Genomic DNA, 113,244 nt, shown 5'->3' on the forward strand with positions numbered 1-113,244 from the left:
GCCCGGTCCTGCTGGGCAGCGCCGCCACCGGCGACGACGCGATTCACTTGCAGGGCACCCGGATCGACGCCGGCAAGGTCGTCCTGGATGCGGCCCAGGGCGGCATCTTCCAGGAGTCGGCGCACTCTACCCAGGCCCATGACAACTGGGGCCTGACCCTGGGCGCCGGTGGCAGCATGGGCAAGACCACCCTGGCCGATGCCAGCGAGCACGACTCGCCAAAAATCGACCGCGGGATCAACGCCCGGGCCAAGATCGACGTCGACCAGCGCCAGAGCACCACCCAGCACAACAGCCTGATCAAGGCCGACCAGGTGGTCCTCAACAGCGCCGGCAACGTGCATCTGGCCGGGGCCAACATCGACGCGCAACGGGTCGATGGGGCCATCGGTGGCCGCCTCGACATCGAAAGCCGCCAGGACCGCCTGCGCAGCACCCAGGTCAATATCGACGCCAAGCTGGAGGTGGCGAAGAACCAGCCCGGGCTGGTGGACAAGCTGGCCAAGCCGACCGGCCCGCTCAAGGACGACCTGAAGGCCAAGGCCGAGAAAGGCTTCGACAAGCACCGCGAGAAACTGGAGAACGCCGTGGACAAGGGCGTCGACAAACTCGGCTCGGCCAAGGACAGCGTGGTCGCCCAGGCCAGCAACGCCAAGGAGCGCCTGGGCGAGAAGCTCAGCCGCAGCGGCAGCTACGACGTCAACCCCGAGCCCCGTGGCGCCTTTGGCAACGGCGTGGACAAGGCCAAGAGCTACCTGGCCGACAAGGCCGACGCCGTGGGCAATGGCTTCTCCAGCCTCAAGGACCGCTTCTGGCCGAAAACCAGCGACAGCTACTCGGTCAGCGAGAAGAACACCACCGGCAGCAAGGTGGCCAACACCGCTGAGGGCGTGCTGTTCGGCGACAAGAGTGGCAACACCTCCTACACCCCGACCTTGAACCTGGGCTTCAGCCATGCCGGCAAGGACAGTGTGGAGCAGGCCTCGGGCATCCGTGGCCAGCAAGGGGTGAACCTGCGGGTCAGCGGCGAAACCACGCTCACCGGTGCACGCATCGGTGCCAGCGAGGGTCGGGTCGACCTGGGGGGCTCCAAGGTCACCAGCAACGCCCTGGCCGGCTCGGACTACCGCGTCGACGCCGGGCTCAACCTGTCCAAGTCACCGGTCAACCTGGCCCTGGGCGCCGGTAGCGAGCTGACCCGCAAACAGGACGAGGCCACCAGCAAGGACCAGGTGTTCAACCTCGGCCCGCTGCGCGTCGGCGGCCACAGCAACAACCAGCTGCTGCAAGCCGGCATCGATCAGAAAACGCCATGAGGCCATGGCCGCCCTCCTTCCTGGGAGGGCGGCCTGGGTGCCCCACCCTGTTGAACTTCCATTAGATGCCAACTGCCTGTAATCCCTCCCCTTATTCTGTGTAAGACGCTTCCTAGATTGCGTATTACCGCTTTTTCGCGACGCTTCCCCTCCACCAGCTGGGCTACCGTTCGGGCTTTCCATTGGTCGGCTGGAGGCCTGTATGGGCTCGGTACTTATCATTGATGATCATCCTGTGGTGCGCATGGCCATTCGTATCCTGCTGGAGCACGAAGGGTTTTCGATCGTTGGTGAAACTGATAACGGCGTCGATGCACTGCAGATGGTCCGTGATTGCGAACCGGACCTGGTCATCCTCGATATCTGCATTCCCAAGCTGGACGGGCTGGAACTGCTGGAGCGCCTCGGCAACATGCCGAGGCGCTCGCGGATCCTGGTCCTGACCGCCCAGTCCGCCGCCCTGTTCGCCAACCGCTGCATGCGCGCCGGGGCTTGTGGCTACGTCTGCAAACAGGAGGACATGAGCGAGCTGCTCAGCGCCATCAAGGCGATCTGCAGTGGCTACAACTACTTCCCCAGCCAGGCCCTGCAGGTTGACCGCAACACTTTTGGCTCGCCGCTGGAGCTGGCGCAGTTCAACTCGCTCAATGACCGGGAATTGATGGTCCTGCAGCTGTTCGCCATGGGCCAGACCAACAAGGAAATTGCTGCCGGCATGTTTCTCAGCAACAAGACCGTCAGCACCTACAAGAAACGCATCATGCAGAAACTGGCGACCACTTCGATGAGTGAGCTGGTGGACATGGCCAAGCGTAACGCATTGATATGAACCGCCAGCCCGCAACTTCCCCGATGTGCCGGATACCCTGGCCATGACCCCGGCCCTGCTGCCGATAGGCGTCGCTGCCCTGCTGTTGCTGTCGATTGCTGCCGGGCTGGGCCTGGCCTGCCTGTACCGGCAACTGCGCCAACACCGGCAACAGGTCCAGGCGCTGCAACAGACGGTGGCAACCCTGGGCACCAGCCTGCAGCAGGCCGAGCGGGCCAACCACCTCAAAAGCCAGTTCCTCGGCCACCTTGGCCATGAGATCCGCACACCACTGAACGCCTTTATCGGCCTCCTGGAACTGGTGCTGCAACGCACCGAGGCCGGCTCAGCCAACCGTGGCTCCCTTGAGCTGGCCCTGGGCGCCGCCACTGACCTGCGGGAGCTGCTCGGCGACCTGCTGGACATCAGCCGGATCGAGTCCGGGCAACTGCAACTGAACCCGACCTGGACCTGCCTGAGCCACAGCGCCGAGGCAGTGCTGGGGGTGTTCCAGGCCATGGCCCGGCAGAAGAACCTGGACCTGAGCCTGGAGTTCCAGGCCCCGCCCCCCGAACCCCAGGTGCTGGTGGATCGCCTGCGTTTCAAGCAGATCCTCACCAACCTGTTGAGCAATGCCCTCAAGTTCACCCGACAGGGCAAGGTGCAGGTCAAGCTGCAATTGCTGCCAGCGGCGCGCCCCGGGCACTTGGACCTGCTGCTGCGGGTGCTGGACACCGGCATCGGCATTCCCCCACAGGATCGTCAGCGCCTGTTGCAGCCCTTCGCCCAGGTGGATCCGAACAGCCAGTCACCCCGGGACAGCAGTGGCCTTGGCCTGCCCATCAGTCATCAGCTGTGCCTGCAGATGGGGGGCAGCCTGAGCCTGCACGGCCGCACAGGCCCCGGATGCGAAGTGCAGGTCAGGCTGACCTTGCCCGGCCGCACGGCCTTGGCCCCCAGGCCCGTCACCGCCACGCCGGCTGCCGCCCAACTGCCGCTGGATGTGCTGCTGGCAGACGATCACATTGCCAGCCTGGTCTTGCTGCAAGGGCAACTGGAGCACCTCGGGCACCGGGTCACCTGCGCCAGGAGCGGGTTGCAGGCCTATCAGCTATGGCGCGAGGGCGACTTCGACCTGCTGATCGTCGACTGCAACATGCCCTTGATGAATGGCTACCAACTGGCCGAAGCCATACGCCGCAGCGAAGGTTCCGGGCCAGCGGTCAACCTGATCGGCTGCAGCGCCAGCAACGATCCGCAGACGCATCAGCGTGGCCTGGATGCCGGCATGCACGATTGCCTGTGCAAGCCCCTGGGGCTGGAGTTGCTGGGCTCGCGCCTGGCGACGCTGCGCCCCCTGCCAAGGCCCGACAGTTTCAGCATCGAGGCCTTGCTCACCCTGACCCATGGCAAGCCGCAGCTTGTCCGCAACTTGCTGGAAAAACTGTTGCAGTGCTGCCGTGAGGATCGCCAGCTGCTGGGGAGGATCCCGCCCGACGATTTCACCGCCCTGCTGGAGCTGGCCCACAAGATCAGGGGCTCGGCGCTGATGGTCCGGGCCACACCCCTGCAGCACTGCTGTGAAAACCTGGACCGGGCCTGCCTGGAACGGGCCAGGGTTACCGTCATCAGCACCGCCGTGCGCGCCCTGGACCTGGCCCTGGTACGCCTGGCCCAATCCCTGCACCGACACCTCGAAGGCCATACCCAACCGCAAGCTGCGCTGCCCCGCGAAGCAACCTCGCCTGCCTCTTGCCAGGAAAATAGCAAAAGGCCAGTATTGCCTCGCCGTCAGTCCCATCCATGAAACCCGTAGCAACGGTTTCCTGGACCCCCTCGGTCCCCGGTGAAGCCAAGGCAGGCAATGCCAGCCTTAACTATGCTTGGTTCCTGAGCCATGCCTCGTGTGCCTTTGGAGTGAATTGGAATGCTGAGCACCCCTGCCTTAGCACAACGCCGCTTTCCTCTGCATATCCATATCAGTGCAATGTTCACCTTCCTGTTGCTCCTGACGGGCGTGGTGCTGGGCCTCTACAACTACCAGCAGACCACGCGGCTGATCCTCGACAGCAGTGAAAAGCTTTTCCAACGCATCGAGCTGGATGTACGCAGCGACGTCAAGGCGACCTACGATCCCATGCGCCATCTGCTCAGCCTGCTGGCGGGCTCGCCGGCGGCCCAGGCGGCGAACCTGGAAGACCGGCTGGCCCTGCTGCGGCCTTTCAGCCAGGCCCTGCTGGACAACCCGGACCTGGCGTCGCTGTACCTGGGCTACGCCAATGGCGATTTCTTCATGGTGCGGCCATTGCGCAATCCGCAGATCCGCGAGAGGCGCCAGGCCCCGCAGAACAGCGCCTACGAGGTGTGGAGTATCGAGCGCGACTCCCGCACCGGCAAAGTCCACTCCCAATCGCTGTTCTATGACCCCGGGCTGGTATTGATCGACCGCCTGGAGCACCCCGACGAGCGCTACGACCCACGTAACCGCGACTGGTTTTCCAGCGCCCGGGGCGACGCCGACCAGATCACCACCCGCCCCTATGTGTTCTATTCCACCCAGAACGTCGGCACCACCCTGGCCCGGCATAGCGGCAAGATGGCCGTGATCGCCGCCGACCTGACCCTGGAACAGCTGTCCTCGACCCTGGCCAAGCACCGCGTCACGCCCTCCACCGAGGTTGCCCTGCTGGATGACCAGGGCAACGTCGTGGCCTACCCGGACAGCCAGAAGCTGCTGCCGGAACAACGCAGTGCGCGGCTGGTCAAGGCCAACGACCTGAGCCCGGCGCTCGCTGCCCTGATGCATGGCCAGACCGAAGGCGGCCATCTGCAGGCCCAGGGGCGCAGCTGGATTGTCGCCAGCGGCCATATCGCCGAGGGTGGCCCCGGCGGCTTGCAGCTGGCGCTGCTGGTGCCCGAGGACGAACTTCTGGCCGACGCCTATCGCCTGCGCTGGCAAGGGGCGCTGATCACCCTCACTACCCTGCTGCTGTGCCTGCCCCTTGGTTGGCTGATCTCCCGGGTCCTGGTACGGCCCCTGCACGCCCTGGTGCAGGAGGCCGACGCGATCCGCAGTTTCGATTTCGACTATCCGGTTTCCCGGCGTTCACCGGTGCTGGAGGTTGATCAACTGAGCATCTCGATGGCCCGGATGAAAGACACCCTGGCGAGCTTTTTCGAGATCAACGCCAGCCTGTCCGCCGAAACCCGCTTCGACCCGCTGCTGCAACGGGTGCTGTTCGAGACCGTGAAGATCGCCCAGGCCCAGGCCGGCCTGATCTACCTCTGTGAAAGCAAGGGCACGCGCCTGGAGCCCCATGGGCTGATCATCGATGGCCAGCCCCAGGACATGGCGCAGTTCCCCATCGGCTCCCGGGAACTGGCGGACAGCCGGACTCCCGAGTGGCTGAGCCAGCTGACCCACAACGACAGCGTGGTCACCACCCTGGGATTCGATCAGGCCGCGGACCTGCAGAGCGTGTTGCTGGCCCTCGACAGCCCCAGTGCGCACCTGGTGGGCATTCGCCTGCGCAACCGGCACAACGAAACCATAGGCATGCTCCTGCTGTTCCTGGTGGACAGCGGCGCCGAGGCCGACCTGGACAAACTCAGCCCGGACCGCATCGCCTTTATCCAGGCGGTGTCCGCCACCGCCGCCCTGTGCATCGAGAGCCAGCGCCTGCAGAACAAGCAGAAACAGTTGCTGGATGCCTTTATCCAGTTGCTGGCCGGGGCCATCGACGCCAAGAGCCCCTACACCGGCGGCCACTGCCAGCGGGTACCGGCCTTGACCCTGATGCTGGCCGAGGCGGCCGCCGCCAGCCAGGACCCTCGATTCGCTGCCTACCAGCCCGGCGAGGACGAGTGGGAAGCCTTGCACATCGCCGCCTGGCTGCACGACTGCGGCAAGGTCACCACCCCGGAATACGTGGTGGACAAAGCCACCAAGCTGGAAACCCTGAACAACCGCATCCACGAAATCCGCACCCGCTTCGAGGTGCTCAAGCGCGACGCCTGGATCGACTACTGGCGCGCCCTGGCCCTGGGCGGCGAAGAACAGCCTCTTGCCGCCGAGCGCGAGGCCCGGCTGCAGGCCCTGGACGATGACTTCGCCTTTGTCGCCCGCTGCAACATGGGCACCGAATTCATGGCCGAAGCCGACCAGCAGCGCCTGCAGCGCATCGCCCAGCGCACCTGGAGCAGAACCCTGGACGATCGCCTGGGGGTTTCCTGGGAAGAGAACCAGCGCCAGGAACGCACCCCGGCGCCGAGCCTGCCGGTGCTGGAACCTCTGCTGGCGGACAAGCCCGAACACCTGCTGGAGCGCAGTGCCACGGAAGTCATGCCGGCGAACAACCCCTGGGGCTTCAAACTGCAGGTGCCCAGCCACAAGTACAACCGTGGCGAGCTATACAACCTGAGCATTGCCCGGGGCACGCTGACGGCCGAAGAGCGCTATGTGATCAACCACCACATCGTGCAGACCATCATCATGCTCGAGCACCTGCCCTTCCCCAGCCACTTGCAGAACGTGGCGGAGATCGCCGGCGGCCACCACGAGAAGATGGACGGCACCGGCTACCCCAAGCAGCTCAAGCGCGAACAGATGAGCCTGCCCGCGCGGATGATGGCCATCGCCGACATCTTCGAGGCCCTGACCGCGGCAGACCGCCCCTACAAAAAGGGCAAGACCCTGAGCGAGGCACTGAACATCATGGCCATGATGTGCCGCGATGCCCATATCGATCCCGAGCTGTTCGAGCTGTTCATCCAGCAACGGATCTACCAGCGCTACGCGGAGCGTTTCCTGATGCCACAACAGGTCGACCCGGTGGACCAGGATTCACTGCTCAAGAAGGCAGGCTTGAGCACCTGAGGGCTTCAGCAGTCGCTCAAGCGCAGAAAGATCGCCGCCAGTTGCTCGATTCCCGCCTGGTCGGCAACACCGAAGCGCGCCAGCTTCGGGCTGTCCAGGTCGAGCACACCGATCAACCGGCCGTCCTTGACCAGCGGCACCACCAACTCGCTGTTGGAAGCGCTGTCACAGGCGATGTGCCCGGCAAAGGCGTGCACATCTTCCACCCGCTGGGTTTGCAGAGTCGCCGCCGCGGTACCGCAGACGCCACGGCCAAACGGAATCCGCACGCAGGCGATTTGCCCCTGGAACGGCCCGAGCACCAGCTCCTGGTCGCGGTTGAGGTAGAACCCCGCCCAGTTCAGGTCCTCCAGCTGGCTATAAAGGAAGGCTGAGAACTGCGCCGCGTTGGCGATGAAATCGCGCTCATCGGCCAGCAGCGACTCCAACTGCGCGCACAGCAGCCCATAACCATCCAGGCCTTGGCCGGCGCTTTGCAAATCAATCATGCTTTTTGCTCCAACAACTGCAGGCCCACCCAATAGCGGGCAAATTGATAGGCACAACGGCCATTGCGGTTGCCCCGGCCCGTGGCCCAGCGCACCGCGAGGATGTCCAGTTCTTCGTCACGCTGCCAGTCGAGGCCGGCCTTGCGCGCCAGTTCGCCGATCCAGTGTTCCACCACGTTGAGAAAGTGCTCCTGGGTGAAGGGATAGAACGACAGCCACAGGCCGAAACGGTCCGACAGGGCGATCTTGTCTTCCACGGCCTCACTGGGATGCAGCTCGCCGTCGACGCGCTTCCAGTTCTCGTTGTCGCTTTCCTTTTCCGGCACCAGGTGCCGACGGTTCGAGGTGGCGTACAGCAGCACGTTCTCCGGGGCCTGCTCCAGGGAGCCGTCGAGCACGCTTTTGAGCACCCGGTAATCGCCCTCGCCGGCCTCGAACGAGAGGTCGTCGCAGAACAGCACGAAACGCTGGGGCAGCTTGACCAGCTGTTCCACCACCCGCGGCAGGTCCGCCAGGTGGTCGCGCTCGATCTCGATCAGCCGCAGGCCGCCCTTGGCGTGCTCGGCCAGCAGGGCCCGTACCAGGGAAGACTTGCCAGTGCCACGCGAGCCCCAGAGCAGGGCATGGTTGGCTGGCAGGCCGTCAAGGAACTGCTGGGTGTTGCGCGCCAATTGCTCACGCTGCTTGTCGACCCCGATCAGGTCGCTCAGGCGCATGTCCAGGCTGACTTCCAGCGGCAGCAGGAAACCGCTGCGCCCTTCACGCTGCCAACGGGCAGCCAGGCACTGATTCCAGTCGATGGGCTGGCGCAGGGTGGGCAACAAGGGTTCAATCCGCGCCAGAACCGCATCGGCACGTTCAAGAAATGCATTCAATCGAGCATCCACGACTTTTCCTCAGGCACGTTCAAGGTAATGATGCGGCACACAGAGCAAACGCAATCCCGATCAAGGGGTCTATCGCTTCATCAGCTGCTGCCCGGCCAGCCCGGCAACCAAAAATGATCAGCTATGCTTGCGCAGCGAAGGGAAACGAAAGTGGTTCAACCCCCCATGGATATCAAGTTCACCAACCGCCTGTCTTATAAACAGGCCCGGCTCACCGTGCTGGTGGGTTTCATTCTGGGGACCGCGCTCAGTCTGCTGCAAATCGGCATCGATTATGCCAGCGAAGACGCCTCCATCAATCGTGAAATCCAATCGCTGCTGGAAATCAGCCACAATCCAGCCTCGCGCATCGCCTACAACATCGACGCCGAGCTGGCCCAGGAATTGACCCTGGGCCTGCTGCGCTCCCCGGCGATCATTCGCGCGCAGTTGATCGACAACAACAATACCTTGCTGGCCAATGTCGAGCGGCCACCGCAACAGAGCCCCTATCGGGCCATCAGCGACTTCCTGTTCGGCGCCGATCGCCAGTTCGAGGATCGCCTGTATCTGAGCCACCTGCCGGAGGAGTCTCTGGGCACCCTGCACCTGGATGTGGACACCTACGCCTTCGGCAGCCGATTCCTGCGGCGTGCCGAAGTCACCCTGATCAACGGGTTCGCCCGCAGCCTGATCCTCACCGGGATTCTCCTGGCGCTGTTCTACGTGATGCTGACCAAGCCCCTGGTGCGGGTGATCCGCGAGCTCAGCAGCCGCGACCCGCGCAGCCCGCAACAGGCCAAGCTGGACTTTCCCCATGGCCACGAGAACGACGAGGTCGGGGTACTGATCAAGGTGGCCAACCAGCAGTTCGACATCATGGCCACCGAGATCCAGCAGCGGCGCAACGCCGAGAACCGCCTGACCGAATACCTCGGTCAACTGGAGAACATCGTCTCGGCCCGCACCACCGAGCTCAAGGCCAGCAATGCCCGGCTCAGCCAATCCAACGAGGAATTGGAGATCGCCCGGCGCACGGCCCTGGACATGGCCCAGGCCCGGGCGGCGTTTCTGGCCAACATGAGCCACGAGATTCGCACCCCGCTCAATGGCCTGCTGGGGATGATCGCGCTGTCCCTGGACAGCCCGCTGAACCCCGAACAGCGCCAACAGCTGTCGATTGCCCACGACTCCGGCAAGGTCCTGGTGGAGTTGCTCAACGATATTCTCGACATGTCCAAGTTCGACGCCGGGCAACTGGAGCTGGAACGCATTCCCTTCGATCTCGGGGTACTGGTGGAGGACACCGCCAACCTGCTGTCGCAAAACGCCGCGGCCAGCGTGGAGCTGGCCTGCCTGATCGCCCCGGACTTCCCCGCCCTGGTGCTGGGGGACCCGACTCGGGTGCGGCAGATCGTCAGCAACCTGCTGTCCAACGCCCTCAAGTTCACCCGTTTCGGCCGCGTCGATGTACGCCTGAGCACCCTGGGCGACGGGGTGCGCATCGAGATCTGCGACACCGGCATCGGCATCGCCCAGGAAGCCCAGGCGCGCATCTTCCAGCCCTATACCCAGGCCGGCGCCGGCATCACTCGCCAATATGGCGGCACCGGCCTGGGCCTGGCCCTGACCTACAACCTGTGCGAAGCCATGGACGGCCGCCTGAGCATCAGTTCGGAAGTCGGCTTCGGCAGCCAGTTCTGCGCCGACCTGCCACTGCCCTGCCACACTCCGGCCGCCCCGCCACCATCGCTGGCCGGGAAGATCATCGCCATTACCGAGGCCGGCAGCGGCCTCGCCGAGCTGCTGGCCAGCCTGCTGCCCAGTTGGGGCCTGAGCTATCAGCGCTGTGATATCGAGGATTCCCTGGCCGGCCTCGACCCCGACCTGCTGATCACCGACTGCCCGGAATGCCTGTTCGGCCTGCGCCCGGCGATCCGCGCGCCCATCCTGCTGGTGACCGCCTATGGCAGCTTCCTGCCCAGCGAAGAGGCCAACGCCCTGGCACCGCTGCAACAACAGGCCCGCCCCCTGGCGCGCAATGCGCTGTATCAGACCCTGCGACGCTCGTTGCTGGGGGAAACCATCACCCTCAACGACGCCCAGTTGGAAATGCCTGTGCAACGGCGCCGGGCGGACATCCTGCTGGTGGAGGACAATCCGGTGAACCAACTGGTGGCCAAGGGCATGCTGAGCAAGCTCGGCTGCGCGGTGACCGTGGCCGCCCATGGCGCCGAGGCTCTCAACCAGTTGGAGCTGCATCGTTTCGATCTGGTGCTGATGGACTGCAACATGCCGGTCATGGATGGCTACGAAGCCAGCCGGCAGATCCGGCGCAGCGGGCGCTGGCCGGATCTGCCGATCATCGCCCTGACTGCCAACGCCATGCCCGAGGAACGCGAACGCTGCCGCGCCGCCGGCATGAGCGACTACCTGGCCAAACCCTTTCGTCGCGAAGAACTGATCGCCCTGCTCGACCTCTGGGTGCCGACTACGACAAAGCTTTGATCTGCTGCAGCAGCTGATCCAGGCCGTCGCGCAGCTGATCGAGGTTATCCAGATCGATCCCGCTGTCGCACAACAACGCCGCTTTCAGCGGCGGCACCTGCTCACGCAGCGCCAGGCCGCGGTCGCTCAAGCTCAAGTGCACCTCGCGCTCGTCGCGCCCGGACCGCTGGCGCTGCACCAGTTGCAACTGCTCCAGACGCTTGAGCAACGGGGTCAGGGTCCCGGAATCCAGGGACAGGCGCTCGCCCAGGGCCTTGACCGTCGGCAGGACCGGAGGCGTTGCCTGCCATTCCCACAGCACCAGCATCACCAGGTACTGCGGGTAGGTCAGGCCCAGGCGGTCGAGCATCGGCTTGTAGCCACGGACCACCGCCCGCGAAGCCGCGTACAGCTTGAAGCACAGCTGGGAATCGAGTTTCAGTGAATCCACGGACAGGTCGTTCATTTGAGCAGGGCTTCGATCTCGCGGCTCAGGTCCTGGGGTTTGGTTGCCGGAGCGAAACGCTTGACCAGCTTGCCGTCCTGGCCGATCAGGAACTTGGTGAAGTTCCACTTGATGCCTTGGGAGCCGAGCACGCCGGGTGCGCGCTTTTTCAACTGCGCGAACAGTGGATGGGCCCCGGCGCCATTGACCTCGATCTTCTTGAACAGCGGGAAACTCACGCCGTAGTTGAGCTCGCAGAACTCGGAGATCGCCCCTTCGTTGCCTGGTTCCTGCTTGCCGAACTGGTTGCAGGGAAAGCCCAATACCACCAGCCCCTGATCCTTGTAGGTCTGCCACAGCTCTTCGAGCCCCTTGTATTGCGGGGTGAAGCCGCACTTGCTGGCAGTGTTGACCACCAGCACGGCCTTGCCGCCGAAGTCCGCCAGGGTCTTTTGTTCACCCTTGATGGTGGTGCAGGGAATGGTCAGCAGTGAGTCGGTCATGACGGCAACTCCATGTGTGAAAGTAAGAGGCAGCAAAATAGCGCTCAATTAAATTGCATGCAATTTAATTACAAAAAAGACGACTCCAAAGAGTCGCCAGCCGGGTCAGCGCGGCACCAGGTCCAGGCACACCGAGTTGATGCAGTAACGCAGGCCGGTGGGCGGCGGGCCGTCCGGGAACACATGGCCCAAGTGCGCATCGCACTTGGCGCAGACCACTTCGGTACGGATCATGCCGTGGCTCACGTCACGGATCTCCACCATGGCGCTGTCGGCAATGGGCTCGAAGAAACTGGGCCAGCCACACCCGGAATCGAACTTGGCCTTGGAATCGAACAGCGGCTCATTGCAGCAGATGCAGTGATAGACCCCATCGGTCTTGGTGGCGTTGTACTTGCCCGAGAAGGGCCGTTCGGTGCCCTTGAGCCGGCAGACGTTGTACTGCTCCGGGTCGAGCATCGACCGCCATTCTTCCAGGGTTTTTTCCAGCTTTTCCATGGTCCTTCCTCTGCAACGGAAAAAGCCCGATCTGTGTCTTTTCCACGGATCGGGCGGCACGTATGATTGCGCCTCGTCAGACGCCAGTCTGGCAGCCGCGTTACACCCATTCAAACGGATTTTGCCGCAGCCGGTGCGGGTTACAGGCCGGTGTGACACGGCAGGATTCCCAGTACGGTAGTTCATCCTCCGCCTGGATCGTTCATTTTCGGGAACACATCGCCATGCAGGTCAGCAAATCGAACAAGCTCGCCAACGTCTGTTATGACATTCGCGGCCCAGTGCTCAAGCACGCCAAACGTCTGGAAGAGGAAGGCCACCGCATCCTCAAGCTGAATATCGGCAACCCGGCGCCCTTTGGTTTCGAAGCGCCGGACGAAATCCTCCAGGACGTGATCCGCAACCTGCCCACTGCCCAGGGCTACAGTGACTCCAAGGGCCTGTTCAGTGCCCGCAAGGCGGTGATGCAGTACTACCAGCAGAAGCAGGTGGAAGGCATCGGCATCGAAGACATCTACCTGGGCAACGGTGTTTCCGAGCTGATCGTGATGGCCATGCAGGCCCTGCTCAACAACGGCGACGAAGTGCTGGTGCCGGCCCCGGACTACCCGCTGTGGACCGCCGCGGTGAGCCTGGCCGGCGGCAACCCGGTGCACTACCTGTGCGACGAGCAAGCCAACTGGTGGCCGGACCTGGCCGACATCAAGGCCAAGATCACCCCGAACACCAAGGCCCTGGTGATCATCAACCCGAACAACCCCACCGGCGCCGTCTACCCCAAGGAAGTGCTGCTGGGCATGCTGGAGCTGGCCCGCCAGCACAACCTGGTGGTGTTCTCGGACGAGATCTACGACAAGATCCTCTACGACGACGCCGTGCACATCTGCACCGCGTCGCTGGCCCCGGACCTGCTGTGCCTGACCTTCAACGGCCTGTCCAAGTCCTATCGGGTAGCCGGTTTCCGTTCCGGCTGGGTGGCCATTTCCGGTCCCAAGCAGCATGCCCAGAGTTACATCGAAGGCATCGACATGCTGGCCAACATGCGCCTGTGCGCCAACGTGCCCAGCCAGCACGCCATCCAGACCGCACTGGGCGGTTACCAGAGCATCAACGACCTGGTGCTGCCCCCCGGCCGCCTGCTGGAACAGCGCAACCGCACCTGGGAGCTGCTCAACGACATTCCCGGGGTCAGTTGCGTCAAGCCCATGGGCGCGCTGTATGCCTTCCCGCGGATCGACCCGAAGATCTGCCCGATCCACAACGACGAGAAGTTCGTCCTCGACCTGCTGCTCTCGGAAAAGCTCCTGGTGGTGCAAGGCACGGCCTTCAACTGGCCCTGGCCGGATCACTTCCGCGTCGTGACCCTGCCGCGGGTGGATGACCTGGAGCAGGCCATTGGTCGGATCGGCAGCTTCCTCAAGTCCTACCGCCAGTAACGGAAAAATCGCAGTGCGATCCCTCTCAGGTCGCACTGCGATTAATTCAGCAACACATCTTCACTGCCCTGCTCAACTCCTCTTCTATAAGCTTGCACTTTCCATCCTGCCCACTGTCACACGTCTGCACCGCAGCCCGATGGCGGCCGCACTGGCGTTGCTTCATGGCGTTGAACTACAAGCGTCTGGACCCGGCCTGTGCGACACAGTTTGAAATAGAAGCCGTATTGAATAGGCGGTTGTCGCACCTTATATACCCCGCAGTACGCTACATCTTTAGCTTGAGGAGATTTCTACAACCATGATGCGAATCCTGCTGTTTTTGGCCACTAACCTTGCGGTCGTGCTGATTGCCAGCATTACCCTGAGCCTTTTCGGCTTCAACGGGTTCATGGCGGCCAATGGGGTTGATCTGAACCTCAATCAGCTGCTGATTTTCTGTGCGGTCTTCGGTTTTGCCGGTTCGCTGTTCTCGCTGTTCATCTCCAAGTGGATGGCGAAGATGAGCACCAGCACGCAGATCATCACCCAACCGCGCACCCGCCATGAGCAATGGTTGCTGCAGACCGTCGAGCAACTGTCCCGCGAAGCGGGCATCAAGATGCCCGAAGTGGGTATTTTCCCAGCCTATGAGGCCAACGCCTTTGCCACCGGCTGGAACAAGAATGATGCGCTGGTAGCCGTCAGCCAGGGCCTTCTGGAACGTTTTTCGCCCGATGAAGTGAAAGCCGTGCTGGCCCACGAGATAGGCCACGTCGCCAACGGTGACATGGTGACCCTGGCACTGATCCAGGGTGTAGTGAACACTTTCGTGATGTTCTTCGCACGGATCATCGGCAACTTCGTCGACAAGGTGATCTTCAAGAACGAAGAAGGCCAGGGCATCGCCTACTACGTGGCGACCATCTTCGCCGAACTGGTTCTGGGTATCCTGGCCAGCGCCATCGTCATGTGGTTCTCGCGCAAACGCGAATACCGCGCCGACGAAGCCGGCGCCCGCCTGGCCGGCACCAACGCGATGATCGGCGCGCTGCAGCGCCTGCGTTCGGAACAGGGCCTGCCGGTGCACATGCCCGACACCCTGAATGCCTTCGGCATCAACGGTGGCATCAAGCAGGGCCTGGCTCGCATGTTCATGAGCCACCCTCCGCTGGAAGAGCGTATCGAGGCCCTGCGTCGTCGCGGCTGATCCACGGCAAGGCAATACCCAAAAGGGCGACGCAAGTCGCCCTTTTGCTTGGCCGCCAAACACCTATCTCGCGGCACCCTGCTTGCTCAGGCGATAGACCCTCTCCACCAGCCGGGTCACGCCCCCCTGGAGAAACTTCCAGCTCTCGCCAAGAATGTCGCGCTCCGTTTCTACCTGCAGCTGCCAGACGCCCCCAAGACGTTGCCGGACCTCATCGTCGAGCACCGCAAATGGCGGGCCGTCCAACTGCTCCTGGGCGTAATCCATGGTGATCAGCAGCCCCTTGCTGGCATTCGGCAACAGGCCATTGAGGTGAGCGGCATAGCGCTGTCGCATGGGCGCGGGCAAGGCAATCATGGCTGCACGGTCATACAGGGCCGTGCAACCAGCGGTGTCCTCGGCGGTCAGGGCAAAGAAATCGCCGCACCAGAGCTCAATGGGCCCGTGGGCGTAGACCTTGAACACCCCGTGCTGGCTGATCTGCGGCTGCAACTGGTGCTCACGAAAGAAATCCTCCACCGCCTTTTCCGCCAGTTCGATGCCCAGCACCTCGAACCCTTGGTCGGCGAGCCAGATCAGATCCAGGCTCTTGCCGCACAAGGGCACCAGTACCCGACTGTTTTTCTCCAGGCCCAGGGCCGGCCAGTACTGCCGCAGGTAGGGATTGACCTCTGCCAGGTGAAAGCCGATCTGATCGCGCTCCCAGCGCTTTTGCCAAAAATCCGCTTGCATGAGAAGTCCTTAAAATTCGATCAAAAAGCGCTAAAACTTATATTAGATTTAGATCATTGATCTGATTGAAGATGGCGCATCTTAACCTTCAGGAGCCTCTTCATGCTTCCCAGCCTGTTCATCTCCCACGGCTCTCCCATGCTGGCGCTGGAGCCCGGCGCTAGCGGCCCGGCCCTGGCTCGCCTGGCAGCCGAGCTGCCCCGGCCCAGGGCGATCCTGGTGGTCTCGGCCCACTGGGAAAGCTCCGACCTGCGGGTCAGTTGCAACCCGCACCCGGAAACCTGGCACGACTTTGGCGGCTTCCCCGCCGCGCTGTTTGCCGTGCAATACCCGGCCCCGGGCGATCCGGAACTGGCAGCCCAGGTAGTGGAGCTGCTCCAGGCCGAAGGCCTGCCCGCCCAACTGGACAGCCAGCGCCCCTTCGACCACGGCACCTGGGTACCGCTGTCGCTGATGTACCCGCAGGCGGACATCCCGGTGGTCCAGCTGTCGCTGCCCAGCCGCCTGGGCCCGGCCCTGCAGACCCGTATCGGCCATGCCCTCGCGAGCCTGCGGGAACAGGGCGTGCTGCTGATCGGCTCCGGCAGCATCACCCACAACCTGCGGGACCTGGACTGGCACGCTGGCCCGGAAAGCGTCGAACCCTGGGCCAAGGCCTTTCGCGACTGGATGATCGACAAGCTGGCGGCCGATGACCAGGCGGCCCTGCATGACTATCGCCAGCAGGCGCCAAATGCCGTGCGCAGCCACCCCAGTGATGAACACCTGCTGCCGCTGTATTTCGCCCGAGGCGCCGGTGGCGAATTCAGCGTGGCCCACCAGGGCTTCACCCTGGGCGCCCTGGGCATGGACATCTACCGATTTGGCTGATGGCCGCCAGCTCCAAGGCAAATGACAGGCAAAAAAAATCCCCGAACCAGTCGGGGATTTTTTATGCCTGATCAATCAGCCCAGGGGCCGATCAATCTTCGCGATAGCGACGCAGCTTCAGCTGCTTGCCGGCAACGCGAGTGTCCTTGAGCTTGGTCAGCAGGCGGTCCAGACCGTCTTCCGGCAGCTCGACCAGGCTGAAGCTGTCACGCACCTGGATGCGGCCGATCGCTTCACGGGCCAGGCCGCCTTCATTGAGGATCGCGCCCAGAAGGTTCTTGGCAGCGATGCCGTCACGGGCACCCAGGGCGGTACGGCAGCGAGCGCGGCCTTCAGCCAGAGGCATCGGCGCACGACGCTCACGGTCACCACGATCAGGACGGTCACCGGAACGCTCGGGACGATCGCCACGTGGAGCGCTGTTGGGCACCAGTGGACGCTCTTTCTCGATCGCGGCCAGGTTCAGCGCTTGACCGTTGGTAGCCTTGCGCAGCAGGGCTGCGGCCAGGGCACGCGGGCTGCAACCGATGTCGGCGGTCAGGCGATCGAGCAGATCACCGTGGGTCGCTTCAGCATCAGCCACCAGCGGCGACAGGCTGTTGGTCAGCTTCTTGATGCGAGCATCGAGAACGGCTTGGGCGTCCGGCAGGCGAACTTCGGCAACCTTCTGACCGGTTACACGCTCGATCACTTGCAGCATGCGGCGCTCACGCGGAGTCACCAGCAGCAGCGCGCGGCCTTCGCGACCGGCACGGCCGGTACGGCCGATACGGTGCACGTAGGATTCCGGGTCGTACGGCATGTCCACGTTGAATACGTGGGTGATGCGCGGTACGTCCAGACCACGGGCGGCTACGTCGGTCGCCACAACGATGTCCAGACGGCCATCCTTGAGGGAGTCGATCACACGCTCACGCTGGTTCTGGGCGATGTCGCCGTTCAGCGCAGCGGCTTTGTAGCCTTTGGCTTCCAGGGCACTGGCCAGGTCCAGGGTCGCTTGCTTGGTGCGCACGAACATGATCAGGGCGTCGAAATCTTCAACTTCCAGCAAGCTCAGGACGGCAGAGGTCTTCTGGTCGGCGTGAACCAGCAGGTGAGCCTGCTCGATCGCGGTGACGGTCTGGGTCTTGCTCTGGATCTTGACGTGTTTCGGGTCCTTCAGGTGACGCTCGGCGATGGCCCGGATCGACTGCGGCAGGGTAGCCGAGAACAGTACGGTCTGGCGGGTTTCCGGCATGGCCTTGAAGATCACTTCCAGGTCATCCATGAAGCCCAGCTTGAGCATCTCGTCGGCTTCGTCGAGAACCAGGTGGTTCACGGTGGCCAGGACTTTTTCGTCGCGACGCAGGTGGTCGCACAGACGGCCCGGAGTGGCGACAACGATCTGTGCGCCATTACGGATTGCTTTCAGTTGTGGGCCCATCGGCGCACCGCCGTAGACGGCCACAACAGTCACGCCCGGCATTTGCTTGGCGTAGGTTTCGAAAGCGGTTGCAACTTGCAGCGCCAACTCACGGGTTGGGGCCAGGATCAGAGCTTGCGGCTCGCGCTTGGACGGATCAATGCGGTGCAGGATAGGCAGGGCAAAGGCAGCGGTCTTACCGGTACCGGTTTGCGCCTGGCCAATCATATCGTGACCGGCAAGGATGATCGGGATCGACTGCTGCTGAATAGCCGAGGGCTCTTCATAGCCGGTAGCGACTACTGCAGCAACAATATTGGGATGAAGTTCAAGAGCGGCGAAGCCGCCGATTTCCTGGGTCATGGGTCTGCCTCTAAGTGCATCCGCAAAGACCCATGCTCCAAAGCTGCGCATGCCGTGTAAGACTCAAGAGTCACCCTGGCAGCTTTGTCGGCGGGGATTTGCGAAAACGATTGGATGAATGGATCGTCAAGGATAGTCCGCGCAGCGGACAAGCAGCCGAAGCTGACTTCGGGGAATTGCATTACCTAAACGTGGCCCGGCTAAAGGCCGGCGCGCACTATACCGGAATTACTCAAAAAAGGGAGTTTTTTTTATCGGAAAAATCCGCTGAACACCCGATTGTCATGGGCTTTGCGCAGACTTCGGCGGCGCGCTATTTTGCTCAGGCCCGGCGCTGTTGGTCATCGCGCTTAAACGGTTCACCTTTGTGCACGAAACCGCCCACGCCAACCTCCCCTCTTTCTTCCCAGGACAGCGCTCATGAATCAGCCCAGTGCCAGCCGTGTCAGCCGTGAACTACGTGGTCACCTGTTCCTTATCGGCCTGGACCGGGTGGCCAAGCGCAATGCCTTCGACCTCGAGCTGCTCAACCAGTTGAGCCTGGCCTACGGCGAGTTCCAAGCCAGCAGCGAGGCGCGGGTGGCGGTGGTGTTCGGCCACGGCGAGCACTTCACCGCAGGCCTGGACCTGGCCAATGTCGGCGCCGCCCTGGCCCAGGGCTGGCAGGCACCACCCGGGGGCTGCGACCCTTGGGGCGTGTTTGCCGGACCGCGGGTGAGCAAGCCGGTGATCGTCGCCGTGCAGGGCTACTGCCTGACCATCGGCATCGAGCTGATGCTGGCCTCCGACATCAACCTCTGCGCCAGCAACACCCGCTTCGCGCAAATGGAGGTGCAACGCGGAATCTTCCCCTTCGGCGGCGCGACCCTGCGCCTGCATCAACTGGCCGGCTGGGGCAATGCCATGCGCTGGCTGCTGACCGGGGACGAATTCGATGCCCATGAAGCCCTGCGCCTGGGCCTGGTGCAGGAGGTCATGGCCAGCGAAGACCTGCTGCCCCGGGCCATCGAACTGGCCGAGCGGATTGCCCGCCAGGCACCGCTGGGGGTGCAGGCGACCCTGATGTCGGCACGCCAGGCCAGGCTCGAAGGAGAAACGGTGGCCGCCCAGGGGCTGGCGCCGCTGGTGCACACACTGATGAACAGTGAGGACGCCAAAGAGGGCGTGCGGGCGATGATCGAAAAACGGCCCGGGGTGTTCAAGGGCTGTTGAACAGGGGCCGGCAGGTCGGCTTCGCCGGCCAGCCGGCGCCAGCAAGGGCTTATGTGGCCGGGCGGATCGCCTTGATCAAGGGTTGCAGGCAGTAGCCCAGGCGTGGGGCCAGGGCTTGGGCCCGGGCATTCAGGCCTGGCAGGTCCAGCTCCTGGTCCAGATCGGACGGCACGATCAGAATCACGTTGCCCTCCTTCACCGGCAACTCCCAGTAATGGCGGTGATAGAGCCCGCGCAACAGGGCGGCGCCCAGGGGCTTGCCATCATCGGTGGCCCACTGGTTGATCACCAGCCAGCCGCCGGGGTTGAGGCGCTTCTGGCAGTTCTCCAGAAACCCCCAGGCCAGATGCCCGACGCCGGGGCCGACGTCGGTGTACAGGTCGACGAAGATCAGGTCGGCGGGTTCAGCACTGTCCAGCAGCTCCAGGGCATCGCCGACTCTTATATATAGACGCGGATCGTCGTCCAGCCCCAGGTACTCGATGGCCAGGCGCGGCACGTCCGGTCGCAGTTCGATGGCTTCCACATCTTCCAGGGGCAGGAACTTCAGGCAGGCCTGGGTCAGGGTGCCGGCGCCCAGCCCGAGAAACAACGCGCTCTCCGGCGCCTCATGGCACAGGGCACCGATCAACATGGCCCGGGTGTAGTCGTACTCCAGCCAACTGGGGTCCGCCGTGAACACACAGCTTTGCTCGATGGCATCGCCAAATTCGAGAAAACGATAGTCCGCCACTTCCAGGACCCGGATCATGCCGAATTCGTCATGCACTTCGGCGAGCAGGCGCTCGACGCGCTCCTCAGTCATTTCATCTCCTAGCCGCGCGGGCACAGAACCTTGCCGGCGCGATAAACCAACCGCTCGGCAGCGAGCGGGAAAGGCGCGATTGTCGGCCAAGCGAGAGGAGCAGGTCACGCACTAATTTGCTGCTAACATGCCCCTCCCACCGTTAAAGCACTCGAGTCCGCGATGAGCCAACCCTGGAGCCCCGACAGCTGGCGCGCCCTGCCGATCCAGCAACAACCCCACTACCCCGACGCCGCGCATCTGCTGCAGGTCGAGCAGACCCTGGCCAGTTATCCACCGCTGGTGTTTGCCGGTGAAGCCCGGGAGTTGCGTCGCCAGTTCGCCGAAGTCACCCAGGGTCGGGCCTTCCTGCTGCAGGGTGGCGATTGCGCCGAAAGCTTCGCCGAGTTCTCCGCCGCGAAGATCCGCGACACCTTCAAGGTGCTGTTGCAGATGGCCATTGTCATGACCTTTGCCGCCGGCTGCCCGGTGGTCAAGGTCGGGCGCATGGCCGGCCAGTTCGCCAAGCCGCGCTCGGCCAACGACGAAACCATCAATGGCGTGACCTTGCCGGCCTATCGTGGCGACATCGTCAACGGCATCGGCTTCGATGAAAAAAGCCGGGTACCGGACCCCGACCGCCTGCTGCAGTCCTACCACCAGGCCACCGCCACCCTCAACCTGCTGCGAGCCTTCGCCCAGGGCGGTTTCGCCGACCTGCACCAGGTGCACAAGTGGAACCTGGACTTCATCGCCAACTCGGCCCTGGCCGAAAAATACAGCCAACTGGCAAACCGCATCGACGAAACCCTGGCCTTCATGCGCGCCTGCGGCCTGGACAGCGCGCCGCAACTGCGCGAAACCAGTTTCTTCACCGCCCATGAAGCGTTGCTGCTCAACTATGAAGAAGCCTTCGTGCGCCGCGACAGCCTGACCAACGACTACTACGACTGCTCGGCGCACATGCTGTGGATCGGCGATCGCACCCGGCAACTCGGCGGCGCCCACGTGGAGTTCCTGCGCGGGGTGAACAACCCGATCGGGGTCAAGGTCGGCCCGAGCATGAACACCGACGAACTGATCCGCCTGATCGATATCCTCAACCCGGACAACGATCCCGGCCGCCTCAACCTGATCGTGCGCATGGGCGCGAACAAGGTCGGCGATCACCTGCCGCAGCTGATTCGCGCGGTGGAAAGCGAAGGCAAGCAGGTGCTGTGGAGCTCGGACCCGATGCACGGCAACACCATCAAGGCCAGCAGCGGCTACAAGACCCGGGATTTCGCGCAGATCCTCACCGAGGTCAAGCAGTTCTTCCAGGTCCACCAGGCCGAAGGCAGCTATGCCGGTGGCATCCATATCGAGATGACCGGGCAGAACGTCACCGAATGCATCGGCGGTGCCCGGCCGATTACCGAGGATGGCTTGTCGGACCGCTATCACACCCATTGCGACCCGCGGATGAATGCCGACCAGTCACTGGAACTGGCCTTCCTGATTGCCGAGACCTTGAAACAGGTCAAGCGCTAAGAGCGCTTTCGCCGGCTAGCCCGCTCCTGCAAGGGCTGTGTAGGAGCGGGCTGGCCCGCGAAGCTCTTCACCCCAGCACCTCACGCAGGCGTCGCGCGCCATCACGCTGGCAATTGAGCTGAATCTGTTCCAACCCCAGCCAGTCGGCCATCTTTCGCAATTGCACGGCCAATGCCCGGACGCCCTCTTCGTCCAGACCGAATGGCTCCTCATGCACCGCGTGCACCGCTAGACGCCCCCGGGCCCGCTCCGCCCGCAGGTCGACCCGGGCGGCAATTCGCTCGTTGTGCAGGAACGGCAGCACGTAATAGCCATAGACCCGCTTGTGCTCAGGCGTGTAGATCTCCAGGCGGTAGCGGAAATCGAACAGCCGCTCGGTGCGGCTGCGCTCCCAGATCAGGGAATCGAAAGGTGACAACAGCGCGCTGGCTTGGACCTTGCGCGGCACCCGCGCCTCGGGCAGGCAATAGGCACTTTGCTTCCAGCCCTGGACCTCACAGCTCAGCAGTTCGCCGGACTCGCACAACTCGGCAAGTCGCGCGCGACTGTCGCCGGGGTCGAGGCGAAAGTAGTCCCGCAGGTCCTTTTCCGTGGCCACCCCCAATGCCCCGGCTGCCTGCAGCAGCAACCGGCGCTGGGCCTGGGCTTCCTCCAACGGCATCTGCTGGAGGATCGCCGCCGGAATCACCCGTTCCGGCAAGTCATACAGGCGCTCGAAACCGCGGCGGCCGGACACCGTCACCTCACCGGCAGCGAACAGCCATTCCAGGGCATGCTTTTCATCGCTCCAATCCCACCAGGGGCCGGCCCGCTCTTCTCGGGTGGAGAGGCTGCCGGCCCCCAGCGCGCCCTGCTGCTCCACGGCCGCCAGCACTCGGCGCAGAGTGGCCTGGCGTTCCTGGCCGAAACGCGCCAGTTGCGAGTAGATACCCCGCCCCTGGCGTGCGCGCTGCATGCGCCAGCGCATCAAGGGGTACATGGACATCGGCAGCAGGGAGGCCTCATGCCCCCAGTACTCGAACAAAGTGCGCTGGCGCCCCTGGCTCCAGGCGGCCTGATCGAGCAACTGCTGTGGATAACTGCCAAGACGGGAAAACAGCGGCAAGTAATGGGCGCGCACCAGGGCGTTGACCGAATCGATCTGCAACAGGCCCAGGCGCTCGATCTGCTGATTGAGTCGGGAGGCCTTGATCGATGCCGGCGGCTGGCGCCCGCCGAAGCCTTGGGCGGCCAGCGCCAGCCGGCGGGCCTGCTTGAGCGAGAAAGAAGGTAGTGCGGGCATGAGCGTCTCCTTGTCTGCCCGCACGCTAACGCACCCTGGACCGGCTTGTGTAGTGGCCTCCGGGTTATTTGTGCATCGGGTCGTCCCAGAACGGGCGGACCACTTCATGCTCCACATCCGCCCGGCTCAGCCCCAGGTCATGCAGGGCCGAATCGCTCAGGCCGGCAAGCATCCGGCGCTCCTGCGCCAACTCGTGCCAGCGGACGACCTGGCGCCATAGTGCACGTAACGACAACGCCTGAATGGGCAGTTTGTGAACCAGCAGATAACCCTTTTGCGCTTTCATGATCCTGTCCTCCAGTGGGGATGAGCACAGTCTCTTCCCCGAACAAGGATCAATCCAACGAATGTTTCTTATGCAATACATCTCATGGTTTGATGCTTTGATTCCCCGCTGGAGCTTCCAGGGTCCGCGTTCAGATCCGGTAATCCCCCGGCCAGCCGCCCAGTGGGTCGCGACCGAAACCATCGAGGCTGGCCGTCGCCGACTCTTCACAGGCCAGCAGGCTGTAGCCGCCGAGATCATCGGGCAGCGGCAGAGCCGAAGGGGGAGTCAGGACAATGGACGGGTGCAGTTGCCCTCCACCTCGGGCGAAGGGGTCGACCTGTCGACGTTGCCCGGCACAACGGTGCTCTATGTCTACCCGCGCATGGGACGACCGGATTTGCCGCTGCTGGAGGGCTGGGACATGACCCCCGGCGCCCGGGGCTGTACCCCGCAGTCCTGCGGCTTTCGCGACCTGGCCGAGGAACTCGCGGCCGCCGGGGCGGCGAACCTGTTCGGCCTCTCGACCCAGGACAGCGACTATCAACGTGAAGCCGTCGAGCGGCTGCACCTGCCCTTTGCCCTGCTTTCCGACGCACAAGGGCAATTGACCGAGGCCCTGGGGCTGCCGATGTTCGAATTGAACGCCACCCGCTTCCTGAAACGCCTGACGCTGATACTCAAGGCCGGGCAGATCGAAAAGGTGTTCTACCCGGTATTTCCACCGGACCAGAACCCCCGGCAGGTGCTGGCCTGGCTGCAAGCGCAACGCCAGGGATGACGCCATGGCCTTTCGGGGAATAAGATCAGCTTCAGGAATGCTTCCTGGCCCATGCATCTCAGGATTTGATCAATGTCCCAGTTCCCCAGCATCGACACCGAAGTGCTGCGCACCTTCGTCGCCATCGCCGATGAGGGCGGTTTTACCCGGGCTGGAGAACGGGTCAACCGCACCCAATCGGCGGTGAGCATGCAGATGAAGCGCCTGGAAGAGGACGTGCTGCAACGCCAGCTGTTCCAGCGCGACGGGCGCCAGGTCAAGCTGACCGCCGAGGGCCAGGTACTGCTGGGCTATGCCAGGCGCATCCTGAAACTGCATAGCGAAGTGTTCAATACCCTGCGCGAACCGCACATGGTGGGGCTGGTGCGCATCGGCACGCCGGATGACTATGTGATGCGTTTTCTCCCGGGGATTCTGTCGCGCTTCGCCCAGAGCTACCCGCTGATCCAGATCGAAGTGCATTGCGAATCGTCCAAGCAACTGCTGCAACGCCAGGACCTGGACCTGACCATCGTCACCCGAGAGCCGGGCAGCGAGATCGGTCAACTCTTGCGCAAGGAGCGCTTCGTCTGGGCCGCGGCCCAGTGCTTCACGCCCCATGAACAAACGCCACTGCCACTGGCGATGTTCAACAGCGACTGCTTCTGCCGACTGTGGGCCTGCAACGCCCTGGATGCCATCGGCCTCGACTATCGCATTGCCTACAACAGCTCCAGCCTGTCGGCAATCATGGCGGTGGTCAGCGCCGGGCTGGCGATCACCGCACAGCTGGAAAGCCTGATCACGCCGGACCTGCGCATCCTCGGCGAGAACGAAGGGCTGCCGGAACTGCCCGAGGCCAGCATCATGCTGCTACGCAACCTCAACCAGCCCTCGCCCATCACCGAATGCCTGGCCGAACACATCGTCGAAGGCTTCAAACTTTAAACGCCAGCATCACCGCACACACCACCAGGAAGCCGCAGAACAGGCCGCGCAACAGCCGCTCGGGCAAGGCGTGGGCGACCTTTACCCCCCAACTGATGCTCAGCAAGCCACCGGCTGCCAGCGGCAGACCGATCGCCCAGTCCACCTGATGGTGAAAGCCATAGGTCACCAGGGTGACCCCGGTGCTGGGTAGCGCCAGCGCCAGGGACAAACCCTGCGCTACCACCTGGGTGGTGCCGAAGACACTGGTCAGTACCGGCGTGGCAACCACTGCGCCCCCCACCCCAAACAGCCCGCCCATGGCCCCGGAAGCGGCGCCCAGCACCCCGAGCCAAGGCCAGGGGTAACGCATCTCGCGGCTGGCCGGGGCACTGGCCATGAACATGCGCAGCAGGTTGTAGGCCGACAGCACCAGAAGAAAGGCGACGAAGCCAATGCGCATCTTCTGTGCATCGATGCCCACCGCCCAGATCGAGCCCAGCCAGGCGAAACTGAACCCCATCAGGGCCAGGGGCAAGGCATGGCGCGCCTCGATGCGATTGCGCTGGTGATAGCGCCACAGCGCGAGCAGCACATTGGGTACAACCATGACCAGCGCCGTGCCCTGGGCAATCTGCTGGTCCAGGCCAAACAGCACGCCGAGCACCGGAATCGCGATCAAGCCCCCGCCAATACCGAACAGCCCGCCCACCGTACCCAGCGCCGCGCCCAACAACAGATACATCATCAACTCGATCACAACCGCTCTCCTCACCTGAGAGCTGCATGCTACGCAGTCGGCGCTGGCACGGAAACGCACAGCAACGCACAATGGCTTTGCCGTTTTCGCATAAGCGAGCTGACCATGAATCCCAATACATTGACCGAACAACTGGGGCTGTTTCTGGATGTGCTGGAGGCGGGCAGCTTTTCCGCCGCGGCGCGCCGCCACCCGCTGACGCCCTCCGCCGTGGCACGGCGCATCGACAGCCTGGAAAGCGCCGTGGGCACCACTCTGTTCATGCGTACCACCCACGCCGTGGTCGCCACCGCCGCCGGCCAGGCCTTTGCCGAACGGGCCCGGCGTATCGTCGCCGAGCTGCAACTGGCACGGGCCGAGGCAGTTTCCCTGAGCCATGCCCCGGAGGGCCTGATCCGCATCGATGCCCCCGCCGCCTTCGGGCGCCGCCACCTGGCGCCGGCCATTGCCGATTTCCTGGTGCTCTACCCCGGGCTGGATGTGCAGTTGCACCTGATCGACAGCTTTGTCGACATGCAGGGCTCCCACCTGGGCAAGGTCGACCTGGTGCTGCGCGCCGGCCAGCGCGTGGACACGCGGATGGTCGCCACCTCCCTGGCCAGCATCGTGCGTATCGCCTGTGCCAGCCCCTCCTACCTGAAAAGCCGCGGCACCCCCAGCCACCCCGCCGAACTCAGCCAGCACGACGGCCTCGACTGGGATGGCCTGGCGCCGCTGTTCGCCTGGCGCTTCGAGCTTGACGGCCAGGTGCAGAGCCATCGTCCGCAGCGTATACGCCTTGGTGCCAACAACGCTGAAGCCCTGCTTTCCGGGGCCTTGGCCGGGCTGGGCATTGCCCACCTGCCCACCTGGCTGGTGAGTGAATACCTGCTGCGCGGCGAACTGGTGCCGCTGTTCTGCGAAGGCGGCCTGCCCAAGCCGGAAACCGCCGGCATCTACGCCTTGCGCATGGAACAGCACCCCAATGCCCGTAGCCGCCTGCTGCTGGAGTACCTGAAAAGCCGCTTCAGCCCGGTTCCGCCCTGGGACCTGGCATTGCAAAGCGCGATGGGCTGAGACCTGAGGAGAATTATCTGGCGCATTAAAGACTCGCCCGCTAGATTCGTGACCATTAATGATCAAGGCCGCCAACATGACCACCGAACGCTCCCCCCTGGACTCCTGCGATCAACTGCTGCTGGACAACCAGGTGTGCTTTGCCCTGCACTCCACCTCGCTGATGCTGACCAAGGTCTACAAGCCTCTGCTGCAGAAGCTGGGGCTGACCTACCCGCAGTACCTGGCGATGCTGGTGCTCTGGGAACGGGACGGGCTGACGGTTGGCGAGATCAGCCAGCGCCTGCTGACCGACCCCGGCTCCCTGACCCCGCTGCTCAAGCGCCTGGAGGCCGAAGGTCTGCTCAGCCGCACCCGCAGTCGGGAAGATGAACGGGTGGTAATTGTCCAACTGACGGAACAGGGCCGGGTGCTGCGCGAGCAAGCCCGGGACATTCCCCAGTGCATCCTCGGGGCCAGCGGCCGGAGCGTGGAGCAATTGCGTCAGTTGCAGGAAGATTTGCAGGTATTGCGCGGGCATCTGCAGGACAGTCTTTGACGCTTTGCTGAGAAGCCAGCCCCCTACGGCTGGGGCTGGCTTCTCGACCGAAAAAATATATCTTACAAAATCAATGATTTACCAATTATTAAAGGCTTATGGAGGGATTTTCAGCAATTTTATCTTGCGCGCTAAATATTAGAGATATACATTTATTTCGCACTTACTTAGCGCGCAAATAATTAGCGCAAAAATTACCTGACACGAGGCTTCCACCATGCAAACTCTCTACACCGCCGTTGCAACCGCCACCGGTGGCCGTGATGGCCGCGCTGTTTCCAATGACCAGATCCTCGACGTCAAACTGGCCACCCCCAAGGAGCTCGGTGGTGCCGGTGGCCAGGCGACCAACCCTGAACAGCTGTTCGCAGCCGGTTACTCGGCCTGCTTTATCGGTGCCCTGAAGTTCGTCGCCAGCCAGAGCAAGCGCAAGATCCCGGACGACGCTTCGATTACCGCCCATGTCGGCATCGGCCAGATCCCCGGCGGCTTCGGCCTGGATATCGACCTGCATGTGAGCCTGCCCGGCCTGGCCCAGGACGAAGCGCAAAGCCTGGTGGATGCCGCGCATCAGGTCTGCCCCTACTCCAACGCCACCCGTGGCAATGTGGATGTGCGCCTGCACGTTACGGTCTGAAACGGCAAATTCCAGGCATAAAAAAGCCCGACTCAAGGTCGGGCTTTTTCGTCTACAGGGGCGAGCCAGGTTTAAACCTTGGCGCGGCCTTTGTAGGAACCGCCTTCGCGGGTATCGATCTCGATCATGTCGCCGATTTCGATGAAGTCCGCAACGCTCAGCTCGGTACCGTTTTTCAGTTTGGCAGGCTTCATCACCTTGCCCGAAGTGTCGCCGCGAGCGGAACCTTCGGTGTAGTCAACCTGGCGCACGATGGTGGTCGGCAGGTCAACGGAAACCAGACGGTCTTCGAAGAACACGGCTTCGCAAACGTCGGTCATGCCTTCTTCGATGAACGGCAGAACCGCTTCGATGTCTTCGGCGTTCAGCTCGTACATGGTGTAGTCAGTGGTGTCCATGAACGTGTAGGTGTCGCCGCTGATGAACGACAGGGTCGCTTCTTTGCGATCCAGGATCACGTCGTCCAGTTTGTCGTCCGCACCGTAAACGGTTTCGGTCTTGTAACCGGTCAGCAGGTTCTTCAGCTTGGTCTTCATGATCGCGCTGTTACGACCAGACTTGGTGAATTCAGCTTTCTGAACCAGCCAAGGATCGTTGTCGATACGGATCACGGTACCGGGTTTGAGTTCTTTACCAGTTTTCATTGCGAATATCCGAATTTGGATGGGATTTACAAAAATCTAGGCCGCGTATCATATCCAATTTAGGTAAAACTGCACCAGCGCCGCAGCAAGATCGGGCTGGGAGCCTTGTTCCAGACACCATTGCTCGGCGTGCGCGGCGACTTCCGGCCAGTATTGCAACAGGTTTTTCCAAGGTTCGGCCATCGACGCTTCGCTGTTCCAGGCCTGCCACAGGGCCAGTACTGCAGCCTTGGCCCCCGGGGAAAGGGTGCGGGTATAGAGGCCAAGAAAGGCTTCGAGCTTGTCCAGGTGGATGTCTTCATCCTGGCGATAAATGTGCCAGAGCATCGGCCGCCCGGCCCATTGTGCCCGGACGAAGGAGTCCTCCCCGCGCACCGCGTTGAAGTCGCAGCACCAGAGCAGCCGGTCGTAATCCTCCTGGCGCACGAAGGGCAACACCTGAACGGTCAGCGACTGGCGTACCTGGGGACAGCCCGGCGCTAGTGGTTCCTCTCCCAGCCAGCGCTGCACATCGGCCAGCACGCGGCCTTCGGGCACCAGCAGATGAGTCGGCTGCCCGTCGTCGGCCAGGGCCTGCAACCAACTGGCAACCCCGGCATTTTCGTAGGCGAACAGCGAGATCAAGCGACTGCCGGCAACAGGCGATACGCCCAGGTCTTTCAGGAAATCCAGCCGGGCCTGGGGCCTGCCCTGGAAATCCCGGCGCAGCTCAAGCAGCCCGGCCTCGCGCAGCAAGCCGCCGGTATCGGCCTGGAATCCGGGAAAGAAGAAGTACTTCTGCACCCCGCGAAACTTCACGGAAGGCAGGCCATGGCACCCGCCGACCCAGTCCTCGGCGCTCAGGTAGTCCAGGTTCAGCCACAGTGGCGCACGCGCGCGGTCGGCCATGGCGTCCATGTAGGCGTGGGGCAACTGGCAGGCGAAAGCCGCGATCACCACATCGGCCGCCGCCTCGTCCGGCCACTGGGCCGGCCAGTGCCGCACCTGGACACCCGCCTGAATCTGGCTGGCCTTTTGGCTATCGATCTGCGGGCAGATCTTTTCGAAAGCGCGCAAATCATCGACCCACAGGCGCACCGCACATTGATGCTCGGCCACCAGTTGCCGGGCCAGGCGCCAGGTCACGCCGATGTCGCCGTAGTTGTCGACCACGCTGCAGAAAATATCCCAGGAGGCTTTCATTCCAGTCCCCGATTGGCAAAGGCGCCGATTGTCCGCATAAATGCTCCTGCGCAGAAGAGCCAACCGCGATTATCTTCGTGCGACAATCGGCCCTTGCCCAACACCGCCCGCCAGGAGGCAGCCATGTCCCATCGTCCCCCCGCACGTCGCTCCTTGCGCATCAGTTTTAACTTCCTGGCGCTCACCGCCAGCATTGCCCTGGGCCTGTGGCTGGGTTTCCTGGCAATTGTCCTGACCTGCTGGCTGGCTTCGCACTACCTTTTCAGCCAGCAGTTGGCTCCGGTCGTACAAGCGGTGCAGCAATTGGCAAAACCACCGGTTGCCGCGCCACCCGAGCCACAGAACCGAATGTTCGAGCAGTACCAGGAAAACCTGCGCAAGAACGAGGAGCTGCAGTCCCTGGACAACGCCCGCAACAACCTGCGCAATCTGTCCAACCCCAAATGCCAGTTCTGGTTGCAGCAGGACCAGACCGCGCCGAGCGAAAAAAGCCGGGCCAACGTCCTGCAATTCTGTAATTGACCATGAACAAACAGTCCGTCTACCAACTGATTCTGCAACAGCTCCGGGACGACCTGGAGGTCGCGGTGCGAGCGGCACAAACCGCTTACGAAACCGCCACCCACGAAGAAAATATCGCCGAAAACAAGTACGACACCCTGGGGCTGGAAGCTTCCTACCTGGCCGCCGGCCAGGCTCGGCGGGTCGAGGAAATCCGTCAGGCCCTGGGCCTTTGGCAGAACCTGAGCCTGCGCCCTTATGACCCGCAGAAGGGGATTCAGATCGGTGCGCTGTTGGGGCTGGAAGATGAGAACGGCCACGAACAGTGGCTGTTTCTCGGCCCGGATGGCGCAGGCTTGAAGGTCTACGTGGTGGGGCAACTGGTGACCGTCATCACCCCGCGCTCGCCCCTGGGCAGCAGCCTGCTGGGCAAGTTCGAGGACGATGAGGTGGAGATCGTGGTGGCGGGCGCCCGGCAACAGTTCACTGTCACCGAGGTCCGCTAGGCAGGCTGGGGATCAGTGGACCGGCAATTCGACGCCGTCGAACAGCTCTTCCAGTTCCTGCTTGTTATGGCAGGCAATGGCCTTGGCCATGACTTCGCGGGTCAGGTGCGGGGCGAACTTCTCGATGAAATCACACATGAAGCCACGCAGGAAAGTGCCGCGACGGAAACCGATCTTGGTGATGCTCGACTCGAACAGCTCACTGGCATCCAGCACCACCAGGTCGCTGTCGAGCTTGGTATCGACCGCCATCTTGGCCACGATGCCAACGCCCAGGCCCAGGCGCACATAGGTCTTGATCACGTCAGCGTCGGCAGCGGTGAATACCACCTTGGGCGTCAGGCCGCGATGGCTGAAGGCTTCGTCGAGCTTGGAGCGACCGGTGAAACCGAATACGTAGGTGACGATCGGGTACTCCGCCAGGGTTTCCAGAGTCAGCTTCGGCAACTTGGTCAGCGGGTGGCCCTGAGGCACTACCACGCAGCGGTTCCAGCGGTAGCACGGCATCATCACCAGATCACCGAACAGTTCCAGTGCTTCGGTGGCAATGGCGAAATCCACAGTGCCGTCGGCGGCCATTTCCGCGATCTGCATCGGCGAGCCCTGATGCATGTGCAGAGCCACGTCCGGGTACTGCTTGATAAAGCTGCTGATCACCGGCGGCAAGGCGTAGCGCGCCTGGGTGTGAGTGGTGGCGATGGACAGGGTGCCCTTCTTCTCGTTGGAGAACTCCTGGGCGATCTGCTTGATGCTTTCGACCTTGCGCAGGATCTCGCCGGCGGTGGTGATGATACGCTCGCCGGCCGGGGTCACGCGGGTCAGATGCTTGCCACTGCGGGCAAAGACCTCGACCCCGAGTTCGTCCTCGAGCAGACGGATCTGCTTGCTGATACCCGGTTGCGATGTGTAAAGGCTTTGCGCGGTAGCGGAGACGTTGAGGTCGTGGTGCGCCACTTCCCAGATGTAGCGCAATTGTTGAAGCTTCATATCAATCCCTCAAAGCAGGTAGACGCCACGGGTATCAGCGACGGTATATAACTATATTAATGGTCAGGAGAATAAATCTAGAACTTTTATTCAGAATTTTCCATCCATCCTCAGGTATCGCCCTGACGTCGACGCTGCACCAGAGGCACCAGGTAAACCGGGACTTTGGCCAGTTGCAGAACTCGCGTTGCAGTACGCCCCAAAGGCGTTTGCGCCCCCACCCCATGACTGTGACTTCCTACGATCAGCAAATCCACCGAGAGTTTCCCGGCCTGCTCCAGAATCACCTGGGACGGGTCCCCCTGAAGCACCCGCACCGACTGGATCAAGGTCAGGTCCTGCATCCCCTCCCCCAGCTCCTCGCGAAAGCTGTCCAGCACCCGCTGCTCGATATTGGCCATTACTGTATTCAGGCCCTGACGGTGGAACTCATTCAGCGACTGCTCATCCAGGTAGCTCTGCAACACTGATTCGGCGAACAAACCCATGGGCTCCACGGCGTGCACTACATGTAAGTCGGCATTGAACGTTCGAGCCAGCTCCAGGGCATGTTGCATCACGAAGGGCGCATACAGACCGAGGTCAGTGGCATACAGCATCGAACGAATCATATGACCTCCTCAACTGCCAAGATGGCGGAGATTGATTCAGCTTAGCAGTGCCTGGAACTGTGGGAGGTCCGAGGAAAAACCTCGGATTTTAGGACTCAAGCCTTGGTTTCGTTGCTCACGCCGTGAGGCACGTGACCGGTGGCGACCACTTCGCGAGCCAGCTCGCAGTGACCGGCCTGGTCGTCGAAGAACACGTCGGCTGCAAAGGCTTCGAGGAAGGCGGCTTTTTCCAGCCCGCCAAGGAACAGCGATTCGTCCAGGCGGATGTTCCACTCGCGCAAGGTGCGGATTACCCGCTCATGGGCCGGCGCGGAACGGGCTGTCACCAAGGCGGTACGGATCGGACTGGCTTCGTCGGAAAACTCTCCCTGCAGCAGGTTGAGTGCCGCCAGGAAGCCCTTGAACGGCCCGCCCGGCAACGGCTCTCGTGCCGACTGCCGTTCACTGGCCTGGAATGCCTCCAGGCCGCCGGACTGGTAGATACGCTCCGAGTCATCGGAAAACAGCACCGCATCACCGTCGAACGCGATGCGCAGTTCGCCACTTTCAGCGCGCCGGGTGCCGCCGGACAGAATGGTTGCCGCAGCAAAACCGGCCTCTAGGGCACTGCGCACATCGTCGGCATGGGTGGAGAGAAACAGGTCGCTGCCAAAGGCCGCCAGATAGGGATAAGGACTGCGACCGCCGACGAAGGCTGCGCGGGAAATGCCCAGGCCGTAGTGCTCGATCGAGTTGAACACACGCAACCCGGTGTCGGCACTGTTGCGCGAGACCAGCACCACCTCGACCCGGGCCCGGCCCAGGCTGGCATTGAGGCTGAGGAGTTTCTTGACCAGAGGGAAGGCATCACCGGGCTCGAGGACTTCCTCTTCATGTTCGATCTGGTATTGCCGATAGGCCTCGACTCCCTGGGCCAGATAGACCTTGTGGCTGTCGCCCAGGTCGAACAGCGCCCGCGACGAGATCGCCACCACCAGTTTGCCATCCAGGCCCTTTGCCATACTTCATCCCCTTAAAGGTAATAAGCCCAACTCAGGCGTGGTGCCGGTCGATGAAGCACAAGGCCTGGTACAACGCCTGGATCTTCGGCAGCTCACAACCTGCGGCCCGCGCTGCCGCCAAGGGCGCAGCATAGATGGCTGCCAGTTCCAGAGGACGCTGGTGCAGGAAATCATGGTACATGCTGGGCCAGTAATCCGGCATGTGCTCGGTGGACTTGAACAGTTGCTGCGCATAGGCCGCAGGGATGACATGCCCGCAAGCCGCCGCCCCCTGCAGCACTTCCTGCATCAGGTCCTGGATCAGCTCGCGGCTGGCGGGGTCGGCCATCAGCGGCGTGGTACTGGCTCGGAGCAGAACCGACAGGCCGTTATACGGGACATTCCACACCAGCTTCTGCCAGCGCGCCTGCTGCAGGTTGCCCATGGCCTGGGAGTCGAGCCCCGCCTCGCGAAACAGCGCGGCGCCCTCCTCGACTATCGCCTGGCTTTGGGCCGCATCGGCACTGGCCGGGCCACTGTGGTAACCCAGGTTTACCGCGCCAAGCGCCTGGTGCTCGATCTGTCCGGGCCCGGCGCGGTGCACACAGATAAAGCATAAACCGCCCAGAAGATGCAGAGAGTCGGGAAGCACCGCGCGCAGGTCGTCTTCGACATCCAGCCCATTCTGCAGCACCAGAACCTTGGCATCGGTGGCCGCGGCCTGAATGATCGCCGGCGCCAGATCAAGGTTGCTGGTGGTCTTGGCGCCCACCAGCAGCCAGTCGCAAGCCGGCATCTGTTCGGCGTTGGCGTAGGCCTGCGCCGGCTTCAACGTCAGCTTCCCGTGCGGGGTGCTGTTGACTTGCAGCCCATGCTCGAGCACTGCCGGATATTCGCTGCGCAATAGAAAGTGCACGTCGAAACCGGCACGTGCCAGCATCACCCCGTAAAAACCTCCGATCGCTCCGGTCCCGATAATGCCTACACGCGGTTTACGGCCTGCACCCATCAAGGCAACTCCTCTGGTATTCGATTAAGCGCCAGACGCAAGCTCTCGCTGAGATCCTGCTGCGTCAGGCGCGACTGTAGCGCTCCATGAAACTCACCGTCGCGGACCACGAACAAGGCCGGCAGGTGGAACACCTGATAGCGCTCAACCGCACCGCCATTATCGCCCGCATCGACCCAGCAAAGACGGTCGATGGGTAGCTCCAACTCCGGCAACCGCGCCCGGGCCCAACGGCAACTGGAACAGCCGACACTGGTGAAAACAACCAGGGAAACGCCGCCCAGGCCCAGTAACTGCTGGTCGATATCGAAGTCGGTCAGCTCCAATTCGAGCACTATACTGGGGGAAACAATGTCAAATGGACGACACTCGGAGTCTGCGGTCATGGGACGTTTTCTGCCTCATCCTGATGATGTTCCGGTTGAACTGACCTTGCGCAAGCATGCCTGTATTTCACGCCAGCGGTTGCACACTATCAGCCTCGGTGGCATGGCGTGCAATTACCACCGTGCCTGGCGCCGCGGTACCGCGCTGGAGGTGTACATGCCGACGCTGGGGGATAACGCCCGTTACAACGGCTATGTCGCCTGGTGCCTGAAACGCAAGCGTGGCTACCTGGTGGGCATCGCTTTCGTCGACGAACAAACGCTGTTCGGTGCGCGCATGGGTGAACAGGTGTGCCAGATCGCCCGCTACTGCCGCCTGCATGAACCTCAGAGCGAACAGCAATGCATTGAGGCGCTGGCGCTGAATTGGGTCGAGCAGCACGCAGAAGACTATTCCGAAGACCGTGTGCACCAGGCTTTTGTGCAGCCATAGCCCAATAAAACCGCCACCTGCCCATTGTAGAGTCACCGGCTAACGCGCTAAGGTTCGGCTCCCCGACGCGCTCAAATCCGCTGTGCTCCGCCGCGCGGGGATCGCTGGCGGCCGGCACCCGTGACCTGACGAGTAACACGATGGCTGATTTACCGATCAACGACCTTAACGTCGCCTCCAACGAGACCCTGATCACCCCTGATCAACTCAAACGAGACATCCCGCTGAGCGACACCGCCTTGCGCACCGTGACCAAGGGTCGCGAAGTGATCCGCAATATCCTCGACGGCACTGATCACCGCCTGTTCATCGTCATTGGGCCCTGCTCGATCCACGACATCAAGGCAGCCCACGAATACGCCGAGCGGCTCAAGGCACTGGCGGCTGAAGTCTCCGACACCCTGTACCTGGTGATGCGCGTTTATTTCGAGAAACCGCGGACCACCGTCGGCTGGAAAGGCCTGATCAACGACCCATACCTGGACGACTCGTTCAAGATCCAGGACGGCCTGCACATTGGTCGCCAGTTGCTGCTGGACTTGGCTGAAATGGGCTTGCCTACTGCCACTGAAGCCCTGGACCCGATCTCCCCGCAATACTTGCAGGACTTGATCAGCTGGTCGGCCATTGGTGCACGTACCACCGAATCCCAGACTCACCGCGAAATGGCTTCGGGCCTGTCCTCGGCCGTGGGCTTCAAGAACGGTACCGACGGTGGCCTGACTGTGGCAATCAACGCCTTGCAGTCGGTTTCCAGCCCTCACCGCTTCCTGGGGATCAACCCCCAGGGCGGCGTGTCGATCGTCACCACCAAAGGCAACGCCTACGGCCACGTGGTGCTGCGCGGCGGCAACGGCAAGCCCAACTATGACTCGGTCAGCGTCGCTGTCTGCGAGCAGGCCCTGAGCAAGGCCAAGATCAAGCCGAACATCATGATCGACTGCAGCCACGCCAACTCCAACAAGGACCCGGCACTGCAGCCGCTGGTCATGGAAAACGTGGCGAACCAGATCCTCGAGGGCAACCAGTCGATCATCGGCCTGATGGTGGAAAGTCACTTGAACTGGGGTTGCCAGGCGATTCCGAAGAACCTGTCGGAACTGCAGTACGGCGTATCGATCACCGATGCCTGCATCGACTGGGAAAGTACCGAGAAGACCCTGCGCGGCATGCACGCCAAGCTCAAGGACGTCTTGCCGAAACGCGATCGCAGCTGATCCTTTCCTGCGGACACAAAAACGCCGGGCCAAGCCCGGCGTTTTTCATGGTCGCCCCGGTCAGAGCTTTGCTGCGTGACGCTGATGACGCTCCATATAACGCTCTACGTACGAGCAAGACGGAATCACTGTGTAGCCCATGCGTTCGGCGTACTCCAGCGCCTGCTCGGTCAGCGCCGCGGCAATACCGCGCCCACGCAGTGCGTTGGGCACGAAAGTGCGATAGATATCCAGGGTCTGCTTACCCAGGTCCATATAGGTCAGGTAGGCACGATGACCGTCCACATTGGTCTCGAACTGATGACCAGCCTGGTCATGGTGGATGGACAACGCCTCGCTCATCACTACTCCTTGCGGGTCTGGAATGCTGACCCCTACCTTACCGATGTTTTTCCGGCGAAGGAACAACTTACGCCACCTCGTGCCTGTCGGCTGCCCCGTAGAAGCTCTCGCTCTTGCGCCATCAGCACGTTACAAAATATAGGCGCCATTGGCACAAATGCTCAAGCCACACTCGTCACAGATCGGCGCAAAACCTTGTTGAGGCTGTGTACGAACCTTAGTCGGGATCGATACCTAAACATCTTGAGACGGTACATCGCCGGATGCTGAAACATAAGACGAGCGCCGCCCCTTAAAGTCACCCGCAAGATGCTTAAACATAGGTTCAGGGCTGAACAAATTCTGAAGAAAAGTGCAATCGACACAATATAGAACGACTTTAGCCTAGGCTCTGAAACAGCGCCTGGGAACTCCGATAACGATGCTGGCAAACACGCAGCATTCGGCCCCGGAGCTTCGCCGCTGAATATTTTTTATACAACCCGCTAAAAAGTTGCTCGAAAAAGAAACAGCGCCTAGAATTTTTTTTGCTTCTTGCGCTACGTCAGTTTACTTACTACAAGTAATGGGTAGTATGTACGCCGGCTATTTCCTCACTCTGAGGTGATAGCTACTAATAGAAAGTCCTTGAAGGGGAACACGATGAACAACGTTCTGAAATTCTCTGCTCTGGCTCTGGCCGCAGTTCTGGCTACCGGTTGCAGCAGCGTATCCAAAGAAACCGAAGCTCGTCTGACTGCTACTGAAGACGCAGCAGCTCGCGCTCAGGCTCGTGCAGACGAAGCCTATCGTAAAGCTGATGAAGCTCTGGCTGCTGCTCAAAAAGCACAACAGACTGCTGACGAAGCTAACGAGCGCGCTCTGCGTATGCTGGAAAAAGCTAGCCGCAAGTAATAGTCCCTCGGGATTGTTATCGAGCCGATCCATTTTTGGATCGGCTTTTTTATTGCCCGGAGTTCTTCACCGGCAATAAAAAACCCGCCGCTACCAACAGGTATCGGCGGGTTGCACTCAAGCGCTTACTGCTGCAAATCGTAGGTCGCGTTGGACATTGTTGTCACAGGCGCTGTCGTCGGCACGGCGATCTCAACCGGCAAGCCATCTTCGGCTGCCACTACATCACGCACCACATCCCAGTTCATGCGCAGGTTGTTGGCCAGGTCCTCACGCTTGAGCAAGGCATTGATCACCGCAGTGTGCTTGTCGACCACCGAAGGATTGCCTTTGTCATCCAACGGCGTATGAGCTTCCAGGTAGACTTTCCCGCCACTGATACCGAACTTGTACGGATCGTTGATGATGCGCACCGAAGTTCCCACCGGCACCATGCCGGCCATTTCCAGCACGTTGTTGTTGAGCATGCGGAAACAGCCGTGGCTGGTGCGCATGCCGATACCGAACTTCTTGTTCGAACCGTGGATCAGGTAACCCGGTGTGCCAAGGGTGAACTTGAATGGCCCCAAGGGGTTGTCCGGCCCGGCCGGTACCACGTTCGGCAAGGGGTCACCGTCGGCGGCGTGCTCGGCCTTGATCGAGGCCGGGGGCGTCCAGGTCGGATTCGGGGTTTTCGCGGTGATGCTGGTGTGGGCAATCGGTGACCCCCAGCCCTCACGACCAATCCCCAGCGGGAAGGTGTAGACCACGTTCCGCCCCTTGGGGTAGTAGTACAGTCGATACTCAGCCAGGTTGATCACGATGCCTTCGCGGGGCCCGGGCGGCAGAATGAAACGCGTGGGCAGGATCACTTCGGTGCCCGCCCCCGGCAGCCAGGGATCGACGCCCGGGTTGGCCGCGACCATTTCCAGGTAACCCAGGTCGTAGGCCGTGCCCAGGTCGGCGAAGGTATCCTCGTACTTGGCCTTGATCACCTGTACCTGGCCGACGATGTCTTCACCCGGCGGCGGTAGAGGCAATTCCAATGCGGCAACAGGACCGGCCACACACAAGGCGGCAAGTGTCAGGCAGCGGGTGACGACAGGGAGGCGGGGCAACATCCGGATAATCCTTCGCATGAACAACGAATGAAAGAAACACGATTGTACACCCCGCCCTCCGGCTACGGGAGCCAGGCGGGGAGACAAGCGCAGACACATGAATTCCCTGTCGAAACGGCCTGCTGGCGACCGCCTACAGCTCGAAACGCAGCTCAGGCCAGATCGGCGGAGTGCCACGTTTTTGCGACTCCAGAATCGCCCGGCACAACGGGCAGAGTCGCTGGTCCTGGAAAATCGTCCGATCCACGCTCGACCAGCGCGGTTGCGCGGGCAACAAAGTGCCACACAACGTGCGGTCGGCAGAGCCGCCCAACTCCAGTTGACGCGTCACCAGATGCACCCGAACTTCCTGGCAGGCGAACAGGTCAAGCTGCTCATCAGGCTCGATCAGTTGATAGGCAAACAGGGACCAGGCGGGACGCGGCATCGGGGGCTCCAAATCGGGGGCGCCACATTAGCCGAAACACTGTCACTAGAAAAGCGTCAAAGCAGCGGTTTTAGCGTCGGCCAGACATTTTCCAGCAACTTGCCCTGGGCCGCTGCCGCAGGGTGCAGACCGTCTGCCTGCATCAGTTCGGGATGCCCCCCGACCCCGTCAAGAAAAAACGGCACCAAGGCCACCTTTTTCTCGCTGGCCAACTGGCTGTAGACCTGGGAAAAGGCCTGGGTATAGCGCACGCCATAGTTGGGCGGCAATTGCATGCCCAAAAGCAGCACCTTGGCACCCTGGGCCTGGGAGCTGTCGATCATCGAAGCAAGATTTTGTTGCAATTGCCGGGGCGGCTGGCCGCGCAAGCCATCGTTCCCCCCCAACTCGAGAATCACCACCTCAGGTTTATGCTCTGCAAGCAGCGCCGGCAGCCGCGCCTGGCCTCCGGCACTGGTGTCCCCACTGACCGAGGCATTGACTACCCGGTCGGTGAAACCCTGGTCCTTGAGCCTCTTTTCCAGCAGGGCTACCCAGCCCTGGCGGGTATCCAGGCCGAAAGCCGCACTGATACTATCGCCAACGATCAGGACCGTACCCGCCGCTGCGTTCTGGGCCATGCACATCAAGGCCAGGCCGGCACTCAAAAACCATACACGCATCGGATTCTCCATGGGCGCAAGCATTCTCACTGCGCGGAACCTTAGCAAAGTGGTTCCCAGCGCGGAAGGTGAACTGACCATCCTGCATGAACTCAGCCTCGAGCTGAACCAGGGCGACAGCCTGGCCATCGTCGGCGCCTCCGGCTCCGGCAAATCCACCCTGCTGGGCTTGCTGGCGGGGCTCGACTTGCCCAGCAGCGGCGAAGTCACCCTCGCCGGCCAGGCCCTGAGCCAGCTGGATGAGGATCAGCGGGCCCGTATCCGGGCCGAGCATGTAGGGTTTGTCTTTCAGTCCTTCCAATTGCTCGACAGCCTCAATGCCCTGGAAAACGTCATGCTGCCCCTGGAGCTGGATGGCCGTCGCGATGCCCGCGAGCGGGCCACCGAACTGCTGCAGCGGGTTGGCCTTGGCCAGCGCCTTAGCCACTCGCCACGCCAGCTTTCCGGTGGCGAACAACAGCGGGTAGCCATTGCCCGTGCCTTCGCTGCCGAACCCGATGTGCTGTTTGCCGATGAACCCACCGGCAACCTCGACAGCCATACCGGTGAACGCATCAGTGACCTGTTGTTCGAACTCAACAAGGAAAGCGGCACCACCCTGGTGCTGGTGACCCATGATGAACGCCTGGCCCATCGTTGCCGGCGCCTGATCCGTCTTGAAGCGGGCCTGCTGGTCGCCCCTCTGGAGCCCTGATGGCACGTCTGCCGCTGCCGCGCCTGTTCAGCCTCGCTGTCCGCCAACTGCTGCGCGATGCCCGTGCCGGAGAGTTGCGGGTACTGTTCTTCGCCTTGCTGGTAGCGGTTGCGGCCAGCACGGCCATCGGCTACTTCGGTGCACGCCTGAACGGCGCCATGCTGTTGCGCGCCACCGAATTCCTCGGCGCCGATCTACTGCTGGAAGGCAGCTCCCCTGCACGCCCGGAACAGATCGACAGCGGCCTGAAACTGGGGCTGGATCATGCGCGGATAGTCGAATTCTCCAGCGTCATTGCCACCGACAATGCAATCCAGCTCTCCAGCATCAAGGCCGTCGACGAAGCCTACCCCCTGAGGGGGCAGCTCAAGAGTGCCGCAGCCCCCTATGGGGTCGAAGAGCCCGGCGGCGGTCCCGCGCCCGGAGACGCCTGGGTCGAACCGCGCTTGCTGACAGCGCTGGACCTCAAGATCGGCGACAGCATCGACGTCGGCATGAAGACCTTGCGCCTGGCCAGGGTGCTGACCTACGAGCCTGACCGGGCCGGCAACTTCTACAGCCTGACGCCTCGGGTCCTGATCAACCTGCAGGATCTGCAAGCCACCGGCGTGGTCCAGCCTGGCAGCCGGGTCAGCTTCAAGGAACTGTGGCGCGGACCGGCTCCGGCGCTTGAAGCCTATCGTCAACAGATCAAGCCGGTGCTGGCCGCCAACCAGCGGCTGCAGGATGCCCGCGATGGCAACCAGCAGATCGGTGGAGCCCTGGGCAAGGCCGAACGTTATCTGAACATGGCCAGCCTGGTAGCGGTGCTGCTGTCAGGGGTTGCAGTAGCCTTGTCGGCCAACCGCTTTGCCGCGCGACGCTTTGATGCCAGCGCCCTGCTTCGCTGCCTGGGGCTCTCACGCCGGGAAACCATGCTGCTTTTCAGCGTACAGCTAGGCGTTCTGGGTCTGCTGGCCAGCCTCAGTGGGGCGTTGCTGGGATGGCTGGCCCAGCTCGGCCTGTTTTACCTGCTACATGACCTACTGCCCAACGACGTACCACCCGGGGGCTTGCTACCCGCCATCGCCGGTATCGGTACCGGGCTGGTGGCCCTGGCCGGATTCGCCTTGCCGCCCCTGGCTGCGCTGGGACGGGTGCCGCCGCTGCGCGTACTGCGCCGCGACCTGCTGCCAATCCCCTCCAGCACCTGGATGATCTACGGCGCCGCTCTGTTGGCCCTGGGCCTGATCATGTGGCGCTTGAGCCTGGACCTGGTGCTGACCTTTGCCTTGCTGGGCGGTGGCCTGCTGGCGGCACTGGTATTGGGTGGCTTGTTGTTGCTGCTGTTGCAAAGCCTGCGGCGCCTGCTGGCCCGCGCCGCCCTGCCGTGGCGCCTGGGCCTGGGCCAGTTGCTGCGTCACCCCCTGGCTGCGGCCGGGCAATCCCTGGCTTTCGGCCTGATTCTGTTGTCCATGGCGCTGATTGCCCTGCTGCGGGGCGAACTGCTGGACACCTGGCAAAACCAATTGCCGAAAAATGCTCCCAACTACTTCGCACTGAACATTCTGCCAGCGGAAAAACAGGCCTTCAGCGAGCGCCTGGTTCAGCTCTCCGCCCCTTCGGCGCCCTTGTACCCGGTGGTGCCAGGGCGCCTGGTGAGCATCAATGGCGAGCCGGTAAGGGAGATCGTCAGCAAGGATTCCAGCGGCGATCGGGCCATACAACGCGATCTGAGCCTGACCTGGGCCGCCGATCTGCCCAGCGGCAACAGCATTACCGAGGGCAGTTGGTGGTCAGCCCAACCGGATGACGGGTTGCCTGGCGTCTCGGTCGAGGCCAAGGTGGCACAGAGCCTGAAGCTGAAGCTGGGTGATCACCTGACCTTCACGGTCGCCGGCGCCAACCGGGAGGCCCGGGTCACCAGCCTGCGCAGCATCAACTGGGACAACTTCCAGCCGAACTTCTTCATGATCTTCCAACCGGGTACCTTGAAGGATCTGCCCGCAACCTACTTGACCAGCTTCTACCTGAGCCCTGGGCACGATCAGCAGATTGTCGAGCTGTCCAGGGCCTTCCCGGCAGTGACCATCCTTCAGGTCGAAGCCCTGCTGGAACAACTGCGCAGCATCCTGGCCCAGGTCACCCTCGCGGTGGAATATGTGTTGCTGTTTGTCCTGGCAGCGGGAATGGCAGTGCTGTTTTCCGGGCTCCAGGCCACCCTGGACGAACGCATTCGCCAGGGTGCGCTGCTGCGCGCCCTTGGGGCCGAGCGGCAACTGCTGGTGAAGGCCCGGCGGATCGAGTTCGGCCTGCTGGGTGCAGTCAGCGGCCTGCTGGCGGCACTGGGCTGCGAACTGGTCAGCCTGGTGCTCTACCGGTTCGCCTTCGATCTGCCCTGGCACCCGCATCCATGGCTGTTGCTGCTGCCTCTGGTGGGGGCGCTGCTGGTAGGCGGGGCGGGAGTATTCGGTACCCGTCGAGCATTGAACGCCAGCCCGCTGAATGTATTGCGCGAAGGTTGAAAGCCCAAGGCTCGCCTGCCCAGGTCGGCGAGCCTACTTCACATAATCGATCTGGTTGATCCACCAGCAGGTTTCACCTGCCGGGGTGTGGACAATGGCCTCGTCACCCACTTCCTTCTTCAATAACGCCCTAGCCATGGGCGAGTCGATGGAGATGTAGTCCTTGCGCTGGTAGATCTCGTCGTAACCGACGATACGAAAGCGCTTGATCTCGGCCGCCTCGTTTTCGACTTCGACCCAGGCACCAAAGTACACCCGTCCCTCCTGTTCCGGCGCGTAGGAAACCACCTTCATGTCTTCCAGGCGCTTGCGTATGTAGCGCACCCGACGATCGATTTCCCGCAGAAGCTTCTTGTTGTACTGATAGTCCGCATTCTCGCTGCGATCGCCCAGCGAAGCCGCCCAGGTGACCTTCTGCGTGATATCCGGGCGCTTCTCCCGCCATAAATAGTCCAGCTCCTGTTTCAGAGCATCGTAACCATCCTGTGTGATGAGCTTGGTACTCAATTGGCTAATCACCCTCCAGCCTTATGCGTGCTGCGCGTTGGTTGTATGAGCCGACAAAGCCGGCACGTCATGAGCGGCATCTGCCACCGATCTATGGACATCACTATCAGATTTGTCCGATTTAGATTTCAGAGAGGTCAGCCAATCATAGGGCCAAAAAGCCGAGCCGTACGACCCAGGGCAGAGGTTCGACAAGAGCGTCGGCAATCGGCACGCCACACTGCTTGATACCTATTCCCCACAGAGCTAGCCAATAACTACCAACACCTCAAAAACAAAGGGAAAGTACCACATGGGCAACATCATTATCGTCGATGACCATCCACTGATCAGACTGGCCATCAAGTCGTTGCTGGATCCTCATCATCACAATATCGTCGCCGAAGCCGACAACGGTGCCGATGCCGTGCAACTGGTACGCAAACACCTGCCGGACCTGCTGATCCTCGATCTGGGCATCCCCAACCTGGATGGTTTCTCGGTCATCGCGCACATCAAGTCCGCCGGGCTGCACGTCAAGACCCTGGTACTGACCTCAAGTGATTCGAAAAACTTCGCCCTGCGCTGCCTGCAAGCCGGAGCCGCGGGCTTTCTGTGCAAGACCGAGAACCTTCACGAATTGGCCAATGCGGTAAAGGCCATCCTTTCCGGGTACAGCTACTTTCCGGAAGACACCATTAATATCCTGCAGCAGAACAGCAACGCCGCCAACCAGGAGAGTGTGTTGATTTCCCGCCTGACCGACCGCGAGATAACAGTCCTGAAACTGCTGGCTACCGGTCTGAACAACCAGCAGATTGCCGATGCGCTGTTGATCAGTCACAAGACCGTCAGCACCTACAAAGTGCGGCTACTCAAGCGTTTCAATGTTTCCAACCTGGTGGCCTTGGCCGAACTGGCCAAACGCAATGCCGTAGTTTGATCGTCAAGCCAGTAATTGCCACCCAATGACGGACAACCGCCACGACTGAAGACTTTCCAGTCGTTGTCTGTTCAATGGAGTTCCGATCTGTACAAGGCGCAGTTCAGCAGCCGTGGTGCACTACCGGCGGGTCAACTGCTGAACTGGCGGCGGATGATCAACCCCTGGCGAGCGACGCGGGTCAGTTGCTTGATGACTTCAGCAGCATCCGCAGCGCTAGGTGCCGGAATGACCGCCAGATCGAAGCTGTCACTGGCAAAACGTGTCAGGGATTCGCCTTCTTCGACAAACTGAATCAGAAACGCCGCTGGGCCCGGGGAACGTCGTGGCCAACCGTCGAGATAACGCAATAGTGTGGGTTGGTGCTTGCCACCCAGGAGGATTTTCGGATTGCGCTGGGAAAGGCTCGCCGTGATCGGCGCAAGACGTACAAGGGGGCGTGATGCATTCATCGTATTGTGTCTCTGCCTCAGATTTCTGCCGGGCAGGTGAGAGGCAACACCGAACCAGCGCTTTAGCGGTATTTCGAAGCCTGACTATAGCTTCTATCAGTGATCTTTCGACTCACCTGGCGCCCCGCAAGTAGCTGTTTAAATCGGCGCATGAGCAGCATCCTAGAGAAGCCGGCAGGTCAGTGTCAAGATTTGTCAGCAACGAAAAAGGCCTGCATTCGCAGGCCTTGGAAAACTTTGCCAACGGTTGATCCAGAGCCTCTGGAACACCGTCCTAGCATCAACTTACCTGGCGATTGCCGCATCCAGAGAAAGCTTGCCAGCCCCCTCAATCAGAACTGCGACAGTGCCGCCAAGCAGTGCCAGAGCAAATTCATATCCGTTGTTGGCCATGAACAGGCCATGGCTGATATGCACCGAGAAGATCGCCACCAGCAAGGTGAATGACAGGCCCAGTGCAGCGGGACGCGCCAACAGGCCAATGATCAGTGCCAGACCGGCAAAGAACTCGGTGCCCCCCGATAACAGCGCCATCAAATAGCCGGGAGCCAGACCGATACTCTCCATCCACTGCGCCGTTCCCGCCAGACCGCCACCGCCAAACCAGCCAAAGAGTTTCTGCGAGCCGTGGGCTACGAAGATGATGCCGACGAAGATCCGCAGTACGGTCAAGCCGTAGCCCGCGCGAGTGCCCAGTAGCTTATGGGTCAGTGTGCTCATGCTGTGTTGTCCTGTGTGAAAGTAGGAAAGTTGGCCGCCATACTAATCAGTTTAAATCATGTTAAAAGCGGAAATTACTCAAGCCAATAATCGATTTTTTAGATTATTTGCGTGACGCAACTTTTCGCTCCTGAGGCTCCAGGGAGTCTCGTTCACGATCAAAGGCCAGATAGTATTTGTTGACGCTATTAACATAGCTGACGGCCCCCATGCCCACTTGCTCCATGGCGATGCGCTCCACCTGGAAGAACCACTGGTTGGGGTTGAGCCCCCGCCGCCGGGCTTCACTGCGCATACCCTGCACCCGCTCCGGCCCCATGTTGTAGGCCGCCAGCACAAATGCCATGCGCTCGCGCTCATTGAGTTTGGGGCTGGCAAAAAACTTACGGCGAATCATCGCCAGGTACTTGGCCCCTGCCTGCACATTGCTATCTACGGACTGAATATTGTTGACCCCGACTCGCTGCGCTGCCGAAGGCGTTATCTGCATCAGCCCGGTAGGGCCGCTGCCGCTTCTGGCAGTGGGTTGCAACGCTGACTCCTTGAACGCCAGCGCCGCCAGGTTCAGCCAGTCCATGCCCTGCTCGCCGGCATGCTTCTGCAAAACCGGACGCAGTTTCTCCAGACGCTGACGGTCGGCCCGGGCCAGTGGATAGTGCACCTGGTACTGGCGTCGGTAGATACGCAGGAACGCCACATCCTGATCCGCCGGTGCCCTATAGGTCTTGAGGAAGCGGTCGATACTCGCCCGCAGCATCGACGCATCGCGCCGGACAAACCAGTGCTCTGCACCTGGTTCACTGATCTTCAACTGCCTGTCCACACGCAATTTGGGCAGGATCTTGCTCCAGCGTTCGGCAATCGGCTGCTCGACAATCGTCAGGTGGAAAATGCCGCCCTGGACCATTTCCAGTACATCCTCCACCGCCAGGCTGGGATCGACCCACTCCACCTTGATCGGCGCCAGTTTGTGCAGGGCCAGCTTCTGATTGATCTGGCTGACCGCGTCCCCCGCCGCACTCCCGGTAGTCAGGGTCAGGGTCTTGCCGGACAGCTGTTCGATCCGTGTATAACGGCGCTCCCCCTTGAGGCCTACCAGCAGCAGGGGAACATTACTGACGATCGGGTCGCTGGAACTGACCGCATTTCCGGGCTGGGCTTCCAGCAGCTCGCCAGGCGCCACCAGGTCGCCCTCGCCCCGCTGCAATGCACCCAGCAATTGGTCCTTGGCCTTGGGAATGATCTTCAGGCTGATTTCCTGACCGTCACGAGCATGGCCGTTGAGGTACTGCTCGAACGAGCGCAGGCGATGGTACTCGACACCTATGGCCTGGCCCTGGACCTCTCCAGAGCTATTGCGGCTCTGATTGACCAGCACCCGGAGTACCTGGCTGCTGCGGATTTCCGCCAGGTCGCGCACTTTTCCCGTGGCGTGTGCTTCCAGTGGTCCGGGCAAACGCGCCAGCGCCGGCAAGGGCAGCAGCAATGACAGGCACAGCGCGAGCAATATCGAGGATCGGGTCATCCGTTCTCCGCAAAGAATACTGTTCAACCCTTCGTCGTTTTTTGAAGAATTGATTGCCAGAAACAGAGCGCATTGAGCGCTGGCAAGCTGCGAAAGACCCGTGCAATGGCGCTGAAAAACTTGCCCGTTGCTCTGGTCCGGCAGCAAAAGACAGCTATAACTCGTTGTAGTTCTTGGTTTTTCTTATAAATCTACAGCTCTGATATGCTTTCCGGCCGCAGGCGGAGATAGCACCATGCAACTCATCGATATCGGCGTCAACCTGACCAATCCCAGTTTTGCCGAAAAACACCAAGCCGTTCTCAATCGTGCTTATGAGGCTGGGGTGTGCCAGTTGGTCCTAACCGGTACCAGCGTCGAAGGCAGTGAACAGGCCCTGGAGTTGTGCCAGAAACTGGACGCCGACGGGCAGAGACTGTTTGCCACCGCAGGGCTGCATCCCCACAGCGCCAGCGACTGGAATGCCGATAGCTCGCGACGTTTGCGCGCGCTGCTTGGAGAGCCACGGGTACGCGCCGTGGGCGAATGCGGCCTGGACTTCAACCGGGACTTCTCTCCCCGCCCGCAACAGGAAAAAGTCCTGGAAGAACACCTGGCCCTGGCTGTCGAGTTGCAGTTGCCAGTGTTTCTCCACGAACGTGACGCCAACCAGCGTCTACTGGACATCCTGCGGGATTTTCGTGATCGCTTGCCGGCTGCTGTAGTCCACTGCTTTACCGGGGAACAAAAGGCCCTGTTCAGCTACCTCGATTTGGACCTGCACATCGGCATCACAGGCTGGATCTGCGACGAACGCCGCGGCACCCACCTGCACCCGCTGGTACGCGACATCCCCCGCGGGCGCCTGATGCTGGAAAGCGATGCCCCCTACCTGCTACCCCGCAGCTTGCGGCCAAAGCCGAAAAATGGTCGTAACGAACCGGCCTATCTGACCGAGGTTTTGCGAGAAGTTGCGTTGCACCGCGGTGAAACCCAGGAAGACCTGGCAAGCCACAGTACCGCTTGCTCCCGGGCGTTTTTTCGCTTGCCAGAGATTGCTTGACCCACATCAAGATTTTTCCGAGATCATGGCGGCACAATAATGGCACCTTGCCAATACTGTTTCGCTCAATCAGAGAAGACCTTCTATGGGTGCCTGGCTTAGCAATATCTCGCTGAAGTACAAATTCTGGGCGGTCAATGCAGTCGCCTTCGTCACCACCTTGTTATTGGTGCTGTACGCCGTGCAACTGGAGCAACAGGCTCGCAGCCAGACAGCCCAGGCGGCCGCCCAGGCCGAAGCGAGGCTGCTCGGCGCCTGGCCCGTCGGACAGGCGCTGCCCAGCGCTGAACACTTGCTGTATTTCTCCCGGGGACAGGCACCCAGCCTCAACGAGCAGACTCTCAGCGAACTCAACGGCGCCAACGGCTGGGTCGAGCTCAACCCGATGCCGCTGTTCGGTGAGAATCCGCTACTGGGCGCTGACGTGATCCAGCGCGCCGACGGCCAGCAGGTTGCCGTACTGGCCTACGCCCCGAGCCTGGCCCAGGTCTTCAGCGATCGTTTTACCAACTACGCCGTCGCAGTGTTCATCCTGATGTTCGCCATGCTCTGCGCCTCGCAGTTGCTGATCCGCTTTCTCCTCAGCCAGCTCAACACCCTCAAGGACGTCATGCTGCACGTGGAGAAAACCGGCGACCTGTCTGCTCGCGTGCCGCTGTCCTGCAAGGATGAAGTGGGGCAGATGGCCAGCGCCTTCAATGCCATGCAGGCCGGATACCAGCGGGTAGTCAATACCGTGGCCAGTACCGCCCGGCAGCTGGACCAGGGCGCCGCACGCCTGGCCTCGAGCATGAACGATGTACGCCACGGCATGCTCGGCCAGCAGAGCGAAACCGATCAGGCCGCCACGGCCATCAACGAAATGTCCGCCACCGTCTATCACATCGCCCAGCATGCCGGTGCCACCCGGGACCTGTCGCAGACCGCCGACACACTGGCCGGCACCGGCCATGAAGTGGTGGGCCGGGTGCAGAAATCCATCGCCGGGCTTTCCCATGGCGTGCAGCAGACTGCCGAGATGATTCAGAAGCTCGCCGAGGACAGCCAGAAGATCAATGGCGTGGTCAACGTTATCCACAGCATCGCCGAGCAGACCAACCTGCTGGCACTCAATGCCGCCATCGAAGCCGCTCGAGCAGGGGAAATGGGCCGCGGTTTTGCCGTGGTAGCAGATGAAGTGCGCAACCTGGCCAAGCGTGTGCAGACCTCCACCGACGAGATCACCAGCATGGTCTCGGCCCTGCAGGCCGGCACCCGGGATGCCGTGGATTTCATGCAGGAAAGCTCGTTCAAGGCCGACGACTGCGTGCAACAGGCCCAGGAAGCCGGCGCGGCACTGGCGGAAATCACCGGCGCCGTAGCCCAGATGCGCGAAAGCAACACGCAGATCGCTGTCGCGGCGGAACAGCAGAGCCAGGTAGCGGAAGAAATGAACCGGGCGGTAGTGAGCATTCGCGATGTCACCGAGAACACCGTGCAACAGACCGTTGCCTCGGCCACCACCAGCAGTGAACTGGCGACCCTGGCCGGTGAGTTGAGCAAAGCCATAGGCCAGCTGAAACTCTGACCCGAGCGCCTCTACCCCCCCTCTACTGGCTATCGGACCGATAGCCAGCCTTGATTCGCCGCCATCCCAACGGGCCCCTATCCTTGGTTCATGAGTCTTCAAGAACTAAGGATGATCATCATGGGCAAACGTCACCCCAACCTCCCCGCCTGGCAATGGCGCGTCTACCCGCAGAATCACCAGCACCCTGCCAATCTGGTATTGCACCTGATTGCGGTACCGCTGTTCATCATCGGTTTTCTGCTGATTGTTTCGGGCGTGTTTTCCTTGAGCTTCCTGAGCCTGGCCATCGGTGTGGTCGGCATCCTCGCAGCCCTGGGCCTGCAGCGCCACGGACACAGCCTGGAGGCCCAAGCCGCCGAACCCTTCAGTGATCGCAAGGATGCCGTGCAACGGCTGCTGGTGGAACAGTTCGTGACCTTTCCGCGCTTTGTCCTGAGCGGCGCCTGGTGGCGTGCCTGGTTGCAGCGCCACCGGCACTGATGGCTCAGGCGAAGATGGTCACCGTCTGGCGGCTCAGGGCGATCAACTGGCCTTCAGCATTCCACAAGGCCGCTGCCGCATGCCCGTAGCCGTCACGCGCGTGCTCGATTTCCACCCGGTACTTGCACCAGTCCAGAGTGCTCAGTTCCAGCAACGGCTGGACGAACTCGATGGTCCAGGTCAGGGTGCTGCCCGCGGCGGGCTTGGTCAGGTGCGGCAACAGCGCCGGCGGCCAGGCATCCACCAGCGCCAGGATATGCGCTTCGGTAACCGGTTCTTCCTTCACATCCCCACGCAGGCGCACCCAACCGCCCATATCCCGGGAACGATTGCCGGTGAATGGCAGGCCACCGATGCTCCAGCGCATTGCCAGATGACGCATGAACTCCGGCGTCACGCCCTTGATATAAGGCAGCTCCTGGCAATCATCCCAGTGTTTCATTTCGGGCGCAGGCTCAGCGGCCACACTGACGGACGATTCACGGGAAGCGCCAAAACTGCCCTGCACCAGAGTCACCACTTGCCCTTGCTGCATGACCCGCCCCAGCACCTGGCTGACGGCCTTGCCTTCGCGCAGCACATCCACCTCGAAACTGACCGGCACATCTGGCGCCACCGGGCCGACAAAGGTGACCGCCAGCGACCGCACCGGGCGGTCCGCCGCAACCTTGGCCCGCATCGCTTCATACTGCAGAGCAACTACCAGGCCACCGAAACTGGCGCGCCCCTGGGCCCATTCCGCCGGGATGGTCAGCGCCTGGGGCTGGCCGCGAACGGCTTCGAGCAAATCGTAGAAACGCATGAAAACCTCGGGGGACAAAAAATAGACTGAGGGATCTTAACCAGCGTCGCAGAGCCACACAGCCATTATTCCGGCCAAAGCAGCGGACAGATAAGCCGCCCTTTGACCCTCAACGCTTGAAGCAATCGCAATGCAGTTGCTCCAGTACCTGATCGGAACGGGCCTCGGCCTTGAGCATGGTTCTGCGCCACACCGCTACACAGGGCAGCAAATCCAGTTGCCGCTCGGCCTGGGCCAGCCATTGCCAGCAATCATGCCAGTCGCCCAGGGCGCTCTGAGCTGCCTTGAGACGCTTCATAGCCCGGGAGGGCAAGCGATCCAGGTCGGGATAGGCATCGGCGGCGTAACGCACCCGCTTGATCAGCAGGCGCAGGCGATGTCGGTCGTGGGCAGGGTCCAGCAGCGCCTGGCCCAGGGCCTTCCACTGCTTGGCCAGACGTTTTTCGATACTGCCGCGCAGGCCCCGCAGCAGACCTTGGCGCTCAGAGGCCCGGAGGAACCTGGGGAAGGCATCCAGCACCAGAAACAACTGCGCCAGCTCGGCCCCCGCGGCCACTGCCGAGTACTCATGCAACAGCTGTGAGGTACGACGGTCGGCGGCAGCATGCTGGCCATGCTGATGCAGATAGGCCGCCAATACTTCACGATCACGAATCGGCGTCGTCAGCCGCCCCACCTCGCTGGCCGCAGCTTCCAGGTGCTCTACTCCGGGCAGGCCACGCAACGGGCGCAAAAGGCTGCGCAAGCGTCGCACGCTGATGCGCAGATCATGCAAGGCCTCGGCATCCGTGGCGGCCGCCAAGCGGGCCTGACAAGCCAGCAAACTCACTTCCAGGCCCAGAACCTGAGCCACCAAACGATCAACCAAGGCAGACATCAAGGCTTCCCCAACACGAGTCAAAAGCCTGACTTCGGCTTATCCAGCTCCAAGAATGGCACCGCGAACCGGCGACAGGCATTGCGCCAGATCATTCAGGTTCGCGGCGGTGATTGTCAGACCAGCTTAGCGGCTGTCTCGGCTCAGCGCCCGGCCCGGGACTCACGAATGTAGAAACGGGCCTTCTCGGCCTTGTTGGTGCAGCCTTCAAAGGCTTCGAATTGCTGCTGGGTCTTGGCGCCGGTCAGCAGCGACAACGCCTTGGAATAGCTCACGGTGCCGGCGAAACCTTCGGCCTTGGCCAGGTCCAGCTCGTGCCAGGCAGCATCCAGCTGCGTGCCGCAACTGTCACGGTAGGCAGTCTTGCCTGCACAACCGGTCAATACCAACGCAATCAGGGGCAGGCAGATCCAGGCTTTCATCGATGACACCTCAAGATAGGGAAAACAGTCGTACAGGCTAAGACGATGGCGGCGGGAAAAAGTGCCAGTCCCGCCCCTTGGAAAATATAGCTGCAGGAGCATAGCCTCGCGGCCCAGGCGGCCCTAGAAAAAAACTCACAGGCCCCGCAGCGCATCAGCAATTGAACCACAAGGCGCTATGGGTGCATTGTTGCAGCCTGTTTGTCGAAGGGACGAATCATGAGCAAACGTGTCGCATTGGTCCTTGGGTCGGGGGGCGCTCGCGGTTACGCCCATATCGGCGTCATCGAGGAAATCGAAAAACGCGGTTATGACATCGCCTGCATTGCCGGCTGCTCGATGGGCGCGGTGGTCGGCGGCATCTACGCCGCAGGTAAGCTCGCCGAGTACCGGGAATGGATCGAAAGCCTGGACTACCTCGACGTGCTGCGCCTGGTGGACGTGAGCTTTCGCCTGGGGGCGATTCGCGGCGAAAAGGTCTTCGGCCAGATCCGCAAGATCGTCGGCGAAGTGAATATCGAAGATCTGCGCATTCCCTATACCGCCGTCGCCACCGACCTGACCAACCAACAGGAAATCTGGTTCCAGGAAGGCTGCCTGCACCAGGCCATGCGTGCTTCCGCCGCGATCCCCAGCCTGTTCACCCCGGTCATGCAGGGCAACCGCATGCTGGTGGACGGCGGCCTGCTCAACCCGCTGCCCATCGTTCCAGTGGTTTCCAGCCACTGCGACCTGATCATTGCGGTCAACCTCAACTCCACCAACCAGCGCCACTACCAGTTACCGGTGATCCAGCGCCCACCCGCGTTCAAGAGCCGCTTTGACAGCCTGATCAATTCCCTGGGCTCGCACCTGCCGTTTCGCCGCAAGCAGGCCGAACAACTGCTACTGCTTGAGCAGGAAGCCTTCAAGAGCGAAGCCGCGGAGATCAATCCCTGGGTCGAGGGCGCGGAGCCTGAAGCCCAGCAACCAGCCGCCGCGCCGCAAACCGACGGTGCTCCGAAATCCGCCAGCGGCTCCTTCATCATCGACAACGTCGGCCCGGCGTCATTGCTGGACCTGGTCAACCAGAGCTTCGAGGTCATGCAGACCTCCCTGGCACAGTACAAGATCGCCGGCTACCCGCCGGATATCCTGATCAACGTGCCCAAGCGCGTCTGCCGCTTCTTCGAGTTCTACAAGGCGCCGGAGCTGATCGCCCTGGGCCGTGAGATTGCCAGCGATACCCTGGACCGCTACGAACAGGACCAGTAGCCAAAGACCACAAACTCAGGAGTCGGCGCCCAGCAGGCGGTAGCCGACCCCCGCCTCGGTGACGATGAAGCGTGGCCGGGTCGGATCGTCCGCCAGCTTCTGGCGCAAGTGCCCGACCACAATCCGCAGGTAATGACTGTCCTCGGTATGGGTCGGGCCCCAGATGTCCTTGAGCAGTTGCTGCTGGGTAATCACCCGCCCCGGGTGCCGCGCGAGCTGGGCCAGCACCGCATACTCCTTGCGGGTCAGGGCCACTTCGACACCGTCCAGCAACACCCGCCGATATGCCAAGTCAACCGTCAGCGCCCCCACTTGCAACGCCGCCTCCTGCACTTCCCCGCTCGGCGCCTGGCGCAGCAGGGCGCGAATCCGTGCCAGGAACTCCTGGATACCGAAAGGCTTGGTCACATAGTCGTTGGCGCCACCATCCAGCGCCTCGACCTTCTGCAGCTCGCTGGCACGCACCGAAAGCACCATGACCGGCACCACCGACCACTCGCGAAACTCGCGCAGCACCTGCTGCCCGTCCATGTCCGGCAGCCCCAAATCAAGTACCAGCAGGTCCGGCTTGTTCAAGGCAGCCTGGGCCAGGCCTTCGGTGCCGGTACCGGCTTCAATCACTTTGTATCCCTGGGACGCCAGGCTGATGCGCAGGAACTTGCGGATCTGCGGCTCGTCGTCGATGACCAGGATGGTCGCGGTCTGGCTCATGGTTTCAGTTCAAGACAAATTAAGAGGCAAAAGCGTAGCGCAAGGCATGCCGCATCCGTGTGGCGTTGACGCGGCAAGGCCGCAGCGCTTTCTACAGGTATTCACAGGTCGGACTCAAGCTCCGGCTGGGTCTGCAACGGCAGGTGCAAGGTAATGCATGTCCCCTTGCCGCCAATGCCCTGCGCGACGCTGATATGCCCGCCATGGGCGCCAACCATGCCCTGGCAGATCGCCAGGCCCAGGCCGGTACCCTGCCCGCCGCGGTCGCCACGGGCAGCGGTGTAGAACATGTCGAAAATCTTTGCCCGCTCATCCTCGGGAATCCCCGGGCCCTCATCACTGACGGCGAAGCTCAATTCCTGTTCGCTGGCACTGACCGTCAACTGCAGATGGCCCTGGGGCGGCGAGAAGCGGGCAGCATTCTCCAGCACATTGACCAGCGCCTGCTCGATCAACGCCGCATGGACGTAAAGCAAGGGCAAGTCCGCAGGCAGTTCGGTGGCCACCTGCAACGGCGCCAGCACCGCCCGCAGGCGGTTCAGGGCACTGCCGACGATATCCCCCGGCGCGACCCAGTCCCGGGCCAGCTTCAAGGCCCCATGGCCGAGTCGGGTCATGTCCAGCAGGTTCTGTATATAGCGGTCCAGGCGTTCGGCCTCATCCCGCGTGCCCTCCAGCAGCTCTCGCCGATCTTCCTGGGGGATCGCTTCCCCCAGGGCCAGCAGGCTGTCGATACTGCCGCGCATTGAGGTCAGCGGTGTGCGCAGGTCATGGGATACCGAAGCCAGCAAGGCGCTGCGCAACTGCTCGGTCTCGCCGCGCAGCCTCGCCGCCTCCAGATCCTCGGCCAGCCGCGCCCGGGCCAGGGCCTGGGCCAATGGCTGGCTCAGCGCGGTGAGCAGGCGACGGCGCTGGCCGCTGAACTCCTCGCCTTCACGGGGGCAGACCCCGAGCAAGCCCAAAGGCCCGTCATCCACCGACAAGGGCCACCACCACCAACGGCCAAAGGGCAAGGTCCCAGTGCCCAGCCCCGCCGGCTGGTCATGCTGCCAGGCCCAGTCGGCGGCGGCGCGCTCGGCCTCGGAGAACTGCGGCGAACCACCGGTCTCGACTTTCCATCCGCCCTGCCCATCGCGGTTGATCAGGCAGATACGCAACTCGTCGCGGCCATTCAAATGCTGGGCCGCGGCGCTGATCACCGCTTGCCGGTCAGTGGCGGCAGTCAACTTGCGCGACAGGTCCAAGAGCTCGCTGGTTTCTTCCTGGGTATCGCGCAAGGCCTGCAACTGCCGGCGCTGGCGGGCCGCCAGATTGCCGGTCAGCGCGGCCATGAGCAGGAAGAACAGCAGGGTCAGCACGTCCTCTTCACGCTGGATGGCCAAGGAGAAGTTCGGCGGAATGAACAGGAAGTCATAACTGAGAAAGGACAGCGCCGCGCAAGCCAGGGCCGGCCCAAGGCTGCTGCGCACCGCCACCAGCAGCACGGCGGCGAGGAACACCAGGGAAATGTTCGGCAACGGCAGGACACTGGCTACCCCCCAGGCCAGGGCACTGGCCAGGAGGGTGGCCAGCACCGCCAGGGCATAGTCGAACCAGACCAGCGAATGCTTGACCCGCAGGCCCGGCTGATGGGGCTGGGGCTCGCTGTCCAGGACATTGATTTCCAGGCCATCGGCATTGCGCAGCAAGCGCGCCGCCAGGCCGCCACCGAACCAGCGTCGACGCCAGCGGCGCCTGGACTGGCCCACCAGCAACAAGCTGGCGCGACGCTCCGCAGCGTGCTGGATCAGGGTCTTGGCTACCTCGCCGGCGCGCAACAGGACCACTTCCCCGCCCAGGCGCTCGGCCAATTGTTGAGCGGCCTGCAAGCGCAAGCGTGCCTGCTCGTCGCGCAACCGGCCGTTATCCACATGCACCAGGCTCCAGGGCAGGTGGCGACGCTGGGCCACACGGCTGGCGTGACGCACCAGGCGCTCGGCCTGGGCATCGCCGTCGATACCTACCAACAGCCGCCCGCGCACCGCCGGTGCCGCCTGCCCCAGCTGGCGATAGCCCTGGGCCAGGTCATTGTCCACCTGGGCGGCGGCGGTCTGCATCGCCAGCTCGCGCAGGGCGGTGAGGTTGGTCTGGGTGAAAAACGCATCGATCGCCGCCCGCGCCTGCTCCGGCACGTAGACCTTGCCATCCCGCAGACGCTCCAGCAGCTCTCGGGGCGGCAAGTCCACCAGCAGCAACTCATAGGCCTCTTGCAGCACCCAGTCAGGCAGGGTTTCGCGGACCTGGACCCCGGTGATGCCGCGCACCTGGTCATTGAGGCTTTCCAGGTGCTGGACATTGACCGTGGTGAAGACGTCGATCCCGGCCGCCAGCAATTCCTGAATGTCCTGCCAGCGCTTGGCGTGCCGGCTGCCCGGGGCGTTGCTGTGGGCCAGCTCGTCCACCAGTACCAGCTTGGGCTTGGCCTTGAGCAGGCCGTCGAGGTCCATTTCCTCCAGCAGTACCCCACGATATTCCGAACGCACCAAGGGCTGCTGGGGCAGCCCGCTCAACAAGGCTTCGGTTTCGGCGCGGCCGTGGGTCTCTACCACCCCGGCCAGCACCTTGACCCCCTGGCGCAGTTGGGTATGGGCCGCCTGGAGCATGGCGTAGGTCTTGCCAACCCCAGGGGCGGCCCCCAGGAACACCTTGAGCCGGCCGCGGCCGTCCCGTGGCAGCTCGGCTAGCAGCGCGTCGGCGCGACCGGAATCACTCATGGGCTTTCTCTCTGCGACAAGACATTCGGTTCAATCTGCGCTCACTGTAGTTGCGTTTGCTAGCGCTCTCTGGGGCCGGAAGCTCCTGCGGGGCATTTTGCAGCCTTCCGGGTTCGGCAACGGCTACAACTGTTCCAGTGCCAGGTTCAGGGCCAGTACATTGACCACCGGCGGTCCCACCAACGGCCGTTCGATATGAGCGTCCACCAAGGCCTGCAATTTGGCTGGCGACAGGTTGCGCGCCGCCGCGACCCGCGCCAGTTGATAGTCAATTGCCTGCGGTGGCAAGTGTGGATCGAGGCCGCTGCCCGAAGTGGTCAGCAATGCCAGGGGCACCGGCCCCTGCCCCGGTACCAGGAGCTTGTTGGCATCCTGGATCACCCGCGTGGCCAGGGCCGGATTGCTCGGCGCCAGATTGCTGGCAGAACTCGATACCGTGGCAAAGGCCCCCGCCGAAGGGCGTGGATGGAACCAGGCGTCACCGACGAATTCCTGGGCGATCAGGGCCGAACCCCGCACCCTGCCGTCGGCATCGCGTACCAGGCTGCCATTGGCCTGTTCCGGGAAGGCCAGCTGGGCCACGCCGGTCACCACCAGGGGATAGGCCACACCGGTGATCAGGGTCATCAACACAATCAGGCTCAAGGCCGGACGCACTACGCTAGTCATTTCTCACTCCTCGATTCGTTCAGATCTGCAGGCCGGTTACACCAGATGCAGCGCGGTCAGCAGCATGTCGATCAGCTTGATCCCGACAAAGGGCACGACAATGCCACCCACGCCGTAGATCAGCAGGTTGCGCCGCAGCAGATGCGCGGCACTGGCCGCCTGCACCCGCACCCCACGCAATGCCAGGGGGATCAGCACCACGATGATCAGGGCGTTGAACACGATGGCCGAAAGGATGGCGCTCTGCGGGCTGGCCAGCCCCATGATGTTGAGCACCCCCAGCTGTGGATAAATCGCCGCGAACAGCGCAGGCAGGATGGCGAAGTACTTGGCCACGTCGTTGGCGATGGAGAAGGTGGTCAGGGCACCCCGGGTCACCAGCAGTTCCTTGCCGATCTGCACCACATCCAGCAGTTTGGTCGGGTCGCTGTCCAGGTCGACCATGTTGGCCGCCTCGCGCGCCGCCTGGGTGCCGTCGTTCATGGCCATGCCGACATCGGCCTGGGCCAATGCCGGTGCGTCGTTGGCGCCGTCACCGCACATGGCTACCAGACGCCCGTCGTTTTGCTCGTGGCGAATGCGCGCCAGCTTCTTCTCCGGCGTGGCCTCGGCCAGCACATCGTCGACTCCGGCTTCGGCGGCAATGGCCGCGGCGGTCAGCGGGTTGTCGCCGGTCACCATCACGGTACGGATGCCCAACTTGCGCAACTCGGCGAAACGCTCGCGAATGCCGGGCTTGACCACGTCCTTGAGGTGAATAGCGCCGAGCATCCGGCCCTCGGCACAGACCAGCAGCGGGGTGCCGCCGCTCTGAGCGATCTTGTCGATCTCCCGGGACAGGGCCGGGGCCAGCTCGCTGCGTTTGAGGCCGACGAAGCTCAGCACCGAATCCACTGCGCCCTTGCGATAGACCCGGCCCTGGTAGTCGACCCCGGACAGTCGGGTTTCAGCGCTGAAAGGCACTGCCGTCAGCAGATCGCTGCCCGGCTCGGGCTGTGGATAAAGCTCGCGCAGGTACTCGACGATGGACTTGCCTTCGGCGGTGTCGTCCGCCAGGGAGGCCATCAAAGCCGCTTCGGCCAGCACTTGGGCACTGACACCCGGCGCTGGGTAGATGGCGCTGCAACGGCGGTTACCGAAAGTGATGGTGCCGGTCTTGTCCAGCAGCAACACGTGCACGTCCCCCGCCGCCTCCACCGCGCGCCCGGACTTGGCGATCACGTTCAAGCGCACCAGGCGGTCCATCCCGGCAATCCCGATGGCCGACAGCAGGCCGCCGATGGTGGTGGGGATCAGGGTCACCAGCAACGCCACCAGGAACACCAGCGGCAGGCTGCCATTGGCAAAGTGGGCGAAGGGCTGCAAGGTCACCACCACCAGCAGGAAGATCAGGGTCAGGCCGATCAGCAGGATATCCAGGGCCACTTCGTTGGGCGTCTTCTGCCGCTTGGCGCCTTCGACCAGGGCGATCATGCGGTCCAGGGTCGACTCGCCGGGGTTGCTGGTAATGCGCACCAGCAGCCAGTCGGAGACCAGCCGGGTATTGCCGGTCACCGCCGAACGATCGCCGCCGGATTCCCGGATCACCGGAGCCGATTCACCAGTGATTGCCGCTTCGTTGACCGCGGCGATGCCTTCGATCACCTCGCCATCACCGGGAATCATTTCGCCGGCTTCGACCCGCACCACGTCGCCTTTGCGCAGACTGACCGCCGGCACCAACTGATAGCTGCCGTCGCTGGCCCGGCGGCGGGCACTCAAGCCCTCGCTGCCGGCCTTGAGGCTGTCGGCGCGAGCCTTGCCGCGGCCTTCCGCCAGCGCTTCGGCGAAGTTGGCAAAGAGCACTGTGAACCACAGCCAGAGCGCAATCTGGGCAGCGACGAAGGTCGGCACCGCGGTGTCCGGGATGAAACACAGCACGGTGGTCAGGATCGCTGTCAGTTCCACCACCAGCATCACTGGCGAGCGCTGCAACTGGCGCGGGTCAAGCTTGACGAAGGCCTGGACCAGCGCCGGGCGCCATAGGGCCGAAATTGCGGTACTCGCCACTTCGGCCTTGGCCGGCTGGCTCTTGGCGAGCGCATCGGCCGTTTTGTTCGAGGCAGGAACATGCATATTCATCATCAGGTCCTCAGAAGCCCATGCTCAGGTGTTCGGCGATTGGGCCCAGCGCCAGGGTCGGCAGGAAGGTCAGGCCGCCCACCAGCAAGATGGTCACGGTCAGCAAGGCCACGAACAGCGGGCCATGGGTGGGAAAGCTGTTCTGGCCGATGGGTGCGGTCTTCTTCATCGCCAGGCTGCCGGCCAGGGCCAGCACCGGCAGGATGTAGCCGAAGCGACCGATCAGCATGCCCAGGCCCAGCATCAGGTTGTGGAACGGGGTATTGGCGCTGAAACCGCCAAATGCCGAACCGTTGTTGGCGCTGGCCGAGGTGTAGGCGTACAGCAGTTGACTGAAACCATGGGGCCCCGGGTTGCTGATGGCTGCTGCCGGCCCCGGCAGGCTGGCGGCCAGTGCGCCCAGCACCAGCACGCCGACGGGCATCACCATCAGGGTCACCACCAGCAGTTGCACCTCCTTGGCCTGGAGCTTCTTGCCCAGGTATTCCGGGGTACGACCAATCATCAGCCCGGCCAGGAACACTGCGATCAACACGTTCAGCAGCATGCCGTAGAGGCCCGCGCCGACGCCGCCGAAGATCACTTCGCCGACCATCATGTTGATCAGCGCCACCATGCCGCTCAGCGGGTTGAGGCTGTCGTGCATGCCATTCACCGAACCGTTGGAGGCCGCAGTAGTGGTCACCGACCAGAGCACCGTGGCAGTGGTGCCGAAGCGGGCCTCCTTGCCTTCCAGGGGCGCAGCCTGCTCTACCGCTGCATTCTGCAACGCCGGGTTGGGTTGATACTCCGCCCACAGCGAGGTAGCACCGCCGATCAGGAACAAGGCGAACATGCAGGCGATGATCGCCCGGCTCTGACGCAGGTCCTTGACGTAATGGCCGAAGGTGAACACCAGGGCCACCGGAATCAGGATGATCGATACCAGTTCGAACAGATTGCTCCAGGCCGTGGGGTTCTCGAACGGGTGCGCCGAGTTGACGCCGAAGAAACCGCCACCGTTGGTGCCCAGCTGTTTGATAGCAATCTGACTGGCGGCCGGGCCCAGCGGAATGACCTGGTCATTGCCCTGCAGGGTCAGGGCATCCACGTAATGGGCGAAGGTCTGGGGCACGCCCTGCCAGACCAGGAACAGCGCCAGCAGCAGGCACAGCGGCAGCAGGCCGTAGAGGGTGGCGCGGGTCATATCGACCCAGAAGTTGCCCAGGGTGCGCACCGAACGCCGGCCAATGCCGCGGCACAAGGCAACCAGCACCGCCAGCCCGGTGGCAGCGCTGACGAAGTTCTGCACGGTAAGGCCGACCATCTGGCTGAGGTAGCTCAGGGAGGCTTCGCCGCTATAGGACTGCCAGTTGGTGTTGGTCATGAAGCTGACGGCAGTGTTGAACGCCAGCGTCCATTCCTGCCCCGGAAGATGCTGTGGATTGAGCGGCAGGTGATCCTGAAACAGCAAGATGGCAAACAGCAGGACAAACCCGGCCAGGTTAAAGGCCAGCAGAGCCAGGGTGTATTTCTGCCAGCTCTGCTCAACCTGCGGATCGACCCCGGAGACCCGATAGCAGACACGCTCCACCGGGCCCAGGACCGGGGTCAGCCAGGTACGCTGGCCCTCCATGACCCGGTAGTAGAATCGCCCCAGCCAAGGTGCGGGCAACAGCACCAGAGCGAAGAAGGCGAGGATCAGCCAATAGTCATAACTGTGCATAACCGCAGCTCCTAATTCCGATCCGCGCGCAGCAGCGCAACCAGTAGATAAATGAACAGGCCCACTGCCAGCAGCAGCGACACCGCGTCCAGAATGTTCATGGAATGTCTCCGTGGTACGGCGATTGCCGCGAATGCAGACATTGTCCGCAGGGTGCCTGTAAAGGAACGAGATCGACGGGGCGGGCAGCGCATAAAGAAAGCGTAAAGACTGGCGTCATACAGCCTTTACGAGGGGCGATGAGGCGCCTCGCTCGCCTCTGGAGCGCGGCTGCCCCGATGCGAGGCATCACGCCCCCATGCACTTAAGGTCAATGGTGCTGAAAATCGGCGAAACATCCTCGATACGACAGCTTTGGGTGCTTTACGACGGTACTTCAAGAACTGGCATGGGCACTGCACAGAACAGCCGCGAGCACGTCCTATTCGTTCAGGGAGCAACCGATGAACACACAACTCAAGCCCACCTTGGGCACGCTGCATTTATGGGGCATCGCAGTCGGACTGGTGATTTCCGGGGAGTACTTTGGCTGGAGCTATGGCTGGGGCGTAGCAGGAACCCTGGGGTTTCTCGTGACCTCGCTGATGGTGGCGGCCATGTATACCTGCTTTATATTCAGTTTCACCGAGCTGACTACGGCGATTCCCCACGCCGGCGGCCCGTTTGCCTACAGCCGCCGCGCCTTTGGTGAAAAAGGCGGCCTGATCGCAGGGCTGGCCACCCTGATCGAATTCGTCTTCGCCCCTCCCGCCATCGCCCTGGCCATCGGCGCTTACCTGAACGTGCAATTCCCGGCCCTGGATCCGAAACATGCCGCGGTCGGCGCCTACATCGTATTCATGGGCCTGAACATTCTCGGGGTAAAACTGGCAGCCACCTTTGAACTGGTGGTCTGCGTGCTGGCGGTAGCCGAGCTTTTGGTGTTCATGGGGGTGGTGGCCCCGGCCTTCAGCTTCAGCCACTTCGCCCTCAACGGCTGGGCAGGCGCCGACGCCTTCGGCGCCCCGGCAATTGCCGGGATGTTCGCCGCCATTCCCTTCGCCATCTGGTTCTTCCTGGCCATCGAAGGTGCGGCCATGGCTGCCGAAGAAGCCAAGGACCCCAAGCGCACCATTCCCAAAGCCTATATCAGCGGCATACTGACCCTGGTACTGCTGGCCATGGGGGTGATGTTCTTCGCCGGCGGCGTGGGGGACTGGCGCAGCTTGTCGAATATCAACGACCCGCTGCCCCAGGCGATGAAGACCGTTGTGGGCGATAGTTCCGGCTGGCTGCACATGCTGGTATGGATCGGCCTGTTCGGCCTGGTGGCAAGTTTCCACGGGATCATCCTCGGCTACTCGCGCCAGTTCTTCGCCCTGGCCCGGGCCGGTTACCTGCCTGCCTCCCTGGCCAGGCTCTCGCGCTTTCAGACGCCACATCGGGCGATCATCGCCGGCGGCCTGATCGGCATCGCCGCCATCTACAGCGATGGCCTGATCAACCTTGGCGGCATGACCCTCACTGCCGCCATGATCACCATGGCTGTGTTCGGTGCCATCGTGATGTACATCATGAGCATGCTCAGCCTGTTCAAACTGCGCAGGGCGGAACCGAATCTGCCACGCAGCTTCCGCGCCCCGGGCTACCCGCTGGTGCCGGCCATTGCCCTGGCGCTGGCCGCGGTCTGCCTGGTGGCCATGGCCTGGTTCAATGCCCTGATCGGCCTGATATTTCTGGTGTTCATGGCCCTGGGCTTCATCTATTTCCTGCTGACCGGGCAACTGCGGGCCGACGCACCGGTGGACGCCATGCTCACCGGCCGTTGAACAGCGCCCTGCTCGTGCCAGGCGGATCAGGCATACAATGGAACCACTGCGAAGCGCTTTAACTCAAAGCGTTATAGGCAGGCCCGAAGGCGAACCTTCGCCTGCGGGCTACTGCCCATTAAGGAGAGCCCTATGCCCTGGTATGCCTGGTTGATTCTGGTGGTTGCTATCGGTTCTATCGTTGGCGGCTTGATGATGCTGCGCGACACCGCCAACAAGGTCGAGCTGACCGATGAGCAACGCAAGCGCGTGGCCGAGCGCAACGCACAAATGGATGCCAAGGAAGCGCAGGATCGTTAAGCCTACAGCCCCTTCACCCTAACGTGCAGGGGCTGCCTGGAGCCTCAACGCTCCCATTCGGCCTTGGCAATGTGCAACCCGTGCTGGCCCTTATAGGCTGCACGTTGCGGCTGGCTCCAGCCTTCGAGCAGCGATTCGTCCAGACGATAGATTTCCACTCCCAGTGGACGGCACACGCTTAACGGATCCTGGGCTTCAGGCCCCCACATCGGCAAGGACAGATCTCCGCCCGGACACGTCGACAATGCACAGAGCAGGTCGATCTCGGCGAAGAACTCCAGATAATCCCCCTTCTGCGCCGGGCAGGCCTTCATGAAATACATGTCGTCATGGTTCAGGCCCGTGCACTGGAAGATGTTCAACACATCATGCACATCGAACTCGGTCAGGCCATGAGGCAGCACTGCCCGCGTCAGGTTGGAATGGCAGTGATGGTGAAAGTCCTCGCCGGTGAGCATGCGATTCACATAGGGGTCGCAACGGGTGCCCAGCAGATCGTGCAGGCGGCCACCATGCTCGTCGATTCCGTAATGGGCCAGGCTGTCATCGGTGATGGTCACCAGCGGCCGCAGAAAAGGCAGGTTCGACCAGAGCCGGTCGTGGGTACTGACATGCGCACCCTGCAACTGCCGAGTGCGCGCAGCCCAGAGGCGCTCACGCGGATCGTTGGCATTCCACACGTTGAAGTCGCCCACCTGCGGCCCTACCGGAGTGGTCACCCGAAATACGTGCCCGGCGGGCACCTTCCAGGCGCGCCCGGTACGGATTGGAACCTCGAACTGCTCGATCAGATGGCGTTGGCCCTGATTGTGCCGAATGCGTTCGTAAAACGCCTTGTCCACCTGTAGCGCCGAACCTTTGCTGACCTGATAAGCCGCTGGATAGTCTTTGTACATGGGTATCGCCCTCTTTCAGTGACACTGGGGTTGGTCGAGCATGTCCAACAGCAGGCGTTCCGAGTCATCCAGATACAACTCCATGGCCTCGGTGGCCGCAGCCTTGTCCCCCTCCAGAAGCCATTCATGGATCTGTCGGTCGCGGACCAGCCAGGGCGCCTGAAACCGCGCCTCATCCGGCGCCGTACAAAACACCAGGCGCAACTGCGCCACCACGTTGGTGAAGAATTCATCGAACAGTGGCGAGCCCAGCAACCCCACCACATGCTGGTGAAAACGCAGGCCATGGGTTCCCACGGCGCGCCAATCCTCCCGCTCCCGGGCAAGTTCTGCCGCTTCGATGGCATTGAGCATGCGATCGGACTGGTACTCGCGTAGCGGGCGGGCATTGACGATGGCCTGCAACTCCAGGGTACGGCGCACTCGGAACAGATCCCGCACGTCATCAGCACCAAGGCGACGGACCACTACGCCTTTGTGCCGCACGTACCAGGTCAACCCTTCCTGCCCCAGGCGGTGCAGGGCTTCACGGATGGTATTGCGTGAGGCGTTATAGGCACTGACCAGATCGCTTTCCACCAGCGCCATCCCGGGCAATAAACGACCACCGATGATGTCAGCCCGAAGTTCCACGGTAATGTGGTCAGCCAGGGAGAGTCCGTCGCTCATGAGGGCACCTCGCAATTGTTCAACAATTTGTGAACAACAGGTAATCACTTATCGTGCCAACTTAATCAGTCCTTGCGCCCTCATGAGAAGCTGTCGTGACGCTGTCAACGCTGATAATCCCTGCCGAGAAGTTGGGGCATGATCTGATAATCCTTGGTTAAAATGGCCTTCTAGTTGCGGAGGTTTCTCAAATGCGTTACTCGCCAGACCATAAAGCCCAGACTCATCAACGCATTATCAAGGAAGCTTCAGAACGTTTTCGGCGTGACGGGATAGGCGCAACAGGTCTACAGCCCCTAATGAAAGCCCTGGGGTTGACTCATGGCGGCTTCTATTCCCACTTCAAGTCCAAGGATGAACTGGTAGAAGAAGCCCTGCGTGCCGCCGCCCAAGAGCTGGACGCCCATTGCGCTGCACTGTTCGCACAAGAGCATCCGCTGCCAGCCTTTATCGATAACTACCTCTGCGAGTGGCACCAGAAGTCCCCTCATCAAGGCTGCCCGCTACCGACCATGAGCTCGGAACTTGGCCAACGTGGGCAACCCAGTGCGACTACAGATGAGGTGCTCAACACCAGGCTCGAACAACTAGAAGCGGTGCTGGAAGGCGAACAGAAAGCCGAGCGAAGCCTGATGCTAATGTCCACCTTGGTCGGTGCACTCATGCTTTCTCGCAGCGTGGAAAACCCGGAGCTGGGAACTCGGATACTGGAGGTGGTTCGCGAGGGCCTGAAGCAACAGGAGCGGCGCTGAAGCGATCCGCTCCAACCTACTCTCCTTATTTATAGCGAGCGGCCGCACTGCTCCTGGACAGATTCGGGCCAAGAGCCAAGCGTGCCGCCACCAAAGCCTGCCAATCCGCAGGATCGGGTAGCGAAGGCAATGTAATCAACTCGCCCTGATCCAAGCCGCTCAACGCCGCATCGACCATTTCCTGTACCTCCATCACCATTTCCGCCGGAATGGCCTTGGCATCCAGCCCTGAACGCTCCCAGATCTCGGTACGAGTGACACCCGGCAAGACCGCCTGGACACGAACCCCACTGTCTTTCAACTCGGCCTGCAGTGACTGAGTCAAGCTGAGTACGTATGCCTTGGTTGCACTATAAGTCGCGTTGAAACGTTCAGGAATCAGGGCTACCACCGAGGCAATATTGATAATCGTCCCGCGCCCAGCCGCAGAGAAACTCGTTGCTGCCACCGCGGCCAGCCGGGTCAGTGCCACGACATTGAGCTGAATCATGCGCTCCGTCTGATCCAGGTCGGCGCCAGCCAAAGCCCCGTTGGCAGCTACTCCCGCATTGTTCAGCAGCAGACTGATACGGGAGTCGTCGCGCAAACGTTGCTCGACATTCAGCAGGTCCTTTTTAAGCGTCAAATCCGCCTTCAACACCTCCACCTGAACGTTATATTTATCGCCCAACGCATTGGCTGCCGCCTTCAAACGTCCCTCATCCCGAGCAACCAGCAACAAATCAAAACCTCGCGCCGCCAGTCGATCGGCATAAACCGCTCCAATACCGGATGAGGCCCCAGTGACCAATGCAGTACCTTTGGATTGAATCGAACTCATAGCTGGACTCCTGACAATGCATGAAAGTAATGAACGCCTTCGGCCAAAAACATCTGGCACCCGAAAATATTATTATCATAATATTTTCGCATCATCATGAAATAATCAATCCAGGCGATACGAATTCACTGCCAGCTACCCCATTCATGCAACGCAAAAGGCCGGTCAGAGACCGGCCTTAAAAGGTTATGGGGAGAGAACTCAATTGACTTCGAGCTTATCCAGATTTCGCTCCAGAATCGCCCTCCCAATCCCCTTGACCTCCAGCAACTCGTCCACCGAAGCAAAGGGCCCATTTTCTTCCCGATAAGCGACAATCGCCTTGGCCTTGGCAGCCCCCACCCCAAAAAGCTCGCGTTGCAGCACAGCTTCATCCGCCGTATTGAGGTTGACCTTGCTTGCTTGCATTGGCGCCTGCTCCGCCACTTGCACAGAACCGGGCTGGGCCTTGGGGCCCGGCGCGGCCTGAGTGACAAGTGCAAAGCTGGCGAGAAAAGCAAAGATCAATGAGGTGAAAAAAGAGTTACGCATAGTGACGCTCCATGACATCGAGTAAGGAAAGCAGCTTTCCAAAGCTGCCTTCCAAACCTAGGTTGATGCCACGAGCAAATCAAAAGCCAGAGAGTTACTGCTTATGTAGATTCAAGGTTTGAGACGACGCTGCTGATAGACCCAGTCGACGATTTCACCATCCGGTGTGTAGCCACTTACGGTCTCGCGAAGCAACTGGCGAACTCTTGCATAGTCGTCCAACTCAAGGGCTGCAAGGAGTTCAGCGAGCTTCAGCTTGAGTGTTTCCCACGATAGATGATCCTCGTTGGCACTCATGATCATCGGGTGCTGAGTAGCGGCGACGTTGTCTCCAATCAGCAACTCTTCGTAAAGCTTTTCACCAGGCCGCAAGCCAGTAAATTCAATCGCGATATCACCATGAGGATTTTTCTCCGAGCGAACACTCAGCCCGGAAAGATGAATCATTTTTTCTGCCAGCTCGACAATTCTAACTGGCTCGCCCATATCCAATACAAATACGTCCCCGCCCTGCCCCATCGAACCTGCCTGAATGACCAATTGGGCAGCCTCTGGGATGGTCATGAAATAACGGGTGATCTTTGGATGCGTGACCGTCAATGGGCCACCAGACTTGATCTGCTTATGGAATAGCGGAATAACAGAACCTGAAGAGCCCAGTACATTCCCGAAACGGACCATGGTGAAACGGGTTTTATTAACCCGTGGCACATTTGACAGATCATCGAACAGAACCGGGGCCGGCTCCTTGCTCAACGCCTGCAACGTAAGCTCCGCCAGTCGCTTGGTGCTACCCATGACATTGGTTGGGCGAACCGCCTTATCCGTAGAAATCAGTACAAAGTTGGCTACACCACATTGCAGTGCGGCCTGCGCGGTATTGAGCGTCCCCATGACATTATTAAGTACACCTTCAGCGATATTATGTTCTACCATCGGAACATGCTTATATGCAGCAGCATGATAGACCGTATCGACGCTCCAGGTTTTCATGACTGACAGCAACTTTTCGTAGTTGCGTACCGAACCAAGAATTGGCAATAGTTTTACAAGTCGAGACTCTTTCGATACACGCTGTTCAAGTTCGGACAAGATACTGTAAAGATTGAACTCGCTGTGATCGAGCAATATTAGCGTGCTAGGGCCTTGGAGTAGAATCTGCCGACAAAGCTCAGAACCGATAGACCCTCCAGCACCTGTTACCAGAACTGTCTGCCCCTTGATACAGTGCGCCAACAGGTCAACTTGAGCCGGGACCGCGTCACGCCCAAGCAGGTCAGCTATGTCCACCTCTTGAATGTCATCGACTTTCACTCGGCCACTGGCCAGATCCATGAAACCGGGGACACTTCGTACGTGTAAGGGGAATCCTTCTAAATACCCCAGAATCTCTCTTCGACGGCTACGACTGGATGAGGGAATGGCCAGGAGAATCTCTTCTGCCCCCGTGTCATCAATCATTTGCTGTAAATGCTTGGGTTTATACACCTGTAGCCCGGCGATCATCCGACCGGCAATACTGCCGTCATCATCGATAAAAGCCACAGGCCGCATCACCCGCCCCAATCGCAAGGCGGCCACCAGTTGATTGCCTGCCGCTCCAGCGCCGTAGATAGCCACCTTAGGCAAACCATCATCACGATTGGTAAAGGGTACATGCTGGGCAGTGGTGAACCAGTCGCCGAGAAAGTACTGACGCATCGCCAGCCTAAGTCCGCCAATCATCACCATACTCAACCACCAATAGTTGAATACGATTGAGCGCGGCACCACAGTCTGGTGATTGCTATACACATAGACCACCAGCGCGAGAGTCAAAGCCGATAAGGTTACGGCCTTGACGATCGCAATAAGAGCATCGTTACCGAAGTAACGCATAACCGCGCGATACATCCCGAACCGAATGAACAGAGGAATGGCAACTATGGGAGCGCTAGCGAATAGCCAGAAATGCACAATGAAAGGATTGTTCAGATCGTCAAAACCCAGCCTGACGACAAATGCCATCCACAGCGCAACCCACACCAGCAAAATGTCGGTGACCACCTGCAGCACCCTCTTCTGCCGCCGCGGGAGCCTCAACAGAAGTGTTCGTATCTTATCCATAATTCCTTTTTCGAACCTCGGCCTTCAGCCTCGATCTATGTTGCATACTGATGGAAAGCGCCCTATTTGACAGTCTCGAATACTAGGCAGTATCAGCCTGTTTTCTCCAACTCACCCGCCCGAAACCTGAAAGCAAGAAAAACCAGCGGTGCGTAAGCCAGTACCAGACCAATAATACCATCCAACCCGAATAACCCCACGCCTATGGCGATTGGCAGAAGCCATAGTGCATTGATTCCCAAGACCGCCAAGGTCACTGGTAGATGCCGACCAAACTGGCGGGAGGCGAACTGGTAAGCATGACTACGATGTGCTTCATAGACCTTGTCTCCGCGAACTAATCGCCGAATCAGAGTAAAAGTCGCATCAACAATGAAGACGCCAAGAAGAATCAACCATACCCAAAGAAAGCGCGAGGATGACCAAGCTGCCTGTACGGAAAGAACCCCCAGAACAAGCCCAAGAAAACCGCTGCCAGCGTCCCCCATGAAAATACGTGCAGGAGGGAAGTTCCAGTAAAGAAAACCCAGCACTGCCATCGACAATAACAGTGGCAGCCAGATCAATGATGGAGCATCAGCAAACCAGTAAATTACGCAGGCACCAAGACATGTACTCACTGCCTGAACACTGGCAATCCCATCAATACCATCCATGAAGTTGTATAGATTGAGCATCCAGACCAAATAAAAAACTGCACAGATATGTCCCAACCATGAAAGATTGAGATCCATGCCAAATACATTAATCGCAGGCAATCCACCTAGCCAGGTCAGAGCCCAGATCGCCGCGATAAAATGCGCGAGCAGCCTCCAACGCGCTGCTATGTGCCCATGATCATCTAAAAAACCAACTACAGCTATCAATGCACCTGCTCCCCATAAAGCCCCTATGGAAAGCAGAGGAACATCTATCAGCACGCTCAGCAGAGGCGCAGCAGCCAGAAAGCTCAGGACAATTGCAACGCCTCCCCCTCTGGGGGTAGGCACTGTATGAGAGCTGCGACTATTGGGAACGTCCATTAAGCTCCGAGCTAGAGCATAGCGTCGCAACACCCAAGTTAGCAGAAGCGAAACACTGGCTACCACTAACATAAAAAACAAAATCACCATGTAACTTTAATCCTTAAAGCGCATGAAAAATCGATAATCATTAGAGCTACGCCCTTTAAACCAAAACCCTCTTTAAATGCGTTAAAACTCAAGCACAACTATCAATAAAGTATTTCGCTGTAGCATCAAGTGTTTTATCTACACCCAGAGGAGGAGACCACCTCAACAGCTCACGATTCTTTGATATATCCACCTGAAGAGAACCGCACAGTCGTTGGGAAATAGACTTTTTACCCAGCAATGTAGCACTAAAACTCAAGATACCACTAGGCATGGCCAGCAGACGAGCAGGTTTACCCAATGCGCCACCCATTCCTTTCAGCATTTCAGTTGTCGAAAGGTCTTCACCATCACTAACTGAAAACACCTGATTGGCAGCTAACGGATGCTCAACACACGTAACAATCAGATCCACCAAATTATCTAATGCCCCCAAACTCCGGCGACTATCTATTACCCCAAAAGGTAAAGACCCCCCCCTACACAACCCGCGCATCATATTAAGAAAGTTAGCTTTAATGCTAGGACCGTATACAAGAACTGGACGAATAATTACAACTTCCATACCCGTTTGAGAGGCAATGAGAGTCAAGCCTTTTTCCGCTTCCATTTTGGAAATACTGTATGGATCTGTAGGGACAGGCTCATCATCAGCAGTATAAGGAACATTGAGTGATGTCCCCTCACCATTAACCTTGATGGAACTGATAAAAACGAATCGACCTACACCACGCTGGGCAGCCTGGCGAGCCAAATTTAGCGTCCCTTCCACGTTGACCTTCCGGAAGGCCTCAAAAGGATCGAGTGAGGATTCATGCATTACATGGACACAGTCAGCCGCATGTACTACGACATTGCAATCAAGCAATATCGAACTCCAGTCCGTCAGACCATCAATCTGTTCCACCTGAGTAACAGACGTGGTAGCCGCTAAAGCCGGAATGGGCTTTCGCACCACAACAGTTAACTTATGGGGTGAATTTTTAGATAAACACTCATGAACAGCGCCACCTACAAAACCGGATGCTCCCGTCAAAAGGATCCTGGCCATTATCTACCGTACCTTCTAAAATTGGCGCCACAGAGTAACATCTGAAACACGCGAAAATGACATTATGCGCCGCCAACGACCTGCTGAGCCATACTATCCATCAAAAAACCATCCCAGCCTCAATGCAATGCAGAATACCCCACGCACAGCTCAAGATATTCGCGCAAGCAGCAGCGCGGCCATAGCAAAGCATCATTCACAATATCAAAATTAATCAAAGTCCACTTCGGCTGAAAGAAGAACAATCAACCCTGCGAGATTTTAAGACGGTAGAAACAAGGAAGGCTCTAGGAGAAACCCAAGACCGACACTATAAAAAAGCTTAAAAGCGATCCGATTCAAGCCAATGACCTATTCGATCAACGACAAGCATTCCGCCTTACTCTACGAGCGAAAAGCATACTAAAAGCAACTTCATTTAGAGCGCTTTTATCTTAGTTTCACAGGCCATCCACCTCCTCTTCGTTAACTCGATCACGAAGCTCCTTACCCGGCTTAAAGTGGGGAACGAACTTTCCATCCAAGCTAACTGACTGACCTGTTTTTGGATTACGACCCACCCGAGGTGCGCGATAGTGAAGCGAAAAGCTACCAAAGCCTCGGATCTCAATTCGATCGCCAGTGGCCAGGCATTGAGACATCTGTTCAAGCATCGTCTTGATGGCCAACTCGACATCCTTGGATGAGAGCAGCCCTTGATGGGTGACAATTCGTTCGATCAACTCCGACTTCGTCATATTTTTCCCTTCTTTTTCAAGCAGCTAGGTCAGTGCTTCAAAGGTTTTAGCATGCTCTGAGGGTTTTGAACAGCCCATCTGCCACGCTGATACAAACTCCTTTTTTTGCAGAAGATGCAGTGACAAAAACGCAAAGCGGCTCTATCGACACACGACCAGCATCGTTCGGGTCAGATAACCCGCCGGATTCCAACCGAAGAGATAATCCCCCTCCTCATCCTTGGCAGCACTGGATTTGGTGATGACCTTGTAGCCATTGGGCTTACACTCACGCGCAGCACGCTTGTAGCATTTGTCCCAATCCGACCCCAGCCCCGAACAGTCGATCTCTATGCCACTGACCCCGCGCACCACATGGGTCTTTACATTGGTCGTACACCCAGCCAAAAGAAGCATCAAAACTACTACACCCAACCTGCTCATACTCTTCCTTAAGGCAGCTTATGCTGCTTGAGTAATGCATCCACTGGGTAAGCCTAGACCCTGATTCGGCAGCCACCCCACTTAAGAAAGAGACAACTCATTGCAAAGATTGGTTTCCCCCCAGCACTCTGCTCTGACCTTCTCAAATTTCAGGCATAAAAAAGGGCGACCGAAGTCGCCCTTTTTATGGTCTGACAGAACTTAGTTCTGCTTTTCCATTTGTGCACGCAGCAGGTCACCCAGAGTGGTAGGACCAGCAGCGATATCCGAAGCAGCTGGCTTGTCGCGCAGGCTTTGGATAGCTTCTTTCTCGTCTTCAACGTCTTTCGACTTGATCGAGAGCTGGATTACACGGCTCTTACGGTCAACGCTGATGATCTTGGCTTCAACTTCTTCGCCTTCTTTCAGAACGTTACGTGCATCTTCGATGCGGTCACGGCTGATTTCGGAGGCTTTCAGAGTAGCTTCGATATCGTTAGCCAGGGTGATGATGGCGCCTTTGGCGTCAACTTCTTTTACAACACCCTTAACGATTGCGCCTTTGTCGTTCTCTTGAACGTACTCGGAGAACGGATCGCTTTCCAGTTGCTTGATACCCAGGGAGATGCGCTCGCGCTCTGGGTCAACCGACAGGATAACGGTGTCCAGCTCGTCGCCCTTCTTGAAACGGCGTACGGCTTCTTCGCCCACTTCGTTCCAGGAGATGTCGGACAGGTGAACCAGACCGTCGATGCCACCGTCCAGACCAATGAAGATACCGAAATCGGTGATCGACTTGATGGTGCCGGAGATTTTATCGCCCTTGTTGAACTGGCCAGAGAAGTCTTCCCACGGGTTGGACTTGCACTGCTTGATGCCGAGGGAGATACGACGACGCTCTTCGTCGATGTCCAGAACCATAACTTCCACTTCGTCGCCGACTTGTACGACTTTCGAAGGGTGGATGTTCTTGTTGGTCCAGTCCATTTCCGAAACGTGTACCAGGCCTTCCACGCCTTCTTCCAGCTCTGCGAAGCAGCCGTAGTCGGTCAGGTTGGTTACACGAGCGGTAACGCGGGTGCTTTCTGGGTAACGAGCCTTGATAGCAACCCATGGATCTTCGCCCAGTTGCTTCAGGCCCAGGGAAACACGATTGCGCTCGCGATCGTACTTCAGAACCTTGACATCGATCTCGTCGCCAACGTTGACGATTTCGGAAGGATGCTTGATACGCTTCCAAGCCATGTCGGTGATGTGCAGCAGGCCATCGACGCCACCCAGATCGACGAATGCGCCGTAATCGGTGAGGTTCTTGACGATACCTTTGACTTGCTGACCTTCCTGCAGGGATTCCAGCAGAGCCTCACGCTCAGCGGAGTTCTCGGCTTCGAGGACGCTGCGGCGGGAAACGACAACGTTGTTGCGCTTCTGGTCGAGTTTGATGACTTTAAACTCGAGCTCTTTGCCTTCCAGGTGCGTGGTGTCGCGCACTGGACGGACGTCAACCAGAGAACCTGGCAGGAACGCACGGATGCCGTTAACGTCGACAGTGAAGCCGCCTTTAACCTTACCGTTGATAACGCCCTTGACCACTTCTTCGGCTGCGAAGGCTGCTTCCAGAACGATCCAGCATTCAGCGCGCTTGGCTTTTTCACGGGAGAGCTTGGTTTCACCAAAGCCGTCTTCAACCGAATCCAGAGCAACGTGAACTTCATCACCAACATTGATGGACAGTTCGCCAGCATCGTTGTAGAACTGCTCAAGCGGGATCAGCGCTTCAGACTTCAGACCAGCGTGAACGGTTACCCAACGCGCTTGGTAGTCGATGTCGACGATAACACCGGTGATGATGGAGCCTGCCTGAAGGTTCAGGGTTTTTAGGCTTTCTTCAAAGAGTTCCGCAAAGCTTTCGCTCATTTTAATTCCTGTTGATAAGGGCGAAGAATCCGCCCATCTGCCACATCCCAGACGATGTGGGTTACGTTCATATAAAAGAATGATCGCAGGACTATGACTGGTCCCCTGCAATCCTTCTTGTTCACCCGGCGATATCGCGAATGGCGATTTCACTCAAGATGCGTTGCAACACCTGATCGATGGACAACTCCGTGGAATCCAGCTGTATGGCGTCAGCCGCCGGCTTGAGCGGGGCCACCGCTCGCTGGGTATCGCGCTCATCACGCGCACGTATCTCATCTAGCAGACTCGACAGACTAACACCATCGACCTTTCCCTTCAACTGCAAGTAACGGCGACGAGCACGCTCCTCGGCACTGGCCGTCAGGAAAATCTTCAACGGAGCGTCGGGAAACACCACGGTTCCCATGTCGCGGCCATCGGCAACCAACCCTGGCGGCTCCTGAAAGGCACGCTGACGCTGCAGAAGGGCGTCTCGCACAGCAGGCAACGCCGCAACCTGAGAAGCCCAGGCCCCGACCTGCTCGTTGCGCAGATCATCCGTCACGTCATCACCCTCAAGAATGATCCGTTGCGGATGGTTCTCGGTAGCTCCGAGAAACTGCACATCCAAGTGAGCCGCCAACAATTTCAGCGACTCTTCGTTGGTCAGATCGACGCCATGATTGCGCGCAGCGAACGCCAGTAGCCGGTACAGCGCCCCGGAGTCCAGCAGGCACCAGCCCAGATGCTTGGCCAGCTTGCCAGCAATGGTGCCCTTACCCGAACCACTCGGCCCATCGATGGTGATCACCGGGGCCTTGATATTCACGACTGAGCCTCTTGCGCGACACGGATCCCCACCTGCGCGCACAGCGCAAGGAAGTTCGGGAACGAGGTCGCGACGTTGGCGCAGTCATGAATGCGGATCGGTGCGTTGGCGCGCAGCGAGGCAACACTGAAAGCCATGGCGATACGATGGTCACCATGCCCATGAACCTCCCCGCCGCCGATCTGGCCACCCTCAATGATGATCCCGTCCGGGGTCGGTTCGCACTTGACCCCCAGGGTCAGCAGGCCATCAGCCATCACCTGGATACGGTCAGACTCCTTGACCCGCAATTCCTCAGCGCCACGCAGCACCGTGCGCCCTTCGGCGCAAGCGGCCGCGACGAACAACACAGGGAATTCATCGATTGCCAGCGGTACCAAATCTTCGGGAATCTCGATCCCCTTGAGCTTGGCGGCGCGCACATGCAGGTCGGCAACCGGCTCGCCACCCACTTCGCGCTGGTTTTCCAGACGAATGTCAGCGCCCATCAACCGCAGGATATCGATCACACCTGTACGGGTCGGGTTGATCCCCACATGCTCCAGCACCAGTTCGGAACCTTCGGCAATGGATGCGGCCACCAGGAAGAACGCCGCGGAAGAAATATCGGCAGGCACCTCAATATGGGTTGCCTTGAGCTTGCCGCCGGACTCGACCGAGGCCGTGGCGCCGTCGACACTCACCGAGTAACCGAAGCCTCGCAGCATGCGCTCGGTATGGTCACGGGTCGGAGCCGGCTCGGTTACCGTGGTTTTCCCTTCGGCATATAAACCTGCCAACAGCAGGCAGGATTTAACCTGGGCACTGGCCATCGGCAAGGTGTAGGTCAGCCCCTTGAGCTTGTGACCGCCACGAATCACCATCGGCGGGCGGCCCTCGGCAGCCGTCTCAATGACCGCGCCCATTTCCCGCAGCGGGTTCGCCACACGATTCATCGGACGCTTGGACAGGGACGGATCGCCAGTCAACGTGCTATCGAAGCTTTGTGCAGCCAGCAAGCCCGACAGCAGGCGCATCGAGGTACCGGAGTTCCCCAGGTAGATCGGCCCTGGAGCCGGCTTCAAGCCGTGCAAGCCAACACCATGAATGGTCACACGACCATGATGCGGCCCTTCGATGACCACGCCCATGTCGCGGAAAGCCTGCAAGGTCGCCAGAGCGTCTTCACCCTCGAGGAAACCTTCCACTTCAGTGGTGCCCTCAGCGAGCGAGCCGAGCATGATCGAGCGGTGAGAAATCGACTTGTCGCCCGGTACACGAATCCGCCCAGACAGGCGGCCACCAGGATTTGCCAGGAAAATCAGATCGTTGGAGTTCATAGCGTCCACATAGGCCCGGCGGGCCAGGATTTTACCGAAATGCTCGCGGGCAACCCGGGCGCGAGTGAATACGCCCAACAATTGATGCCCGTCCCCTGCATCGACCGCGTCACGCAGAGCGTCGAGGTCGTTGCGAAATGTATCGAGTGTGCGCAGTACCGCCTCGCGATTGGCAAGGAAGATGTCGTGCCACATGACCGGGTCGCTGCCGGCGATTCTCGTGAAATCGCGGAACCCGCCCGCAGCGTAACGGAAGATATCGAGATTTTCACTGCGCTTGGCCAGGGAATCGACCAGACCGAACGCCAGCAGGTGCGGCAAATGGCTGGTCGCCGCCAGGACTTCATCGTGACGCTCGACCTGCATGTGCTCGACATCCGCCCCCAGCTCACGCCAAAGCCTGTCGACCAGGTCCAGCGCCGCGGCATCAGTCTGCTCCAGAGGCGTGAGGATCACCTTGTGCCGACGAAACAGCTGCGCGTTGGAGGCTTCCACACCACTCTGCTCGGAGCCCGCAATGGGATGCCCCGGGACAAAACGTGCAGGCATGCCGCCAAAAGCTTCTTGCGCAGCGCGCACCACATTGCCTTTGGCGCTGCCGACATCGGTCAGCACCGCCTGGCCCAGATCCATGCCGGCAAGCAGAGCCAGCAGCTTTTCCATGGCCAGGATCGGCACCGCCAGTTGAATCACATCGGCGCCCTGGCAAGCCAGGACCAGATCCTCTTCACAGCGATCCACCACCCCCAGCTCGACCGCCAACCGGCGGGACTGGGGATCCAGATCGACACCGACGACCTCACGACACAGGCCACTTTCACGCAAACCCTTGGCAAAGGAACCGCCAATCAACCCCAGGCCGATCACCACCAGGCGACCGATCATAGGCACAGCAGATTGCATTGGAATGACATCAACCACGGGCCAGAACCTTGGCCAAAGCCTCAAGGAAACGAGTATTTTCCGCCGGCAGGCCGATGGTGATACGCAAATGATTCGGCATGCCGTAGTTGGCCACCGGACGCACGATCACCCCCTCGCGCAACAACCCCTGGAAGATCGACGCAGCCTCACGCCCCAGGTCCACGGCAATGAAATTGCCCTTGGAAGGAATCCAGCTCAGGCCCAGATCACGGAACCCCGCCTCCAACTGCTGCATGCCGGCCTCGTTCAGACGACGACTCTCGGCCAGGTAGCCCACATCCTCAAGTGCGGCGCAAGCCGCGGCCAAGGCCAGGCTGTTGACGTTGAAAGGCTGGCGCACACGGTTCAGCACATCCGCCACCACCGGGGTCGACAGCCCATAACCGACCCGCAGGGCAGCCAGGCCATAGGCCTTGGAGAAGGTTCGCGAAACCAGCAGGTTCGGGTAGGCCGCCAGGAAGTCCAGGCCATCCGGCAGGTCGCTGCCTTCGGCGTACTCGATATAGGCCTCGTCCAGCACCACCAGCACGTGGGCCGGTACATCCTGCAAAAACTCGTCCAGCTCCTCGGCACCGAACCAGGTGCCGGTCGGGTTGTTCGGGTTGGCGATGAACACCACGCGGGTCCGATCATCGATCGCCTTGAGCATGGCTGGCAGGTCATGCCCCCAGCTCTTGGCCGGAACCACGCGAGCCTGGGCGCCGACAGCCTGGGTAACGATGGGGTAGACGGCAAATGCGTGCTCGCTGAACACCGCATTCAAGCCAGGCGCCAGGTAGGCACGAGCCACCAGTTCCAGAATGTCGTTGGAACCGTTGCCCAGGGTCACCTGGTCGATTTCCACGCCGCAGCGCTTGGCCAGCAGGGACTTGAGAGCAAAACCGTTGCCATCCGGATACCGGGTCAGCTCGGCCAGCTCGTCGCGAATCGCCGCCAGGGCCTTGGGGCTGGCGCCCAGCGGATTTTCATTGCTCGCCAGCTTGACGATGGTGGCCGGATCGATGTCCAGCTCACGGGCCAGTTCGTCCACGGGCTTGCCCGGAACGTAAGGCGAAAGTTGTTGCACGCCTGGTTGTGCCAGTGCGAGGAAGTCGCCACTCATTGTTAAAGCCTCAGAGAACCGCTTTCGGGTAGGAACCCAGCACCTTGAGTGCTACTGCTTCCTGACTGATCTTTTCCAGCACACCCTTGACCAACGGATCACGGTGGTGGCCGACGAAGTCGATGAAGAACACATAGGTCCATTTGCCACTGCGCGAAGGTCGGGTCTCGATTCGCGTCAGGTCGATGCCATTGTCGTGGAATGGCACCAACAGCTCGTGCAAGGCACCGGGCTTGTTGCTCATGGACACGATGATCGAGGTCTTGTCGTCGCCGGTCGGCGGCACTTCCTGATTACCGATCATCAAAAAGCGCGTGGAGTTGTCCGGACGATCCTCGATTTTCTCTGCCAGGCGCGTCAGGCCATACAGGCCTGCCGCCATGTCGCCGGCGATCGCCGCCGAGTTCCACTCGCCCTTGACCCGCTTGGCCGCCTCGGCATTGCTGGACACCGCCACGCGCTCGACATTCGGGTAATGGGCGTCCAGCCACTTGCGGCACTGGGCCAGGGACTGGGCATGGGAATAGATGCGACTGATGCTGTCGGTCTTGGTGTTCTCGCCCACCAGCAGATGATGGTGAATGCGCAGTTCGACTTCACCGCAGATCACCATGTCGTGCTCGAGGAAGCTGTCGAGGGTGTGGTTGACCGCACCCTCGGTGGAGTTTTCCACCGGCACCACGCCGAAGTTCACGGCGCCGGCCGCCACTTCACGGAACACCTCGTCGATCGCCGCCATCGGCTTGCTGATCACCGCATGACCGAAGTGCTTCATGGCCGCAGCCTGGGTGAAGGTGCCTTCAGGGCCGAGATAAGCCACTTTCAATGGCTGCTCCAGGGCCAGGCACGAAGACATGATTTCGCGGAACAAGCGCGCCATCTCTTCATTGCCCAGCGGCCCCTGGTTGCGCTCCATCACCCGCTTGAGCACCTGGGCTTCACGCTCGGGACGGTAGAACACCGGCACTTCGCCTTCTGCCAGGGAAGCCATCTTCACCCGGGCAACTTCCTGGGCGCACCGCGCACGCTCACTGATCAGCTCCAGAACCTTCTCGTCCAGGGCGTCAATGCGCAGGCGCAGGGCCTTGAGTTCTTGCTCAGACATCAGCCGTGTTCCTTCTCGAACTCCGCCATGTAGGCCACCAGCGCATTGACTGCGTTGATGTCCACGGCGTTGTAGATGGAAGCGCGCATGCCACCCACCGAGCGGTGGCCCTTGAGGTTCAACAGGCCGCGAGCTTCGGCGCCCACCAGGAACGGTTTGTCCAGGCGATCGTCGGCCAGACGGAACGGTACGTTCATCCAGGAGCGGTCGGTCTTGTTGATCGGGTTGCTGTACAGGCCGCTGGCGTCGATGAAATCGTACAGGGTGCGCTGCTTGGCCTCATTGAGCTTGGCCATGACTTCAACCCCGCCCTGCTCCTTGAGCCATTCGAACACCAGGCCGGACAGGTACCAGGCCAAGGTCGGCGGCGTGTTGTACATCGAGCCGTTGTCCGCCGCGACCTTGTAGTCGAGCATGGTCGGGCACAGCGAACGGGCACGCCCCAGCAAGTCTTCGCGAACGATGTTCACCAGGATGCCGCTGGGGCCGATGTTCTTCTGCGCCCCGGCGTAGATCATGCCGAAACGGGAGATATCCACAGGGCGCGAGAGGATGTCGGACGACATGTCGGCCACCAGGGGAACATCGCCGGTTTCCGGGATCCAGTTGAACTCCAGGCCGCCGATGGTTTCGTTCGGCGCGTAGTGCACGTAGGCGGCATCTTTCGACAGCTGCCATTCGTTCTGGCCGGGAATCGCAAAGTAGTCGTAAGGCTTGGCGGTGGCCGCGACATTGACCTGACCGTAGCGGGAAGCCTCTTCGATGGCTTTCTGCGACCAGATACCGGTGTCGATGTAGTCGGCCTTGCCGCCTTCAGGCAGCAGGTTCAGTGGAATCTGGGCAAATTGCTGGCTGGCGCCGCCTTGCAGAAACAGCACTTTATAGTTCGAGGGGATATTCAGCAGATCACGCAGATCCTGCTCGGCCTTGGTGGCAATGGAGACGAACTCATCACTGCGATGGCTCATTTCCATGACCGACAGGCCCTTGCCATGCCAATCCAGCAGTTCGGCCTGGGCACGCAACAGGACAGCTTCAGGTAGCGCAGCGGGACCTGCGCAGAAGTTATAGGCTCGTTTGCTCACATCCACTCTCGCTATGCATTCACGGTAGCGGACAGAGCAAACACTCTGCCCTGCTACGATTTATTTAGTCTTGCGACTCTTCTTCGCCTGCGGCGTCTGCCCGTTGGCCTTCGGCTGCCTCATCGGTATCGGCAACCGCATCCAGCACGGCTCCCTCGGATTCAGCACCCTCTTCACCTTCGAACTCTTCGCCCTCGATTTCCGATGGCTCCTGCACCCGCTCCAGGCCCACCAGGGTTTCATCGCTGGCCAGCTTGATCAGGGTCACGCCTTGGGTGTTACGACCCAGGCTCGACACTTCGTCGACACGGGTACGCACCAGGGTGCCCTGATCGGAAATCAGCATGATCTCTTCACCATCCAGCACCTGAACCGCGCCAACCAGGCGCCCGTTACGCTCGTTGCTGACCATGGCGATAACGCCCTGGCCGCCACGCTTGTACTCGGGGAACTCGCCAATGGCGGTACGCTTGCCGAAACCACGCTCGGAGGCGGTAAGGATCTGGCTGCCTTCTTCCGGGATCAGCATGGAAATCAGCTTCTGGCCTTCCGCCAGGCGCATGCCGCGCACGCCGCGAGCGGTACGGCCCATGGCCCGCACGTCGGACTCCTTGAAGCGAGTGACCTTGCCGCCATCGGAGAACAGCATGACTTCACGCTCGCCATCGGTGATGGCGGCACTGATCAGCACGTCGCCTTCGTCCAGCTCCAGGGCGATCAGGCCCACGCTGCGCTGACGGCTGAAGGATTCCAGCGGGGTCTTCTTCACGGTGCCGTTGGCGGTCGCCATGAAGATGTAGTGACCTTCGGTGTACTCCTCGACCGGCAGCATGGTGGTGATGTATTCACCCTCATCCAGCGGTAGCAGGTTGACCAGCGGACGACCGCGGGCGGCACGGGATGCTTCAGGAATTTCATAAGTCTTCAGCCAGTACACCTTGCCCTTGCTGGAGAACAGCAGCAGCGTGGTGTGGCTGTTGGCAACCAGCAGGTGAGCGATGTAGTCCTCATCCTTGACGCCTGTGGCCGACTTGCCTTTACCGCCACGACGCTGGGCCTGGTAGGCAGCCAGCGGCTGGGTCTTGGCGTAGCCGCCGTGGGAAATGGTCACCACACGCTCTTCTTCCGGGATCATGTCACCCAGGGTCAGGTCGAGGCGGGCATCGAGAATCTCGGTGCGGCGCACGTCGCCGTATTCGGCGCGGATCACTTCCAGCTCTTCGCGGATCACTTCCATCAGGCGCGTGGCGCTATTGAGGATGCGGATCAGCTCGCCGATCTGGTTGAGGATCTCCTGGTACTCGGCCAGCAGTTTTTCGTGTTCGAGGCCGGTCAGGCGGTGCAGACGCAGTTCCAGAATGGCTTGCGCCTGCTCCGGGGACAGGAAGTACTTGCCGTCGCGCAGACCGTATTGCGGATCGAGGTTTTCCGGACGGCAGGAATCCGCACCGGCACGCTCGACCATGGTCATCACCGCGCTGGATTCCCAAGGGGTGCTGATCAGCGCTTCCTTGGCTTCCGACGGTGTCGGCGAAGCCTTGATCAGAGCGATCACCGGATCGATATTGGACAGGGCAACGGCCTGGCCTTCAAGGATATGGCCACGCTCACGGGCCTTGCGCAGCTCGAACACGGTGCGGCGGGTCACGACTTCACGACGGTGACGAACGAAGGCTTCCAGCAGATCCTTGAGATTGAGGATGCGCGGACGGCCGTCGATCAGCGCCACGATGTTGATGCCGAACACCGCTTGCAGCTGGGTCTGGGCGTAGAGGTTATTGAGGATCACCTCAGGCACTTCGCCGCGACGCAGCTCGATCACGACGCGCATACCGTCCTTGTCGGACTCGTCACGCAGCTCGGTGATGCCTTCCAGCTTCTTCTCTTTCACCAGCTCGGCGATCTTCTCGATCAGCCGCGCCTTGTTCAGCTGGTAAGGCAGTTCGGTGATGACGATCTGCTGGCGGCCGCCAACCTTGTCGATGTCTTCGATGATCGAGCGGGCACGCATATAGATGCGGCCACGGCCGGTGCGATAAGCCTCGATGATGCCTTCACGACCGTTGATGATCGCCGCGGTCGGAAAGTCCGGACCGGGGATGTATTGCATCAGGTCGTCGACAGTCAGCTCGGGGTTGTCGATCAGCGCCAGGCAACCATCGATGACTTCACCGAGGTTGTGCGGCGGAATGTTGGTCGCCATGCCCACGGCGATACCGCTGGAACCGTTGACCAGCAGGTTGGGGATCTTGGTCGGCATGACCGCCGGGATCATCTCGGTGCCGTCGTAGTTCGGCACCCAGTCCACGGTTTCCTTGTGCAGGTCGGCCAGCAGCTCGTGCGCCAGCTTGGTCATGCGTACTTCGGTGTATCGCATGGCCGCCGCGTTGTCGCCGTCGACCGAACCGAAGTTACCCTGGCCGTCTACCAGCAGGTAGCGCAGGGAGAATGGCTGGGCCATACGAACGATGGTGTCGTACACCGCGGTATCACCGTGCGGGTGATACTTACCGATCACGTCACCGACAACACGGGCAGATTTCTTGTACGGCTTGTTCCAGTCGTTACCGAGCTCGCTCATCGCGTACAGCACACGCCGGTGCACGGGCTTCAAGCCATCGCGCGCATCAGGCAGTGCCCGCCCGACGATTACGCTCATCGCGTAGTCGAGGTAGGACTGTTTCAGCTCGTCTTCGATATTGACCGGGAGGATTTCTTTGGCCAGTTCGCCCATGAGAAGCCTGATTCCTTTTTCTGGTGAAACTTCGTCACATCCATATGGGACGAACGAAGCTCGCCGCTGCAGGCCTAGTGCCATGCACCGACTTACGACAAATCAACAAGTTATGCCATGGATTTGCGCAGTGAAGGCAGCCGCATCGGACCACCTTGGAAACCGCCGGATGTTATCACAATCGCCGCCACGCACCTATCCCCCTGACGCGCATGGAGCATAGTTAGTTGACCGGTGACAGCCTGATAAGAGACGAGAGGGGCTCAGAGGCCAAATTCGCACCCAATTAAGGGCTTTTTACTGAGCTGGCAGCTTTCCCGGGAAGCCGGCAGCGACAAACTGCCCGGGCACTCGTCAGTGCAAGCGCTTGCGGCACATCAATTGAGTCATCTTGGCCGTATCCGGCCGCTCGACAATACCCTTCTCGGTGACGATGGCATCGATCAGGTCCGCTGGCGTGACATCGAACAGCGGATTGAAGCCTTCTATCCCCTCCCCCATGCGCTTGCCCGCGATCTCCAGCAACTCCTCGCCCGCCCGCTCTGCCGAGGGAATGTCGTCACCGCTGGCAAGGCTCATGTCGATGCTCGAGCTGGGCGCCACCACCATGAAGCGCACGCCGTGGTGCATGGCATTGACCGCCAGCTGGTAAGTGCCGATCTGGCTCGCTACATCGCCATTGGCAGTGATGCGGTCCGCCCCTACCACGACCCAGGTCACGCCCTTGGTCTTCATGATGTGCGCGGCGGCGGCATCGACATTTACCGTTACCGGAATGCCTTCACTGGCCAGCTCCCAGGCGGTCAGGCGCGCGCCCTGCAACCAGGGCCGGGTTTCATCGGCGTAGACCCGCTCCACCATGCCTTCCAGCCAGGCTGCGCGAACCACACCCAGGGCCGTGCCGAAGCCACCGGTGGCCAGGGCGCCGGTATTGCTGTGAGTCAACAGGGCCTGGGGGTTGCCCTGATGCCGCCGGATCAGGTCCACCCCCAGCTGAGCCATGGTCAGGTTGGCTTCGCGATCGCTCTCATGAATGGCCAGGGCTTCAGCTTCCAGCGCTGCCAACGGGTCGGCATGTTCCCTGACCCGCTCCAGGCGCTCGCGCATGCGATTGAGCGCCCAGGACAGATTCACTGCCGCAGGAGCGGCATCCGCCAGCAAGGTGAAATCCTCTTCCAGCGACGCAAACCAGTCGCCCCCTGCGACAAATCGTCCTCGCGCCGCCAGAACCAGGCCGTAGGCAGCACAGATGCCAATGGCCGGCGCCCCACAGACCACCATCGAGCGAATCGCCTCGGCCACTCCTGCGGCGCTGTCATAGGCAACCCAGGATTCCTCGAAAGGCAAGGCCCGCTGATCGAGCAGGTACAGAGTGCTATCCCGCCATTCAATGGCCCTGACTTTCTCCGCAGCCAACAGACGATCGCGCATCCCTCACCCCGCACTCATGAACAAAAGCCGCCGATTATAGCGATCCCCCTGCCAGGACGCTCGGGTATACTTCGCCATCCTTTTATATAAAGCCCTGGACCGATATTCGATGCCGAACCGCGACATTGCGCTCGACCTGCTGCTGCTCCCGACCTGGCTGGTGCCGGTGGAGCCGGCCGGCGTCGTCCTCAGGGAACACGGCTTGGGCATTCGCGACGGGCACATCGTGTTCATCGGCCCACGCGCCGAGGCCTTGAAGTATCGCGCCACGCAAACCCGCGAACTGCCAGACACCCTGCTCACCCCGGGCCTGATCAACGCCCACGGGCATGCCGCCATGACCCTGTTTCGTGGCCTGGCCGATGACCTACCGCTGATGACCTGGCTGGAAAAGCACATCTGGCCCGCCGAAGCCAAGTGGGTGGATGAAGCCTTCGTCCGCGACGGCACCGACCTGGCCATCGCCGAGCAAATCAAAGGTGGCATCACCTGTTTCTCGGACATGTACTTCTTCCCGAAAGTTGCCAGTGAGCGGGTGCACAACAGCGGTATGCGAGCACAGGTCGCCATCCCCATTCTCGACTTCCCGATTCCCGGTGCCCACGATGCCGACGAAGCCATCCGCCAAGGCGTAGAGCTGTTCGGCGATCTCAAGCATCATCCGCGGATCAACATCACCTTCGGCCCTCATGCACCCTACACCGTTGGCGACGAGAACCTGGAAAAAATCCGGATCATTGCCGAAGAACTCGACGCAGCGATCCACATGCACGTGCATGAGACCGCCCACGAGGTGCAGCAATCCGTAGAACAGCACGGTGAGCGACCGCTGGCGCGCCTGGCTCGTCTGGGCCTGCTGGGACCGCGCTTCCAGGCCGTTCATATGACCCAAATCAGCGATGACGACCTGGCTTTACTGGTAGAAACCAACACCAGCGTCATTCACTGCCCGGAATCCAACCTGAAACTGGCCAGCGGCTTCTGCCCTGTAGAACGCCTGTGGCAGGCCGGAGTCAACGTGGCGGTAGGCACCGATGGCGCCGCCAGCAACAACGACCTGGACCTGCTGGGGGAAACCCGTACCGCCGCGCTGCTGGCCAAGGCCGTGGCCGGGTCGGCTACCGCCCTGGATGCCCATCGCGCACTGCGTATGGCTACCCTCAACGGCGCCAGGGCCATGGGCCTGGAAAGCCAAGTGGGCTCCCTGGAAATCGGCAAGGCCGCAGACCTGACAGCCTTCGACCTGTCCGGCCTGGCCCAGCAGCCGATCTACGACCCGGTGTCGCAACTGATCTACGCCACCGGCCGAGACTGCGTGAAACATGTATGGGTCGCCGGCAAGCAACTGCTGGATGACCGACGCCTGACCCGCCTGGACGAGCATCAGCTGGGCGCTACCGCCCGCGACTGGGCCCGGCGCATCAGCGGCCACCACCCATAACCCGGGCCTTGAGCGCAGGCTCGAGGCCCGACAGAGAATTTTCTAGCTTTGGAGCACTACCCATGAGCAACGTCGACCACGCTGAAATCGCCAAATTCGAAGCCCTGGCCCATCGCTGGTGGGACCGTGAAAGCGAGTTCAAGCCCCTGCACGACATCAACCCCCTGCGGGTCAACTGGATCGACGAACGGGTCGGCCTGGCGGGCAAGAAAGTCCTCGACGTGGGTTGCGGCGGCGGCATCCTCAGCGAAGCCATGGCCCAGCGCGGCGCCAGCGTGACCGGCATCGACATGGGCGAGGCCCCGCTGGCGGTGGCGCAACTGCACCAGCTGGAATCCGGCGTCAACGTCGAATACCGGCAGATCACCGCCGAGGCCCTGGCCGAGGAAATGCCCGAGCAGTTCGACGTGGTCACCTGCCTGGAAATGCTCGAGCACGTGCCGGACCCTTCGTCGGTGATCCGCGCCTGCTTCCGCATGGTCAAGCCCGGCGGCCAGGTGTTCTTCTCCACCATCAACCGCAACCCCAAGGCCTACCTGTTCGCCATCATCGGCGCTGAATACATCATGAAGCTGCTGCCACGCGGCACCCACGACTTCAAGAAATTCATCCGCCCATCCGAGCTTGGTGCCTGGAGCCGCTCTGCCGGCCTGACCGTCAAGGACATCATCGGCCTGACCTACAACCCGCTAACCAAGCACTACAAGCTGGCCCCGGACGTGGACGTCAACTACATGATCCAGACCCTGCGAGAGGAGTAAGACATGGCTATCAGAGCCGTTCTCTTCGACATGGATGGCACCCTGCTCGATACCGCTCCGGACTTCATCGCGGTGTGCCAGGGCATGCGCCGTGATCGCGGCCTGCCGCCCATCGCCGACCAGCACATTCGCGACGAAATCTCCGGCGGCGCCCGCGCCATGGTGGCGGTGACCTTCTCGATGGACCCCGAATCCCCGGGCTTCGAGGAACTGCGCCTGGAGTTTCTCGAGCGCTACCTCAAGCATTGCGCCGTGCACAGCAAGCTCTTCGACGGCATGGCCGAGCTGCTGGCAGATATCGAAAAGGCCCACCTGGTCTGGGGCGTGGTCACCAACAAGCCGCTGCGCTTCGCCGAGCCGATCATGCAGCAACTGGGGCTGGCCGAGCGCTCGGCACTACTGATCTGCCCTGACCACGTAAAGAACAGCAAGCCCGACCCCGAACCGCTGATCCTGGCCTGCAAGATGCTAGACCTGGCCCCGTCCAGCGTGCTGTTTGTCGGCGATGACCTGCGGGATATCGAATCCGGCCGCGATGCGGGCACCCGGACCGCTGCGGTGACCTATGGCTATATCCATCCGGACGACAACCCACGGCACTGGGGCGCCGACGTGGTGGTCAGTCACCCGCTGGAACTGCGCCAGGTTCTGGACAACGCGCTGTGCAGCTGCTGAGCAGCGGCATGCCCGGCTAAGCGCCGGGGACGATCCAATTTCTGTTGAGGCCTTTTATGTTTGATTATTCCGCTCGCCCAGAACTGCTCAAGGACCGGGTCATTCTGGTCACCGGCGCCGGTCGTGGCATCGGCGCCGCCGCCGCCAAGACCTTTGCCGCTCATGGCGCCACCGTGCTGCTGCTGGGCAAGACCGAAGCCAACCTGACCGAGGTCTACGACGCCATCGAGGCGGCCGGCCATCCGCAGCCGGCGGTCATCCCGTTCAACCTGGAAACCGCCCTGCCGCACCAGTACGACGAACTGGCGGCCATGATCGAAACCGAATTCGGCCACCTCGACGGCCTGTTGCACAACGCCTCGATCATCGGCCCACGCACGCCTCTGGAGCAGCTATCCGGCGAGAACTTCATGCGCGTGATGCAAGTCAACGTCAATGCCATGTTCATGCTTACCAGCACACTGCTGCCCCTGCTCAAGCTGTCCCAGGATGCCTCGGTGGTCTTCACCTCCAGCAGCGTTGGCCGCAAGGGCCGGGCTTACTGGGGCGCCTACGGCGTGTCGAAATTCGCCACCGAAGGCTTGATGCAGACCCTGGCCGACGAGTTGGACACCGTGGCTCCGGTGCGTGCCAACAGCATCAACCCAGGCGCCACTCGCACCAGCATGCGGGCCCAGGCCTACCCGGGAGAAAACCCCAGCAACAATCCGACCCCGGAAGAAATCATGCCGGTCTATCTATACCTGATGGGACCGGACAGCACCGGGATCAACGGTCAAGCCTTCGACGCGCAGTAACTCCCCCTCCCGTTCGTCGCGACGGAATACCGTCGCGACACCTCGGCAATGCCTACCCCGCGTAGGTTTCAAGCCAAACAAATGTCATTGTTGATGACAGCCTTTGTACGCCGAAATCCAACCTGCTGAATCCAAACAAGTTTTCTCAAGATGAACCGAATGGCACGAGTTTCGCTCTAACGACACTCAATACACAGTGCATTGACACTGTGGGAAACGGCTTGCGCTGAGGGCTTTATAGCCACAGGCGAGACGGCCTAAAATATGCGCGTTGTCCTACGGGACTGATGGAACAGTATGACGCGCAGCTCTGAGCCGCTCTCACCCAGGCAGTTAGACCGTACACAGTGCTCAGGGGGCTCAAGCTCAGATGAAAACACCGACCCAGACCAACGCAATTGACTTCGATAGCGCCAAATTGCAACGCCTGGGCTTTGGCCAGCAGTCGCCACTGATCAAACAGCCCATCAGCCTCGCCCAGTTGCGCCAGCAACTGGGCCTGCAACTGCAGACCAGCCTTGCACCGCAACGCATCCTGGGCCTGTTCTTTCGTGAAGTTCAGCGCCTGGTCCCCCTGGACGCCCTGCAGTACCAGCACACTCCGAGCGACCTGCGCCTGGAGTTCGGCCAGCGCGGCCATCACTCCATCAGCTACAGCCTGAGCCACGAAGGCGAACCGATGGGCGAGCTGGTCTTTCGCCGCAACCAGCGCTTCAGCGAATCAGAACAGGGCTCCCTGGAATCGCTGCTCTCGACCCTGCTGTACCCGATGCGCAATGCCCTGCTGTATCGCGCCGCCACTCGCAGCGCCCTGCGGGATCCGCTGACCGATACCGGTAATCGCATCGCCATGGACCAGACCCTGCAACGGGAAATCGAAATGGCCCGCCGCCACCTGCTGCCACTGTCACTGCTGATGCTGGACATCGATCACTTCAAGCGCATCAACGACAACCACGGCCACAGCGCCGGCGATCAAGTGCTCAAGGCCGTTGCCGCAGCCATCAAGGGGCAATTGCGCAATGTCGACATGGTGTTTCGCTTTGGCGGGGAAGAGTTCTTGATCCTGCTGTCCAACACTGGGCGCGAAGCCGCAGCGATGGTTGGCGAGCGTCTGCGCCATGCCGCCCAGGCCCAGGACTACCGGGCCGATGGTCAGCCGATCGAACTTACCGTAAGCCTGGGGTGTTCGACTCTGCTACCGGGAGAGTCCGCAGAAAGCCTGTTGCGACGCGCCGACAGCGCGCTGTACGTGGCCAAGCGCGAAGGGCGCAACCGCCTGGCAATGGCGGGCTGAGCACAAGGTTGCGCCCTGCCCCGTTGATGCACGGGCAACTTCATCAACCCATACGCCCAGCGTGCGCGGCAATCGAAGCGCCCGACATTCCCTGACTCAGCCTTCAGCCAGTGCCAGGCGCTCGCGGGTCACTGCAGTCTTTTCCTGCTGCATGCAGCGCTCCAGGAACAGGTACATATAGTCATAGCTCTTGCAGATGGCCTGACGCAGCTCGACCTGCAAGGCCTTGCTCGGGTTCAGCCCCGCCAGGGTGACGATGATTTCCAGCGCTTCCCAGGGGTGGGCGTCGTCGTACTGGGCATGCATCTTCAGCCACTTCATGGCACGTTTGCGATCCTCTTCCGGGAACGCCGCGGCATAGATGCCGTTGGAACACACCAGCGCCGACCACTCGCCCGTAGCTCCTTCGATGGCGTAGTTGGTGGCGGCAATGGCCACGATCAGGGAATCTGCAGAACTGGTATGCCAGCACCAATGGCTCAGGGCATGCAGCTCTGGCGGTACTTGCTGGGCCTGCAGGTCCTCCAGGGTCACGCCATGGGCCCGACTCCAGTGCACCCAGTAATCGGCATGATTGAGCTCGACCCGAATATTGCGCATCAGCCAACGACGCGCCATGTCTTCGCCGGGATGGCGGGCAAAACGGGTCTTGGTCAAGTTCTGCGCCATGTACAGGGCGAACTGTTCCACCACCGGCCAGCCGCCAATCAGATACTGACGCATGACTTTGGCACTGAGTTTGTTATCGCGCATCCGCTGGTAAAGCTCATGCTCCACGACGCGGCGCTTGCTCTCGCTGCAGTCCTGGATCAATTGCTGGGTCCAGGCGGGGTAACTGGCAGCTTCCATGAGCGGGCCGGTTCGGCTGAATGTGTCGATCACTGTCGGGCTCCTTTTGATTGTGATGTACGGATCCAAAAGAGGTTTCAACGGAACGTACCGGGCGCCTTGAACAACAGTGGCTGTGGCCTCACGGGGCGACACTGCAGGCTGTCACAGGTGAACAATTGCGGGCGTTCAATAATGTAGCCTTGAGCATAATCCACGCCGATCTCAAGCAATGCCTGCTCGATCTGCGGTGTTTCAACAAACTCGGCAATCGTGCGCTTACCCATGACATGCCCGATGTGGTTGATCACCTCGACCATGGCGCGGTTAATCGGGTCGTCCAGCATGTCCTTTACGAAACTTCCATCGATCTTGAGGAAGTCTACAGGCAAATGTTTGAGATAAGCGAACGACGACATTCCCGCACAAAAGTCATCCAGGGAAAAATGGCAGCCTAAGCCCTTGAGTTCATTTATGAAACGAATGGCACTGCCCAAATTGGCAATCGCACTGGTTTCAGTAATTTCAAAGCAGATCAACTTTGGTGGTACGCCATAGGCGACAAACTGCTCGCGCAGGAAGTCGAGAAACGCATCATCACCGATGGTGATACCCGACAGGTTGATGGCGCACATTGCCATGGGCCCTTCACGGCCTTCGGCAATGCATTGGGCAATGATCTTGAACACGTTCTGTACCACCCAGCGGTCCAGAGAGGTCATCAGGCCGTAGCGTTCCGCTGCCGGAATGAAGCTGTCCGGCAGAATCATGCGGCCCGCCTCGTCATGCAGGCGCAACAGAATCTCCACATGCCCGCCGCCACGCTCGACATGCCCCAGGGCGGTGATCTCCTGCGAATAGAGGCAGAAGCGGTTTTCCTCCAGCGCCATGTGCAGACGCTGGACCCAGGCCATCTCGCCAAAACGTAGCGAGAGCTCGGAATCGTCGGCATGGTAGACCTGCACCCGGTTGCGCCCCTTTTCCTTGGCCATGTAGCAGGCCATGTCCGCCGCTCTCAGCGAGGCTTCGAGGGTGGTCGGGGTCTGGGCGATGTGCACCAGGCCGATACTCACGGTGGTCACGAAGGGCCGGCCTTTCCAGACGAAATGCAGATTCTGTACGGTCTGGCGCAACCCCTCGGCAATCTTTTCCGCGGCCTCTGGCGAGCAATTCTCCAGGAGAATGCCGAATTCGTCCCCACCCAGCCGGGCCAGGGTGTCGCCTTCGCGCAGACCCGATTGCAGCAGCGCGCAGATATGCCGCAGCAACTCGTCCCCGGCGGCATGGCCGCAGGTGTCATTGACCAGCTTGAACTGATCCAGATCGAGGAACATCAGGGCATGCCGTGCCGGCTGACGGATCAGGCTGTGCAAGGCCTGCTCCAGGCGGAACTCGAACTCCCGGCGATTGGCCAGGCCAGTCAAGGCGTCATGGGTCGCCTGCCAGGAGAGATTGGCGATGTATTGCCGCTCCTGGGTCATGTCGTGCAGCACCAGCACCGTACCGCTGACCTTGCCGGCATTGCGGATCGGCGCTCCTACCAGGGTCACCGAGACCGTGCTGCCGTCCAGACGCTGGATCAGCTTGGAATGCTCGCTGCCGCCGCTGAGCTGACCGCTGAGGATGTGTTCGATGAGGGTGAAGCCGTCAGCCTGGGCGTTTTCATCCAGCAGGTTGAACAGGGCCGCCAGAGGCAGCCCCACCGCCTGCTCGGCCTTCCAGCGAGTCAGGTCCTCTGCCGCCGGGTTCATGTAGGCGATGGCACCTTCGACGTCGGTGGTGATCACCCCGTCACCGATGGATTGCAGGGTGATCTGCGCCCGCTCCTTTTCCAGTTGCAGCGCGTCGGCAAAGGCATGGCGCTGGGCCAGCAGTTTGTGCGTGCGCAGCAAGGCCAGGGCAATCAGCACCAGCGCGGTTGCCAGGTTGGTCACCAGCAACAGCCGCAAGATCACCCGCGACCCCTCGCCCAAGGCATCGCTGAAGGCCTTGGCAGCGGGAGTGACACCGTCATTGATGGCAAAAATCTGACTCTTCCAGCGCTGCACGTCGCCGTCGCTGGCGCTGTTGCTGCTGATCCTCTGATGCATCTCCCGGGCCACGGTATCCAGTTGCAACAGGTATCCGTCCCCCACGGTCCACAGATCGATGGCCTTTTCCAGGTAGCTGAAATGACGGAAGTTGAGGTACAGCCAGATCAGGCTGGAGACATCGTCCGGGTGGTTGCCACCCTTGAGAATGCCCAGGCGTGCGGCTTCCAGATCCGGTGGCTGGCGATCCAGGGCAACCCGCAACTCATGCCCGCCTTGGGGCACGGCAATTGCGTTCTGGTACTTGAGGAAAGTGCCTTCGTCGCGGCTGTCGGCATACAGATTGAGGTAGTAAATGGCGTCTTTCTGGCCCTTGGACCACAAGCTTTCACCTGCCACGTAGCCCCGTACCGCCGACAGTACGTACAGGCTGAGGCCGCCCAACAGCGCTTGAAATAACACCACGGCGATGAAGGGCCAGACGATGCCCAACAAGCGCGGCGTTGTGAAAGTCCGCTTTTGCTTCATGAGGGTCCTTGCTTGCGCACAGCCAAATGAACACCCAGTAGTTGCGCCTCAGACAGCACAGGTTAGGCCAATTTCCACAGAACCGGCGCAGGGCAGACCGCCGTTGACGCAGGCTGGCTGGAGAAACGGGCCGCCGCACTAAAGTCGAAACGGTTGTTCCACCAGGAAATTCAAGCACTAAGCACAGAAAGACGGATAAAACTCAAGGCTATCGAACCTGCTGCAAATGCCCGTACAGCTTGGCGTAAAGGCCGCCATCGGCAATCAGCTGCTGATGGTCGCCATCTTCGGCAATCTGCCCGCCATCGAACACCAAAACCCGGTCCGCCTGTTTTACCGCTGACAAACGATGGGCAATGATCAGCGTAGTCCGCCCACGCAGAAAACGCGTCAAGGTCTGGTGCAGGTTGTACTCGGTGGCGGCATCGAGGGCGGAAGTGGCCTCATCGAGGATCACCACCTTGGGCTCGGCCAGAACCATCCGCGCAATTGCCAAGCGCTGGCGCTGCCCCCCGGACAAACGCACGCCGGAACGCCCCACCACACTGTCCAACCCCTGCGGCAAGGCCCTGACGGTAGCGTCCAACTGGGCAATTTCCAGGGCCTGCCAGCAGGCTTCGTCACTGCGCTCGCGCCCCATGGCCAGGTTGGCGCGGATGGTGTCGTTGAACAACGCGGGGTGCTGCAACACCACCGCCACGTTTTCCCTTACCGTCTCCAGGCCGATTTCCTGCTGGGTCGCCCCCCCAAAGCGGATCACCCCGGTCTGCGGGGTGTACAACCCCAGCAGCAATTGCACCAGGGTGCTCTTGCCGCCACCGCTGGCACCGACAATGGCCACCTTTTCACCAGGAGCGATGGACAGGTCCATATTGTCCAGCACACGCTCGTCGCCGTAGCCGAAGCTCAAGCCCCGGACCTCGATGCCAACGGTCTCGCGCCCCACGAACGGGTCCGCACCCGGGCCGTACTGGGGCTCGTCAGCCCGCGCCAGCAGCTCGTTGATCCGGGTCAGCGCGCCGCCCGCGGCGTAGTAGGCGTATTGCAGGTTCAGCAACTGCTCCACCGGCCCGATCATGAACCACAGGTAACTGAATACCGCCAGCATCTGGCCAATGGACAGGTCAGAGAACAACACGGTCAGCATCGCCGCCGCACGGAAGATATCGATGCCGAACTGGAACAGCAGCCCGCTGGCGCGGCCCGAGGCATCGCTTTTCCACTGCGAGGCCACAGCGTAGTCCCGCACCTCCTCGGCACGCCGCGCCAGGCGCCCGAGAAAGTAGCCCTGGCGATTGCTCGCGCGGATTTCCTGAATAGCCTCCAGGGTCTCGGTCAAGGCCTGGGTAAAGCGCGAGGTGCTGTCGTTTTCCAGCTTCTTCAGGTGCTTGACCCGCTTGCCCAACTGCACCGTGGCGAAGATCACCAGCGGGTTGAACAGCAGGATCAGCAAGGCCAGCTTCCAGTGCATCCACATCAGGATGCCCGCCGTGCCCACCAGGGTCAGCATGGCCACCAGGAAGCGGCTGAGGGTCTCGCCGACGAACTTGTCCACCGTGTCCAGGTCGGTGACCAGGTGGGTGGTGACCGTACCGCCACCCAGGCTTTCGTATTCCCCCAGGGAAATGCGCTTGAGCCGCTCGATCAGCCGCACGCGGATGCGGTAGACGATGTCCTTGGCCAGCCCGGCAAACAGCCGCGCCTGGACCACGTTGAACACCAGCGCCGAGCAGCGCAGGATCAGCGTCACCATGAGCATCAGGCCGATATAGCCAGCGGCACTCTGCCATCCCTGGGGCAGGAAGCGGTTCATCACCTGCAGAGCGGCATCGCCGTGCCCCAGCAGCACCTCATCCACCAGCAAGGGCAACAGCAGCGGAATCGGCACGCTGCACAGGGTCGCCAGCACGGCGACGCCGTTGGCGATCCACAGAGATTTCTTGTGCTCAAGAGCCAGGCGACGGATATGCGCCCAGCTCAGGCGATCGATCGGCTTAGCGCTGACGCTTGAATCCACCGGCTCAGGCACAGGAGGCGCGCTCCAGCCAGCGCCCCAACAGAGGGGACAGCTCGCTCAGCGGCTGATAGCCGTTGGTCAGCAATGCCAACTGGCCATTACGCTCGGCCAGCAAGGTGGGAAAGCCGGCGATTCCCAGGTCCTGGACCCAGGTGAAGTCCGCCGCGGTAGCTACATGCTGCTCGGCCCGGTCGAAGGCCTCGGCGAATTCGATGCGCGGCACCCCGGCCCGCTCTGCCAGCTCCACCAGCACACTGGCCAGGGTGACATCCCGGCCTTCGACGTAGAACGCCTGCTGGATCAGCCCCAGCAGGGTCCAGGCGCAGTCCGCCGCCAGGCCACGGGCAGTGACGATGGCCCGACAGGCCGGTTCGGTGTCATAGACGAAGCCATCGGGCAAGGCGCCCTCGAAGCCGAACGGTTGGCCGGTGGCCTGGTGCACCGCCTGCCAATGCTCAAGGATGTAGCGCCGGGTATTGGGCTCCAGGGCCGCACCGCTACCGGTACGCAAGCCCCCCACCACCAGGTGCACCTCGACCCCGGCGGCCCGGGCCTGCTCCGCCAGGGCCTGGGCCACGGGCGCAAAGCCCCAGCACCATGAACACATCGGGTCCATCACATAGAGCAGGCGGGCAGACATGGCTCAAGCCTCGGAAGAAGATTGCTTGTAGTTGTAACCAATCGGGTGCGGCATGTTGCGAGCCTTGGCCAATTCGATCTGCTTCTGCCGGTCGATGGCACTGCGGCGGGTCTTCTCGCTCAGCTTGTCCCAGCAGTGCGGGCAACTGATACCGGGCACATAGTGCTCGGATGCACGATCCTCGACGCTCACCGGAGTACGGCAGGCATGACATTGATCGTAGTCGCCTTCGCTCAGGTCGTGGCGCACGGTGACCCGGTTATCGAACACGAAGCAGTCGCCCTGCCATTTGCTCTCTTGCTGCGGTACCTCTTCGAGGTACTTGAGGATCCCGCCCTTGAGGTGGAACACCTCCTCGAAGCCTTCGCTGAGCATATAGCTCGACGCCTTCTCGCAACGGATGCCGCCGGTGCAGAACATCGCCACCTTCTTGTGCTTGCTCGGGTCGAAGTGGGCTTTGATGTAGTCCGGGAACTCGCGGAAGCTGGTGGTCTTGGGGTCGATGGCGCCTTCGAAGGTGCCAATGGACACTTCATAGTCGTTGCGGGTATCGATCAGCAGCACTTCCGGATCGCTGATCAGGGCGTTCCAGTCCTGTGGCTCGACGTAGGTCCCGACCTTCTTGTTGGGATCGACGCCGGGCACGCCCAGGGTAACGATCTCTTTCTTGAGCTTGACCTTGGTGCGGTAGAACGGCTGCTCGTCGCAGTAGGATTCCTTGTGATCGATATCCACCATGCGCGGGTCGTTCTTCAGCCAGGCCAGCAGCCCGTCGATGCCTTCGCGGCTGCCGGAAACCGTGCCGTTGATGCCTTCTTCGGCGATCAGCAAGGTGCCCTTGATGCCGTTGTCGAGCATTGCCTGCAACAGCGGCTCACGCAGGTTGACGTAATCTTCGAGGGTGACGAACTTGTACAGTGCCGCCACGACAATAGGTTGTGCCATGGGTAATCTCCAGGTGGCTACCCTCGTAAAGGGTGAACCGGATGCAAAAAAAACGCGCCGGCATAAGCGGCGCGTTGCGGATTCTAACAAAAAAACCGCGGTTAATGCTGACTGCCACCGGCACAGGTCGGCGACGCCGGAGCCACACCGATCTTCGACCATTCCTCAGGCGTATAAGTGTGCAGCGCCAACGCATGGAACTGGCCCATCAGCTCACCCAGGGTGGCGTAGACCTTCTGATGGCGCTTGACGCTGTTGAGGCCGGCGAACTGTTCGCTGACCAGTACCGCCTTGAAGTGGGTTTCCAGGCCACGGCTGTGCATGTGGCTTTCATCCAGCACTTGCAGGTGCTCGGGCTGCAACGCCCCGAGCGCCGCTTCGATACGTTGTTGCATGGTCATTGCGGGCTCCGCTTACTTCTTCTTCGCCGGGGCAGCCTTGGGCTCGAGCTCGGCGGTCATGTCGGCCAGCAGCTTGTTCACCACCGGTACCGCGCTTTCCAGCTTGGCCTGGGTCATCTGCGCCGATTGCTGGGTCAGCTGGGGCATTTTTTCCAGGACTTTCTTGCCCAGTGGCGACTGATAGAAAGCCACCAGTTCCTTGAGCTCCGATTCGCTGAAATTGCTGGTGTAGAGCTTGACCATGTCCGGCTTCAGCTTGTTCCAGCCGATGGCCTGGTCCAGGGCGGCATTGGCCTTGGCCTGGTAGGTTTCCAGCAGGGCACGCTTGGATTCCGGGGCTTTGGTCTGCTCGAAGCGCTGGGCGAACATTTGCTGAACTTGCATGTACACCGGGGTACCGAGCTTGTCCGCATGGGCCAGGGTCAGGAAGGCCTCGGCACTGGCGTTGTGGCTGGCGGTATCGGCAAGAACCTGGCCGCTGGCACACACCAGAACAACCGCGGTACAGATGGCACGAAAACGGGTCATCGAGTTTCCTTTATCTAGCAGGCGAGGTAGAACCCCAAGGGCGCCCATTCTGCGCCTATTAATCCGCGTCCCTCAACCCCACGCCGACCGGCCCCCGGTTTTGCCCGGCCATGACGCGGAAAAACCCCGGCATGGAACCCGAGCGGCGGATCACGGCCTAAACTGGCCTGTCAGACTAGGAGGATTGCCACGATGAACCGAATCGAAACCGACAGCCTGGGCCAGGTTCAAGTCCCGCAAGAAGCCTACTGGGGCGCGCAGACCCAACGTTCGCTGGTCAACTTCGCCATCGGCAACGAACGCATGCCCCTGGCGGTGCTGCATGCCCTGGCTCTGATCAAGAAAGCCGCGGCGCGGGTCAACGACCGCAACGGCGACATCCCTGCCGACATCGCCCGCCTGATCGAACAGGCCGCCGACGAAGTGCTCGCCGGCGAGCATGACGACCAGTTCCCTCTGGTGGTCTGGCAGACCGGCAGCGGTACCCAAAGCAACATGAACGTCAACGAAGTGCTGGCTGGACGGGCCAACGAGCTGGCGGGCAACCCTCGGGGCGGCAAGACGCCGGTGCACCCCAATGACCACGTCAATCGCTCGCAGAGCTCCAACGACTGCTTCCCCACTGCCATGCACATTGCGGCGGCCCAGGCGGTGCAGTTCCAGCTGCTGCCAGCGATCACCGAGCTCTCCGGCGGCCTGGCCGAGCTGTCGGCGCGGCACATGAAGCTGGTGAAGACCGGACGCACCCACATGATGGACGCCACCCCCATCACCTTCGGCCAGGAAATCTCGGCCTTCATCGCCCAACTGGGGTACGCCGAGCGCGCCATCCGCAGCGCTTTACCGGCCGTCTGTGAACTGGCCCAGGGCGGCACCGCGGTAGGCACCGGGCTCAACTCGCCCCACGGTTTCGGCGAGGCCATCGCCGCCGAGTTGGCGGCGCTCTCGGGCCTGCCCTTCGTCACGGCGTCGAACAAGTTCGCCGCCCTGGCCGGCCACGAACCGCTGACCAGCCTTTCCGGCGCCCTGAAAACCCTCGCCGTGTGCCTGATGAAAATCGCCAACGACCTGCGCCTGCTGGGCTCCGGGCCACGGGCGGGCCTGGCCGAGGTCAAGCTCCCCGCCAACGAGCCCGGCAGCTCGATCATGCCCGGCAAGGTCAACCCGACCCAGTGCGAAGCCCTGTCGATGCTGGCCTGCCAAGTCATGGGCAACGATGTGACCATCGGCTTTGCCGCCAGCCAGGGCCACCTGCAACTGAACGTGTTCAAGCCGGTGATCATCCACAACCTGCTGCAATCGATCCGTCTGCTGGCCGATGGCTGCAGCAACTTCCAGCACCATTGCATCGCCGGGCTGGAGCCCGACCCGCAACAGATGGCCGCGCACCTGGAGCGCGGGCTGATGCTGGTGACCGCGCTCAATACCCATATCGGCTACGACAAGGCCGCCGAGATCGCCAAGAAGGCCTATGCCGAGAACCTGACCCTGCGCGAGGCGGCGCTGGAACTCGGGTACCTGACCGATGAACAGTTCGATGCCTGGGTCCGCCCGGAAAACATGCTGGAGGCCGGGAAACAGGGGTAAGACCGCAGCCGCCTTCGCTGGCAAGCCAGCTCCTGCCGAAACCCGACTGCAGGAGTCGGCGCGCCAGCGAAGCTCAGCTCGCCGCGATCCGCTGCCGCCGCGCTCGCAACCCCGCCATCAACGACGGCCCCAGTGCCGTCAGCGCCGACCCCAGCACCACCAGCAGCGCCCCGCCATAGCCCAGGCCATTGATCTGCTCGGCCTGCACATACTCGGGCCAGAGCCAGGCTGCCCAAGCCACCGCGACAAAGGTCACCAGCGGCGTGATGGCCAGGGTCGCGCTGACCCGCGACGCTTCCCAATGGGCCAAAGCTTCGGCAAAGGCGCCATAGGCAATCAGGGTATTGAGGCAGCACGCCAGCAGCAGCCAACCCTGCAGCGGGTTCAACTCCAGCGCCTCCAGCGGGTGAGCCCAAGGGGTGAGCAACAAGGCGCAGAACAGGTAGATCACCATCATTACCTGCAGGGAATTCCACACGCTCAGCAGTTGCTTCTGGCCCAGGGCGTAGAAGGTCCAGACCGCGGAAGCGGCCAGAATGGTCAGCACCCCCGCGGTGTAGTCGCTCAGGGAAGTCAGCAGTTCGCTCAGGCGCTGATTGAAGAACAGCCCAAAGCCGATCAGCAGCACCAGGAGCCCCAGGCCCTGGCCGAGGCTGAACCGCTCCTTGAACACGAACACACTAGCGATCAACAGCAGGATCGGCCCCATCTGCACCACCAGTTGCGCGGTGCCCGGGCTCAACAGATTGAGGCCCATGAGGTACAGCACGTAATTGCCTACCAGGCCACAGACCGAGATCGGCACCAGCCAGATACCCTTGGGCCCCAGCACTCGCCAGCGCGGCAGGCGCCCCACCGCCGCCAGGTAGGCCAGCAGGCAGCCACCGGACACCGTCAGGCGAAACCAGGTCACGGTGACCGGGTCCATCACTTGCAGTACCTGCTTGAGCTTGATGGGCAGGATGCCCCACAACAGCGCGGTCAATAAGGCCAGGAACAGACCATAGACCCAGCGACCGGACGAGACGTGCATGCGAACCCCACAAGGCCTTACGAGCAAGGCTCACATACTAGGCCCGCGCCGGCAGCCGACACAGAGACAGTTGGCGACAAAGCGCAAACAGGATTGTGCAGGTCGCAAACCGGCCCCATGGGAGCCGGCTTGCCGACGAAGCGAAACCTAGCGTACCGCCTCGAACAACCCCGTGGCCCCCATGCCGCCACCCACGCACATGGTGACGATGCCATAGCGCAGGTTGCGCCGCTGCAGCTCGCGTACCAGATGCCCGACCTGACGCGAGCCGGTCATGCCGAACGGGTGGCCGATGGAGATCGAGCCGCCATTGACGTTGTACCGGGCGTTGTCGATTTCCAGACGGTCGCGGGCATACAGGCACTGGGAAGCGAACGCTTCATTGAGCTCCCAAAGATCGATGTCAGCCACGCTCAGGCCCTTGGCCTTGAGCAGCTTGGGCACCGAAAACACCGGGCCGATCCCCATCTCGTCCGGCTCGCAACCGGCCACGGTAAAGCCGCGGAAAAACGCCTTGGGCTTGAGCCCCAGCGCCAGGGCCCGCTCCAGGCTCATCACCAGGGTCATCGAGGCGCCATCGGACAATTGCGAAGAGTTGCCCGCCGTCACCGAACCGTCGTCGGCAAACACCGGCTTCAACGCCGCGAGATTTTCCAGGGTGGTGTCGGGGCGGTTGCAATCGTCGCGGTCCACCACACCATCAAGGATCTGCACCTCACCGGTGTTCTTGTCCTCGACCTTGTACTTGACCGTCATCGGCACGATCTCGTCGCTGAAAAGGCCAGCGGCCTGAGCCTGGGCGGTACGCTGCTGGCTTTGCAGGGAGTAGCGGTCCTGGGCTTCGCGGCTGACACTGTAGCGCCGAGCCACCACTTCGGCGGTCTGGCCCATGGGGAAGTAGATGCCCGGTACCTGCTCCTTGAGCAGCGGGTTGATCAGGTTTTCGGTGTTGACGCTCTTCATGGTCAGGCTGATGGATTCGACGCCACCGGCCACGATGATGTCGCTGCAGCCGGAGGCGATCTGATTGGCGGCAATGGCGATCGCCTGCAGGCCCGAGGAACAGAAGCGGTTGAGGGTCATCCCCGCGGTGCCGGTGCCCAGGGCCGAGAGCACCGCGACGTTGCGCCCGATGTTGAAACCCTGGGCCCCTTCATTGGAGCCGGCGCCGACGATGCAGTCCTCGACACTGGCCGGGTCGATGCCGTTGCGGGCGAGCAGCGCATTGACGCAGTGGGCGGCCATGTCATCCGGACGGGTCTGGTTGAACTTGCCCCTAAAGGACTTGGCCAGGCCAGTCCGTACGCTGTCGACGATCACCACTTCACGCATGACGCACCTCATTATTGTTGGCGGCAGGAAGAGCATCGAGCATAGATCCCTCTCCTGTCCCGCCGCGACAATCATTCACTGGGCGTATGCGCGACCATCGACCTACTTCTTGTCTTTCTTGTCGTGCTTGTCCGAGCGCTCGAACGCGGCCTCCAGGGCCCGGTTGATGGTGCGCAGGACCTTGACCCGGGCCCAGCGCTTGTCGTTGGCCTCCACCAGAGTCCAGGGCGATACCTCGGTGCTGGTGCGGTCGACCATGTCGCCGACGGCGGCGCGGTAATCGTCCCACTTGTCGCGGTTGCGCCAGTCGTCCTCGGTGATCTTGAAACGCTTGAAGGGAATCTCCTCCCGGGCCTGGAAGCGCTCCAGCTGGGTATCCTTGTCGATGGCCAGCCAGAACTTGACCACGATCACCCGGGCATCGGCCAACTGCTCCTCGAAGTCGTTGATCTCGCTGTAGGCCCGCAACCAGTCGGCGGGGCTGCAGAAGCCCTCGATGCGCTCCACCAGCACCCGGCCGTACCAGGAACGATCGAAGATGGTGAACTTGCCCCGGGCCGGGATATGCCGCCAGAACCGCCAGAGATAGGGCTGGGCGCGCTCCTCTTCCGTGGGCGCGGCAATCGGCACGATGCTGTACTGGCGCGGGTCCAGGGCCGCCGCGACCCGGCGGATGGCCCCGCCCTTGCCCGCCGCATCGTTGCCTTCGAACACCGCCACCAGGGCGTGCTTGCGCATGCGCTTGTCCCGCAGCAGGCCGGCCAGGCGCGCCTGTTCGGTAATCAGTTGTTCTTCGTAGTCGTCCTTGTCCAGGTGCTGGGTCATGTCCAGGCTGTCCAGCAGGCTGAGCTGATCCACCGCCGGAGGCAGCGGCGCCGCGTTGACCTGGGTGGCTCGCAGCGGCTGGCGGTTCAGCGCGCTTTGCAGCCCTTCCAGGAGAATCCGCCCCACGGTAAGGCTGCGGTAATACGGATCGACGCCCTCGATCACGTGCCAGGGCGCATAGTCGCGGCTGGTACGGCGCAGCACGCGCTCGCCGTACTTGACGAACTTGTCGTAGGTTTGCGACTGCTGCCAGTCCAGCGGGCTGATACGCCAGCTGTGCAGCGGGTCGTCCTGCAACGCCTTGAGGCGGGCCTTCATCTGTTTCTTGGACAGGTGGAACCAGAACTTGAAGATCAGTGCGCCTTCATCGCAGAGCATCTTCTCCAGGCGCTCGGCGCCGTTGATCGCCTGATCCAGGCGCGGGTCCTTGATCTCGCCATGGACCCGGCTCTGCAGCATCTGGCTGTACCAGTTGCCAAAGAACACCCCCATGCGCCCCTTGGCCGGAAGCATCCGCCAGTAGCGCCAGGCCGGTGGCCGCGACAGTTCCTCGTCGGTCTGCTGGTCGAAGGTGCGCACCTCGATCAGCCGCGGGTCCATCCATTCGTTGAGCAGCTTGACCGTCTCGCCCTTGCCCGCGCCCTCGATCCCGTTGATCAGCACGATCACCGGAAAGTTCGCCTTCTGGCGCAGTTCGAACTGGGCTTCGAGCAAGGCCTCGCGCAATGCCGGCACCTCGGCATCGTAGGTTTCTTTGTCGATGGCGTGACCGATTTCAGCGGATTCGAACATGGGTGGCTCCCTTCCAAGAATTTTCCAAGACTAGCGGATCGACCTCGGCCAGGGAAAACAAATCCCCGAACCTGCGGCGCCTTGCCATGGATCAAGCGCTGCCGGCGCGATGGGCTAGAATGGCCGCCTTGCGCAACATGAGCCGAACATGATCCCTGAACTGCCCCACGCCCAGCTCGACTGGGACGACCAAGGACGCCCGCGTTCGCGGGTCTTCGACGATGTGTACTTCTCCAGCGAATCGGGCCTGGATGAAACCCGCCACGTGTTCATCGAACAGAACCGCCTGGGCCCGCGCTTTGCCGCCCTGGCCGATGGCGAGCGCTTCGTTATCGGTGAAACCGGCTTCGGCACCGGGCTGAACTTTCTCTGCGCCTGGCAGTTGTTCCAGCAGCAGGCGCCCAGCGGTGCCCGGCTGCATTTCGTCAGTGTGGAAAAGTACCCCTTGAGCCCTGCCGACCTGCAACGGGCCCTGGCCCTGTGGCCGGAACTGGCAAGCCTCTGTACACCGCTGCTTGAGCAGTACGTGGCAGTGCATGGCGGCTTCCAGCGCATCGTGCTGGAGGGCGGGCGAGTGACCCTGACCCTGTTGATCGGCGATGTCCTGGAGCAACTGCCGCAACTGGACGCCCAGGTCGATGCCTGGTTTCTCGACGGTTTCGCGCCGGCCAAGAACCCCGACATGTGGACCGGCGAACTCTTCGCCGAACTGGCGCGCCTGGCCGCCCCGGGTTCCACTATCAGTACCTTCACCAGCACCGGCTGGGTGCGCCGGCTGTTGAACAGTGCCGGCTTCAAGATGAAACGCACCCCGGGCATCGGCCACAAATGGGAGGTACTGCGGGGCGAGTTCCTCGGCTGGCCGGAGGATGCGCCGGCGCCGGCCAGGGCCAAGCCCTGGTTCGCCCGCCCCCCGCGGCAAGAGAAGACCGCCCTGGTGATCGGCGGCGGGCTGGCCGGTTGTGCCAGCGCCGCCAGCCTGGCCGCCCGCGGCTGGCAGGTGCAATTGCTGGAGCGTCATGCAGAGCTGGCCCGGGAGGCCTCGGGCAATCCCCAGGGCGTGCTCTACCTCAAGCTCTCGGCCCACGGCACCGCCCTGTCACAGATGATCCTCAGTGGCTTTGGCTATACCCGGCGCCAACTGGAGCACCTGCAGCGCGGCCAGGACTGGGATGGCTGCGGTGTGCTGCAACTGGCCTTCAACGCCAAGGAAGCCGAGCGCCAGGCCCAACTGGCCGCGGCTTTTCCCGCCGACCTGCTGCACCTGCTGGACCAACCCCAAGCCCAGGCCCGGGCCGGTATCGGCCTTGAGCATGGAGGCCTGTTCTACCCCGAAGGTGGCTGGGTGCACCCGCCGGCCCTGTGCCAATGGCAGGCCAGCCACCCGCGGATCCAGGTCCTGGCACACCGGGAAGTCCTGGAACTGCGCCGGGTCGGTGAGCAATGGCAAGCCTGGGACGGTGACCGGATGCTGGCCAGCGCCGCGGTGGTGATCCTCGCCGGTGCGGCCGAGATCAGGCGTTTCCCGGCCAGCGCCGATCTGCCCCTCAAGCGCATTCGCGGGCAGATCACCCGCCTGCCCCAGACCGCACGAAGCCAGAGCCTGGCCACGGTGGTCTGCGCCGAAGGCTACGTCGCCCCCGCGCGCCTGGGGGAACACACCCTGGGCGCCAGCTTCGACTTCAAGAGCCAGGACCTGACCCCCACCAGCGCCGAGCATGCCGGCAACCTGGAGATGCTGCGGGAAATCTCCAGCGACCTGCTGCACCGCCTGGGTGCCGAGCAACTGCCCCTGGACAGCCTGCAAGGCCGCGCGGCCTTTCGCTGCACCAGCCCGGACTACCTGCCCATCGTCGGCCCCCTTGCGGAACCGGTGGCCTTTGCCGAAACCTACGCCGCCCTGGGCAAGGATGCGCGCCAGGTACCGGACCTGCCCTGCCCCTGGCTCGACGGCCTGTACATCAACAGTGGCCACGGTTCCCGTGGGCTGATCACCGCGCCGCTGTCCGGCGAGCTGCTGGCCGCCTGGCTGGAAAACGAGCCCCTGCCCCTGCCCAGAAGCGTGGCCGAAGCCTGCCATCCGAACCGTTTTGCCCTGCGTCGCCTGATTCGCGGCAAGGCCTGAAGCAGAGCGGCGGCGCTGACTTTCCAGCGCCGCCAATGGCCGCTGGCCAGCACCAAGCGCTACATCAAACCGTCCGCCCCCACTCAACTGCTTATAACCGATCGATCTAAAACTCCCGAGTTACGCACAGGTCAGTTTCCAGGTAGCCGCCCTTTTGACGGCGGCAGATTGACTCTCCCCAACGGAAAAACCGGTAAGGACTTATGTGCGGACTAGCTGGCGAATTACGCTTTGATCATCAACCTGCCGACCTGGCAGCGGTTGAACGAATCACCCACCACCTGGCCCCTCGCGGCCCGGACGCCTGGGGCTTTCACAGCCAGGGCCCGATTGCCCTCGGCCATCGACGGCTGAAAATCATGGACCTGTCGGACGGCTCGGCGCAGCCCATGGTCGACAACCAACTGGGCCTGTCCCTGGCCTTCAATGGCGCGATCTACAACTTCCCCGAACTGCGCGCCGAACTGGAAGCCAAGGGTTATGCCTTCTATTCCGGCGGCGACACTGAGGTGTTGCTCAAGGGCTACCACGCCTGGGGCGCGGACCTGCTGCCCAAGCTCAACGGCATGTTCGCCTTCGCCATCTGGGAGCGCGATGCCCAGCGCCTGTTCATCGCCCGCGATCGCCTCGGGGTCAAGCCGCTGTACCTGTCGCGCACCGGCCAGCGCCTGCGCTTCGCCTCGGCCCTGCCGGCGTTGCTCAAAGGTGGCGACATCAACCCGTTGCTCGACCCCGTGGCGCTCAACCACTACCTGAACTTCCATGCCGTGGTGCCAGCACCGCGAACCCTGCTGGCAGGCATCGAAAAACTGCCGCCGGCCACCTGGATGCGTATCGAGGCCGACGGCCGCACCGAGCAGCAGACCTGGTGGACCCTGCCCTATGGCCCCCGTGCCGACGAAACCGATCTGACTCTGGAAGACTGGCGTGACCGGGTGCTGGACAGCACTCGCGAAGCGGTGGCCATCCGCCAACGGGCAGCGGTGGACGTGGGCGTGCTGCTGTCCGGCGGTGTCGACTCCAGCTTGCTGGTGGGCCTGCTGCGAGAGGTCGGGGTGGACAACCTGTCGACCTTCTCCATCGGCTTCGAGGACGCCGGTGGCGAGCGGGGCGACGAGTTCCAGTACTCCGACCTGATTGCCCGGCACTACGGCACCCGGCATCACCAGTTGCGCATCGACGAACGTGAAATCATCGAACAGTTGCCCGCGGCCTTTCGGGCCATGAGCGAGCCGATGGTCAGCCACGACTGCATCGCCTTCTACCTGCTATCACGGGAAGTGGCCAAGCACTGCAAGGTCGTGCAAAGCGGCCAAGGCGCCGACGAACTCTTTGCCGGCTACCACTGGTACCCGCAGGTGGACGGCGCCAGCGATCCGTACGCGGCCTACCGTGCGGCCTTCTTCGACCGCAGCTACGACGACTACGCGGCCACCGTACAACCGCAGTGGCTGACCGCCAACGACGCCGCCGGGGATTTTGTCCGCGAGCATTTCGCCCAGCCCGGTGCCGACGCGGCTGTGGATAAGGCCTTGCGCCTGGACAGCACGGTGATGCTGGTGGATGACCCGGTCAAGCGTGTGGATAACATGACCATGGCCTGGGGCCTGGAGGCGCGCACGCCGTTCCTCGACTACCGCCTGGTGGAGCTTTCGGCCCGGGTGCCGGCACGCTTCAAGTTGCCGGACGGCGGCAAGCAGGTGCTCAAGGAAGCTGCGCGGCTGGTGATCCCCAGCGAGGTGATCGACCGCAAGAAAGGCTACTTCCCGGTGCCGGGCCTCAAACACTTGCAGGGCGCGACCCTGGATTGGGTGCGCGAACTGCTGCTGGACCCGAGCCAGGATCGCGGTCTGTTCAAGCCGGCCATGCTCGACCGCCTGCTGACCGATCCCCAGGGCCAGTTGACGCCCTTGCGCGGCTCCAAGCTGTGGCAACTGGCGGCATTGAACCTGTGGCTCAGCGAACAAGGAATCTGACCGATGAAAGCTAACGCCACGGCTTACAGCCAACGCCTGCTGCGCGGCCAGGCGCCGTCCTATGAACGCCTGCAGGCGCGCTTCGCCGAAGACGGCAGCGAACCCGGGTGCGAACCGATCGCGGTACATTGCGGTTGGGGCCGCCTGCTGATCGGCCATACCTTTCCCGACCCCACCAGCCTCGCGCAGGAGCTGCTCAACGAGCAGCCCGGTGAACGCGACATCGCCCTGTACGTCGCTGCACCGCAGCAGGTGCTGGGCTTGGAACCGGCACAGTTGTTCCTCGACCCTTCCGACACCCTGCGCCTGTGGTTCAGCGATTACCGCCAGGCCACTCGGGTGTTTCGCGGGTTCCGCATCCGCCGTGCCCAGAGCGAAGCCGACTGGCAAGCCATCAACCAGCTGTACCAGGCCCGGGGCATGCTGCCCATCGACCCGCAACTGCTGACCCCGCGCCATCAGGGCGGCCCGGTGTACTGGCTGGCCGAGGACGAAGACAGCGGCGCGGTGATCGGCAGCGTCATGGGCCTCAATCACCACAAGGCCTACCAGGACCCGGAACACGGCAGCAGCCTCTGGTGCCTGGCAGTGGACCCCGATTGCAGTCGCCCGGGCGTCGGCGAAGTGCTGGTACGCCACCTGATCGAACACTTCATGAGCCGCGGCCTGAGCTACCTCGACCTGTCGGTGCTGCACGACAATCGCCAGGCCAAGAACCTCTACGCCAAGCTGGGCTTTCGCACCCTGTCGACCTTCGCCATCAAGCGCAAGAACGGCATCAACCAGCCGCTGTTCCTCGGCCCCGGCCCCCAGGCGGAATTCAACCCTTACGCGCGGATCATCGTCGAGGAGGCCCATCGCCGGGGCATCGATGTGCAGGTGGATGACGCCGACGCCGGGCTGTTCACCCTCAGCCACGGCGGGCGCCGGGTACGCTGCCGGGAATCGCTGAGCGATCTCACCAGCGCCATCAGCATGAGCCTGTGCCAGGACAAGAGCCTGACCCACAAGGTGCTCAAGGGTGCTGGCTTGAACCTGCCGGCGCAGCAATTGGCGGGCAACGCCGATGACAACCTGGGCTTTCTCGACGAGCACCAGCGGGTGGTGGTCAAGCCCCTGGATGGCGAACAGGGACAAGGCGTGGCGGTGGACCTGCGGACCATCGAAGAGGTGCAAAAGGCCATCGACCACGCCCGCCGCTTTGACAGCCGGGTACTGCTGGAAAGCTTCCACGAAGGCCTGGACCTGCGCATCCTGGTGATCGGCTTTGAAGTAGTGGCAGCGGCTATCCGCCGTCCCGCGGAAATCATCGGTGATGGTCAGCACTCCATCGGCGCGCTGATCGAAGCCCGCAGCCGTCGCCGCCAGGCGGCCACCGGCGGCGAAAGCAAAATCCCCCTGGACCAGGAGACCCAGCGCACCCTGCACGCCGCTGGCTACGACTACAACAGCGTACTGGCCGCCGGGGAGCGGCTGTTTGTACGGCGCACCGCCAACCTGCACACCGGCGGCACTCTGGAAGACGTCACCGGCATCCTTCATCCGACCCTGGCCGACGCCGCCATCCGCGCAGCCCGTGTCCTGGACATTCCCGTGGTGGGCCTGGACCTGATGGTGCCGGCGGCGGATCAGCCCGAGTACGTGTTCATCGAAGCCAACGAACGCGCCGGGTTGGCCAATCACGAACCGCAACCCACCGCCGAACGTTTTGTCGACCTGCTGTTTCCCCACAGCCAACCGGCGCCGTGACCCTTCGCCGGCAAGCCGGCGCCTCCCCTCATGGGTAGGAGCTGGCTTGCCAGCGATGTCGCCCCCCGGCCCTCCATCCGTGCCCTCATCGAAACCATCGATGGCCGTTTCTCATCAGGAGTTTCCATGACCCGCAAGATTCCCGAACCCGACCTCGCCTACCTGCAGAAAGTCCTCCTGGAAATGCTCGCCATTCCCAGCCCCACCGGGTTTACCGACACCATCGTGCGCTATGTCGCCGAACGCCTGGAAGAACTGGGCATCCCCTTCGAGCTGACCCGTCGCGGCACCATTCGCGCCACCCTCAAGGGCCAGAAAAACAGCCCGGACCGGGCCGTCTCAGCGCACTTGGACACCATTGGCGCCAGCGTGCGCGCGGTGAAGGACAACGGCCGCCTGACCCTGGCCCCGGTGGGCTGCTGGTCCAGCCGCTTTGCCGAGGGCAGCCGGGTCAGCCTGTTCACCGACAACGGCGTGTTGCGCGGCAGCGTCCTGCCACTGATGGCCTCCGGGCACGCCTTCAACACCGCAGTGGACGAACTGCCCATCAGTTGGGACCACATCGAACTGCGCCTGGATGCCTACTGCACCACCCGCGCCGACTGCGAATCCCTGGGGATAGGCGTGGGTGATTTTGTTGCCTTCGACCCTTTGCCCGAGTTCACCGAGAGCGGCCATATCAGCGCCCGGCACCTGGACGACAAGGCCGGTGTCGCCGCGCTGCTGGCCGCGCTCAAGGCCATAGTCGACAGCGGCGAGCCGCTGATGATCGACTGCCATCCGCTATTCACCATCACCGAAGAAACCGGCAGTGGTGCGGCAGCGGCTCTGCCCTGGGACGTCAGCGAGTTCGTCGGCATCGACATTGCCCCGGTCGCCCCGGGCCAGCACTCCAGCGAACATGCGGTGAGCGTGGCCATGCAGGACTCCGGAGGGCCCTACGACTATCACTTGTCCCGCCACCTGCTGCGCCTGGCCGGTGAACACGAGTTGCCGGTGCGTCGCGACCTGTTCCGCTACTACTTCAGCGACGCCCATTCGGCGGTCACCGCCGGCCATGACATCCGCACCGCGCTGCTGGCCTTCGGTTGCGACGCCACCCACGGCTATGAGCGCACCCATATCGACAGCCTGGCGGCACTCAGCCGCCTGCTGGGGGCCTACATCCTCAGCCCGCCGGTATTTGCCAGCGACGCGCAACCGGCCCAGGGCTCACTGGACCGCTTCAGCCATCAACTGGAGCACGATGCACAGATGGAAAGCGATACCCGGGTGCCCTCGGTGGACAGCCTGGTAGGGCAGAAATCCTGAACCCGCCCCGGAGTTTGTGCACGCCCTGGCTGGCGGCACGGCCCCGGGCGCAGTAGGATCCCGGATTGTTTACCGGAGGCCCTCATGCTGATTCCCCACGACCAACTTGAAGTCGACACCCTGACCCGCCTGATCGAGGACTTCGTGACCCGCGAGGGCACCGACAACGGTGATGAAACGCCCCTGGAGACCCGTGTGCTGCGGGTGCGCCAGGCCTTGACCAAAGGCCAGGCGGTAATCGTCTTCGATCCGGACAGCGAACAGTGCCAACTGATGCTCAAGCACGATGTGCCCAAGGAGCTGTTCGACTGACCCAGCCCCCGGCCCAGCCCCCTGGGCCGGGTTATTCAGCCATTGGAAAAGCGCGGGCCGAACAGAATCACACTGGCCCCGATCACGCAGAGCGCCAGCCCCAGCCAATCCGAACCCAGGGGCCGTACCCGCTCCACCACCGCCAGCCAGCCAATCGAAGCGACGATGTAGATGCCCCCGTAGGCGGCATAGGCGCGCCCGGCGTAGGTGGCCTCGACCTTGGTCAGCAACAGGGCGAACAGGGTCAGGCTGATGAGCGCGGGAATCACCCACAAGGCACTCTTGCCCTGACGCAGCCACATCCAGAACGCATAGCAGCCGGCGATTTCAAACAGCGCGGCGAGGAAGAACCACAGGTAATTGAGCATGCAGGAACTCGTCAGGATTGTCGGATGCCGGCAACCCTAACGACGCCCTGGGGGGTTGGGCAAGCTCAACTGGCGCTTTGCTTGGCCTTGGCGCGCATCTTGTCGGCCATCAGGGTCATTTCGTCGTACAGCGCCTGGGGATTTTTCTGCTTCAGGGCCCAGGCCATGCGGCCCTGCTCGTGGGGCAGGATCATGAACTGGCCGGCATCGACCTGGGCATGGATGTAGTCGGCGATCTCGGCGGCGGTGATCGGCGAGCTTTCCAGCAACTTGCCCACCTGGGCCTTCATGGCCGGGGTCGGCCCTCGGAAGGAGTCCAGCAGGTTGGTCTGGAAGAACGACGGGCAGACCACATGCACACCGATTTCTTGCTGCGCGAGCTCGACCAACAGGCTCTCGGAAAGCGCCACCACCCCGGCCTTGGCCACGTTGTAGTTGCTCATGGCCGGGCCCTGCATCAAGGCCGCCATGGAAGCGATATTGATGATCTTGCCCTTGCTCTGCTCCAGCAGCGGCAGGAAGGCCTTGCAGCCCTTGACCACCCCCATCAGGTTGATCGCGATCTGCCAGTCCCAATCCTCCAGCGACAGTTCGCTGAAGAACCCGCCAGAGGCCACGCCGGCGTTGTTGACGATGATGTCGATGCCGCCGAACTTCACCTCGCAGGCCTGAGCAAAGGCGGTCAACTGGCTGTAGTCACGCACATCGCAGCGCTGCACAAAACCGTCACCACCGGCTGCACGCACCAGTTTCAGGGTTTCCTGCAGGCCCGCCTCGCTGACATCGGACAAGGCCAGCCGCCAGCCCTCGCGGGCCCAGCGCAAAGCGATTTCGCGACCCAGGCCGGAGCCGGCGCCAGTGATCATCATGCGATTTTGCATAAGAGTTGCCTTGTTGTTCCGGGGAAGATGAGCCGCAGTGTAGCGAAGGCCCCTGCGCCACCCACGCACCATCAGGGTGCTGAATGCCCCGGGCAAACCACCAGCCCGGTGCCCCCGACCTGTCATCCGCTCCCCCTGCTCCGGGCAGGCGCAAAGGAAATAAGACCGAAAGCGGAAAGCTTTAAAAATACTTGGAATTTTCTGGAAGGGCGCAGAGTCGGATTTATTAAGCGGTTCGCTTTATCCCTAAAACGAACTTGTCCTTGAATAACTGCGTTGTTCAACTCTATTCCAATAAGGAAACAGCCATGGGCACCATTCTGATCGTTATTCTGATTCTGCTGCTGATTGGCGGCCTGCCAGTGTTCCCGCACTCCAGAAGCTGGGGTTATGGGCCTTCAGGAATCATTGGCGTCGTGCTGGTGGTGCTGTTGGTGCTCTTGCTGCTGGGCAGGATATAACGCCCTTATTGCTCGCCCCAGAGCATGTTTGAACGTAAAAAGGCGCCGGTCTTCACCGGCGCCTTTTTATTAGCCCGAATAAAAAACACCCCACTTGTGGGGTGTTTTATTTACCCGGGCAACTTGCGCCAACCCCGCATGACAGGGCCGGCGCTACAGCGTTTAGTCCGGCTTCCCGTTGACCACGCCTGCGGTGTTGTCGAGCAAGCTCTTGGTCGCCGTCTGCAGGAAGGATTCCAGTTTCTGCTTGAGCTGCGCCTCATCGGCAGAATCCGGGATCAGTTCGCCCCCCGGTGCCGACCCCAGTTCGTACTTGTACAGCCGAGGCGGCATTTCCTTGGGCAGTACCAG

Annotated in this window: 106 protein-coding genes and 1 pseudogene (2 of these 107 only partly in view); 42 read left to right on the forward strand and 65 right to left on the reverse strand. The window is 61.6% G+C overall.

Translation table 11 applies throughout. The annotated features are described in order from the left end of the window. The 4 genes from KCG88_RS07645 to KCG88_RS07660 all read left to right on the forward strand — a co-directional run. Positions 1-1,316, forward strand: partial view of a hemagglutinin repeat-containing protein gene (locus tag KCG88_RS07645; protein WP_210712175.1) — the 3' end only. The gene continues 3,643 nt to the left of window position 1, outside the view; only the last 1,316 of its 4,959 coding nucleotides appear in the window; its start codon lies beyond the left edge, outside the window; the stop codon is at positions 1,314-1,316. Positions 1,317-1,518: 202 nt separating this feature from the next. Then, positions 1,519-2,145 (forward strand): response regulator transcription factor, encoded by a 627-nt coding sequence (locus KCG88_RS07650; RefSeq protein WP_047337464.1) that lies wholly within the window; start codon positions 1,519-1,521, stop codon positions 2,143-2,145. 43 nt (positions 2,146-2,188) lie between these two features. Continuing rightward, the gene (locus tag KCG88_RS07655) at positions 2,189-3,931 is read left to right on the forward strand and encodes a response regulator (RefSeq protein WP_210712176.1); all 1,743 of its coding nucleotides are present in this window, start codon (positions 2,189-2,191) and stop codon (positions 3,929-3,931) included. Between the two features lie 120 nt (positions 3,932-4,051). Continuing rightward, the gene (locus KCG88_RS07660) at positions 4,052-7,000 is read left to right on the forward strand and encodes an HD domain-containing phosphohydrolase (protein WP_210712177.1); all 2,949 of its coding nucleotides are present in this window, start codon (positions 4,052-4,054) and stop codon (positions 6,998-7,000) included. A 5-nt stretch (positions 7,001-7,005) separates the two neighbouring features. Here KCG88_RS07660 and KCG88_RS07665 read toward each other — a convergent pair whose 3' ends face one another. Together KCG88_RS07665 and KCG88_RS07670 are read right to left on the reverse strand one after the other, a co-directional pair. Further along, entirely contained in the window at positions 7,006-7,488 is a 483-nt protein-coding gene (locus tag KCG88_RS07665) for a GAF domain-containing protein (protein ID WP_047288205.1), read from the reverse strand. After that, positions 7,485-8,375 (reverse strand): ATP-binding protein, encoded by an 891-nt coding sequence (locus KCG88_RS07670; protein WP_019092871.1) that lies wholly within the window; start codon positions 8,373-8,375, stop codon positions 7,485-7,487. The genes KCG88_RS07665 and KCG88_RS07670 overlap by 4 nt, the downstream gene beginning before the upstream one ends. Positions 8,376-8,540: 165 nt before the next feature. Between KCG88_RS07670 and KCG88_RS07675 the strand changes: the two genes are divergently transcribed. After that, complete coding sequence (locus KCG88_RS07675) at positions 8,541-10,862, forward strand: response regulator (protein WP_047288207.1); 2,322 nt, start codon at positions 8,541-8,543, stop codon at positions 10,860-10,862. Here the strand turns inward: KCG88_RS07675 and KCG88_RS07680 are convergent. The 3 genes from KCG88_RS07680 to msrB all read right to left on the reverse strand — a co-directional run bounded on the left by KCG88_RS07680 (position 10,846) and on the right by msrB (position 12,287). Further along, on the reverse strand, positions 10,846-11,307 hold the full coding sequence (locus tag KCG88_RS07680) for a MarR family transcriptional regulator (RefSeq protein ID WP_047288209.1): 462 nt from the start codon (positions 11,305-11,307) through the stop codon (positions 10,846-10,848). The genes KCG88_RS07675 and KCG88_RS07680 overlap by 17 nt on opposite strands. Beyond that, positions 11,304-11,789 (reverse strand): glutathione peroxidase, encoded by a 486-nt coding sequence (locus tag KCG88_RS07685; RefSeq protein WP_047288211.1) that lies wholly within the window; start codon positions 11,787-11,789, stop codon positions 11,304-11,306. The genes KCG88_RS07680 and KCG88_RS07685 overlap by 4 nt, the downstream gene beginning before the upstream one ends. A 105-nt stretch (positions 11,790-11,894) precedes the next feature. Continuing rightward, complete coding sequence (gene msrB, locus KCG88_RS07690; protein ID WP_047288213.1) at positions 11,895-12,287, reverse strand: peptide-methionine (R)-S-oxide reductase MsrB; 393 nt, start codon at positions 12,285-12,287, stop codon at positions 11,895-11,897. Positions 12,288-12,511: 224 nt separating this feature from the next. On the opposite strand from msrB, the gene KCG88_RS07695 reads away from it, so the two are divergent. Both KCG88_RS07695 and htpX read left to right on the forward strand, forming a co-directional pair. Beyond that, positions 12,512-13,723 (forward strand): pyridoxal phosphate-dependent aminotransferase, encoded by a 1,212-nt coding sequence (locus KCG88_RS07695; RefSeq protein WP_047288215.1) that lies wholly within the window; start codon positions 12,512-12,514, stop codon positions 13,721-13,723. 301 nt (positions 13,724-14,024) lie between these two features. Next, on the forward strand, positions 14,025-14,912 hold the full coding sequence (htpX, locus tag KCG88_RS07700; protein ID WP_015636531.1) for a protease HtpX: 888 nt from the start codon (positions 14,025-14,027) through the stop codon (positions 14,910-14,912). A 63-nt stretch (positions 14,913-14,975) separates the two neighbouring features. Here htpX and KCG88_RS07705 read toward each other — a convergent pair whose 3' ends face one another. Further along, on the reverse strand, positions 14,976-15,644 hold the full coding sequence (locus KCG88_RS07705; protein WP_047288217.1) for a thiopurine S-methyltransferase: 669 nt from the start codon (positions 15,642-15,644) through the stop codon (positions 14,976-14,978). A gap of 102 nt (positions 15,645-15,746) precedes the next feature. On the opposite strand from KCG88_RS07705, the gene KCG88_RS07710 reads away from it, so the two are divergent. Continuing rightward, positions 15,747-16,514 carry a class III extradiol ring-cleavage dioxygenase gene (locus KCG88_RS07710; protein WP_041119386.1) on the forward strand — a complete coding sequence of 256 codons (768 nt, stop codon included), beginning with the start codon at positions 15,747-15,749 and terminating at the stop codon, positions 16,512-16,514. 91 nt (positions 16,515-16,605) lie between these two features. Here the strand turns inward: KCG88_RS07710 and KCG88_RS07715 are convergent. Continuing rightward, positions 16,606-18,313, reverse strand: a pseudogene (locus KCG88_RS07715) (DEAD/DEAH box helicase). Positions 18,314-18,699: 386 nt separating this feature from the next. On the opposite strand from KCG88_RS07715, the gene KCG88_RS07720 reads away from it, so the two are divergent. After that, positions 18,700-19,491, forward strand: coding sequence for a crotonase/enoyl-CoA hydratase family protein (locus KCG88_RS07720; protein ID WP_047337467.1), 792 nt, complete (start codon positions 18,700-18,702; stop codon positions 19,489-19,491). A 49-nt stretch (positions 19,492-19,540) separates the two neighbouring features. On the opposite strand, the gene KCG88_RS07725 is transcribed toward KCG88_RS07720, so the two are convergent. Beyond that, on the reverse strand, positions 19,541-20,296 hold the full coding sequence (locus tag KCG88_RS07725; RefSeq protein WP_210712178.1) for a spermidine synthase: 756 nt from the start codon (positions 20,294-20,296) through the stop codon (positions 19,541-19,543). Between the two features lie 162 nt (positions 20,297-20,458). On the opposite strand from KCG88_RS07725, the gene KCG88_RS07730 reads away from it, so the two are divergent. Beyond that, positions 20,459-21,805, forward strand: a complete 1,347-nt coding sequence (locus tag KCG88_RS07730) for a 3-deoxy-7-phosphoheptulonate synthase class II (protein WP_047288228.1) — start codon at positions 20,459-20,461, stop codon at positions 21,803-21,805. 67 nt (positions 21,806-21,872) lie between these two features. Here the strand turns inward: KCG88_RS07730 and KCG88_RS07735 are convergent, their stop codons facing one another. Together KCG88_RS07735 and KCG88_RS07740 are read right to left on the reverse strand one after the other, a co-directional pair. Continuing rightward, complete coding sequence (locus KCG88_RS07735; RefSeq protein WP_210712179.1) at positions 21,873-23,087, reverse strand: winged helix-turn-helix domain-containing protein; 1,215 nt, start codon at positions 23,085-23,087, stop codon at positions 21,873-21,875. Positions 23,088-23,151: 64 nt separating this feature from the next. Beyond that, complete coding sequence (locus KCG88_RS07740; RefSeq protein ID WP_047288232.1) at positions 23,152-23,373, reverse strand: DUF1127 domain-containing protein; 222 nt, start codon at positions 23,371-23,373, stop codon at positions 23,152-23,154. 283 nt (positions 23,374-23,656) lie between these two features. On the opposite strand from KCG88_RS07740, the gene KCG88_RS07745 reads away from it, so the two are divergent. Further along, complete coding sequence (locus KCG88_RS07745) at positions 23,657-24,133, forward strand: peroxiredoxin (RefSeq protein ID WP_241774757.1); 477 nt, start codon at positions 23,657-23,659, stop codon at positions 24,131-24,133. A 72-nt stretch (positions 24,134-24,205) separates the two neighbouring features. After that, entirely contained in the window at positions 24,206-25,060 is an 855-nt protein-coding gene (locus KCG88_RS07750; protein WP_047288234.1) for a LysR substrate-binding domain-containing protein, read from the forward strand. Here the strand turns inward: KCG88_RS07750 and KCG88_RS07755 are convergent. Then, complete coding sequence (locus tag KCG88_RS07755; protein WP_047288236.1) at positions 25,050-25,799, reverse strand: sulfite exporter TauE/SafE family protein; 750 nt, start codon at positions 25,797-25,799, stop codon at positions 25,050-25,052. The genes KCG88_RS07750 and KCG88_RS07755 overlap by 11 nt on opposite strands. A gap of 105 nt (positions 25,800-25,904) precedes the next feature. Between KCG88_RS07755 and KCG88_RS07760 the strand changes: the two genes are divergently transcribed. From KCG88_RS07760 to KCG88_RS07770, 3 genes are all read left to right on the forward strand, one after another. Next, positions 25,905-26,855: a LysR family transcriptional regulator gene (locus KCG88_RS07760; protein WP_047288237.1), complete on the forward strand. Its 951-nt coding sequence runs from the start codon at positions 25,905-25,907 to the stop codon at positions 26,853-26,855. Positions 26,856-26,931: 76 nt separating this feature from the next. Next, positions 26,932-27,393, forward strand: coding sequence for a MarR family transcriptional regulator (locus KCG88_RS07765; RefSeq protein WP_011062536.1), 462 nt, complete (start codon positions 26,932-26,934; stop codon positions 27,391-27,393). Positions 27,394-27,610: 217 nt separating this feature from the next. Then, positions 27,611-28,030 carry an organic hydroperoxide resistance protein gene (locus tag KCG88_RS07770; RefSeq protein ID WP_011062537.1) on the forward strand — a complete coding sequence of 140 codons (420 nt, stop codon included), beginning with the start codon at positions 27,611-27,613 and terminating at the stop codon, positions 28,028-28,030. A 71-nt stretch (positions 28,031-28,101) separates the two neighbouring features. On the opposite strand, the gene KCG88_RS07775 is transcribed toward KCG88_RS07770, so the two are convergent. Beyond that, positions 28,102-28,674, reverse strand: a complete 573-nt coding sequence (locus tag KCG88_RS07775; protein WP_007931398.1) for an elongation factor P — start codon at positions 28,672-28,674, stop codon at positions 28,102-28,104. A 48-nt stretch (positions 28,675-28,722) separates the two neighbouring features. Next, the gene (gene earP, locus KCG88_RS07780; protein ID WP_210712180.1) at positions 28,723-29,856 is read right to left on the reverse strand and encodes an elongation factor P maturation arginine rhamnosyltransferase EarP; all 1,134 of its coding nucleotides are present in this window, start codon (positions 29,854-29,856) and stop codon (positions 28,723-28,725) included. 123 nt (positions 29,857-29,979) lie between these two features. Here earP and KCG88_RS07785 point away from each other — a divergent pair, with 123 nt between their 5' ends. Together KCG88_RS07785 and KCG88_RS07790 are read left to right on the forward strand one after the other, a co-directional pair. Further along, positions 29,980-30,378 carry a hypothetical protein gene (locus KCG88_RS07785; RefSeq protein ID WP_210712181.1) on the forward strand — a complete coding sequence of 133 codons (399 nt, stop codon included), beginning with the start codon at positions 29,980-29,982 and terminating at the stop codon, positions 30,376-30,378. A gap of 2 nt (positions 30,379-30,380) precedes the next feature. Next, entirely contained in the window at positions 30,381-30,863 is a 483-nt protein-coding gene (locus KCG88_RS07790; protein WP_047288242.1) for a GreA/GreB family elongation factor, read from the forward strand. A 12-nt stretch (positions 30,864-30,875) separates the two neighbouring features. Here KCG88_RS07790 and cysB read toward each other — a convergent pair whose 3' ends face one another. The 5 genes from cysB to KCG88_RS07815 form a co-directional block, all read right to left on the reverse strand. Beyond that, positions 30,876-31,850, reverse strand: a complete 975-nt coding sequence (cysB, locus tag KCG88_RS07795) for an HTH-type transcriptional regulator CysB (RefSeq protein WP_011062541.1) — start codon at positions 31,848-31,850, stop codon at positions 30,876-30,878. Positions 31,851-31,960: 110 nt separating this feature from the next. Continuing rightward, on the reverse strand, positions 31,961-32,461 hold the full coding sequence (locus KCG88_RS07800) for a universal stress protein (RefSeq protein WP_011062542.1): 501 nt from the start codon (positions 32,459-32,461) through the stop codon (positions 31,961-31,963). Positions 32,462-32,556: 95 nt separating this feature from the next. Further along, positions 32,557-33,462: a 5'-nucleotidase gene (locus KCG88_RS07805; RefSeq protein ID WP_047288246.1), complete on the reverse strand. Its 906-nt coding sequence runs from the start codon at positions 33,460-33,462 to the stop codon at positions 32,557-32,559. A gap of 31 nt (positions 33,463-33,493) precedes the next feature. Then, positions 33,494-34,450, reverse strand: coding sequence for a putative 2-dehydropantoate 2-reductase (locus tag KCG88_RS07810; RefSeq protein WP_210712182.1), 957 nt, complete (start codon positions 34,448-34,450; stop codon positions 33,494-33,496). Continuing rightward, positions 34,450-34,836, reverse strand: coding sequence for a thioredoxin family protein (locus KCG88_RS07815; protein ID WP_047337474.1), 387 nt, complete (start codon positions 34,834-34,836; stop codon positions 34,450-34,452). Before KCG88_RS07815 ends, KCG88_RS07810 begins: the two co-directional genes overlap by 1 nt. On the opposite strand from KCG88_RS07815, the gene KCG88_RS07820 reads away from it, so the two are divergent. Both KCG88_RS07820 and KCG88_RS07825 read left to right on the forward strand, forming a co-directional pair. Further along, a complete protein-coding gene (locus KCG88_RS07820; protein ID WP_210712183.1) occupies positions 34,835-35,269 on the forward strand; it encodes a PilZ domain-containing protein in 435 nt (144 codons plus the stop codon). The genes KCG88_RS07815 and KCG88_RS07820 overlap by 2 nt on opposite strands. A 140-nt stretch (positions 35,270-35,409) precedes the next feature. After that, a complete protein-coding gene (locus KCG88_RS07825; RefSeq protein WP_011062547.1) occupies positions 35,410-36,486 on the forward strand; it encodes a 3-deoxy-7-phosphoheptulonate synthase in 1,077 nt (358 codons plus the stop codon). Between the two features lie 60 nt (positions 36,487-36,546). On the opposite strand, the gene KCG88_RS07830 is transcribed toward KCG88_RS07825, so the two are convergent. Continuing rightward, positions 36,547-36,828 carry a GNAT family N-acetyltransferase gene (locus KCG88_RS07830; RefSeq protein ID WP_011062548.1) on the reverse strand — a complete coding sequence of 94 codons (282 nt, stop codon included), beginning with the start codon at positions 36,826-36,828 and terminating at the stop codon, positions 36,547-36,549. 642 nt (positions 36,829-37,470) lie between these two features. On the opposite strand from KCG88_RS07830, the gene oprI reads away from it, so the two are divergent. Further along, the gene (gene oprI / locus KCG88_RS07835; RefSeq protein ID WP_003448337.1) at positions 37,471-37,722 is read left to right on the forward strand and encodes an outer membrane lipoprotei OprI; all 252 of its coding nucleotides are present in this window, start codon (positions 37,471-37,473) and stop codon (positions 37,720-37,722) included. A gap of 125 nt (positions 37,723-37,847) precedes the next feature. Here the strand turns inward: oprI and KCG88_RS07840 are convergent, their stop codons facing one another. The 3 genes from KCG88_RS07840 to KCG88_RS07850 form a co-directional block, all read right to left on the reverse strand. Next, on the reverse strand, positions 37,848-38,822 hold the full coding sequence (locus KCG88_RS07840) for a L,D-transpeptidase family protein (protein ID WP_047288255.1): 975 nt from the start codon (positions 38,820-38,822) through the stop codon (positions 37,848-37,850). Between the two features lie 133 nt (positions 38,823-38,955). Continuing rightward, a complete protein-coding gene (locus KCG88_RS07845) occupies positions 38,956-39,249 on the reverse strand; it encodes a hypothetical protein (RefSeq protein ID WP_007931378.1) in 294 nt (97 codons plus the stop codon). 56 nt (positions 39,250-39,305) lie between these two features. Beyond that, on the reverse strand, positions 39,306-39,911 hold the full coding sequence (locus KCG88_RS07850) for an arylesterase (RefSeq protein ID WP_041752456.1): 606 nt from the start codon (positions 39,909-39,911) through the stop codon (positions 39,306-39,308). Positions 39,912-39,921: 10 nt separating this feature from the next. Between KCG88_RS07850 and KCG88_RS07855 the strand changes: the two genes are divergently transcribed. After that, on the forward strand, positions 39,922-40,605 hold the full coding sequence (locus tag KCG88_RS07855) for an ABC transporter ATP-binding protein (protein ID WP_011062551.1): 684 nt from the start codon (positions 39,922-39,924) through the stop codon (positions 40,603-40,605). Further along, complete coding sequence (locus KCG88_RS07860; protein ID WP_210712184.1) at positions 40,605-43,109, forward strand: ABC transporter permease; 2,505 nt, start codon at positions 40,605-40,607, stop codon at positions 43,107-43,109. Before KCG88_RS07855 ends, KCG88_RS07860 begins: the two co-directional genes overlap by 1 nt. 33 nt (positions 43,110-43,142) lie before the next feature. Here KCG88_RS07860 and greB read toward each other — a convergent pair whose 3' ends face one another. Next, positions 43,143-43,616 (reverse strand): transcription elongation factor GreB, encoded by a 474-nt coding sequence (gene greB / locus KCG88_RS07865; RefSeq protein WP_047288260.1) that lies wholly within the window; start codon positions 43,614-43,616, stop codon positions 43,143-43,145. Between the two features lie 292 nt (positions 43,617-43,908). Between greB and KCG88_RS07870 the strand changes: the two genes are divergently transcribed. Then, a complete protein-coding gene (locus KCG88_RS07870) occupies positions 43,909-44,538 on the forward strand; it encodes a response regulator transcription factor (RefSeq protein WP_047337477.1) in 630 nt (209 codons plus the stop codon). 131 nt (positions 44,539-44,669) lie between these two features. On the opposite strand, the gene KCG88_RS07875 is transcribed toward KCG88_RS07870, so the two are convergent. The 3 genes from KCG88_RS07875 to KCG88_RS07885 all read right to left on the reverse strand — a co-directional run bounded on the left by KCG88_RS07875 (position 44,670) and on the right by KCG88_RS07885 (position 47,235). Then, on the reverse strand, positions 44,670-44,990 hold the full coding sequence (locus KCG88_RS07875) for a class I SAM-dependent methyltransferase (protein WP_210712185.1): 321 nt from the start codon (positions 44,988-44,990) through the stop codon (positions 44,670-44,672). A gap of 285 nt (positions 44,991-45,275) precedes the next feature. Beyond that, positions 45,276-45,710 (reverse strand): DoxX family protein, encoded by a 435-nt coding sequence (locus KCG88_RS07880; RefSeq protein WP_047288264.1) that lies wholly within the window; start codon positions 45,708-45,710, stop codon positions 45,276-45,278. A gap of 103 nt (positions 45,711-45,813) precedes the next feature. Then, the gene (locus tag KCG88_RS07885; RefSeq protein WP_210712186.1) at positions 45,814-47,235 is read right to left on the reverse strand and encodes a transglycosylase SLT domain-containing protein; all 1,422 of its coding nucleotides are present in this window, start codon (positions 47,233-47,235) and stop codon (positions 45,814-45,816) included. Positions 47,236-47,470: 235 nt separating this feature from the next. Here KCG88_RS07885 and KCG88_RS07890 point away from each other — a divergent pair, with 235 nt between their 5' ends. The 3 genes from KCG88_RS07890 (at position 47,471) to KCG88_RS07900 (ending at position 50,327) form a co-directional block, all read left to right on the forward strand. After that, the gene (locus KCG88_RS07890; protein ID WP_210712187.1) at positions 47,471-48,277 is read left to right on the forward strand and encodes a TatD family hydrolase; all 807 of its coding nucleotides are present in this window, start codon (positions 47,471-47,473) and stop codon (positions 48,275-48,277) included. 85 nt (positions 48,278-48,362) lie between these two features. Next, the gene (locus tag KCG88_RS07895) at positions 48,363-49,844 is read left to right on the forward strand and encodes a methyl-accepting chemotaxis protein (protein ID WP_047288272.1); all 1,482 of its coding nucleotides are present in this window, start codon (positions 48,363-48,365) and stop codon (positions 49,842-49,844) included. Positions 49,845-49,964: 120 nt separating this feature from the next. Then, positions 49,965-50,327 (forward strand): terminase, encoded by a 363-nt coding sequence (locus KCG88_RS07900; protein ID WP_026019949.1) that lies wholly within the window; start codon positions 49,965-49,967, stop codon positions 50,325-50,327. 4 nt (positions 50,328-50,331) lie between these two features. Here the strand turns inward: KCG88_RS07900 and KCG88_RS07905 are convergent, their stop codons facing one another. The 3 genes from KCG88_RS07905 to KCG88_RS07915 form a co-directional block, all read right to left on the reverse strand. Beyond that, entirely contained in the window at positions 50,332-51,129 is a 798-nt protein-coding gene (locus KCG88_RS07905) for a thioesterase family protein (protein WP_210712188.1), read from the reverse strand. Between the two features lie 109 nt (positions 51,130-51,238). Beyond that, positions 51,239-52,006 carry a CHAD domain-containing protein gene (locus KCG88_RS07910; RefSeq protein WP_210712189.1) on the reverse strand — a complete coding sequence of 256 codons (768 nt, stop codon included), beginning with the start codon at positions 52,004-52,006 and terminating at the stop codon, positions 51,239-51,241. Positions 52,007-52,149: 143 nt separating this feature from the next. Next, positions 52,150-52,428 carry a hypothetical protein gene (locus tag KCG88_RS07915; protein WP_011062563.1) on the reverse strand — a complete coding sequence of 93 codons (279 nt, stop codon included), beginning with the start codon at positions 52,426-52,428 and terminating at the stop codon, positions 52,150-52,152. Positions 52,429-52,647: 219 nt separating this feature from the next. Here KCG88_RS07915 and KCG88_RS07920 point away from each other — a divergent pair, with 219 nt between their 5' ends. Beyond that, positions 52,648-53,682, forward strand: a complete 1,035-nt coding sequence (locus KCG88_RS07920) for a patatin-like phospholipase family protein (RefSeq protein ID WP_011062564.1) — start codon at positions 52,648-52,650, stop codon at positions 53,680-53,682. A 15-nt stretch (positions 53,683-53,697) separates the two neighbouring features. Here the strand turns inward: KCG88_RS07920 and KCG88_RS07925 are convergent, their stop codons facing one another. The 6 genes from KCG88_RS07925 to kdpF all read right to left on the reverse strand — a co-directional run bounded on the left by KCG88_RS07925 (position 53,698) and on the right by kdpF (position 61,742). Next, the gene (locus KCG88_RS07925; protein WP_047288278.1) at positions 53,698-54,393 is read right to left on the reverse strand and encodes a response regulator; all 696 of its coding nucleotides are present in this window, start codon (positions 54,391-54,393) and stop codon (positions 53,698-53,700) included. A gap of 101 nt (positions 54,394-54,494) precedes the next feature. Continuing rightward, entirely contained in the window at positions 54,495-57,146 is a 2,652-nt protein-coding gene (locus KCG88_RS07930; RefSeq protein WP_047288279.1) for a sensor histidine kinase KdpD, read from the reverse strand. 123 nt (positions 57,147-57,269) lie between these two features. Then, positions 57,270-57,815: a potassium-transporting ATPase subunit KdpC gene (gene kdpC, locus KCG88_RS07935; protein WP_210712190.1), complete on the reverse strand. Its 546-nt coding sequence runs from the start codon at positions 57,813-57,815 to the stop codon at positions 57,270-57,272. Positions 57,816-57,851: 36 nt separating this feature from the next. Beyond that, entirely contained in the window at positions 57,852-59,936 is a 2,085-nt protein-coding gene (kdpB, locus tag KCG88_RS07940; RefSeq protein ID WP_210712191.1) for a potassium-transporting ATPase subunit KdpB, read from the reverse strand. Positions 59,937-59,946: 10 nt separating this feature from the next. Continuing rightward, entirely contained in the window at positions 59,947-61,641 is a 1,695-nt protein-coding gene (gene kdpA, locus KCG88_RS07945; protein ID WP_047288283.1) for a potassium-transporting ATPase subunit KdpA, read from the reverse strand. A gap of 11 nt (positions 61,642-61,652) precedes the next feature. After that, the gene (kdpF, locus tag KCG88_RS07950; protein ID WP_019092894.1) at positions 61,653-61,742 is read right to left on the reverse strand and encodes a K(+)-transporting ATPase subunit F; all 90 of its coding nucleotides are present in this window, start codon (positions 61,740-61,742) and stop codon (positions 61,653-61,655) included. Positions 61,743-62,084: 342 nt separating this feature from the next. Here kdpF and eat point away from each other — a divergent pair, with 342 nt between their 5' ends. Together eat and KCG88_RS07960 are read left to right on the forward strand one after the other, a co-directional pair. After that, complete coding sequence (gene eat / locus KCG88_RS07955; protein ID WP_047288284.1) at positions 62,085-63,449, forward strand: ethanolamine permease; 1,365 nt, start codon at positions 62,085-62,087, stop codon at positions 63,447-63,449. Positions 63,450-63,581: 132 nt separating this feature from the next. Further along, positions 63,582-63,749, forward strand: coding sequence for a DUF2897 family protein (locus KCG88_RS07960; protein WP_011062571.1), 168 nt, complete (start codon positions 63,582-63,584; stop codon positions 63,747-63,749). Positions 63,750-63,793: 44 nt separating this feature from the next. Here the strand turns inward: KCG88_RS07960 and KCG88_RS07965 are convergent, their stop codons facing one another. Then, the gene (locus KCG88_RS07965; protein WP_011062572.1) at positions 63,794-64,645 is read right to left on the reverse strand and encodes a DUF1989 domain-containing protein; all 852 of its coding nucleotides are present in this window, start codon (positions 64,643-64,645) and stop codon (positions 63,794-63,796) included. A 15-nt stretch (positions 64,646-64,660) separates the two neighbouring features. Continuing rightward, positions 64,661-65,314 (reverse strand): GntR family transcriptional regulator, encoded by a 654-nt coding sequence (locus KCG88_RS07970; RefSeq protein ID WP_210712192.1) that lies wholly within the window; start codon positions 65,312-65,314, stop codon positions 64,661-64,663. 191 nt (positions 65,315-65,505) lie between these two features. On the opposite strand from KCG88_RS07970, the gene KCG88_RS07975 reads away from it, so the two are divergent. After that, on the forward strand, positions 65,506-66,066 hold the full coding sequence (locus KCG88_RS07975; RefSeq protein ID WP_047288290.1) for a TetR/AcrR family transcriptional regulator: 561 nt from the start codon (positions 65,506-65,508) through the stop codon (positions 66,064-66,066). A 25-nt stretch (positions 66,067-66,091) separates the two neighbouring features. Here KCG88_RS07975 and KCG88_RS07980 read toward each other — a convergent pair whose 3' ends face one another. From KCG88_RS07980 to mtnA, 15 genes are all read right to left on the reverse strand, one after another. After that, the gene (locus KCG88_RS07980) at positions 66,092-66,886 is read right to left on the reverse strand and encodes an SDR family oxidoreductase (RefSeq protein WP_210712193.1); all 795 of its coding nucleotides are present in this window, start codon (positions 66,884-66,886) and stop codon (positions 66,092-66,094) included. Positions 66,887-67,087: 201 nt separating this feature from the next. Then, positions 67,088-67,417, reverse strand: a complete 330-nt coding sequence (locus KCG88_RS07985; RefSeq protein ID WP_210712194.1) for a helix-hairpin-helix domain-containing protein — start codon at positions 67,415-67,417, stop codon at positions 67,088-67,090. Between the two features lie 111 nt (positions 67,418-67,528). Further along, positions 67,529-69,526, reverse strand: a complete 1,998-nt coding sequence (locus KCG88_RS07990; protein ID WP_210712430.1) for a nucleoside-diphosphate sugar epimerase/dehydratase — start codon at positions 69,524-69,526, stop codon at positions 67,529-67,531. Between the two features lie 89 nt (positions 69,527-69,615). Next, complete coding sequence (locus tag KCG88_RS07995; RefSeq protein ID WP_210712195.1) at positions 69,616-70,635, reverse strand: glycosyltransferase family 4 protein; 1,020 nt, start codon at positions 70,633-70,635, stop codon at positions 69,616-69,618. An 88-nt stretch (positions 70,636-70,723) separates the two neighbouring features. Then, positions 70,724-71,686 carry an SDR family oxidoreductase gene (locus KCG88_RS08000; protein WP_210712196.1) on the reverse strand — a complete coding sequence of 321 codons (963 nt, stop codon included), beginning with the start codon at positions 71,684-71,686 and terminating at the stop codon, positions 70,724-70,726. Between the two features lie 440 nt (positions 71,687-72,126). Then, positions 72,127-72,423 carry an integration host factor subunit beta gene (gene ihfB, locus KCG88_RS08005; RefSeq protein ID WP_053153140.1) on the reverse strand — a complete coding sequence of 99 codons (297 nt, stop codon included), beginning with the start codon at positions 72,421-72,423 and terminating at the stop codon, positions 72,127-72,129. A gap of 141 nt (positions 72,424-72,564) precedes the next feature. Next, positions 72,565-72,846 carry a hypothetical protein gene (locus tag KCG88_RS08010; RefSeq protein ID WP_210712197.1) on the reverse strand — a complete coding sequence of 94 codons (282 nt, stop codon included), beginning with the start codon at positions 72,844-72,846 and terminating at the stop codon, positions 72,565-72,567. A 201-nt stretch (positions 72,847-73,047) separates the two neighbouring features. After that, a complete protein-coding gene (gene rpsA, locus KCG88_RS08015) occupies positions 73,048-74,742 on the reverse strand; it encodes a 30S ribosomal protein S1 (RefSeq protein ID WP_007931318.1) in 1,695 nt (564 codons plus the stop codon). A 121-nt stretch (positions 74,743-74,863) separates the two neighbouring features. Continuing rightward, a complete protein-coding gene (gene cmk, locus KCG88_RS08020) occupies positions 74,864-75,553 on the reverse strand; it encodes a (d)CMP kinase (RefSeq protein ID WP_011062580.1) in 690 nt (229 codons plus the stop codon). Continuing rightward, positions 75,550-77,757: a bifunctional prephenate dehydrogenase/3-phosphoshikimate 1-carboxyvinyltransferase gene (locus tag KCG88_RS08025; RefSeq protein ID WP_210712431.1), complete on the reverse strand. Its 2,208-nt coding sequence runs from the start codon at positions 77,755-77,757 to the stop codon at positions 75,550-75,552. The genes cmk and KCG88_RS08025 overlap by 4 nt, the downstream gene beginning before the upstream one ends. A gap of 28 nt (positions 77,758-77,785) precedes the next feature. After that, entirely contained in the window at positions 77,786-78,898 is a 1,113-nt protein-coding gene (gene hisC / locus KCG88_RS08030) for a histidinol-phosphate transaminase (protein WP_210712198.1), read from the reverse strand. Between the two features lie 10 nt (positions 78,899-78,908). After that, positions 78,909-80,003, reverse strand: a complete 1,095-nt coding sequence (gene pheA, locus KCG88_RS08035) for a prephenate dehydratase (protein ID WP_007939916.1) — start codon at positions 80,001-80,003, stop codon at positions 78,909-78,911. Next, positions 80,003-81,088, reverse strand: coding sequence for a 3-phosphoserine/phosphohydroxythreonine transaminase (gene serC, locus KCG88_RS08040; protein ID WP_047289019.1), 1,086 nt, complete (start codon positions 81,086-81,088; stop codon positions 80,003-80,005). Before serC ends, pheA begins: the two co-directional genes overlap by 1 nt. Positions 81,089-81,152: 64 nt before the next feature. Further along, complete coding sequence (gene gyrA / locus KCG88_RS08045) at positions 81,153-83,822, reverse strand: DNA gyrase subunit A (RefSeq protein ID WP_047288315.1); 2,670 nt, start codon at positions 83,820-83,822, stop codon at positions 81,153-81,155. 354 nt (positions 83,823-84,176) lie between these two features. Further along, positions 84,177-85,253 (reverse strand): S-methyl-5-thioribose-1-phosphate isomerase, encoded by a 1,077-nt coding sequence (gene mtnA / locus KCG88_RS08050; protein WP_047337495.1) that lies wholly within the window; start codon positions 85,251-85,253, stop codon positions 84,177-84,179. A gap of 109 nt (positions 85,254-85,362) precedes the next feature. Here mtnA and KCG88_RS08055 point away from each other — a divergent pair, with 109 nt between their 5' ends. From KCG88_RS08055 to KCG88_RS08075, 5 genes are all read left to right on the forward strand, one after another. Then, positions 85,363-86,694: a TRZ/ATZ family hydrolase gene (locus tag KCG88_RS08055; protein WP_047288319.1), complete on the forward strand. Its 1,332-nt coding sequence runs from the start codon at positions 85,363-85,365 to the stop codon at positions 86,692-86,694. Positions 86,695-86,756: 62 nt separating this feature from the next. Continuing rightward, positions 86,757-87,455, forward strand: a complete 699-nt coding sequence (gene ubiG, locus KCG88_RS08060; RefSeq protein WP_047288322.1) for a bifunctional 2-polyprenyl-6-hydroxyphenol methylase/3-demethylubiquinol 3-O-methyltransferase UbiG — start codon at positions 86,757-86,759, stop codon at positions 87,453-87,455. 3 nt (positions 87,456-87,458) lie between these two features. Beyond that, positions 87,459-88,130: an N-acetylmuramic acid 6-phosphate phosphatase MupP gene (mupP, locus tag KCG88_RS08065; protein WP_011062589.1), complete on the forward strand. Its 672-nt coding sequence runs from the start codon at positions 87,459-87,461 to the stop codon at positions 88,128-88,130. Positions 88,131-88,186: 56 nt separating this feature from the next. Next, a complete protein-coding gene (locus KCG88_RS08070; protein ID WP_015636577.1) occupies positions 88,187-88,927 on the forward strand; it encodes a YciK family oxidoreductase in 741 nt (246 codons plus the stop codon). A 370-nt stretch (positions 88,928-89,297) separates the two neighbouring features. After that, positions 89,298-90,224, forward strand: a complete 927-nt coding sequence (locus KCG88_RS08075) for a GGDEF domain-containing protein (protein WP_210712199.1) — start codon at positions 89,298-89,300, stop codon at positions 90,222-90,224. Positions 90,225-90,320: 96 nt separating this feature from the next. Here KCG88_RS08075 and KCG88_RS08080 read toward each other — a convergent pair whose 3' ends face one another. The 7 genes from KCG88_RS08080 to KCG88_RS08110 all read right to left on the reverse strand — a co-directional run bounded on the left by KCG88_RS08080 (position 90,321) and on the right by KCG88_RS08110 (position 98,141). Then, a complete protein-coding gene (locus KCG88_RS08080; protein WP_015636578.1) occupies positions 90,321-91,106 on the reverse strand; it encodes an iron-containing redox enzyme family protein in 786 nt (261 codons plus the stop codon). A gap of 44 nt (positions 91,107-91,150) precedes the next feature. Further along, positions 91,151-93,610 (reverse strand): EAL domain-containing protein, encoded by a 2,460-nt coding sequence (locus tag KCG88_RS08085; RefSeq protein WP_047288328.1) that lies wholly within the window; start codon positions 93,608-93,610, stop codon positions 91,151-91,153. A 208-nt stretch (positions 93,611-93,818) separates the two neighbouring features. Beyond that, positions 93,819-95,600, reverse strand: a complete 1,782-nt coding sequence (locus KCG88_RS08090) for an ABC transporter ATP-binding protein (RefSeq protein ID WP_210712432.1) — start codon at positions 95,598-95,600, stop codon at positions 93,819-93,821. A 31-nt stretch (positions 95,601-95,631) separates the two neighbouring features. After that, complete coding sequence (locus KCG88_RS08095) at positions 95,632-96,234, reverse strand: DsbA family protein (protein ID WP_210712433.1); 603 nt, start codon at positions 96,232-96,234, stop codon at positions 95,632-95,634. 36 nt (positions 96,235-96,270) lie between these two features. Then, entirely contained in the window at positions 96,271-97,212 is a 942-nt protein-coding gene (locus KCG88_RS08100; protein WP_047288333.1) for a rhodanese-related sulfurtransferase, read from the reverse strand. Positions 97,213-97,313: 101 nt separating this feature from the next. After that, a complete protein-coding gene (locus tag KCG88_RS08105) occupies positions 97,314-97,613 on the reverse strand; it encodes a BolA family protein (protein ID WP_011062596.1) in 300 nt (99 codons plus the stop codon). Positions 97,614-97,625: 12 nt separating this feature from the next. Next, entirely contained in the window at positions 97,626-98,141 is a 516-nt protein-coding gene (locus KCG88_RS08110; protein ID WP_015636579.1) for a DUF2059 domain-containing protein, read from the reverse strand. 192 nt (positions 98,142-98,333) lie between these two features. Here KCG88_RS08110 and KCG88_RS08115 point away from each other — a divergent pair, with 192 nt between their 5' ends. Then, positions 98,334-99,728, forward strand: a complete 1,395-nt coding sequence (locus KCG88_RS08115; RefSeq protein WP_210712200.1) for a class II fumarate hydratase — start codon at positions 98,334-98,336, stop codon at positions 99,726-99,728. Positions 99,729-99,801: 73 nt separating this feature from the next. On the opposite strand, the gene KCG88_RS08120 is transcribed toward KCG88_RS08115, so the two are convergent. The 3 genes from KCG88_RS08120 to pap form a co-directional block, all read right to left on the reverse strand. After that, on the reverse strand, positions 99,802-100,761 hold the full coding sequence (locus tag KCG88_RS08120) for a DMT family transporter (RefSeq protein WP_047288334.1): 960 nt from the start codon (positions 100,759-100,761) through the stop codon (positions 99,802-99,804). A 147-nt stretch (positions 100,762-100,908) separates the two neighbouring features. Then, positions 100,909-102,093 (reverse strand): thiolase family protein, encoded by a 1,185-nt coding sequence (locus KCG88_RS08125; RefSeq protein ID WP_047288336.1) that lies wholly within the window; start codon positions 102,091-102,093, stop codon positions 100,909-100,911. A gap of 102 nt (positions 102,094-102,195) precedes the next feature. After that, the gene (gene pap / locus KCG88_RS08130; protein ID WP_047337502.1) at positions 102,196-103,710 is read right to left on the reverse strand and encodes a polyphosphate:AMP phosphotransferase; all 1,515 of its coding nucleotides are present in this window, start codon (positions 103,708-103,710) and stop codon (positions 102,196-102,198) included. A gap of 148 nt (positions 103,711-103,858) precedes the next feature. Here pap and mnmC point away from each other — a divergent pair, with 148 nt between their 5' ends. The 5 genes from mnmC (at position 103,859) to KCG88_RS08155 (ending at position 111,183) form a co-directional block, all read left to right on the forward strand. After that, positions 103,859-105,835, forward strand: coding sequence for a bifunctional tRNA (5-methylaminomethyl-2-thiouridine)(34)-methyltransferase MnmD/FAD-dependent 5-carboxymethylaminomethyl-2-thiouridine(34) oxidoreductase MnmC (mnmC, locus tag KCG88_RS08135; protein WP_047288340.1), 1,977 nt, complete (start codon positions 103,859-103,861; stop codon positions 105,833-105,835). A 203-nt stretch (positions 105,836-106,038) separates the two neighbouring features. Next, positions 106,039-107,811, forward strand: a complete 1,773-nt coding sequence (locus KCG88_RS08140) for an N-acetylglutaminylglutamine amidotransferase (RefSeq protein ID WP_210712201.1) — start codon at positions 106,039-106,041, stop codon at positions 107,809-107,811. A 3-nt stretch (positions 107,812-107,814) separates the two neighbouring features. Continuing rightward, positions 107,815-109,560 (forward strand): N-acetylglutaminylglutamine synthetase, encoded by a 1,746-nt coding sequence (gene ngg / locus KCG88_RS08145; protein ID WP_210712202.1) that lies wholly within the window; start codon positions 107,815-107,817, stop codon positions 109,558-109,560. A 126-nt stretch (positions 109,561-109,686) separates the two neighbouring features. Beyond that, positions 109,687-110,871, forward strand: a complete 1,185-nt coding sequence (locus KCG88_RS08150; RefSeq protein WP_015636583.1) for an osmoprotectant NAGGN system M42 family peptidase — start codon at positions 109,687-109,689, stop codon at positions 110,869-110,871. An 84-nt stretch (positions 110,872-110,955) separates the two neighbouring features. After that, positions 110,956-111,183 (forward strand): YheU family protein, encoded by a 228-nt coding sequence (locus KCG88_RS08155; protein ID WP_011062606.1) that lies wholly within the window; start codon positions 110,956-110,958, stop codon positions 111,181-111,183. Positions 111,184-111,218: 35 nt separating this feature from the next. Here KCG88_RS08155 and KCG88_RS08160 read toward each other — a convergent pair whose 3' ends face one another. Both KCG88_RS08160 and KCG88_RS08165 read right to left on the reverse strand, forming a co-directional pair. Next, a complete protein-coding gene (locus tag KCG88_RS08160; RefSeq protein WP_016964115.1) occupies positions 111,219-111,551 on the reverse strand; it encodes a YnfA family protein in 333 nt (110 codons plus the stop codon). A 65-nt stretch (positions 111,552-111,616) separates the two neighbouring features. Further along, a complete protein-coding gene (locus KCG88_RS08165; RefSeq protein ID WP_047288347.1) occupies positions 111,617-112,432 on the reverse strand; it encodes an SDR family oxidoreductase in 816 nt (271 codons plus the stop codon). A gap of 308 nt (positions 112,433-112,740) precedes the next feature. Between KCG88_RS08165 and KCG88_RS08170 the strand changes: the two genes are divergently transcribed. Further along, the gene (locus KCG88_RS08170; protein WP_007945780.1) at positions 112,741-112,893 is read left to right on the forward strand and encodes a DUF3309 family protein; all 153 of its coding nucleotides are present in this window, start codon (positions 112,741-112,743) and stop codon (positions 112,891-112,893) included. 162 nt (positions 112,894-113,055) lie between these two features. On the opposite strand, the gene KCG88_RS08175 is transcribed toward KCG88_RS08170, so the two are convergent. Then, positions 113,056-113,244, reverse strand: the end of a protein-coding gene (locus KCG88_RS08175) for an LTA synthase family protein (RefSeq protein ID WP_047288350.1). 1,899 nt of this gene lie beyond the right edge of the window; the window shows 189 of its 2,088 coding nt (coding positions 1,900-2,088); its start codon lies off the right edge, out of view — the gene reads right to left on this strand; it ends in the stop codon at positions 113,056-113,058.

Origin of the sequence: Pseudomonas sp. MWU349 (genome assembly GCF_017947325.1) — a bacterium.
Taxonomy (GTDB): Bacteria; Pseudomonadota; Gammaproteobacteria; order Pseudomonadales; family Pseudomonadaceae; genus Aquipseudomonas; species Aquipseudomonas protegens.

Excerpts from the sequence above, each read along its gene's own strand:
- KCG88_RS07650 (WP_047337464.1), top strand. The coding sequence starts at position 1,519 with ATGGGCTCGGTACTTATCATTGATGATCATCCTGTGGTGCGCATGGCC.
- KCG88_RS07655 (WP_210712176.1), top strand. The coding sequence starts at position 2,189 with ATGACCCCGGCCCTGCTGCCGATAGGCGTCGCTGCCCTGCTGTTGCTG.
- KCG88_RS07660 (WP_210712177.1), top strand. The coding sequence starts at position 4,052 with ATGCTGAGCACCCCTGCCTTAGCACAACGCCGCTTTCCTCTGCATATC.
- KCG88_RS07665 (WP_047288205.1), bottom strand. The coding sequence starts at position 7,488 with ATGATTGATTTGCAAAGCGCCGGCCAAGGCCTGGATGGTTATGGGCTG.
- KCG88_RS07675 (WP_047288207.1), top strand. The coding sequence starts at position 8,541 with ATGGATATCAAGTTCACCAACCGCCTGTCTTATAAACAGGCCCGGCTC.
- KCG88_RS07680 (WP_047288209.1), bottom strand. The coding sequence starts at position 11,307 with ATGAACGACCTGTCCGTGGATTCACTGAAACTCGATTCCCAGCTGTGC.
- KCG88_RS07685 (WP_047288211.1), bottom strand. The coding sequence starts at position 11,789 with ATGACCGACTCACTGCTGACCATTCCCTGCACCACCATCAAGGGTGAA.
- msrB (WP_047288213.1), bottom strand. The coding sequence starts at position 12,287 with ATGGAAAAGCTGGAAAAAACCCTGGAAGAATGGCGGTCGATGCTCGAC.
- KCG88_RS07695 (WP_047288215.1), top strand. The coding sequence starts at position 12,512 with ATGCAGGTCAGCAAATCGAACAAGCTCGCCAACGTCTGTTATGACATT.
- htpX (WP_015636531.1), top strand. The coding sequence starts at position 14,025 with ATGATGCGAATCCTGCTGTTTTTGGCCACTAACCTTGCGGTCGTGCTG.
- KCG88_RS07705 (WP_047288217.1), bottom strand. The coding sequence starts at position 15,644 with ATGCAAGCGGATTTTTGGCAAAAGCGCTGGGAGCGCGATCAGATCGGC.
- KCG88_RS07710 (WP_041119386.1), top strand. The coding sequence starts at position 15,747 with ATGCTTCCCAGCCTGTTCATCTCCCACGGCTCTCCCATGCTGGCGCTG.
- KCG88_RS07720 (WP_047337467.1), top strand. The coding sequence starts at position 18,700 with ATGAATCAGCCCAGTGCCAGCCGTGTCAGCCGTGAACTACGTGGTCAC.
- KCG88_RS07725 (WP_210712178.1), bottom strand. The coding sequence starts at position 20,296 with ATGACTGAGGAGCGCGTCGAGCGCCTGCTCGCCGAAGTGCATGACGAA.
- KCG88_RS07730 (WP_047288228.1), top strand. The coding sequence starts at position 20,459 with ATGAGCCAACCCTGGAGCCCCGACAGCTGGCGCGCCCTGCCGATCCAG.
- KCG88_RS07735 (WP_210712179.1), bottom strand. The coding sequence starts at position 23,087 with ATGCCCGCACTACCTTCTTTCTCGCTCAAGCAGGCCCGCCGGCTGGCG.
- KCG88_RS07740 (WP_047288232.1), bottom strand. The coding sequence starts at position 23,373 with ATGAAAGCGCAAAAGGGTTATCTGCTGGTTCACAAACTGCCCATTCAG.
- KCG88_RS07750 (WP_047288234.1), top strand. The coding sequence starts at position 24,206 with ATGTCCCAGTTCCCCAGCATCGACACCGAAGTGCTGCGCACCTTCGTC.
- KCG88_RS07760 (WP_047288237.1), top strand. The coding sequence starts at position 25,905 with ATGAATCCCAATACATTGACCGAACAACTGGGGCTGTTTCTGGATGTG.
- KCG88_RS07765 (WP_011062536.1), top strand. The coding sequence starts at position 26,932 with ATGACCACCGAACGCTCCCCCCTGGACTCCTGCGATCAACTGCTGCTG.
- KCG88_RS07770 (WP_011062537.1), top strand. The coding sequence starts at position 27,611 with ATGCAAACTCTCTACACCGCCGTTGCAACCGCCACCGGTGGCCGTGAT.
- KCG88_RS07775 (WP_007931398.1), bottom strand. The coding sequence starts at position 28,674 with ATGAAAACTGGTAAAGAACTCAAACCCGGTACCGTGATCCGTATCGAC.
- earP (WP_210712180.1), bottom strand. The coding sequence starts at position 29,856 with ATGAAAGCCTCCTGGGATATTTTCTGCAGCGTGGTCGACAACTACGGC.
- KCG88_RS07785 (WP_210712181.1), top strand. The coding sequence starts at position 29,980 with ATGTCCCATCGTCCCCCCGCACGTCGCTCCTTGCGCATCAGTTTTAAC.
- KCG88_RS07790 (WP_047288242.1), top strand. The coding sequence starts at position 30,381 with ATGAACAAACAGTCCGTCTACCAACTGATTCTGCAACAGCTCCGGGAC.
- cysB (WP_011062541.1), bottom strand. The coding sequence starts at position 31,850 with ATGAAGCTTCAACAATTGCGCTACATCTGGGAAGTGGCGCACCACGAC.
- KCG88_RS07800 (WP_011062542.1), bottom strand. The coding sequence starts at position 32,461 with ATGATTCGTTCGATGCTGTATGCCACTGACCTCGGTCTGTATGCGCCC.
- KCG88_RS07805 (WP_047288246.1), bottom strand. The coding sequence starts at position 33,462 with ATGGCAAAGGGCCTGGATGGCAAACTGGTGGTGGCGATCTCGTCGCGG.
- KCG88_RS07810 (WP_210712182.1), bottom strand. The coding sequence starts at position 34,450 with ATGGGTGCAGGCCGTAAACCGCGTGTAGGCATTATCGGGACCGGAGCG.
- KCG88_RS07820 (WP_210712183.1), top strand. The coding sequence starts at position 34,835 with ATGGGACGTTTTCTGCCTCATCCTGATGATGTTCCGGTTGAACTGACC.
- KCG88_RS07815 (WP_047337474.1), bottom strand. The coding sequence starts at position 34,836 with ATGACCGCAGACTCCGAGTGTCGTCCATTTGACATTGTTTCCCCCAGT.
- KCG88_RS07825 (WP_011062547.1), top strand. The coding sequence starts at position 35,410 with ATGGCTGATTTACCGATCAACGACCTTAACGTCGCCTCCAACGAGACC.
- KCG88_RS07830 (WP_011062548.1), bottom strand. The coding sequence starts at position 36,828 with ATGAGCGAGGCGTTGTCCATCCACCATGACCAGGCTGGTCATCAGTTC.
- oprI (WP_003448337.1), top strand. The coding sequence starts at position 37,471 with ATGAACAACGTTCTGAAATTCTCTGCTCTGGCTCTGGCCGCAGTTCTG.
- KCG88_RS07840 (WP_047288255.1), bottom strand. The coding sequence starts at position 38,822 with ATGTTGCCCCGCCTCCCTGTCGTCACCCGCTGCCTGACACTTGCCGCC.
- KCG88_RS07845 (WP_007931378.1), bottom strand. The coding sequence starts at position 39,249 with ATGCCGCGTCCCGCCTGGTCCCTGTTTGCCTATCAACTGATCGAGCCT.
- KCG88_RS07850 (WP_041752456.1), bottom strand. The coding sequence starts at position 39,911 with ATGCGTGTATGGTTTTTGAGTGCCGGCCTGGCCTTGATGTGCATGGCC.
- KCG88_RS07855 (WP_011062551.1), top strand. The coding sequence starts at position 39,922 with ATGGGCGCAAGCATTCTCACTGCGCGGAACCTTAGCAAAGTGGTTCCC.
- KCG88_RS07860 (WP_210712184.1), top strand. The coding sequence starts at position 40,605 with ATGGCACGTCTGCCGCTGCCGCGCCTGTTCAGCCTCGCTGTCCGCCAA.
- KCG88_RS07870 (WP_047337477.1), top strand. The coding sequence starts at position 43,909 with ATGGGCAACATCATTATCGTCGATGACCATCCACTGATCAGACTGGCC.
- KCG88_RS07875 (WP_210712185.1), bottom strand. The coding sequence starts at position 44,990 with ATGAATGCATCACGCCCCCTTGTACGTCTTGCGCCGATCACGGCGAGC.
- KCG88_RS07880 (WP_047288264.1), bottom strand. The coding sequence starts at position 45,710 with ATGAGCACACTGACCCATAAGCTACTGGGCACTCGCGCGGGCTACGGC.
- KCG88_RS07885 (WP_210712186.1), bottom strand. The coding sequence starts at position 47,235 with ATGACCCGATCCTCGATATTGCTCGCGCTGTGCCTGTCATTGCTGCTG.
- KCG88_RS07890 (WP_210712187.1), top strand. The coding sequence starts at position 47,471 with ATGCAACTCATCGATATCGGCGTCAACCTGACCAATCCCAGTTTTGCC.
- KCG88_RS07895 (WP_047288272.1), top strand. The coding sequence starts at position 48,363 with ATGGGTGCCTGGCTTAGCAATATCTCGCTGAAGTACAAATTCTGGGCG.
- KCG88_RS07900 (WP_026019949.1), top strand. The coding sequence starts at position 49,965 with ATGGGCAAACGTCACCCCAACCTCCCCGCCTGGCAATGGCGCGTCTAC.
- KCG88_RS07905 (WP_210712188.1), bottom strand. The coding sequence starts at position 51,129 with ATGCGTTTCTACGATTTGCTCGAAGCCGTTCGCGGCCAGCCCCAGGCG.
- KCG88_RS07910 (WP_210712189.1), bottom strand. The coding sequence starts at position 52,006 with ATGTCTGCCTTGGTTGATCGTTTGGTGGCTCAGGTTCTGGGCCTGGAA.
- KCG88_RS07915 (WP_011062563.1), bottom strand. The coding sequence starts at position 52,428 with ATGAAAGCCTGGATCTGCCTGCCCCTGATTGCGTTGGTATTGACCGGT.
- KCG88_RS07920 (WP_011062564.1), top strand. The coding sequence starts at position 52,648 with ATGAGCAAACGTGTCGCATTGGTCCTTGGGTCGGGGGGCGCTCGCGGT.
- KCG88_RS07925 (WP_047288278.1), bottom strand. The coding sequence starts at position 54,393 with ATGAGCCAGACCGCGACCATCCTGGTCATCGACGACGAGCCGCAGATC.
- KCG88_RS07930 (WP_047288279.1), bottom strand. The coding sequence starts at position 57,146 with ATGAGTGATTCCGGTCGCGCCGACGCGCTGCTAGCCGAGCTGCCACGG.
- kdpC (WP_210712190.1), bottom strand. The coding sequence starts at position 57,815 with ATGACTAGCGTAGTGCGTCCGGCCTTGAGCCTGATTGTGTTGATGACC.
- kdpB (WP_210712191.1), bottom strand. The coding sequence starts at position 59,936 with ATGAATATGCATGTTCCTGCCTCGAACAAAACGGCCGATGCGCTCGCC.
- kdpA (WP_047288283.1), bottom strand. The coding sequence starts at position 61,641 with ATGCACAGTTATGACTATTGGCTGATCCTCGCCTTCTTCGCTCTGGTG.
- kdpF (WP_019092894.1), bottom strand. The coding sequence starts at position 61,742 with ATGAACATTCTGGACGCGGTGTCGCTGCTGCTGGCAGTGGGCCTGTTC.
- eat (WP_047288284.1), top strand. The coding sequence starts at position 62,085 with ATGAACACACAACTCAAGCCCACCTTGGGCACGCTGCATTTATGGGGC.
- KCG88_RS07960 (WP_011062571.1), top strand. The coding sequence starts at position 63,582 with ATGCCCTGGTATGCCTGGTTGATTCTGGTGGTTGCTATCGGTTCTATC.
- KCG88_RS07965 (WP_011062572.1), bottom strand. The coding sequence starts at position 64,645 with ATGTACAAAGACTATCCAGCGGCTTATCAGGTCAGCAAAGGTTCGGCG.
- KCG88_RS07970 (WP_210712192.1), bottom strand. The coding sequence starts at position 65,314 with ATGAGCGACGGACTCTCCCTGGCTGACCACATTACCGTGGAACTTCGG.
- KCG88_RS07975 (WP_047288290.1), top strand. The coding sequence starts at position 65,506 with ATGCGTTACTCGCCAGACCATAAAGCCCAGACTCATCAACGCATTATC.
- KCG88_RS07980 (WP_210712193.1), bottom strand. The coding sequence starts at position 66,886 with ATGAGTTCGATTCAATCCAAAGGTACTGCATTGGTCACTGGGGCCTCA.
- KCG88_RS07985 (WP_210712194.1), bottom strand. The coding sequence starts at position 67,417 with ATGCGTAACTCTTTTTTCACCTCATTGATCTTTGCTTTTCTCGCCAGC.
- KCG88_RS07995 (WP_210712195.1), bottom strand. The coding sequence starts at position 70,635 with ATGGTGATTTTGTTTTTTATGTTAGTGGTAGCCAGTGTTTCGCTTCTG.
- KCG88_RS08000 (WP_210712196.1), bottom strand. The coding sequence starts at position 71,686 with ATGGCCAGGATCCTTTTGACGGGAGCATCCGGTTTTGTAGGTGGCGCT.
- ihfB (WP_053153140.1), bottom strand. The coding sequence starts at position 72,423 with ATGACGAAGTCGGAGTTGATCGAACGAATTGTCACCCATCAAGGGCTG.
- KCG88_RS08010 (WP_210712197.1), bottom strand. The coding sequence starts at position 72,846 with ATGAGCAGGTTGGGTGTAGTAGTTTTGATGCTTCTTTTGGCTGGGTGT.
- rpsA (WP_007931318.1), bottom strand. The coding sequence starts at position 74,742 with ATGAGCGAAAGCTTTGCGGAACTCTTTGAAGAAAGCCTAAAAACCCTG.
- KCG88_RS08025 (WP_210712431.1), bottom strand. The coding sequence starts at position 77,757 with ATGATCGGTCGCCTGGTGGTGATCGGCCTGGGGTTGATTGGCGGTTCC.
- hisC (WP_210712198.1), bottom strand. The coding sequence starts at position 78,898 with ATGAGTGGCGACTTCCTCGCACTGGCACAACCAGGCGTGCAACAACTT.
- pheA (WP_007939916.1), bottom strand. The coding sequence starts at position 80,003 with ATGTCTGAGCAAGAACTCAAGGCCCTGCGCCTGCGCATTGACGCCCTG.
- gyrA (WP_047288315.1), bottom strand. The coding sequence starts at position 83,822 with ATGGGCGAACTGGCCAAAGAAATCCTCCCGGTCAATATCGAAGACGAG.
- mtnA (WP_047337495.1), bottom strand. The coding sequence starts at position 85,253 with ATGCGCGATCGTCTGTTGGCTGCGGAGAAAGTCAGGGCCATTGAATGG.
- KCG88_RS08055 (WP_047288319.1), top strand. The coding sequence starts at position 85,363 with ATGCCGAACCGCGACATTGCGCTCGACCTGCTGCTGCTCCCGACCTGG.
- ubiG (WP_047288322.1), top strand. The coding sequence starts at position 86,757 with ATGAGCAACGTCGACCACGCTGAAATCGCCAAATTCGAAGCCCTGGCC.
- mupP (WP_011062589.1), top strand. The coding sequence starts at position 87,459 with ATGGCTATCAGAGCCGTTCTCTTCGACATGGATGGCACCCTGCTCGAT.
- KCG88_RS08070 (WP_015636577.1), top strand. The coding sequence starts at position 88,187 with ATGTTTGATTATTCCGCTCGCCCAGAACTGCTCAAGGACCGGGTCATT.
- KCG88_RS08075 (WP_210712199.1), top strand. The coding sequence starts at position 89,298 with ATGAAAACACCGACCCAGACCAACGCAATTGACTTCGATAGCGCCAAA.
- KCG88_RS08085 (WP_047288328.1), bottom strand. The coding sequence starts at position 93,610 with ATGAAGCAAAAGCGGACTTTCACAACGCCGCGCTTGTTGGGCATCGTC.
- KCG88_RS08095 (WP_210712433.1), bottom strand. The coding sequence starts at position 96,234 with ATGTGTTCATGGTGCTGGGGCTTTGCGCCCGTGGCCCAGGCCCTGGCG.
- KCG88_RS08100 (WP_047288333.1), bottom strand. The coding sequence starts at position 97,212 with ATGGCACAACCTATTGTCGTGGCGGCACTGTACAAGTTCGTCACCCTC.
- KCG88_RS08105 (WP_011062596.1), bottom strand. The coding sequence starts at position 97,613 with ATGACCATGCAACAACGTATCGAAGCGGCGCTCGGGGCGTTGCAGCCC.
- KCG88_RS08110 (WP_015636579.1), bottom strand. The coding sequence starts at position 98,141 with ATGACCCGTTTTCGTGCCATCTGTACCGCGGTTGTTCTGGTGTGTGCC.
- KCG88_RS08115 (WP_210712200.1), top strand. The coding sequence starts at position 98,334 with ATGAACCGAATCGAAACCGACAGCCTGGGCCAGGTTCAAGTCCCGCAA.
- KCG88_RS08120 (WP_047288334.1), bottom strand. The coding sequence starts at position 100,761 with ATGCACGTCTCGTCCGGTCGCTGGGTCTATGGTCTGTTCCTGGCCTTA.
- KCG88_RS08125 (WP_047288336.1), bottom strand. The coding sequence starts at position 102,093 with ATGCGTGAAGTGGTGATCGTCGACAGCGTACGGACTGGCCTGGCCAAG.
- pap (WP_047337502.1), bottom strand. The coding sequence starts at position 103,710 with ATGTTCGAATCCGCTGAAATCGGTCACGCCATCGACAAAGAAACCTAC.
- mnmC (WP_047288340.1), top strand. The coding sequence starts at position 103,859 with ATGATCCCTGAACTGCCCCACGCCCAGCTCGACTGGGACGACCAAGGA.
- KCG88_RS08140 (WP_210712201.1), top strand. The coding sequence starts at position 106,039 with ATGTGCGGACTAGCTGGCGAATTACGCTTTGATCATCAACCTGCCGAC.
- ngg (WP_210712202.1), top strand. The coding sequence starts at position 107,815 with ATGAAAGCTAACGCCACGGCTTACAGCCAACGCCTGCTGCGCGGCCAG.
- KCG88_RS08150 (WP_015636583.1), top strand. The coding sequence starts at position 109,687 with ATGACCCGCAAGATTCCCGAACCCGACCTCGCCTACCTGCAGAAAGTC.
- KCG88_RS08155 (WP_011062606.1), top strand. The coding sequence starts at position 110,956 with ATGCTGATTCCCCACGACCAACTTGAAGTCGACACCCTGACCCGCCTG.
- KCG88_RS08160 (WP_016964115.1), bottom strand. The coding sequence starts at position 111,551 with ATGCTCAATTACCTGTGGTTCTTCCTCGCCGCGCTGTTTGAAATCGCC.
- KCG88_RS08165 (WP_047288347.1), bottom strand. The coding sequence starts at position 112,432 with ATGCAAAATCGCATGATGATCACTGGCGCCGGCTCCGGCCTGGGTCGC.
- KCG88_RS08170 (WP_007945780.1), top strand. The coding sequence starts at position 112,741 with ATGGGCACCATTCTGATCGTTATTCTGATTCTGCTGCTGATTGGCGGC.